The sequence below is a fragment of the Amycolatopsis bullii genome, assembly GCF_014654205.1.
In the GTDB taxonomy this organism is placed as follows: domain Bacteria; phylum Actinomycetota; class Actinomycetes; order Mycobacteriales; family Pseudonocardiaceae; genus Amycolatopsis; species Amycolatopsis plumensis.
On sequence record NZ_BNAW01000013.1, the window covers coordinates 1 to 115343 of the forward strand.

At 69.5% G+C, this 115343-nt stretch carries 104 protein-coding genes, 1 tRNA gene and 6 pseudogenes; 58 read left to right on the forward strand and 53 right to left on the reverse strand.

Going from position 1 to position 115343, the window contains the following annotated elements; translation table 11 throughout:
• Together IE317_RS17035 and IE317_RS17040 are read left to right on the forward strand one after the other, a co-directional pair.
• Positions 1–792: S1 family peptidase (locus IE317_RS17035; RefSeq protein ID WP_191311154.1), on the forward strand; the 792-nt coding region annotated here is incomplete at its 5' end.
• Positions 793–889: 97 nt separating this feature from the next.
• The gene (locus tag IE317_RS17040; RefSeq protein WP_191311157.1) at positions 890–1441 is read left to right on the forward strand and encodes a dihydrofolate reductase family protein; all 552 of its coding nucleotides are present in this window, start codon (positions 890–892) and stop codon (positions 1439–1441) included.
• Positions 1442–1469: 28 nt separating this feature from the next.
• Here the strand turns inward: IE317_RS17040 and IE317_RS17045 are convergent, their stop codons facing one another.
• The gene (locus IE317_RS17045; protein ID WP_191311159.1) at positions 1470–2102 is read right to left on the reverse strand and encodes an NAD(P)-dependent oxidoreductase; all 633 of its coding nucleotides are present in this window, start codon (positions 2100–2102) and stop codon (positions 1470–1472) included.
• Positions 2103–2356: 254 nt separating this feature from the next.
• Positions 2357–2803 (reverse strand): YybH family protein, encoded by a 447-nt coding sequence (locus IE317_RS17050; protein ID WP_191311161.1) that lies wholly within the window; start codon positions 2801–2803, stop codon positions 2357–2359.
• 50 nt (positions 2804–2853) lie between these two features.
• On the opposite strand from IE317_RS17050, the gene IE317_RS17055 reads away from it, so the two are divergent.
• Both IE317_RS17055 and IE317_RS17060 read left to right on the forward strand, forming a co-directional pair.
• Complete coding sequence (locus IE317_RS17055) at positions 2854–3489, forward strand: TetR/AcrR family transcriptional regulator (RefSeq protein WP_191311163.1); 636 nt, start codon at positions 2854–2856, stop codon at positions 3487–3489.
• A 68-nt stretch (positions 3490–3557) separates the two neighbouring features.
• Positions 3558–4076, forward strand: a complete 519-nt coding sequence (locus IE317_RS17060) for a VOC family protein (protein WP_191311165.1) — start codon at positions 3558–3560, stop codon at positions 4074–4076.
• Here the strand turns inward: IE317_RS17060 and IE317_RS17065 are convergent.
• Entirely contained in the window at positions 4073–4498 is a 426-nt protein-coding gene (locus tag IE317_RS17065; protein ID WP_191311167.1) for a DoxX family protein, read from the reverse strand. The genes IE317_RS17060 and IE317_RS17065 overlap by 4 nt on opposite strands.
• Before the next feature lie 431 nt (positions 4499–4929).
• Between IE317_RS17065 and IE317_RS17070 the strand changes: the two genes are divergently transcribed.
• From IE317_RS17070 to IE317_RS17095, 6 genes are all read left to right on the forward strand, one after another.
• On the forward strand, positions 4930–5619 hold the full coding sequence (locus tag IE317_RS17070; protein ID WP_191311169.1) for a TetR/AcrR family transcriptional regulator: 690 nt from the start codon (positions 4930–4932) through the stop codon (positions 5617–5619).
• Entirely contained in the window at positions 5616–6716 is a 1101-nt protein-coding gene (locus IE317_RS17075; protein WP_191311171.1) for an FAD-dependent oxidoreductase, read from the forward strand. Before IE317_RS17070 ends, IE317_RS17075 begins: the two co-directional genes overlap by 4 nt.
• Before the next feature lie 31 nt (positions 6717–6747).
• Positions 6748–7410, forward strand: a complete 663-nt coding sequence (locus IE317_RS17080; protein WP_191311173.1) for an alpha/beta fold hydrolase — start codon at positions 6748–6750, stop codon at positions 7408–7410.
• 29 nt (positions 7411–7439) lie between these two features.
• Positions 7440–8705: a PucR family transcriptional regulator gene (locus tag IE317_RS17085; RefSeq protein WP_191311175.1), complete on the forward strand. Its 1266-nt coding sequence runs from the start codon at positions 7440–7442 to the stop codon at positions 8703–8705.
• A gap of 103 nt (positions 8706–8808) precedes the next feature.
• Positions 8809–9039 (forward strand): hypothetical protein, encoded by a 231-nt coding sequence (locus tag IE317_RS17090; protein ID WP_191311359.1) that lies wholly within the window; start codon positions 8809–8811, stop codon positions 9037–9039.
• 49 nt (positions 9040–9088) lie between these two features.
• Positions 9089–9712 (forward strand): NAD(P)H-dependent oxidoreductase, encoded by a 624-nt coding sequence (locus tag IE317_RS17095; protein ID WP_191311177.1) that lies wholly within the window; start codon positions 9089–9091, stop codon positions 9710–9712.
• On the opposite strand, the gene bla is transcribed toward IE317_RS17095, so the two are convergent.
• The gene (gene bla, locus IE317_RS17100; RefSeq protein ID WP_191311179.1) at positions 9709–10617 is read right to left on the reverse strand and encodes a class A beta-lactamase; all 909 of its coding nucleotides are present in this window, start codon (positions 10615–10617) and stop codon (positions 9709–9711) included. The two genes, IE317_RS17095 and bla, sit on opposite strands and share 4 nt — an antisense overlap.
• 109 nt (positions 10618–10726) lie before the next feature.
• Between bla and IE317_RS17105 the strand changes: the two genes are divergently transcribed.
• From IE317_RS17105 to IE317_RS17115, 3 genes are read left to right on the forward strand one after another with little or no spacing between them, the layout of a single operon-like run.
• Positions 10727–11596, forward strand: coding sequence for a LysR family transcriptional regulator (locus IE317_RS17105; RefSeq protein WP_191311181.1), 870 nt, complete (start codon positions 10727–10729; stop codon positions 11594–11596).
• 52 nt (positions 11597–11648) lie between these two features.
• Positions 11649–12548, forward strand: a complete 900-nt coding sequence (locus IE317_RS17110; RefSeq protein ID WP_191311183.1) for a serine hydrolase — start codon at positions 11649–11651, stop codon at positions 12546–12548.
• A 44-nt stretch (positions 12549–12592) separates the two neighbouring features.
• A complete protein-coding gene (locus IE317_RS17115) occupies positions 12593–12922 on the forward strand; it encodes an antibiotic biosynthesis monooxygenase family protein (protein WP_191311185.1) in 330 nt (109 codons plus the stop codon).
• A gap of 162 nt (positions 12923–13084) precedes the next feature.
• On the opposite strand, the gene IE317_RS17120 is transcribed toward IE317_RS17115, so the two are convergent.
• Positions 13085–13651 carry a cysteine hydrolase family protein gene (locus tag IE317_RS17120; RefSeq protein WP_191311187.1) on the reverse strand — a complete coding sequence of 189 codons (567 nt, stop codon included), beginning with the start codon at positions 13649–13651 and terminating at the stop codon, positions 13085–13087.
• Between the two features lie 52 nt (positions 13652–13703).
• On the opposite strand from IE317_RS17120, the gene IE317_RS17125 reads away from it, so the two are divergent.
• Positions 13704–13994 carry a hypothetical protein gene (locus IE317_RS17125; RefSeq protein ID WP_191311189.1) on the forward strand — a complete coding sequence of 97 codons (291 nt, stop codon included), beginning with the start codon at positions 13704–13706 and terminating at the stop codon, positions 13992–13994.
• On the opposite strand, the gene IE317_RS17130 is transcribed toward IE317_RS17125, so the two are convergent.
• Both IE317_RS17130 and selD read right to left on the reverse strand, forming a co-directional pair.
• Positions 13991–14197, reverse strand: a complete 207-nt coding sequence (locus IE317_RS17130) for a DUF2795 domain-containing protein (RefSeq protein WP_191311191.1) — start codon at positions 14195–14197, stop codon at positions 13991–13993. The genes IE317_RS17125 and IE317_RS17130 overlap by 4 nt on opposite strands.
• Before the next feature lie 56 nt (positions 14198–14253).
• Entirely contained in the window at positions 14254–15246 is a 993-nt protein-coding gene (selD, locus tag IE317_RS17135; protein ID WP_191311193.1) for a selenide, water dikinase SelD, read from the reverse strand.
• A gap of 54 nt (positions 15247–15300) precedes the next feature.
• Here selD and IE317_RS17140 point away from each other — a divergent pair.
• The 3 genes from IE317_RS17140 to selB all read left to right on the forward strand — a co-directional run bounded on the left by IE317_RS17140 (position 15301) and on the right by selB (position 18393).
• Positions 15301–15395, forward strand: a tRNA-Sec gene (locus IE317_RS17140).
• Complete coding sequence (selA, locus tag IE317_RS17145; RefSeq protein WP_191311195.1) at positions 15395–16678, forward strand: L-seryl-tRNA(Sec) selenium transferase; 1284 nt, start codon at positions 15395–15397, stop codon at positions 16676–16678. Before IE317_RS17140 ends, selA begins: the two co-directional genes overlap by 1 nt.
• On the forward strand, positions 16669–18393 hold the full coding sequence (gene selB, locus IE317_RS17150) for a selenocysteine-specific translation elongation factor (protein WP_191311197.1): 1725 nt from the start codon (positions 16669–16671) through the stop codon (positions 18391–18393). The genes selA and selB overlap by 10 nt, the downstream gene beginning before the upstream one ends.
• Before the next feature lie 44 nt (positions 18394–18437).
• Here selB and IE317_RS17155 read toward each other — a convergent pair whose 3' ends face one another.
• Positions 18438–19274: a helix-turn-helix transcriptional regulator gene (locus IE317_RS17155; protein ID WP_191311199.1), complete on the reverse strand. Its 837-nt coding sequence runs from the start codon at positions 19272–19274 to the stop codon at positions 18438–18440.
• Between the two features lie 126 nt (positions 19275–19400).
• On the opposite strand from IE317_RS17155, the gene IE317_RS17160 reads away from it, so the two are divergent.
• On the forward strand, positions 19401–20174 hold the full coding sequence (locus IE317_RS17160; RefSeq protein ID WP_191311201.1) for an SDR family NAD(P)-dependent oxidoreductase: 774 nt from the start codon (positions 19401–19403) through the stop codon (positions 20172–20174).
• Here the strand turns inward: IE317_RS17160 and IE317_RS17165 are convergent.
• The 3 genes from IE317_RS17165 to IE317_RS17175 form a co-directional block, all read right to left on the reverse strand.
• Positions 20165–21043 carry an alpha/beta fold hydrolase gene (locus tag IE317_RS17165; protein WP_191311361.1) on the reverse strand — a complete coding sequence of 293 codons (879 nt, stop codon included), beginning with the start codon at positions 21041–21043 and terminating at the stop codon, positions 20165–20167. The two genes, IE317_RS17160 and IE317_RS17165, sit on opposite strands and share 10 nt — an antisense overlap.
• A 66-nt stretch (positions 21044–21109) precedes the next feature.
• Positions 21110–21292: a CsbD family protein gene (locus IE317_RS17170; protein WP_013226939.1), complete on the reverse strand. Its 183-nt coding sequence runs from the start codon at positions 21290–21292 to the stop codon at positions 21110–21112.
• An 87-nt stretch (positions 21293–21379) separates the two neighbouring features.
• Positions 21380–22645, reverse strand: coding sequence for a cation:proton antiporter domain-containing protein (locus tag IE317_RS17175; RefSeq protein ID WP_191311203.1), 1266 nt, complete (start codon positions 22643–22645; stop codon positions 21380–21382).
• A 136-nt stretch (positions 22646–22781) separates the two neighbouring features.
• Here IE317_RS17175 and IE317_RS17180 point away from each other — a divergent pair, with 136 nt between their 5' ends.
• Both IE317_RS17180 and IE317_RS17185 read left to right on the forward strand, forming a co-directional pair.
• Positions 22782–23126 (forward strand): hypothetical protein, encoded by a 345-nt coding sequence (locus tag IE317_RS17180; protein WP_191311205.1) that lies wholly within the window; start codon positions 22782–22784, stop codon positions 23124–23126.
• Positions 23127–23165: 39 nt separating this feature from the next.
• On the forward strand, positions 23166–24473 hold the full coding sequence (locus tag IE317_RS17185; protein ID WP_191311207.1) for a cytochrome P450: 1308 nt from the start codon (positions 23166–23168) through the stop codon (positions 24471–24473).
• Here IE317_RS17185 and IE317_RS17190 read toward each other — a convergent pair.
• The 4 genes from IE317_RS17190 to IE317_RS17205 all read right to left on the reverse strand — a co-directional run bounded on the left by IE317_RS17190 (position 24457) and on the right by IE317_RS17205 (position 27989).
• Positions 24457–25767 (reverse strand): DJ-1/PfpI family protein, encoded by a 1311-nt coding sequence (locus IE317_RS17190; RefSeq protein ID WP_191311209.1) that lies wholly within the window; start codon positions 25765–25767, stop codon positions 24457–24459. The genes IE317_RS17185 and IE317_RS17190 overlap by 17 nt on opposite strands.
• A gap of 2 nt (positions 25768–25769) precedes the next feature.
• Complete coding sequence (locus tag IE317_RS17195) at positions 25770–26159, reverse strand: hypothetical protein (protein WP_191311210.1); 390 nt, start codon at positions 26157–26159, stop codon at positions 25770–25772.
• Between the two features lie 85 nt (positions 26160–26244).
• Positions 26245–26898 (reverse strand): response regulator, encoded by a 654-nt coding sequence (locus IE317_RS17200; RefSeq protein WP_191311212.1) that lies wholly within the window; start codon positions 26896–26898, stop codon positions 26245–26247.
• The gene (locus IE317_RS17205) at positions 26895–27989 is read right to left on the reverse strand and encodes a sensor histidine kinase (protein WP_191311214.1); all 1095 of its coding nucleotides are present in this window, start codon (positions 27987–27989) and stop codon (positions 26895–26897) included. Before IE317_RS17205 ends, IE317_RS17200 begins: the two co-directional genes overlap by 4 nt.
• Positions 27990–28109: 120 nt before the next feature.
• Between IE317_RS17205 and IE317_RS17210 the strand changes: the two genes are divergently transcribed.
• The 6 genes from IE317_RS17210 to IE317_RS17235 all read left to right on the forward strand — a co-directional run bounded on the left by IE317_RS17210 (position 28110) and on the right by IE317_RS17235 (position 35181).
• On the forward strand, positions 28110–30677 hold the full coding sequence (locus IE317_RS17210; RefSeq protein WP_229902747.1) for a glycosyltransferase: 2568 nt from the start codon (positions 28110–28112) through the stop codon (positions 30675–30677).
• Positions 30677–32107 carry a radical SAM protein gene (locus tag IE317_RS17215; RefSeq protein WP_191311217.1) on the forward strand — a complete coding sequence of 477 codons (1431 nt, stop codon included), beginning with the start codon at positions 30677–30679 and terminating at the stop codon, positions 32105–32107. Before IE317_RS17210 ends, IE317_RS17215 begins: the two co-directional genes overlap by 1 nt.
• Positions 32108–32200: 93 nt before the next feature.
• Positions 32201–32989: a GH25 family lysozyme gene (locus IE317_RS17220; RefSeq protein ID WP_191311219.1), complete on the forward strand. Its 789-nt coding sequence runs from the start codon at positions 32201–32203 to the stop codon at positions 32987–32989.
• A gap of 165 nt (positions 32990–33154) precedes the next feature.
• A complete protein-coding gene (locus IE317_RS17225) occupies positions 33155–34372 on the forward strand; it encodes a GDSL-type esterase/lipase family protein (RefSeq protein ID WP_229902748.1) in 1218 nt (405 codons plus the stop codon).
• 56 nt (positions 34373–34428) lie between these two features.
• The gene (locus tag IE317_RS17230; RefSeq protein ID WP_191311365.1) at positions 34429–34815 is read left to right on the forward strand and encodes a hypothetical protein; all 387 of its coding nucleotides are present in this window, start codon (positions 34429–34431) and stop codon (positions 34813–34815) included.
• 30 nt (positions 34816–34845) lie between these two features.
• Positions 34846–35181, forward strand: a complete 336-nt coding sequence (locus IE317_RS17235; RefSeq protein ID WP_191311367.1) for a ClpX C4-type zinc finger protein — start codon at positions 34846–34848, stop codon at positions 35179–35181.
• On the opposite strand, the gene IE317_RS17240 is transcribed toward IE317_RS17235, so the two are convergent.
• Entirely contained in the window at positions 35178–35981 is an 804-nt protein-coding gene (locus IE317_RS17240) for an SAM-dependent methyltransferase (RefSeq protein WP_191311223.1), read from the reverse strand. The genes IE317_RS17235 and IE317_RS17240 overlap by 4 nt on opposite strands.
• Positions 35982–36246: 265 nt before the next feature.
• Between IE317_RS17240 and IE317_RS17245 the strand changes: the two genes are divergently transcribed.
• A complete protein-coding gene (locus IE317_RS17245; protein WP_191311225.1) occupies positions 36247–36549 on the forward strand; it encodes a hypothetical protein in 303 nt (100 codons plus the stop codon).
• 409 nt (positions 36550–36958) lie between these two features.
• Entirely contained in the window at positions 36959–38527 is a 1569-nt protein-coding gene (locus IE317_RS17250; RefSeq protein ID WP_191311227.1) for an alkaline phosphatase D family protein, read from the forward strand.
• 33 nt (positions 38528–38560) lie between these two features.
• On the opposite strand, the pseudogene IE317_RS17255 reads toward IE317_RS17250, so the two are convergent.
• Together IE317_RS17255 and IE317_RS17260 are read right to left on the reverse strand one after the other, a co-directional pair.
• Positions 38561–38836, reverse strand: a pseudogene (locus tag IE317_RS17255) (ricin-type beta-trefoil lectin domain protein); the annotation flags it as partial.
• Between the two features lie 291 nt (positions 38837–39127).
• Positions 39128–39862: a cellulose-binding domain-containing protein gene (locus IE317_RS17260; RefSeq protein WP_229902749.1), complete on the reverse strand. Its 735-nt coding sequence runs from the start codon at positions 39860–39862 to the stop codon at positions 39128–39130.
• Positions 39863–40379: 517 nt separating this feature from the next.
• Between IE317_RS17260 and IE317_RS17265 the strand changes: the two genes are divergently transcribed.
• Complete coding sequence (locus tag IE317_RS17265) at positions 40380–40769, forward strand: hypothetical protein (RefSeq protein ID WP_191311402.1); 390 nt, start codon at positions 40380–40382, stop codon at positions 40767–40769.
• Here the strand turns inward: IE317_RS17265 and IE317_RS17270 are convergent.
• Entirely contained in the window at positions 40744–41763 is a 1020-nt protein-coding gene (locus tag IE317_RS17270; RefSeq protein ID WP_191311228.1) for a sensor histidine kinase, read from the reverse strand. The two genes, IE317_RS17265 and IE317_RS17270, sit on opposite strands and share 26 nt — an antisense overlap.
• Positions 41760–42578: an MEDS domain-containing protein gene (locus IE317_RS17275; RefSeq protein ID WP_191311372.1), complete on the reverse strand. Its 819-nt coding sequence runs from the start codon at positions 42576–42578 to the stop codon at positions 41760–41762. Before IE317_RS17275 ends, IE317_RS17270 begins: the two co-directional genes overlap by 4 nt.
• Positions 42579–42838: 260 nt before the next feature.
• On the opposite strand from IE317_RS17275, the gene IE317_RS17280 reads away from it, so the two are divergent.
• Positions 42839–43777, forward strand: coding sequence for an LLM class flavin-dependent oxidoreductase (locus tag IE317_RS17280; protein WP_229902750.1), 939 nt, complete (start codon positions 42839–42841; stop codon positions 43775–43777).
• A 180-nt stretch (positions 43778–43957) separates the two neighbouring features.
• On the opposite strand, the gene IE317_RS17285 is transcribed toward IE317_RS17280, so the two are convergent.
• The 4 genes from IE317_RS17285 to IE317_RS17300 form a co-directional block, all read right to left on the reverse strand.
• Entirely contained in the window at positions 43958–44344 is a 387-nt protein-coding gene (locus IE317_RS17285) for a hypothetical protein (protein ID WP_191311230.1), read from the reverse strand.
• 4 nt (positions 44345–44348) lie between these two features.
• Complete coding sequence (locus IE317_RS17290) at positions 44349–44735, reverse strand: YbaB/EbfC family nucleoid-associated protein (RefSeq protein ID WP_229902751.1); 387 nt, start codon at positions 44733–44735, stop codon at positions 44349–44351.
• Positions 44736–44813: 78 nt separating this feature from the next.
• Complete coding sequence (locus tag IE317_RS17295) at positions 44814–45464, reverse strand: hypothetical protein (protein WP_191311234.1); 651 nt, start codon at positions 45462–45464, stop codon at positions 44814–44816.
• Positions 45465–45513: 49 nt separating this feature from the next.
• Positions 45514–45876 (reverse strand): hypothetical protein, encoded by a 363-nt coding sequence (locus tag IE317_RS17300; RefSeq protein WP_191311236.1) that lies wholly within the window; start codon positions 45874–45876, stop codon positions 45514–45516.
• Positions 45877–46013: 137 nt separating this feature from the next.
• On the opposite strand from IE317_RS17300, the gene IE317_RS44585 reads away from it, so the two are divergent.
• The 3 genes and pseudogenes from IE317_RS44585 (at position 46014) to IE317_RS17315 (ending at position 47385) form a co-directional block, all read left to right on the forward strand.
• On the forward strand, positions 46014–46232 hold the full coding sequence (locus IE317_RS44585; protein ID WP_229902752.1) for a hypothetical protein: 219 nt from the start codon (positions 46014–46016) through the stop codon (positions 46230–46232).
• Positions 46233–46450: 218 nt separating this feature from the next.
• Positions 46451–46636 (forward strand): annotated as a pseudogene (locus IE317_RS44590) (helix-turn-helix domain-containing protein); the annotation flags it as partial.
• Between the two features lie 338 nt (positions 46637–46974).
• Positions 46975–47385, forward strand: coding sequence for a DUF6292 family protein (locus IE317_RS17315; protein ID WP_229902753.1), 411 nt, complete (start codon positions 46975–46977; stop codon positions 47383–47385).
• A 20-nt stretch (positions 47386–47405) separates the two neighbouring features.
• Here the strand turns inward: IE317_RS17315 and IE317_RS17320 are convergent, their stop codons facing one another.
• The 8 genes from IE317_RS17320 to IE317_RS17355 form a co-directional block, all read right to left on the reverse strand.
• The gene (locus IE317_RS17320; protein ID WP_229902754.1) at positions 47406–48290 is read right to left on the reverse strand and encodes a cytochrome c biogenesis CcdA family protein; all 885 of its coding nucleotides are present in this window, start codon (positions 48288–48290) and stop codon (positions 47406–47408) included.
• Positions 48287–48697: a redoxin domain-containing protein gene (locus IE317_RS17325; protein WP_229902755.1), complete on the reverse strand. Its 411-nt coding sequence runs from the start codon at positions 48695–48697 to the stop codon at positions 48287–48289. The genes IE317_RS17320 and IE317_RS17325 overlap by 4 nt, the downstream gene beginning before the upstream one ends.
• 659 nt (positions 48698–49356) lie before the next feature.
• A complete protein-coding gene (locus tag IE317_RS17330) occupies positions 49357–49851 on the reverse strand; it encodes a MarR family winged helix-turn-helix transcriptional regulator (RefSeq protein WP_191311242.1) in 495 nt (164 codons plus the stop codon).
• 48 nt (positions 49852–49899) lie between these two features.
• Positions 49900–50580, reverse strand: a complete 681-nt coding sequence (locus IE317_RS17335) for a winged helix-turn-helix transcriptional regulator (protein ID WP_191311244.1) — start codon at positions 50578–50580, stop codon at positions 49900–49902.
• Positions 50577–50792 (reverse strand): hypothetical protein, encoded by a 216-nt coding sequence (locus IE317_RS17340; RefSeq protein WP_191311246.1) that lies wholly within the window; start codon positions 50790–50792, stop codon positions 50577–50579. The genes IE317_RS17335 and IE317_RS17340 overlap by 4 nt, the downstream gene beginning before the upstream one ends.
• Positions 50793–50796: 4 nt before the next feature.
• Complete coding sequence (locus IE317_RS17345) at positions 50797–50997, reverse strand: hypothetical protein (protein ID WP_191311248.1); 201 nt, start codon at positions 50995–50997, stop codon at positions 50797–50799.
• Positions 50994–52358 carry a sensor histidine kinase gene (locus tag IE317_RS17350; RefSeq protein WP_191311250.1) on the reverse strand — a complete coding sequence of 455 codons (1365 nt, stop codon included), beginning with the start codon at positions 52356–52358 and terminating at the stop codon, positions 50994–50996. Before IE317_RS17350 ends, IE317_RS17345 begins: the two co-directional genes overlap by 4 nt.
• Entirely contained in the window at positions 52355–53041 is a 687-nt protein-coding gene (locus tag IE317_RS17355; protein WP_308443399.1) for a response regulator transcription factor, read from the reverse strand. The genes IE317_RS17350 and IE317_RS17355 overlap by 4 nt, the downstream gene beginning before the upstream one ends.
• Positions 53042–53192: 151 nt before the next feature.
• Here IE317_RS17355 and IE317_RS17360 point away from each other — a divergent pair, with 151 nt between their 5' ends.
• On the forward strand, positions 53193–53651 hold the full coding sequence (locus IE317_RS17360; protein WP_191311254.1) for a hypothetical protein: 459 nt from the start codon (positions 53193–53195) through the stop codon (positions 53649–53651).
• 212 nt (positions 53652–53863) lie between these two features.
• Positions 53864–57754 carry a glycoside hydrolase family 2 TIM barrel-domain containing protein gene (locus IE317_RS17365; protein WP_191311256.1) on the forward strand — a complete coding sequence of 1297 codons (3891 nt, stop codon included), beginning with the start codon at positions 53864–53866 and terminating at the stop codon, positions 57752–57754.
• A gap of 35 nt (positions 57755–57789) precedes the next feature.
• On the opposite strand, the gene IE317_RS17370 is transcribed toward IE317_RS17365, so the two are convergent.
• The 3 genes from IE317_RS17370 to IE317_RS45470 form a co-directional block, all read right to left on the reverse strand.
• Positions 57790–59082 (reverse strand): SLC13 family permease, encoded by a 1293-nt coding sequence (locus IE317_RS17370; protein WP_191311258.1) that lies wholly within the window; start codon positions 59080–59082, stop codon positions 57790–57792.
• Positions 59083–59098: 16 nt separating this feature from the next.
• Positions 59099–59545: a CBS domain-containing protein gene (locus IE317_RS17375; protein ID WP_191311260.1), complete on the reverse strand. Its 447-nt coding sequence runs from the start codon at positions 59543–59545 to the stop codon at positions 59099–59101.
• 684 nt (positions 59546–60229) lie between these two features.
• Positions 60230–60646, reverse strand: coding sequence for a WhiB family transcriptional regulator (locus tag IE317_RS45470; protein ID WP_373309063.1), 417 nt, complete (start codon positions 60644–60646; stop codon positions 60230–60232).
• 697 nt (positions 60647–61343) lie between these two features.
• On the opposite strand from IE317_RS45470, the gene IE317_RS17385 reads away from it, so the two are divergent.
• Positions 61344–62039 carry a hypothetical protein gene (locus IE317_RS17385; protein ID WP_191311264.1) on the forward strand — a complete coding sequence of 232 codons (696 nt, stop codon included), beginning with the start codon at positions 61344–61346 and terminating at the stop codon, positions 62037–62039.
• 54 nt (positions 62040–62093) lie between these two features.
• Here IE317_RS17385 and IE317_RS44595 read toward each other — a convergent pair whose 3' ends face one another.
• Positions 62094–62441 (reverse strand): hypothetical protein, encoded by a 348-nt coding sequence (locus IE317_RS44595; protein ID WP_229902756.1) that lies wholly within the window; start codon positions 62439–62441, stop codon positions 62094–62096.
• A gap of 467 nt (positions 62442–62908) precedes the next feature.
• Here IE317_RS44595 and IE317_RS17395 point away from each other — a divergent pair, with 467 nt between their 5' ends.
• From IE317_RS17395 to IE317_RS17420, 6 genes and pseudogenes are all read left to right on the forward strand, one after another.
• On the forward strand, positions 62909–69238 hold the full coding sequence (locus IE317_RS17395; protein WP_229902757.1) for a PA14 domain-containing protein: 6330 nt from the start codon (positions 62909–62911) through the stop codon (positions 69236–69238).
• 73 nt (positions 69239–69311) lie between these two features.
• Positions 69312–69722, forward strand: coding sequence for a hypothetical protein (locus IE317_RS17400; protein WP_229902758.1), 411 nt, complete (start codon positions 69312–69314; stop codon positions 69720–69722).
• Positions 69723–69861: 139 nt separating this feature from the next.
• A complete protein-coding gene (locus IE317_RS45475) occupies positions 69862–70347 on the forward strand; it encodes an SDR family NAD(P)-dependent oxidoreductase (protein WP_373309066.1) in 486 nt (161 codons plus the stop codon).
• On the forward strand, positions 70328–71434 hold the full coding sequence (locus tag IE317_RS17410) for a hypothetical protein (RefSeq protein ID WP_191311270.1): 1107 nt from the start codon (positions 70328–70330) through the stop codon (positions 71432–71434). The genes IE317_RS45475 and IE317_RS17410 overlap by 20 nt, the downstream gene beginning before the upstream one ends.
• 741 nt (positions 71435–72175) lie before the next feature.
• Positions 72176–73426: pseudogene (locus IE317_RS17415) on the forward strand (IS110 family transposase).
• A 421-nt stretch (positions 73427–73847) separates the two neighbouring features.
• The gene (locus IE317_RS17420; RefSeq protein WP_229902760.1) at positions 73848–74249 is read left to right on the forward strand and encodes an IS110 family transposase; all 402 of its coding nucleotides are present in this window, start codon (positions 73848–73850) and stop codon (positions 74247–74249) included.
• A gap of 212 nt (positions 74250–74461) precedes the next feature.
• On the opposite strand, the gene IE317_RS17425 is transcribed toward IE317_RS17420, so the two are convergent.
• From IE317_RS17425 to IE317_RS17450, 6 genes are all read right to left on the reverse strand, one after another.
• Positions 74462–75229 (reverse strand): class I SAM-dependent methyltransferase, encoded by a 768-nt coding sequence (locus IE317_RS17425; protein ID WP_191311272.1) that lies wholly within the window; start codon positions 75227–75229, stop codon positions 74462–74464.
• Positions 75226–76614: an MFS transporter gene (locus tag IE317_RS17430; RefSeq protein ID WP_191311274.1), complete on the reverse strand. Its 1389-nt coding sequence runs from the start codon at positions 76612–76614 to the stop codon at positions 75226–75228. The genes IE317_RS17425 and IE317_RS17430 overlap by 4 nt, the downstream gene beginning before the upstream one ends.
• Before the next feature lie 39 nt (positions 76615–76653).
• Positions 76654–77631, reverse strand: coding sequence for a LuxR C-terminal-related transcriptional regulator (locus IE317_RS17435; protein WP_191311276.1), 978 nt, complete (start codon positions 77629–77631; stop codon positions 76654–76656).
• A 186-nt stretch (positions 77632–77817) separates the two neighbouring features.
• Positions 77818–79242, reverse strand: a complete 1425-nt coding sequence (locus IE317_RS17440) for a serine hydrolase domain-containing protein (RefSeq protein ID WP_268246877.1) — start codon at positions 79240–79242, stop codon at positions 77818–77820.
• Between the two features lie 14 nt (positions 79243–79256).
• Positions 79257–80558: a DegT/DnrJ/EryC1/StrS family aminotransferase gene (locus IE317_RS17445; RefSeq protein ID WP_191311280.1), complete on the reverse strand. Its 1302-nt coding sequence runs from the start codon at positions 80556–80558 to the stop codon at positions 79257–79259.
• Complete coding sequence (locus tag IE317_RS17450) at positions 80552–81691, reverse strand: NAD-dependent epimerase/dehydratase family protein (RefSeq protein ID WP_229902761.1); 1140 nt, start codon at positions 81689–81691, stop codon at positions 80552–80554. The genes IE317_RS17445 and IE317_RS17450 overlap by 7 nt, the downstream gene beginning before the upstream one ends.
• Before the next feature lie 29 nt (positions 81692–81720).
• Here IE317_RS17450 and IE317_RS17455 point away from each other — a divergent pair, with 29 nt between their 5' ends.
• Both IE317_RS17455 and IE317_RS17460 read left to right on the forward strand, forming a co-directional pair.
• The gene (locus IE317_RS17455; RefSeq protein WP_229902762.1) at positions 81721–81966 is read left to right on the forward strand and encodes an acyl carrier protein; all 246 of its coding nucleotides are present in this window, start codon (positions 81721–81723) and stop codon (positions 81964–81966) included.
• Positions 81967–82008: 42 nt separating this feature from the next.
• Positions 82009–82926, forward strand: a complete 918-nt coding sequence (locus tag IE317_RS17460) for a LysR family transcriptional regulator (RefSeq protein ID WP_191311282.1) — start codon at positions 82009–82011, stop codon at positions 82924–82926.
• Positions 82927–82930: 4 nt separating this feature from the next.
• Here the strand turns inward: IE317_RS17460 and IE317_RS17465 are convergent, their stop codons facing one another.
• The 4 genes from IE317_RS17465 to IE317_RS17480 form a co-directional block, all read right to left on the reverse strand.
• The gene (locus IE317_RS17465) at positions 82931–84496 is read right to left on the reverse strand and encodes an AMP-binding protein (RefSeq protein WP_229902763.1); all 1566 of its coding nucleotides are present in this window, start codon (positions 84494–84496) and stop codon (positions 82931–82933) included.
• Positions 84493–84969: a flavin reductase family protein gene (locus IE317_RS17470; RefSeq protein WP_191311283.1), complete on the reverse strand. Its 477-nt coding sequence runs from the start codon at positions 84967–84969 to the stop codon at positions 84493–84495. Before IE317_RS17470 ends, IE317_RS17465 begins: the two co-directional genes overlap by 4 nt.
• 62 nt (positions 84970–85031) lie before the next feature.
• The gene (locus IE317_RS17475; RefSeq protein WP_191311284.1) at positions 85032–86105 is read right to left on the reverse strand and encodes an acyl-CoA dehydrogenase family protein; all 1074 of its coding nucleotides are present in this window, start codon (positions 86103–86105) and stop codon (positions 85032–85034) included.
• Positions 86102–86968: a hypothetical protein gene (locus tag IE317_RS17480; RefSeq protein WP_191311285.1), complete on the reverse strand. Its 867-nt coding sequence runs from the start codon at positions 86966–86968 to the stop codon at positions 86102–86104. Before IE317_RS17480 ends, IE317_RS17475 begins: the two co-directional genes overlap by 4 nt.
• A 199-nt stretch (positions 86969–87167) precedes the next feature.
• Between IE317_RS17480 and IE317_RS17485 the strand changes: the two genes are divergently transcribed.
• The 7 genes and pseudogenes from IE317_RS17485 (at position 87168) to IE317_RS44605 (ending at position 93960) form a co-directional block, all read left to right on the forward strand.
• Entirely contained in the window at positions 87168–88508 is a 1341-nt protein-coding gene (locus tag IE317_RS17485) for a KamA family radical SAM protein (RefSeq protein ID WP_191311286.1), read from the forward strand.
• Complete coding sequence (locus IE317_RS17490; protein ID WP_191311287.1) at positions 88505–89764, forward strand: pyridoxal phosphate-dependent aminotransferase; 1260 nt, start codon at positions 88505–88507, stop codon at positions 89762–89764. The genes IE317_RS17485 and IE317_RS17490 overlap by 4 nt, the downstream gene beginning before the upstream one ends.
• A gap of 24 nt (positions 89765–89788) precedes the next feature.
• Complete coding sequence (locus IE317_RS17495) at positions 89789–90043, forward strand: acyl carrier protein (RefSeq protein WP_191311288.1); 255 nt, start codon at positions 89789–89791, stop codon at positions 90041–90043.
• An 11-nt stretch (positions 90044–90054) separates the two neighbouring features.
• Entirely contained in the window at positions 90055–91215 is a 1161-nt protein-coding gene (locus IE317_RS17500; protein ID WP_191311289.1) for an acyl-CoA dehydrogenase family protein, read from the forward strand.
• Between the two features lie 16 nt (positions 91216–91231).
• Complete coding sequence (locus tag IE317_RS17505) at positions 91232–92698, forward strand: AMP-binding protein (RefSeq protein WP_191311290.1); 1467 nt, start codon at positions 91232–91234, stop codon at positions 92696–92698.
• A 191-nt stretch (positions 92699–92889) separates the two neighbouring features.
• Positions 92890–93078, forward strand: a pseudogene (locus IE317_RS17510) (hypothetical protein); the annotation flags it as partial.
• A gap of 282 nt (positions 93079–93360) precedes the next feature.
• Positions 93361–93960, forward strand: a complete 600-nt coding sequence (locus IE317_RS44605; RefSeq protein WP_229902764.1) for a transposase — start codon at positions 93361–93363, stop codon at positions 93958–93960.
• A 29-nt stretch (positions 93961–93989) separates the two neighbouring features.
• On the opposite strand, the gene IE317_RS17520 is transcribed toward IE317_RS44605, so the two are convergent.
• Entirely contained in the window at positions 93990–94904 is a 915-nt protein-coding gene (locus tag IE317_RS17520) for an S-4TM family putative pore-forming effector (protein WP_268246879.1), read from the reverse strand.
• A 67-nt stretch (positions 94905–94971) separates the two neighbouring features.
• On the opposite strand from IE317_RS17520, the gene IE317_RS17525 reads away from it, so the two are divergent.
• On the forward strand, positions 94972–96162 hold the full coding sequence (locus tag IE317_RS17525) for a hypothetical protein (protein WP_191311292.1): 1191 nt from the start codon (positions 94972–94974) through the stop codon (positions 96160–96162).
• Positions 96163–96316: 154 nt separating this feature from the next.
• On the opposite strand, the gene IE317_RS17530 is transcribed toward IE317_RS17525, so the two are convergent.
• On the reverse strand, positions 96317–97516 hold the full coding sequence (locus IE317_RS17530; protein WP_191311293.1) for an alpha/beta hydrolase: 1200 nt from the start codon (positions 97514–97516) through the stop codon (positions 96317–96319).
• A 246-nt stretch (positions 97517–97762) separates the two neighbouring features.
• Here IE317_RS17530 and IE317_RS45315 point away from each other — a divergent pair.
• The 4 genes and pseudogenes from IE317_RS45315 to IE317_RS17545 all read left to right on the forward strand — a co-directional run.
• A pseudogene (locus IE317_RS45315) lies at positions 97763–97963 on the forward strand (HAD-IC family P-type ATPase); the annotation flags it as partial.
• Between the two features lie 50 nt (positions 97964–98013).
• The gene (locus IE317_RS45320) at positions 98014–98754 is read left to right on the forward strand and encodes a cation transporting ATPase C-terminal domain-containing protein (RefSeq protein WP_308443398.1); all 741 of its coding nucleotides are present in this window, start codon (positions 98014–98016) and stop codon (positions 98752–98754) included.
• Positions 98755–98811: 57 nt separating this feature from the next.
• Positions 98812–99711, forward strand: a pseudogene (locus IE317_RS17540) (IS5 family transposase).
• An 844-nt stretch (positions 99712–100555) separates the two neighbouring features.
• The gene (locus IE317_RS17545; RefSeq protein ID WP_191311294.1) at positions 100556–101176 is read left to right on the forward strand and encodes a response regulator transcription factor; all 621 of its coding nucleotides are present in this window, start codon (positions 100556–100558) and stop codon (positions 101174–101176) included.
• 9 nt (positions 101177–101185) lie between these two features.
• Here IE317_RS17545 and IE317_RS17550 read toward each other — a convergent pair whose 3' ends face one another.
• Complete coding sequence (locus IE317_RS17550; RefSeq protein ID WP_191311295.1) at positions 101186–104140, reverse strand: tetratricopeptide repeat protein; 2955 nt, start codon at positions 104138–104140, stop codon at positions 101186–101188.
• Positions 104141–104366: 226 nt separating this feature from the next.
• Here IE317_RS17550 and IE317_RS17555 point away from each other — a divergent pair, with 226 nt between their 5' ends.
• The gene (locus IE317_RS17555) at positions 104367–105206 is read left to right on the forward strand and encodes a macro domain-containing protein (RefSeq protein WP_229902774.1); all 840 of its coding nucleotides are present in this window, start codon (positions 104367–104369) and stop codon (positions 105204–105206) included.
• 362 nt (positions 105207–105568) lie between these two features.
• On the opposite strand, the gene IE317_RS17560 is transcribed toward IE317_RS17555, so the two are convergent.
• Together IE317_RS17560 and IE317_RS45130 are read right to left on the reverse strand one after the other, a co-directional pair.
• Positions 105569–106984 carry a recombinase family protein gene (locus tag IE317_RS17560; RefSeq protein WP_373309065.1) on the reverse strand — a complete coding sequence of 472 codons (1416 nt, stop codon included), beginning with the start codon at positions 106982–106984 and terminating at the stop codon, positions 105569–105571.
• 303 nt (positions 106985–107287) lie between these two features.
• Positions 107288–107410 carry a hypothetical protein gene (locus IE317_RS45130; protein WP_268246880.1) on the reverse strand — a complete coding sequence of 41 codons (123 nt, stop codon included), beginning with the start codon at positions 107408–107410 and terminating at the stop codon, positions 107288–107290.
• Between the two features lie 347 nt (positions 107411–107757).
• Between IE317_RS45130 and IE317_RS17565 the strand changes: the two genes are divergently transcribed.
• Positions 107758–111270, forward strand: coding sequence for a tetratricopeptide repeat protein (locus tag IE317_RS17565; protein WP_191311297.1), 3513 nt, complete (start codon positions 107758–107760; stop codon positions 111268–111270).
• Between the two features lie 1396 nt (positions 111271–112666).
• Here the strand turns inward: IE317_RS17565 and IE317_RS17570 are convergent.
• Together IE317_RS17570 and IE317_RS17575 are read right to left on the reverse strand one after the other, a co-directional pair.
• Complete coding sequence (locus IE317_RS17570) at positions 112667–114379, reverse strand: ATP-binding protein (RefSeq protein WP_191311299.1); 1713 nt, start codon at positions 114377–114379, stop codon at positions 112667–112669.
• A 209-nt stretch (positions 114380–114588) separates the two neighbouring features.
• Positions 114589–115242: a helix-turn-helix domain-containing protein gene (locus tag IE317_RS17575; protein WP_191311301.1), complete on the reverse strand. Its 654-nt coding sequence runs from the start codon at positions 115240–115242 to the stop codon at positions 114589–114591.
• Positions 115243–115343: the final 101 nt, after the last annotated feature.

Below are 115343 nucleotides of genomic sequence, written 5' to 3' on the forward strand. Positions count from 1 at the left end.
AGTGCGGCGGAACTCGACGCCGCGAAGGCGGCCCTCGACGCGTCGGCCAAGGCGGACCCCGCCCCGGCCGCGGTCAGCGGCTGGCGCGCCGATCCGCGGGCCGGCAGCGTCGTGGTCACCGTGCGGCCGGGGGCGCGCGGCGCCGACGTCGACGCCTTCCTGGCCCGGGCGGCCAAGGCGGGCCCGGTCACGGTGGCCACTGCACCGGCCGCGGAGCCGTTCTCGGCCGGGACCGTCGGCGGCGACCCGTACTACATCAACGGCAACACCCGCTGCTCGATCGGCTTCTCGGTGCAGGGCGGCTTCGTCAGCGCCGGGCACTGCGGCGGCACGGGCAGCTCGGTCGTCGGCTGGGACGGCTCGTGGATGGGCACCTTCGCCGGTTCCTCCTTCCCCGGCAACGACTACTCGTTCATCCGCATCGGCGGCGGCTGGTGGACCGCACCGGTCGTGCTCGGCTGGGGCACGGTGAGCGACGCGCTCGTCCGCGGCTCGTGGGTCGCGCCGGTCGGCACGTCGGTGTGCCGCTCGGGCTCGACCACGCACTGGCACTGCGGCACGGTGCTCGGGCAGAACGAGACCGTCAACTACGCCCAGGGCGCGGTCTACCAGATGACCCGCACCAACGTCTGCGCCGAGCCCGGCGACTCCGGCGGGTCGTTCATCACCGGCGACCAGGCCCAGGGCGTCACCTCCGGCGGCTGGGGCAACTGCGGCTCCGGCGGTGAGACCTGGTTCCAGCCGGTCAACGAGATCCTGCAGACCTACGGCCTCTCGCTCGTGACGGCGTAGGCGATCCGGCGGCGGCCGATGAATCCGGCGGCCGCCGCCGGTAGGTACCGGTGCGGCCGCGCCACCGGGGCGCGGCGAAGAGGCACCGGGAGCGATTATGAGCGTGATCGTCGTCGAGTTCACCACCCTGGACGGCGTCGTCGAGGACCCCGACGGGTCCGGCGGCACGGCCACCGGCGGCTGGGCGTTCCGCCACGGCCCGGAGGCGGTGGCCGGGGACAAGTTCCGGCTCGGGTCCCTGCTCGACACCGGCGTCCTCCTGTTCGGCCGGAAGACGTGGGAGCTGTTCGCGAAGCTCTGGCCGGGCCGCTCGGGCGAGTTCCCCGACCGCCTCAACGCCGCGGCGAAGCTGGTCGCGTCGCGAACCCTCCACGACGTGTCCGCGTGGCAGAACTCCGTGCTGCTGCAGGGAGATCTCGCCGGTGCGGTCGAGCGGGAAGAACGGGACGTCATCGTCATCGGCTCCGTCGGGGTCGCGCAGGAGCTGGCCCGCCACGGCCTCGTCGAGGAGTACCGCCTGCTCGTCTTCCCGAGTGTCGTGGGGGCGGGCAGGCGGCTGTTCGACGGCGTCGAGGCCCCCGTGGACTTCGACCTGGCCGCCACCACCCGGGTCGGGCCGGCGATCCTCAGCACCTACCGGAAGCGCTAGCTTCGCAGGAGGACCGGCAGCGGGTACCTCAGGAGGCGACGGTGAAGCGGGTCCGGTGGTGCCGCGGGTGTTCCGCCTCGTCGAGCAGGGCGATCGCGAAGTCCTCCATCGAGATCGCCGAGCGGCCGTCGGCGTCGGTGAGCAGGTCGTCGCGGCCGAGGCGGTAGTGGCCGGTGCGCTCGCCGGGCTCCAGGAGCAGGGGCGGGCTGGCGTAGGTCCAGTCGACGGCGGTGTCGGCGCGGTAGACGTCGTGCTGGGCCACGCAGGCCGCCGCGATCGGCCGCAGTTCGGCGGGGAAGCCCGGCGCGTCGAGCACCGTCGTCCCGCCGGGGGTGCGCAGGCCGGCGGCCCCGCCGACGGCGAGCAGCCGCACGCCGGTTCCGGCCAGCCCCTTCAGCAGGCTCCGGGTGGTTTCGACGAGCTCGGGTTCGCGGCCCGGGGCCGGGCGGGTCGCGGTGATCACGAGGTCCTGGCCGCGGGCGAGGGAGGCGACGTCGCCGGGGTCCGCGGCGTCGCCCGTGCGCACGGTGACCTCCGGTGGCAGGTCCGCGGCGCGGCGGGGGTCGCGCACGACGGCGGTGACCTCGTGGCCGCGGGCGAGGGCTTCGGCGACGACCCGGCGGCCGACGGCGCCGGCGGCGCCGAACACGGTGATGCGCATGGAACTCCTTCGATCGATTGCTTAGCGCTAAGAATCATAGCTTAGAACTAAGGAACTCTGGTCGAAGGGTTCGCCCGGATGACGCGGTGATGCCCCGGGACTTGGCTTCGGGGAAAGGTCGGATCCGGGGGCATCACCGCCCGCGGGACGGCTGACACGGTGTCCTGCGGTGGACCCACCCTACGAACCGGCGGTGCCCCTGACCAGGGCCTCGATGCGGTGTCGAAGGTTTGTCGCCCGGTCGGTCACCGGGTCTACCGAGAGTGGGTCACGGTGAGCGTTTCCCCGGTCCCGGGCTCGTCCGGCGGGCGGTCGGCGTGGCGGTGGACGATCTTCCACTCGCCGTTCTCCCGCCGGTACACGTGGGTGGCGCGCAGGGTGTACGTCGTGGGCCGGCCGTTGATCGACACCGTGTTGTGCTCGAAGCCGATGGTGTAGGCGAGGTCGCCGCTCGCGCCGGCCGCGACGACCTCGAAGCGGTAGTCGCTCGAGTCCGCGAACTGCGCCGCGACCCGCTTGAACGCTTCGCCGACTTCGGCCCAGCCGGTGCGGATCGGCAGCCAGGCCCCGAACAGGCTCACCGGGTCGGCCTGCGACCACAGCGCGGCGCGCGGCTCCGGGTCGCCGTCGTGGATGGCTCGTTCGGCGGCGGTCTGCCGCGGCAGCATGTCGGCCAGGAAGGCCTCGGTTTGCGTGGGCATGACAACTCCAATACAGTCGTGCTGTTTTCAATACAGTGAGGATGTATCCGATGAGCGGGCCCGTCAAGCGCCAGTACGACTCGAGTCGCCGCCGGGAGCAGGCGAGGGAGACCCGGCGGCGGATCCTCGGCGCGGCGCACGAGCTGTTCGTCACGCGCGGTTACGGCCGGACGACCATCGCGGACGTCGCCGCCGAAGCCGGTGTGGCCCCCGAGACGGTCTACGCGGCGTTCAAGAACAAGCCCGCGCTGCTGCACCGGGTCTGGGACGTCGCCGTGGGCGGCGACGACCGGGACGTCCCGCTGCTGGAGCGCCCCGAACTGCGCGCCGTGCTCGCCGAACCCGACCTGCGGGCCCGGTTCGCCGCGCTGGCCGTGTTCAACACCGCGGCCATGCGGCGGACCGCGCGGCTGCACCTGGCGGTGCGCGGAGCCGCGGCGAGTGAGCCCGCGGCGGCGGCGATGCTGGAGGAGATCGACCGCCAGCGGCTGGCGGCGATGGCCGAGCACGCCCGGGCCGCCGCGGGCACCGGGCAGCTGGCGGTGCCCGAAGACGAGTGCCGGGACGTGCTGTGGTCCACGACGGACGGCACGCTGTGGCACCAGCTCGTCGAGCGCCGCGAGTGGTCCGACGAGAGGTACGCGGCCTGGCTCGGCCGGCTGTGGGCGGCGGCCCTGCTGCCTTGACCGCCCGCAGGGGCGCGCTTACCCTTAAGTTGAAACTTCAACCGATTCGCGCGCAGCACGGAGCCCCGATGTCGATCTTCCGCCTGAACCACGCCGTGCTCTACGTCCGGGACCTGGCCGAAAGCGTGGCGTTCTACCGGGACGTGCTCGGCTTCGGGTACATCGACGGCGGTGACGCGCACCGGGGCGCGGCGTTCCTGCGGGCGCCCGGGTCGGTCAACGACCACGACCTCGGCCTCTTCGAAATCGGCGCGGACGCCGCGGATTCCGGGGCCGGGCGGACCTCGGTGGGCCTCTACCACCTCGCGTGGGAGGTCGACACCCTCGGCGACCTCGAGCGGCTCGCCGCCCGGCTCACCGAAGCGGGCGCGCTGGTCGGCTCGTCCGACCACGGAACCACGAAGTCCTTGTACGCCAAGGATCCCAGCGGGCTGGAGTTCGAGGTCGTCTGGATCATCCCCCGCGACCTGCTGACCGAAGAGGACCGGGCGAAGAGCGCGTCGACCGGTCGTCTCGACCTCGCGGCGGAACTGGCGAAGTACGGTCCCGACGCGCGCAGCGGCGTCGGGATCTCCCGTCCCTCCTAGACCGTGGCGCTCGCCCGCGTCGGCTCGGCGGCCCGCTGCCGGACCGAAAGGTTGCCCAGCGCGAAGCGGCCCGGGCCGACGAACGCGACCAGCAGCAGTGACCAGCAGAACAACGCGGCCGCTTCGCCGCCGTTCTGGATCGGGAACAGGCCGGTCGGCAGGTGGACGACGAAGTAGGCGTAGGCCATCGAGCCGGAGCCGAGGATGGCGGCCACCCGGGTGCCGAGGCCGACGCAGACGAGCACGCCGCACACGAGCTGGATGACCGCGGCCCACCAGCCGGGCCACGCGCCGACGGGGGCGGCGGACTTCGCGCCGAACAGGCCGAAGAGCGTCTTGAGGCCGTGGCAGGCGAACAGGAAGCCGATGACGATGCGGTAGAGCCCGACGACGTGTTCGCGGGCTGGGTCCAGGCGATGCATGGTGCCTCCGGGGAGCGGGAGAGGGGGCGGCATCGAACCGGCCGGCGGTGCGGCCGGCCGCGTGCGAATTGCGAGTCACCCAGATATACCGCTCGTGGAGAGTTGCCACAAGCGGCAAATGTCGTGTAAGCGGGTTTCGAAAACGTTTACTCGCTGGTCGCCCTGGCGCTACAACCTTGTGGGGCAAGGGAAAGCCGCCGTACGGGTGATCTTCGCCCAGTGGTCCAGACCGCCAGATAATCGCGGCCGATCTTTCGCGATTATTTTCGAGTCTTTCGATGTGGCTGCTTAACGGGCGACTTAACAAAATGGGTGGACCCGAATGCCGTATTCGGCGCGGCCGAATGAGGTGTTGATTTCGGGTTGGTGGCCTGGACGAACATGTTCGTGCCGAACGTGCTCGTGACGAACATGTTCGCTATAGTGGGGGCATGACTCCGGGAAGCACGTACAACCGCCGGGAGCGCCCGGCGAAGCCCGCGTTGACGCGCGAGGGGATCGTGGCGGCCGCCGTCGCGGTGATGCGCGCCGAAGGCGTCGAGCGCGTCACCATGCGCCGGCTGGCGAAGGAACTCGACACCGGGCCCGCCTCCCTCTACGTCTACGTCAAGGACACCGACGAACTGCACGCCGCGGTGCTCGACGAACTGCTCGCCGAGGTCGCCTTGGACGGCGAGGGGGACTGGCGCGACCGCCTGTGGGCGGTGCTGGACTCCTACCGGTCGGTGCTGTTCGCGCACCCCAGCCTGGCCAGGGTCGCCCTGGTCACCCGGCTGAGCGGTCCGCACTACCTGGCGCTCGTCGAGGCGGTGCTGGCCCGGCTCGACGAGGGCGGCATGGCACCGGGGCAGGCCGCGTGGGCGGTCGACGTCCTGCTGCTGACCGCCACCGCGGCGGCCGCCGAACACGGCAGCCGCCGGGAACGGCCCGGCGCCGCCCGCGAACACGAGGCGCTGACGGAGTCCTTGGCCGGCGTCTCTCCGTCGACGCACCCGCACATCGCCGCGCTGGCCACCGACCTGGTGTCCGGCCCCGGCCCCGCCCGCGCGAGGTGGGCGTTCGACGCGCTGCTGAACGGCGCGCTCGCCACCCCGCGCCCCGTACCCGAGGAGACGTCATGACCCCTTCCATCACCATCGTCGGCGGCGGACTGGGCGGCCTCACGCTGGCCCGGATCCTGCACACCCGCGGGATTTCTTCGACCGTCTGCGAACTCGAAACCTCGCCGGCCGCCCGCGACCAGGGCGGCACGCTCGACCTGCACGAGGAGTCCGGCCAGCGCGCGCTGGCCGAAGCCGGGCTGACGGCACAGTTCCGCGCCGTCGTCCGCGAGGAGGGCGAGGCACTGCGCATCATCGACCGCCACGGCACGGTCCGGTTCGAGGAAGCCGACGGCGACGGGACGCGGCCGGAGATCGACCGCGGCGAGCTCAAACGCATCCTGGCCGGGTCGCTGCCGGAGGGTGTGGTCCGCTGGGGTGCCAAGGTGGCCACGGTGGCGCCGGGGCGGCTCACCCTGGCCACCGGCGAAGTCGTCGAGTCGGATCTGGTGGTCGGTGCCGACGGCGCCTGGTCGAAGGTCCGGCCGCTGCTCTCGGACGGCGTGCCGCGCTACTCGGGACTGTCCTTCGTGGAAGCTCACCTGTCCGATGTGGACACGCGGCACCCGGCCGTGGCGGCGCTGGTGGGCCGGGGGTCGATGTTCGCGCTCGCGGAAGGGAAGGGGCTGATCGCCCAGCGCACCGGCGGCGGCCGGATCCGCGTGTACGCGGCGGTTCGGACCGCCGACGCCGGGGCGGTCACCGAGCTGGCCGACCGGGACCGGCTGCTCGAGGTCTTCGCCGGCTTCGCCGACGGCCTGCGGGCGCTCCTCGCAGACAGCGAGGGTGCCCTGATCCCGCGGCCGATCCACGCCCTGCCGGTCGGCCACCGCTGGGCCCGGGTGCCGGGCGTGACGCTCCTCGGCGACGCCGCCCACCTCATGTCGCCCTTCGCCGGCGAGGGCGCGAACCTCGCCATGCTCGACGCCGCCGAGCTGGCCCTCGCCCTGGCGGACCACGACGACGTCGAAAGCGCTCTTTCGGCCTACGAGATCGCGATGTTCCCCCGGGCGGAAGCAGCCGCCCGGGATTCGGCGGACAACCTCGAAGCCTGTTTCGCCGCCGGCGCGCCCGACGCGATGGTCGAGCAGATGACGCGCTTCGCCGCCCAGCACTGACCGGACTGATTCCCTGACGGAAGGAAAACCCGTGGACTTCGACCTCCTCGACACCGGCGGCGGCGACCGCGCCGTGCTCGTCCTGCACGGCGGCGCCGGACCGCGCAGCGTCACCCCGATCGCCGAGCACTTCGCGCCGCGCGCCCGCGTGCTGGCCCCGACGCACCCCGGCTGGTCGGGCACCCCGCGCCCGGACGCGTTCACCGGCGTCGACGACCTCGCCCTGGCCTACCTCGACCTCCTCGACGACGAAGACCTCGCGGACGTCGTCGTGGTGGGCAGTTCCTTCGGCGGCTGGGTCGCGGCCGAACTGGTGGTGCGGGACCGCGGGCGGCGCGTCGGCCGGCTCGTCCTGCTCGACGCGATCGGCCCGGAGATCCCGGGGCACCCGGTGCGGCTGCCGCAGCCACCGCCCGGCGTGCCCGGCCCGGACCCGGCCGACCTGGCCGCGCTGCGGACCTACGCCGGCCCTGACCTGGCCGACCCGAAGCTGCTGCGCCGCCTCGCGCGGGTCCGGACCCCGGCCCTGCTGATCTGGGGTGAAGACGACGTCGTCGTCCCGCCGGCGTTCGGCAAGGCCTACGCGGCCGCATTCGCCGACGCCCGGTTCGAGGTGGTGCCGGGCGCCGGGCACCAGCCGGCGCTGCAGGCGCCGGACCGGACGTTCGACTTGATCGACGAGTTCCTCGGTTAGCTTGAGGTGCCACCCCCTAAGGTGGCTCCATGGTGGACGAAGAAGTCGTCTCGGAGCGCATCCGGCAGATCGCCGCCACCCTCGAGGGCCGCGCGGGCGAACTCACCGGTGAACTGGTCCAGCTGTACGCCACCGATCTGCCGCAGCTGGTCAACGACGACGAGCGCATGGTGAGCCTGCTGTCGGCGAGCGTGTACCAGAACATCGAGACCGCGCTGCAGATCTTCCGGCACGGCATCGATCCGGCCGGTATCGAGCCGCCGGCCGCGGCGATCGAGTACGCGCGCCGGCTGGCGCAGCGCGGCACCCCGGTGTTCGACCTGATCCGTGCGTACGACCTCGGGCAGGCCGCGATGCTCGACTTCGGGTTCCAGGAGTGCACCCGGCTGGTCGACGACGCCGCGCTGCTCGGCGCCATGATGCGCCGGCTGCTGCGGGTCGCCTACGAGTTCATCACCCGGGTGGTGCGCCAGCTCGTCGGCGTCTACCAGGACGAACGCGACCGCTGGCTGCTCAACCGCAGTGCCGCGCGGGCGGCGAAGGTGGCGGACCTGCTCGACGGCAACGGCGGCCCGCCCGACGTCGACGCGGCCGAGGCGGTGATCGGCTACCGCCTGCGCGGCACGCACGTCGGCATGATCGTCTGGCACGCGTCGGAGGCCTTCGTCGACGACGCCCTGTCGTTGCTGGAGTCGGTCGCGGGCGCGGTGTTCGAGCGCGTCCGCGGGCAGGGCCGTCCGCTGTTCGTGCCGCGGGACGAGGCCAGCGCCTGGGTGTGGCTCCCGCTCGCCCCGGGCGCGACGATCGGCCGGGAACACCTCGACGCGGCGCTCGCCGAGGCCGAAGCCGGCGTGCGGGTGACCGTCGGCGACCCGGGCACCGGGGTCGCCGGCTTCCGCGACACCCACCAGCAGGCCCGCCGGGTGCACGCGCTGGCGCTCGCCGCCGGCGAGCACTGCGACCGCGCGCTGACCTTCCGGGAGGTCGGCACGGTGGCGCTGATGACGAGCGACCTGAACGCGGCCCGCCTGTGGGTGGCGAGCACGCTCGGGCCACTGGCCGCCGACGACGAGAACGGCGGCCGGCTGCGCGAGACGCTCCGGGTGTTCCTCTCCTCCGGCGGCAGCTACACCGCGGCGGCCGCCGAGCTGACCATGCACAAGAACTCCGTGCAGTACCGCGTCCGCAAGGCACAGGAACTGCTCCCGCGCGGCCTCGGCGAAGGGCGGCTGGACGTCGAGCTGGCGCTGGCCCTGTGCCGCCGGCTGGGCTCGGCGGTGCTGTCCCCGGCGTGACTTTGGTGCCCGGGACCACCGGGACCCAAGATCGTTGGGTCGTCGACACGAAGCCCGGGCCTTGATCTTCGCTTACCGTGCTCGCATGGGTGAAAACGGTGGAATGCTCGCATTGGTGCGGCTACGCCGAGGCGTCGTCGGCGAGAGCAGACGCGTGTGCCACCTGATCCCCGTGCCTGCCGGACCGGTGCCGGAGCACCTGACCGCCCTGTGCGGCGAGTCGATCTTCCCGGGGGAAGCCGAAGTGCTGGACGGGCTGCGCGGCATGCCGTGTCACGCCTGCCTGATGCGGAACGCGCCGTCGGCACCGGGCTTGCTGGCCAACGCGGGCTGAGCTCACCGCGGGACCCCGCCGCGCGCCGCCGTGGCAGGATGGCGTGATCATGGTGATCGACGACGAGCCGGTGGTGGTGCTGCTGGCCCACCCGCGGCCCGGCAGCTTCAACCACGCACTCGCCGACCGGGTCGTCGCCGCGCTGACCGCCGCCGGCCGTCCGGTGCGGTTCCACGACCTGTACGCCGAAGGCTTCGACCCGGTCCTGACCGCGGAGGAGGCCTACACCAGCGGAACGCGGGCGGAGGAGTTCCTCGCCGCCGAACCGGATCCGCTGGTGCGGCGGCACCGGGAAGAACTGGCCACCGCGGGCGGTCTCGTCGCGATCCACCCGAACTGGTGGGGCAAACCACCGGCGATCCTCAGCGGCTGGCTCGACCGGATCCTCGTGCCCGGCGTGGCCTACCGCCTCGACGACGCCGGCGGCGCTCCCGAGTCGCTGCTGTCCCTGCGGCGGCTGCTGGTGGTCAACACCTCGGACACCACCGCGGAGCGGGAGCGCACGCTGTTCGGCGATCCCCTGGACGCGATCTGGCGGCGCTGCCTCGCGCCCTACCTCGGGGAGCCGGAGGTGGGCCGGCTGGTGCTGCGGGTGGTGGCCGACGCCGACGCGGCGCAGCGGGCCGCGTGGCTCGGCGACGTCGAGGCGGAAGTGCGCCGGCTCTTCGGCTAGCTTCCCCGGAGGGCGTCGAGGACGAGCTTCGCCGCCTGCGCGATGAGCCGGTCGTCGTGGTCGGCGTTCTCGGCCTGGCGGCTGGACATCACCGCCAGCACGATCGGCGCCCGCCCCGGCGGCCAGACGACGGCGATGTCGTTGCGGGTGGCGTAACTGCCGGTGCCGGTCTTGTCGGCGACGGCCCAGCCCGCGGGCGCGCCGGCCCGGATCAGGGCCGCGCCGGTTGTGTTGGCGCGCATCATGTCGGTCAGCACGGTCTGCTTTTCGGGGGGCAGCGCGGAGCCGATGGCGAAGGCACGCAGGCTGCCGGCCATCGCGCGCGGGGTGCTCGTGTCCCGGACGTCGCCCGGGGCGAGGTCGTTGAGGCCGGGTTCGATCCGGTCGACGTGGGTGGTCGTGTCGCCGATCCCGCGCAGCGCGGCGGCCAGCCCTGCCGGGCCGCCGAGCTCCCGGAACAGCAGGTTCGCGGCCGTGTTGTCGCTGTAGCGCAGTGCCGCGTCGATCGCGTCGCGCACCGGGAGGCCGGTGGCGACGTGCTTTTCGGTGACGGGGGAGTTCGGTTGGAGGTCGGCGCGGGTGTAGGTGAGGTTCTTCGCGAGCCCGTCGAGGCTGGTGCGCTGCAGGACGGCCGCGGCGGAGAACGCTTTGTGCGTCGAGGCGTAGCCGAAGCGCTCGTCGGCGCGGTGGGCGATCTCCCGGCCGGAACCGGTGTCGAGGGCGTACACGCCGAGGCGGGCGTCGAAGCTGCGTTCGAGCGGGGCGAAGTCCGGCTGCGGGGCCGGGGTGGTCGCTGCCGCCGACGTCGTCGGCGGGGCCGGTGCCGGCGCTTGTGCGGCGCACGCGGTGAGCGGGACGGAGGCCAGCACGGCGAGCACGGCCCGGCGGGCTCGAGGGAACGGCACGGGGACTTCCTTCCGGATCTTGAGCGTCCTCCGCAGTCTCACGACGTTCGTTCATGCTGTCCAAGACGGAAGTGCACTCTTCGATGCGGATTCGGCATAAGATGAGCTCGTGGACCTGGTCGGCGGCTGCAGGGCGTTCGTGAGCGTGAGCGAAACGGGGAGCTTCACGGCGGGCGCGGCCCTCGCGCGGATCCCGCAGCCGGTCGCCAGCCGGCGCATCGCCGCGCTGGAACGGCACTTCGGGGAGCGGCTCTTCGATCGCTCCACCCGCCGGGCGCGGCTCACGCCGTTCGGCCGGGACGTGCTGCCTTCGGCGCGGCGGCTCGTGCAGCTGGCCGAGGCGATGGAACACGACGCGAAGCGCGCCCGGCTGCGGCCGGTCCGGGTGGCCGTGCCCGCGACCTGCGGGGTGCGGGAGCTCGCCGGGCTCGCCGCCGAAGCCCGGGCGCTGGAGGTCCACCTCGAGTTCCGTGCGGCGGGGCCGGGTGAGCGGGCCGAGCTCGTCCGCACGAGCGAGGTGCGGGCCGCGCTCACCGCGGTCCCGGCCGAGGAAGCCGTGTGGTCGGTGCCGCTGGGGGTGGCCGCGGTGGACCTCGGGCCGAGCCGGGTCGTGCACCTGGAGACGCTGCGGACGGGCCGGTCCGCCGGCGTGCGGCGGCGGGTCTGGATCCAGCCGGAGGACGACGTCCCGCACGTGCGCGACCGGGTGCTGCGGGTGCGGGACGCGGTGGGCCTGTCCCCGGCACAGGTGTCGGTGGCCGATTCGTTCACCGCGGCGGCCGCGGAGGTGTTCGCCTCGGCGGATCTGCTGCTGTGCTCGGTGGCGCAGGCCGAGGAGCTGGGGTTGTCGTGGCGGCCGATCGGCGAGCTCGGCCTGGCGCGCGGCTTCGGTGTCGCGGCGGCGCTGGCCGAGGACGCGGACCGGCTGCGGACGACCCTGCACGCCGCGGTCGGGCGCTGCCTCGGAGCGGGCCGGTGATGGCCGCCGACGGCGTGGCGCGCCGGCTCGCGGCCCCGGGGGCCGGCCGGTGATGGCCGAGGCGCTGGTCCGCGACTTGCGCGCGGAACTCGACGAAGGTGGCCTGCGTGGCTCGTTCCTGGTCCGCGACCTGCGATCGGGCGCCGAGCTCGGGATCGACCCGGACCGCGAATACCCGATGGCGTCCCTGGTCAAGGTCCCGCTGGCGGCGGCGACCCTCGAGCGCATCCGCCGCGGCGAACTCGACGCGGCGACCCAGCTGGAGGTGGCGCCCGGCCGGGTTACCACCCCCGGGCCGACCGGCCTGACCCGCTTCCACCACCCGGCCCGGGTGGCCCTCGGCGACCTGCTCTACCTGAGCACGTCCCTGAGCGACGGAACGGCCGCGGACGTCCTGTTCGGACTGACGCCGCCCGCGGAGGTCACGCGGATGCTGGGGGAGTGGGGACTGGGCGGGATCGCGGTGCGTCACCTCCTGCGCGACCTCGTCGAGACCCCGGCCGAGCGGTTCGACCCGGGCGAGGCGGACCTGGCCCACGCGCTCGCGATCGGCGCGTCGACGGCCGGCCGGGGCCACCGCCTCCCGCAGCTCGACGTCACGCGCGCGAACTCGGCGTCGGCGCGGGCGCTGCTCTCGCTGCTGCAGGCGCTGTGGACACCGTCGAAGATCGACCGGTCGGTGGCCGGCGGCGTGCGCGAGCTGATGGCGAACAACCTGATCCGCCACCGCTTGACGCCCGACTTCGCTTCCGACGCGGCCCGGTGGTCGTCGAAGACGGGAACGCTGCTGAACCTGCGGCACGAGATGGGCGTGGTCGAGCACGCGGACGGCGGCGTGTTCGCGGTGGTGGCGCTGACGGAGTCGAGGGTGCCGGCGGTCCTCCAGCCCGAGGCGGAGGTCCTGATGGCCCGGGTGGCCCGAGCCCTGCGCGACAAGGTGCGCGGAGGCTGAGAAAACCGCTTGGGCGGCCGGGATCGGCGACTTACGCTCCGGCGGTGTCCTTCACCAGACCCGAACCGCCGTACTACGCGGTGATCATCACGAGCACCTTGGCCGCGGACAACCTGGACGGTTACGCGGAGATGGACGCGCGGATGGGCGAGCTCGGCCGCGCCCAGCCGGGCTACCTGGGCCGCGAGTCGAAAACGGACCCGGACGGCCACGAGCTGACGGTGCTGTACTACCGCGACGCCGAGTCCATCGCGGCGTGGAAGCGGCACCCGGAGCACCGGGAGGCCCAGCGCCGGGGGCGGGAGGAGTGGTACGCGGGGTACCACATCGAGGTGGCCCGGGTGGAGCGCGCGTACGGCTTCGAGCGGGAGTAAAGGAGCCTGGCGCCCGGCCGCTCGCTCAGGTCTGGCGGCTGGAGCGGCTCGCGGCACCCACCCGCCCGGAGCAGACCGGTCCGCGGCACCCGGCCACCGCCAGGCTCGCGGCCGGACCAGCGGAGCCTCGCCACCCGCGGCCACCCGCCCCAGCGCACAGCCTCAGGCCGGTGCCTCCACCCCGAACTCCACCTCCGCCGTCTCCACCGTCCCGGCGGTCCGCCCCGGCGCGGTCTGGTACTTCCAATACAGGTTCGTGTGCGCGATGACCTGCGCGGGCGGCGGGGCCCCGTACGCCGACAGATCCTCCGTCGAGTGCGCGTCCGACACCAGCGTCACGTCATACCCGCGGGCCAGCGCTCCGTGCAGCGTCGAGCGGATGCACGCGTCCGTCTGCGCGCCGGCCACCACCAGGGAACCGATTCCGCGGCTCGCCAGGACCTCCTCCAAATCCGTGTCCTCGAACGAGTCGCCGTACAACTTGTGCACCAGCGGCTCCGCTTCGCGGCGGACCAGCTCCGGCACGTACTCCCACGTCTGGCTGCCGCGCGGCAGCTCGTCGCTGCTGTGCTGGACCCACACCACCTCGGTGCCCGCCGCCCGGGCTTTGTCGACCAGCGTGACGAGGTTGGCGAGGACGGATTCGCGGTCGTGCGCCGTCTCCATCACGCCGTTCTGCACGTCGATGACGAGCAGCGCGGTGTGCGGACGGTCGGTCAATGTCGTCATGGCGTCACCCTAGCCAGCGGCACCGACAATTTCCGGAAGTAGCATGCGCCGCATGGACTACGGGATGCTCTTGCTCGGTGTCGTCGCGCTCGTCGCGGTCGTGGGACTGGCGTCGTCGGCCACGGACCGCAGGCTCGCCCGGGTCGATCGCCGCCTCGCGCGGGTGGAGCGGAAGCTCGACGCGATCGCCGGGCACCTCGGCGTCGCCACCGACGAGCCGGAACTCGCCGAGGTGGCCGAGCTGCTGCGGCAGGGCAAGAAGATCCAGGCGATCAAGGCCTACCGCGAGCGCACCGGCGCGGACCTCAAAGAAGCCCGCGACGCCGTGGAGCGGCTGGCCTAAGGTGCCCCGCCGATGTGCTTGGCGGACACCGCTTCCCACACCGCGTCGAAGTTCTCGTAGCGGTCGGTGTCCGGCAGCCCGCCGAGCGAGCCGAGCACGGAGTCGCCGCCGCCCGCCGCGGCCGCCCGGCGCAGGAGCTCGTCGCGGCCGCACGGGTACTCGGTCTCGGCCAGGTGCTGTTCCAGGCTGGTCCGGTCGTGCATCGCCCACCTCCTGATCGTTCTCCGCCTCGCTTACCCGTGGCGGCCGGAGCGGAAACTCACCCCACGACGATCGTGTGCTCCGACCGCGGCTCGAGGGAGCCGATCACCGGGTGGCCCGGCAGCTCCCCGGCCACCAGCAGGCCACCGGATGTCTGCGCGTCCGCCAGCAGCAACGCCTCCTCTTCCGGGATCCGGGACAGGTCCGCGTGCGGGCGAACCCAGTCGAGGTTCCGCCGGGTGCCGCCGCTGACGTACCCGTCGCGCAACGCCTCCCGCGCACCCTCGAGGTACGGGACCGCCGCCGGATCCACCCGGGCCGTCACGCCGCTCGCGCGCGCCAGCTTGTGCAGGTGCCCCAGCAGGCCGAAGCCCGTCACGTCGGTCGCGCACACCGCCCCGGCGGCCAGCGCGGCCCGGGACGCCGGCGCGTTCAGCGTCGTCATCGCGTCGATCGCCTGCTCGAACCGTTCGCCGGTGGCCTTGTGCCGCGAGTTCAGCACCCCGATGCCGAGCGGCTTCGTCAACGTCAGCGGCAGGCCCGCCCGGCCCGCGTCGTTGCGCAGCAGCCGCGACGGATCCGCGACGCCGGTCACCGCGAGGCCGTACTTCGGCTCCGGGTCGTCGATGCTGTGCCCGCCGGCCAGGTGGCAGCCGGCCTCGCCGCAGACGTCGAGGCCGCCGCGCAGCACTTCGGCGGCCAGTTCGAACGGCAGCGTTTCGCGCGGCCAGCCGAGCAGGTTCACCGCGACCACCGGCGTGCCGCCCATGGCGTAGACGTCGGAGAGCGCGTTGGCCGCGGCGATCCGGCCCCAGTCGTAGGCGTCGTCGACCACCGGGGTGAAGAAGTCCGTGGTGGCGATCAGCGCGGTGTCCCCGGAGATGCGGACCGCGGCCGCGTCGTCGCCGGTGTCGAGGCCCACGAGCAGCTCGCCCGGCGGCGAAACGGGCGCGGCGCCGGTCAGGCCGGCCACGGCCGCTTCCAGTTCGCCCGGCGGGATCTTGCACGCGCAGCCACCGCCGTGCGCGTACTGCGTCAGTCGGAAACCCACCGGTTCATCCTGCCTGCCGGGCGCGGACTTGGCAGGATGGCAGCCATGGTGCAGGGAGGCGTATCCGGCCTGGTGACCGGCGCGGTCTTCAAAACCGTCGAACGGCAGGTACTGCCGCTGGCGGGTTCGATTCCCGTCCGCCTCCGCCATGCCTGACCCGCGCCGCGCGATCCCGCGGACCGACGCGGTCCTGGCCGAGCCCCGGATCGCCAAGGCCGCCGGGACGCTCGGCCGGGACCTGGTGAAAGCGGTGGTCAACGACGTCCAGCGGGCCGCGCGAGCGGGTGAGATCGCCCCGGAAGCCGTCGCCGACGCGGTGCTCGAGCGGCTCCCGGCGAGCGCGTCCTCGCTGCGGCCGGTGCTCAACGCGACCGGCGTCGTCGTGCACACCAACCTCGGCCGGGCCCCGCTTTCGGCCGCCGCGCTCGAGGCCGTCACCGCGGCCGGCGGCGCCACCGACGTCGAGTTCGACCTCGCGACCGGCGACCGGGCCCGCCGGGGCCGAGGGGCCCTCGCGGCGCTGCAGGCGGCCGTCCCGGACGCCGGCGCGGTCCACGTCGTCAACAACAACGCGGCCGCCCTGCTGCTCTGCGCCCTGGCGCTGGCCCCGGGCCGCGAGATCGTCGTCAGCCGGGGCGAGCTGGTCGAGATCGGTGACGGCTTCCGCATCCCGGACCTCCTGGAGTCGGCCGGCGCGCGATTGCGCGAGGTCGGGACCACGAACCGGACGTCGGTCCGGGACTACGCCGCGGCGATCGGCCCGGACACCGGCTTCGTGCTCAAGGTCCACCCGTCCAACTACCGCGTCATCGGGTTCACCGCGGAGGCGGAGCTCGGCGAGCTGGCCGGGCTCGGCGTGCCGCTGGTCGCCGACATCGGCTCCGGCCTGCCGGCCCCGCACCCGCTCCTGCCGGGCGAGCCGGACGCGGCGAGCGCGCTGCGGGCGGGCGCCACGGTCGTCACCGCGAGCGGGGACAAGCTGCTGGGCGGCCCGCAGGCCGGGCTGCTCTTCGGCGAGAAGGACGTCGTCGAACGGCTGCGGCGGCACCCGGCCGCGCGGGCCCTGCGCGTCGACAAGCTGACCCTCGCCGCCCTCGAAGCGACGCTGCGCGGGCCGGTTCCGCCGGTGCGCGCCGCGCTCGAAGCGTCCGTCGAGGACCTGCGGCGCCGCGCCGACACCCTGGCCGGGAGCCTGCGGGACTTCGGCGCCGAAGCCGTCGCATCGACCGCGGCGGTCGGCGGCGGGGGCGCGCCCGGCGTCGAACTGCCCAGCGCCGCGGTCAGCCTGCCCGCGCGGTTCGCGGCGGCCCTGCGCACGGGCGATCCGCCGGTCGTCGGCCGGGTCGTGCGCGACCGCTGCCTGCTGGACCTGCGGACCGTGCGGCCGGAAGAGGACGCGCAACTGCGGGAAGCCGTCCGCCGATGCGGGTGATCGTCACCGCCGGGCACGTCGACCACGGGAAGTCCACGCTCGTGCGGCGGCTGACCGGGATGGAGCCGGACCGGTGGGCGGAGGAACGCCGTCGCGGCCTCACCATCGACCTCGGCTTCGCGTGGACCCGGATCGGCGAGGAGGACGTCGCCTTCGTCGACGTGCCGGGCCACGAGCGGTTCGTGCCGAACATGCTCGCCGGCGCGGGACCGGCCCCGGCGGTGCTGTTCGTCGTCGCCGCGGACGAGGGCTGGATGCCGCAGTCGGCCGAGCACCTGGCGGCGCTGGACGCGTTCGGGGTCCGCCGCGGCCTGCTGGTCGTCACCAAGGCCGACCGCGCCGACCCGGCCGCCGCGGCCGCCCTCGCGCGGCGGGAGATCGCCGCGACCTCGCTGGGGGAGGTCCCGAGCGTCGCCGTCAGCGGGACCACGGGTGCGGGCCTCGACCGCCTGCGCGCGGCGATCGGGGACCTCACCGCCCGGCTGCCGTCACCCGATCCGGACGCCGACGTCCGGCTGTGGATCGACCGGGCCTTCACGGTCTCGGGGGCCGGCACGGTCGTCACGGGCACCTTGGCCGCCGGCACGATCGCCGCGGGCGACGAGCTCCTGCTGGGGTCGGCGCGGGTGAAGGTCCGCGCCCTGCAGGCGCTCGGCGAACCCCGCGACCGCGTCGGCGCCGTCGCCCGGGTCGCGGTGAACCTGCGCGGCACCGCACGGGGCGACGTCGGCCGCGGCGACGTCCTGCTCACCCCGGGCCGGTGGCGCACCACGGCCGAGTTCGACGTCCGGCTGCGCGGCGCCGGGGCCGCGGACCTGCACCGCGAACTGGTGCTGCACCTGGGCACGGCGGCCGTGCCGGTGCGCGTCCGTCCACTCGGGACGGACACCGCGCGGCTCACCACGGCCACCCCGCTGCCGCTGCGCACCGGGGACCGCGGCCTGGTCCGCGATCCGGGCGAGCACCGGATCGCCGCCGGGTTCGACGTCCTCGACGTCGATCCGCCCGCGTTGTCCCGCCGGGGCGCGGCGCGGGCGCGTGGCCGCGAGCTGACCGAGCCCGACCTCGCGCGGGTTTACCTGCGCCGCAAGGGTTTCGTGCCTGCTGCGGACTTCGCGGCAATGGGCCTGCGTCCGGTGGGGGAGCGGCTGGGCGAGTGGTGCGCGGACGAGGAACGGCTGACGGAGCTGCGTGCACAGGCGGCCTCGGTGGTGAGGGCGTGGGACAGCACGGCGGCGGGCGTGCCGGTGGAGGCGTTGCGTCAGCGGCTCGGACTGCCTGCGGCGGAGCTGGTCGTCCCCGTGGTGCGGGGCACCGGCTTCGAGGTGGCGGGCGGGCTGGTCCGCCGTCCCGGCGCCGGGCTCGCTCCGGCGGTGGAGAAGGCGCTGGGGGTGGTGGCGAAACGGCTCGCGGAGCACCCGTTCCGCGCGCCGGAAGCGGACGAACTACGGGCACTGGGCCTCGGCCGCCGCGAGCTGGCGGCCGCGGTCCGCCTGGGCCGGCTGACGGTGGTCGCCGACGGGGTGGTGCTGGGGGCGGACGTGGAGAAGCGAGCGGTGGAGGAGCTGTGCCGCCTGCCGCAGCCGTTCACGGTTTCGGAGGCCCGGAAGGCTCTCGACAGCACCCGCCGGGTGATGATCCCCCTGCTGGAGCGCCTCGACGCCGCTGGGCTGACCGAGCCTCTGGGCGACGGGACCCGCCGCACGACAGGCTAGGACTTCGCGGCAGCGCCGGGCATCCGCCGGTGCTGCGGCTCGGCCTAACGCGGCTGTTCCCCGACGAGCGACTGCGTCCCGATGACGCCCAGCAGGGCCAGCCGGTCGGCCGCGTCGGTGCCCGGCTCGGCCGAGTAGACCATGAGCCGCAGGTCGCTGCCCGCGACGCTGAGGACGTCGCAGTCCAGGGTCAGCGGGCCGACGTCCGGGTGGTCGATGGTCTTGCGGGCGGACTCGTGCTGTCCGACGGCCCCCGATTCCCACAGCTCGGCGAACCGCGGGCTGTGCCGCCGGAGGTCGGCGACGAGCGCTCGGAGCTCCGGGTCGTCGGGGTAATGGCCCGCGGTCCGGCGCAGGTCGGCGACCAGCGCCGCCTGCAGCGCGTCGCGGGACTCCGGGGTGTCGCGCACCCGGGTGTTCGGGCTCAGGAAAGTGCGCCGGACGCCGTTGAGGTCGTGCCCTTCCCCCATGAGGGCGGTGTAGAGCGAGTTGACCAGGAGCTGGTTCCAGGCCGCGTCGAAGACGGCGACGGGGGTGCCGTCGAGCCGGTCCAGCATGCGGTGGACGCCGGGCGGGATGTGCCGCGGGACCGTGCCGGGCCCCGGGGGCGCGAGGCCGGCCAGCCGGAACAAGTGTGTCCGTTCGTCCCGGGTGAGGCGCAGCGCGCGGGCCAGCGCCTCGACGACCTGCGCGGACGGGCTGGTGGCGCGGCCCTGCTCGAGCCGGATGACGTAGTCGGCGGAGATGCCGGCCAGCTGGGCCAGCTCCTCGCGGCGCAACCCGGCGGCGCGACGGCGGCTGCCCGCGGGCAGGCCGGCGGCCTGGGGTGAGACGCGGTCGCGCCAGTGGCGCAGCGCCGTGCCGAGTGCGGTGTTCGCCATGCCCTCGATTGTGCAAGCACGGCGGCCCGTTGTCCTGGTACTGCCGGTCCCAGGAAAACCGGACCACTTCCCGCACCCGGCGGACCGGCCGATCGTGGTGGCAGATCCCGCGAAAGGAACGAAACCGTGAACCAGCTCGCTCTCGTCACCGGCGCCACCTCCGGCATCGGCCGGGCCTTCGCCGAACGCCTCGCCGCGGACGGCTACGACCTGATCGTCACCGGCCGCCGCGAAGACCGCCTCGCCGAGTTCGCCGCCGCCCACCCGGACGTCCGGGTCCGCACGGTGGCCGCCGACCTGTCCACCGACGACGGCATCGACACCCTCGCCGCCCTCTGCGCGGCCGAGCCGTTGACCATGCTCGTCAACAACGCCGGTGTCGCCCACTACATGCCGCTGGCGCAGCTGCCCGCCGCCAAGGCCGGCGAGCTCGTCCACGTCAAGGTCGGCGCGCCCACCATGCTCACCCGCGCGGCGGTCGGGGGCATGCAGGAACGCGGCGGGGGGAGGATCGTCAACGTGGCCGGGATGATCGCGTTCAGCGGCCCTGCCGACGCTTCCGTGCTGCCCCGCCGGGCCGTCTACGCCGGCTCCCTGGCCTATCTCGTCGCCCTGTCCCAGACCCTGAACGCCGAGCTCGAGGGCACCGGTGTCCGGGTGCAGGTGCTGTGCCCGGGCGTCGTCGCCAGCGAGTTCCACGAGCGCCAGGGCCTGGACCTCAGCGCGGTGCCCCGCATGGCCGCCGCCGACGTCGTCACCGCGTCCCTGCGTGGTTTCGAGCTCGGCGAAGTGGTGACCGCGCCCGGTGTCGAGGAGGCGGGCCTGCTCGACGCCGTCTTCCGGGCCGACCTGGCCGCCTTCGGGGGCCAGAGCCCGGAACTCGCCTCCCGCTACCGCTGAATCCCGCCGAAGAACTCGCCCAGCGCGGCGGCGAGGGCCTCGGGGTTCTCCTCGGCCACGTGGTGCCCGGAGGCGATCGCGTGCCCGCGCAGGTCGGTCGTCCACGGCCGCCAGACGGCCAGGACGTCGCCGTAGAGGTCTTCCATGTCGTCGTCGCTGGACCAGAGCACCAGGGCGGGGCAGGTGATCCGCCGCCCGGCGGCGCGGTCGGCGTCGTCGTGGGCACGGTCGACACCCAGGCCCGCGCGGTAGTCCTCGAGCATCGCGGTGACCGTGGCCGGGTCGTGGATCGCGCGATGGAAGTCGGCGAAGTTCTCCGCGCCGAGCCGCTCGGGGGTGTTCCTCGTGGCGACGTCGTACCAGGCGCCGGGGTCGGCGGTGATCACCCGCTCGGGTTTTTCCGGCTGGGCGAAGAAGAACCAGTGGTACCACTCGCGCGCGAACCGCGCGTCGCAGCGGTCCAGGGCCTCGGCGATCGGGACGGCGTCGAGGATCGCCGCGCCGCGGACGACGCCGGGGTGGTCGAGCGCCAGGCGCGTGGCCACGTAGGCGCCGCGATCGTGACCGGCCACGAAGAACCGCTCGTGGCCGAGGTGGCGCATCAGCGCGACGCAGTCCGCCGCCATCGCGCGCTTGCTGTAGGGCGTGTGGTTTTCGTCGGTCGGCGGCTTGGTGGATTCGCCGTAGCCGCGGGTGTCCGGGCAGACGACGGTGAACCGCTCGGCGAGCCGCGGGGCGACGCGGTACCACGTCGTGTGCGTCCGCGGATGGCCGTGCACCAGCAGGACCGGCGGCCCCGAGCCGCCGTGGCGGACCCGCAGCGTCACGTCACCGACGTCGACGCGCTCCAGCGTGAAGCCCTCGAACACGTCCTGCCCCCAGACATGAGCCCGCTGCCGCGCCCCGGCGTCCGGGGCGCGGCAGCGGAACACGGGTCACTTCTTGTCCGTGACGCCCTTCACGGCGTCCTTGATCTTCTCGCCGGCCTGCTTGAGCGAGCCCTTGGCCTGCTCGGACTTGCCCTCGGCCTGCCACTGCTCGTTGTCGGTGGCGTCGCCGACGGCTTCCTTGGCCCGGCCCTTGAGCTCTTCGCCCTTGTTTTCCAGCTTGTCGTTCATCAGGGTGCACCTTCCGTCGCGGCGACATTTCCGGATCGGCCAGTCGCCAAAAGGGCCTCGATCCAGGGTTACCCACTGGTTCGAAAGCTACACATCGGCCGGCAGGTGCCCGCCCGTCCGCTCGATCCGCTGGATCGCCGGCTCGGCGAGGACGCCGTGCACGATCACCGACACCGCGACGGCGAGCGCGCCGACCCGCCACAGGACGTCCTGCTGCGGCACCGGAAGCCGGTTGAGCGTGTAGGCCAGGTAGTAGATCGTGCCGATGCCGCGGACGCCGAAGAACGCGATCGCCGCGGTGGCGGGGCGTCCGGGCGACGGCGCCCCGAGCAGGGACAGCCAGGCCACCAGCGGCCGGACCACCAGCACGGCGATGACGGCGAGCACGACTTCGAGGGGCTGCAGCCCGCGCAGCAGGCCGTCGCCGATGGCCAGGCCCAGCCCCAGCAGGGCGAGCGGGACGAACAGCCGTTCCAGCTGGTGGCCGAAGGCGTGCAGGACGCCGTGGTACTCGTGCTCGCGTTCCTGCGTGCGCACCGCGACCGCCGCGACGAACACGGCGACGAACCCGTTGCCGTGGACCACTTCCGACAAGGCGTAGGGCACGAACGCGAGCGCGAGCAGGACCAGCCCGTCGGCGTACTCGGCCAGCCGCAACCGGTCCGATGGCGTCCGGAAGATCGCCCAGCCGAGCAGCCGTCCGGTGACCAGGCCGGCCACGACGCCGATGACCAGCGGCAGCAGCAGGTCCACCAGTACCCACGACAGGTCCATCCGGGGCTGCCCGCTCGCCAGGGCCAGGCCGAGCACGATGAACGGCATGGCGAGGCCGTCGTTGAGCCCGGCTTCGGTCGTCAGCGTGAAGCGGATTTCGTTGTTGCGGGCCAGTTCCGGCTCGACGTCGGGGTGCGGGATGCCGATGTCGCCCGCCAGCACCGGGTCGGTCGGCGCCAGTGCCGCGGCCAGCAGCAGCGCGACGCCGGGGGCGAGCGCGAGCCACCAGTGGCCGAGCAGGGCGATCGCGAGGATCGACACCGGCATGGTGATGGCGAGCAGCCGCCAGGTCGAGCCCCACCTCTTCAGGCCGAACGAGCGGTCGACGGACAGCCCCGCCCCGGCGAGCGCCACGAGCATGCCCAGCTGGGCGAAGGATTCCACGCCGTCCAGGTGGGCGGCCGGGTCGCTCCAGCCGTTGCCGTAGGGCTCGGGCAGCGGCAGCATCCCGAGCACGATCCCGGCCACGAGCATCACCAGCGGCACCGAGAACGGCCGGTCGGCCACCAGCTTCGGCACGATGGCCGCGGCGAGCGCGAGCACGCCGGCCACTCCGAACAACACCGTCAACGACGACAACGAACTCCTCCTGCGCACTCGTTCCCGCGCCACTGCGATCGGCCGGGTACCCGGGAGCCGGGTAGCGTGGCAGGAAGAGGCGCGCCGCGGCCCGGATTCCCGGCGCGCGAGCGGCGAAACCGATGAGGAGGCCGCGGTGACGGCGACGAACGGGGCGGGTGCGCCGTGCCGGTTCTGCGGCAGGCGGCGCGACCCCCGGGTGCCCGGCCGGAACGGGCCGATCTGCGTGGACTGCGTGCGGGCCGGCCTGCGGGTGGTGCGCGACGGCGCGGACCGGGAGAGCGGCGCGGGTGACGTGCTGGCGGCGGTGACGTCGCCGCTGGCCGCGGTCTGCGACTTCTGCGGCCGCCGGGAGCGCCGGACGTTCCTCGGGCTCCGGCGCCCGCTGCTGCGGGTGGACTGTGCCGCGCGGGACGCGGTGATCTGCGTCGACTGCCTGGACCACGCCGGGGACGTGCTGAACGTCGCCCTGCGCGGCTGAAGGCGTTTCCGGGCCGGCACCCGCGGGTAACCGGGCGCCATGACGTCCACTCGGGAACACCGCACGCACCCGGAGGCCGCTTCGGTGGCCGAAACCCTGCGTGTCGCGCTCGAAGTGGCCCTGCCCACGCTGGCCGGCGGGGTGATCAAGCGCCGTCCCGCGATGATGGCGGTGGCCGGGAAGCTGCAGTTCGACCGCCGGGCCGTGCGGCTGCTGCGCCGGCTGCGCGACCGCCACCACGGGCACCCGCTGAAGCTGCGCGTGCCCGGCCGGTCCGTCGGGCTGGCTCTGTCCGGCGCGGACGTGAAGCGGCTGCTGGCCGGCGCGCCGACGCCGTTCAGTCCGTCCACAGTGGAGAAACGCGCCGCGCTGGGCCACTTCCAGCCGCACGGCGTCCTGATCTCGGACGCGGCCGAGCGGACGGCTCGCCGCCGGTTCACCGAAGCCGTGCTCCAGCCCGGCCGTCCGCTGCACGAGCTGGCGGCACCGTTCGCCCGGGCCATCGCCGAGGAAGCGGCCGTGCTGCCGCAGTCGGCGACGCTCGACTGGGACACCTTCAACGTGACGTGGTGGTGCCTGGTCCGGCGCGTGGTGCTCGGCTCGGCCGCCCGGGACGACACGACGCTCACCGACCAGCTCGAACGCCTGCGCCTCGATGCGAACTGGGCGTACGCGCACCCCAAGCGCAAGCAGCTGCGCGAGGAGTTCCGGCGCCGCCTGGCCGAGCACCTGAAGCGCGCCGAGCCGGGCAGCCTCGCCGCCGTGATCGCCGCCGAAGACGCTGCCGACGCCCCCGATCAGGTGGCCCACTGGCTGTTCGCGTTCGACGCGGCCGGCATGGCGACGTACCGGACGCTGGCGCTGCTGGCGAGCCACCCGGCGGAGCTGGAGCGCGCCCGCTCGGAGCTGGACGGCCTCGACCTCACCGAGCCCCACCAGCTGAGCTACCTGCGCGCGTGCGTGCTGGACGCGGTCCGGCTGTGGCCGACCACCCCGATGATCCTGCGGGAGACGACCGAAGAGACGTCCTGGGGCCCGGCGGGAACGACGGTGCTGATCTTCACGCCGTTCTTCCACCGGGACCCGGACCTGCCCTACGCGGACCGGTTCGAGCCGGACCTCTGGCTCGACGGCCGGGCGGCGGAGAACCCCGCCCTGGTCCCGTTCAGCGCGGGCCCGGCGATCTGCCCGGGCCGGGACCTGGTCCGGTTCTGCGCGAGCACGATGCTGGCGAACCTGCTGCGCGAGCACCGGTACGAGCAGGCGTCGGGACCGGTGCTGTCCCCGGAACGCCCGCTGCCGGCGACCCTGGACAACTTCCACCTGAAGCTCAAGCCGGTCGGCTGAGCCGGTTCCGCCGCACCCGGACCACCACGACGACGCCCGCGACGCCCAGCAGCACCAGCGCGATCGGCAGCGCCGTCGGCAGCCAGGGCCAGGCGTCACCTTCGAACACGATCCCGTCGGTGGGCAGTTCCAGCACCTTCGCCGTCCACTGCGCGGTCGCCACGTCGGTGTGGCGGGACAGCCCGCTCACCGCGGTGTCGTAGGGGAAGCCCGGCCGGTCGTGGACGTACTCGGGGGCCGGCGCGCCGGGTGGCGGCGTGATCCCGCGCGTCGCGCCGGGGACGAGCAGCCGGTCGAGCCGCGCCGAGGCGAGGGCCGCGCGGGGCAGGAACGTCAGCCCGTGCCGGGACCGGATCGGGCCGCCGTCGATGCCGACCGCGAGGGTGCGCGAGGACAGCGACTGGCCTTCGGTGTCGAACACCGACGCGAGTTCGACCTCGCCGACGCCGTTCGCGAGCAGCACGCCGATCTCGTCGGGGTGCCAGCGGAACCCGGCGTTGACGATCGCGGCCGCGTCCGGCAGCCCGGCCGGCGCGTGCACGGGCACCGCGGTGCCGTAGCGGTGCCAGCCGATGGCCGCCGCGGCGTCGGCCGCCACCGCGGGCCCGGCCAGGCGCTCGACCCAGTGGAGCGTGCCGTCGATGCCGGAGAGGATCCCGGCGGTGGTCACGACGTTCCCGTCGTCGACGAACCGCTCTCCGCGCACCCACCGCACCGCCGGGTACTCGGCGGCCCAGGCGTCGACCTTCAGCCAGTGCGCGGTGGCCGGCCGTCCGTCGAGCAACCCGGCGGAGGCGAGCACCGCGCCGCCGTTGCAGACGCTCAGCAGCTTCGAGCCGTGGGCGGCCTGCTCCCGCAGCCACCCGGTCACCGGCTGGGTGGTGGGCTCGCCGACGTCCGGGAACGCGGGCACGACGACGAGGTCCGGCGCGGCCCCGCCGAGCCGGGCGGCCAGGCCGGCGAAATCGAGGTCGGGCACCACGTCGAGGCCGCCGGTCAGCGGCTTCGGCTCGCGGTGCGACGCCACCGTGTAGACGTTGAACCGGCCGGTCGCGGCCAGGATCTCGTAGGGGGCCAGCGCGTCGGAGACGACGGCTCCGCGGTCGCCGATGACGACCACCGCGGTCGGCTTGGCCGGGTCGTGGGCGACCGGGGCCGCGGCGGGGACGGGCCGTGCCGGGCCGGGGGCGTAGAGGGCGTCGAACGCTCCGAGCGCGGAGACGGTCGCGCCCACGGCGGGGACCACCAGCACGGCGATCACCGCGGCGAGGAGGAAGGCGATGCGCTTGAGCATGATCAGTGCCAGTACTCGGCGCGGCGCCACACCATGGCGGCGAGCATCAGCGGGAACATGACGACGTGCCCGGCGACCATCAGCGCCGTCCCGGAGAGCGCGCCCAGCCAGTGGGGCACGAGCAGTGCTGCGAAGGGCAGGTACATCACGGCGGCCATCTCGGCGATCCGCGGCCACGAGTGCCGTCGCAGCGCCATCGCGAGCACCATCGCGACGGTCATGTTCGTGGCCATCACGAGTGCGTCGGCGTCCGGGCGCTCGAGCCAGGCGGCGGGCCACAGCGGGCCGAGCGCCACCATGCCGATGAGCATGGCGGCGACCATTTCGACGTAGTGGCCGGCGAAGCGGGCGAGCTTGCGGGTGGTGGTCCGCGGGGGTGTGGTGGTGGTCATGGTTCCCTCCAGGTTGTTCTGGAAGGAGAATCGCGGGTTCCGGGCGTGCGGCCAGGTGCCGGAAGTCATGACCGGGGGTCATGGTCTACAGCAGGCCGAGGTCCCTCGCCCGCAGAGCGGCCTGGGTGCGGTCGCGCGCCCCGAGCTTGCCCAGCACGTTCGTGACGTGGTTCTTGACCGTGCCTTCGGCGAGGAACAGCGCCGCGGCGATCTCGCGGTTGCTGCGGCCGTCGGCGAGCAGGCGCAGCACGTCGAGTTCACGCTCGGACAGCGGCACCACGAGCGGCTGCGGCCGGGGTTCCGGCGCGTCCGGCAGCTGCGCGAACCGGGCGAGCACCTTCGCCGCCACCGAGGGCTGCAGCACCGACTCCCCACGGGCCGCGGCCAGCACCGCCTCGACCAGCCGCGCCGAGGAGACGTCCTTCAGCAGGTAGCCGACGGCGCCCGCGCGCACGGCGGCGAAGACGTCTTCGTCGTCGTCGAAGGTGGTCAGCGCGATGACCCGGATGTCCGTGTGCTCGGCCCGCAGCCGCCGGGTGGCGGCCACGCCGTCGAGGACCGGCATGCGCAGGTCCATCAGGACGACGTCCGGAGCCAGCGCAGCGGCTTGGCGCAAGGCTTCGTCGCCGTTGCCGGCTTCGCCGACGACGTCGATGCCGTCGTGCGTGGCGAGCAGGGTGGCGAGTGCTTCGCGGAACAGGGCCTGGTCGTCGACGAGCAGGACGCGGACCGGCGTCATCCGGGGATCTCCATGGTCAGGGCGCTGCCGCGGCCGGGGGTCGAGGTGAAGGCGAGCTCGCCGCCGAGGTGTTCGGCCCGCTCGCGGAGGCCGACCAGGCCGAAGCCGGTCGGCGCCGCGCCGTCGCTGCCCCGGCCGTCGTCGCGGACCTCGACCCGGACCGCGCCGGCGGCGTAGCCGAGGACTACGTCGGCCGTCGAGGCGCCGGCGTGCTTGCGGACGTTCGTCAGGCCTTCCTGCGCGGCCCGGTAGAGCGCTTCGCGCTGCTCGTCGGCCAGCGGGCGTTCGGTGCCGGTCACGGTGAGCCGGGCCGTGACGCCGGTGGCCGACGTCTCTTCGGCGAGGGCTTTCAGCGCCTCCGGCAGCGGCGGGACGGGCCGCGGTTCCCGCAGCGTCCGCACCGAGCGGCGCACCTCGGCCAGCGCGGTTTCGGCCTGCTCCTGCGCTTTCGCCAGTACGTCGTCGGCCTTGGCGGGATCGGTCGGCAGCACCGCCCGCGCGGCCTTCACCTGCATCTGGACGACGGTGAGCGAATGCCCGAGGCCGTCGTGGATGTCGCGCGCGACGCGGTTGCGCTCCTGCGCCGTCGCCAGCCGCTCCGCCTGGGCGGCGTGGTCACGGAGTTTCGCGTAGGCCTCGGCGAGCTCGCTTCGCGAGCGTTGCTCCCGCAGCGACAGTTCGGTGATGATCGCGGCGAACAGCACCGACATGAGCGTGCCGATGCCCTCCCGCAGTCCTTCGCCCAGCGACATCCCGAGGTGCACCAGCGGGATCACGGCGATGACGAGGGCGATCGCGGGCCGCGGCAGGCGCAGCAGCACGCACTGGCTGACCAGCACGACCAGGTACAGCGTCGTCCCGACCCCGGCGTCGATGGTGAAGAGCACGAAGGCCAGGGGGAGCTGGACGGCGACGTAGGCCGCACCCCAGGCGAGCTGCTCGTGGCCGCGCACCCAGCCGAAGACCGCGGTGGCGAGCACGGCGAAGACCGCGCCGAGCGCGAGAGCGAGCCAGGGTTCCCCGGAGCCGAGGACCCCGAGCACGATCGAGAGGAAGGCGCCGCAGGTCAGCACCCCGAGGGCCCGGTTCATGCGGTCACTGTGGAGGGTGCGGGCGCTCGGGGTCAACCACGAAAGCGTTCACACGGCCGTTCGGCAGCCCCGCGCTTACGCTGGACTCGACGGCCAAGCCGATTCGGGGGTTTGACATCGATGTCAGTGCTCTGGGGCGTGTCCTTCGACGCCACTCCGCTGTCCGGGGTCGTGGTCGAGTTCCTCAAGACGGCGCGCCGCTTCGCCGCCCGCGGGCACCGCGTCCACCTGGACCTCGGGTACGACATCAAGGCCGACAAGGGCGCGTTCTTCCGGCCCTACCGCGACGAAGCCGAGCTGCTGCCGGAGTGGGTCACGCTCGACCGCGTCGAGGGGGTGGCGGAGATCCGCGGCTACGACCGCGAATTCGTCGAAGCGGTGCTCGCCCAGGTCGTCCAGGCCGGTGACGACGCGCTGCGGCCCGAACTCGACCGCATCGCGAGCGAGCTGGCGGACCGGATCGTGGCCACCTGGGAACGCCTCGGCGTGACGATGGTGATGGTGGAAAACGGGACCCTGCCGGAAAACCTCGCCTACACCGAGGCGCTGTACGCCGCGATCGAGCGCTACGGCGCCCGCCACCGGCTCGGCCGGTTCGTCTTCTGGCGCGACCACGACCTGATGTGGCAGAGCGAACCCGGGATCGCCAAGTACGGCACGTTCCCGTACCCCGGCGTCCCCGCACCGCGGAACTCCCCGTACATCCACTACTTCGCCCTGCACGAAGAGGCGCTGGCGCGGACCCTCGAGTGGGTGCCGGGCCTGGCCACCATCGACGTCCTGCCGAACTCCTTCGCCATCGCGCCCGCCCGGATCGACGAGCGGAACGCGGGTTTCCGTCGTGACCACGGCATTCCCGACGGCGTCCCGCTGCTGGCCCGGATCACGCGGGTCATCCCGCAGAAGCGGATCGACCGCGAGCTCCACCTGCTGGCCCTGCTGCCGGACGCGTGGCTGTTCGTCGCCGGTGACGTCGCCGAGACGCCCACCGAGCACGCCCGGCTCGCCGCCCTCGCGGACCGCCTCGGCGTGCGCGAGCGCGTCGTGTTCGGCGGCTGGCTGACCCCGTACGACACGAGCGTCCCCGGCCGGTACTCCGTGCGCGATCTCCTCGCCCACGCGACCGTGGTGTCGTTCCTGACCTCCTACGACTACGAGAGCTACGGCAACCCGGTCAGCGAGGCGATCGCGTCCGGGACGCCGTACATCACCAGCGGGTACGAGCTGTACGACGTCGTCTACGGCGGCTTCCGGGCCCCGGTGCTGGACATCCGGGTCCGCGACCTGCCGGACGCGGCGTTCGCCCGCGAAGTCGCCGAGCTGATCACCGACGAAGGGAAACGGGCGGAAGTGGTGCGGGTGAACTCGGAACTCGGGCAGGCGCGGTTCGGCGCGCGGGTGGTCGACGACCTGGTCGACCGGCTGTACCCGCCGCCGATGGGCGCGGCGACGCGGCTGAGCGTGGTGCTGCCGGTCTACAACGAAGCCGCGAACCTCCCGGAGGTGCTGCGGACGCTGCACGACCAGCGCGCGCTGGACAAGGACCGGTACGAAGTCGTGCTCGTCGACAACAACTCCACCGACGACACCGTGGCCATCGCGCACGCCTTCGCGGCCGAGCACCCGGACCTGGCCCTGCACGTCATCCACGAGCCGGAGCAGGGCGTTTCGTGTGCGCGGCGGGCCGGGATGGACTTCGCCGCCGCGCGGAGCCGCAACCGGCCCGACAGCGACCCGGGGGAGCGGTTCTACCTCGTTTCCGCCGACGCCGACTGCCGGGTCGACGCGCACTGGCTGAGCGAACTGTTCGCGGCCATGGAGTCGAGCAAGGCCGCCATCGGCGTCTGCGACTACTACTACAACCCCGCGCACTTCACGGGACGGCCCCGGCTGTGGGATGCGATCCAGCGGACGCTGCGCTGCCGCGCCGTCACCTTCGCGCTCTTCGGCGGCTTCCCCGACGGCAAGGGCTTCGCCGTCGAGCGCGACGCCTACGAGCGCGCCGGCGGCATCGAGATCTTCTACCAGCTGCAGGACGGCAAGTTCGTCAACCACCTCTCCGACGACTGGGACTTCGGGATCAAGGTGGCCAACGGCGGCGACCCGATCACCTACGCGCCGCGCTCGCGCGTCGAGATCAACCCGCGGCGGGTCGACCACGCCATCGACGAGGTCATCGCCGGCCGCGCGTACGGCTCGGACGGCATCATCGTGATGCGGGACATCCGGCCGTCGGCGCCTTCGGAGCCGGTGGATCTCACCGAAGCCGAGGCGAAGCAGGCGTGGGAGTTCTCGATCAAGGACTTCACGCCGAAGAACACCGTCCTGCCGGTGCTGCTGACCCCCGCGCTGCTGGAGGACGACGCCGTGATCGCGTTCTTCGGGCCCGATCTCGCCGCGCGGCTGGCCCGGCGGATCACCGAGATCCGGCACGAGATGCGCGTCGTCGACTTCACGCCGATCCACGCCTACAAGACACCGTCGTACCGGCTGTACTTCGAGTTCGCCGACGAGCTGTTCGCCTGCCTGCGGCGGCACGTCGGCGAGGACATCGGCCACCCGCCGCCACTGCCGCCGTGCCTGGCGGAGGTCCCGGCCGCGCGGTTCGCGGAGTTCGTCCGCTACTACTGCGAGGACCGCGAGTCGGGCGAGGCCCACAACTACTTCGGCAACGGAGGGGTGTTCTGATGACCTTGGGCTACGAAGAAGCGGTCGGCTCGCTGCACGCGATCGACCCCGCGTGGCCGCGGCCCGCGGTGCTCGACGTCCTCGAAGCGCCCGAGAACCGGCACCTCCTGGACTTCGTGCAGGAGGATCCGTTCGGGGCGCACGTGTTCCCGGGCAACGTCCCCGGATCGCCGTCGGAGTTCCTGCGCGATCTGGACGCGCAGCTCGCGTCGTCCGGTCCGATCCACCTGTGGTCCTACATCCCCACCTGCGCCTACCGCTGCCGGTTCTGCCAGTACCCGGTGGTGCTGGTGAAGGGAAAGATGGAGAAGGCGGCCGACTGGGTCGACCTCAACATCGCCGAGGCGAAGCTCTGGCTGGACGCCGTACCCCACCTGGCCGGCGCCGAGGTGGGGGAGTTCAACGTCTTCGGCGGCACGCCGTCGCTGCTGCCGGAACCCGAAATCCGGCGGCTGCTGGAGTTCTACCGCGCGAACTTCGGGTTCACCGCCGACACGACCATCCGGTTCGAGGGCGACCCCAGCACGTTCACCCCGGCCAAGCTCGAGCTGCTGCGGGAGCTGGGCTGCACCAAGCTGTCCAGCGGCGTCCAGTCGTTCGACGACCACGTGCTCGGGCTCTGCGGGCGCGAGCACACCGCGCAGATGTGCGTCGACTTCGTGCGCAACGCCCGTTCGGCGGGCTTCGAGTGGGTCAGCATCGACCTGATGTACGGCCTGCTCGACCAGACGCTCGACAGCGTCCGCCGCGACCTCGACGTCGTGCTGGAGAACGAGGTCACGGCGGTCGTGTGCACGAAGCTGCACCTGGCGTCCTACAGCGACACGCGCACCGGCGTCACCGGCGAGAAGCCGGCCGCGTGGCAGCTGCCGTCCTACCGCGACAAGCTCGTGCGCGACGGCCACCGCTGGCCGACGCTCGGCGAGCAGTACCAGATGCGGGAGCTGCTGACCGAGGGCCTGCGGACGGCCGGGTACACCGAGCACCCGACGATGTACTTCGCGCGCGACGGCCTCGGGCCCGAGAAGTGGAAGTCGATCATGGTCGACCAGGACAAGCAGGAAGCCGAGGTGGCGATCGGGCTGGGCGGCAGCTCGAGCTGCCGCGCGTCCGAGGCGATCACCGACGTGAACTCCCGGCGCTACACCGAAACCGTGAACGCCGGCCGGATCCCGCTGGGGTCGGCGACGCGGTTCACGCCCGAGGCACAGGAGGCCCGGGCCGTCAAGATGGCGCTGACGACGTTGCAGCCGCTGCGGGATTCCCTCCATCGCCAACGGTTTCCGGGACGTTCGCTGTTCGCGGAACCGTGGCTGGGCAAGTTCCGTTCGCTGGCTTCGCGGGGCCTGGTCCGGTTGGGGCCGGACGTCGTCGACCTGACCCCGGCCGGGGAGGTGCTCGTCGAGGCGATCATCACCACCGAACTTTGAAGATCACTGCATCGGGTGACACGAGCCTCGCGGGGAGCGAGTGCGGCAGGCAGCATGGATTCCGGACCTGTTGCCGACGTGATCGGAGCCCGGATGAACCGGACCGTGGCGGGCGCGGCCGCGCTGGCGGTGCTCGCGACCGTGGTGGTCGCGACGCCGGCCCGAGCCGACTACTCCCTGGCGGACACGAACTACGCGGGCACCCAGATCGCCCGCCACGAAGGCGTCCACGGGACTCCGCGCGCCGACGCGGCCGAGCAGACGCTCGGCCACGACGTCAGCGGGCACCAGGGCCCGGTCGACTGGGCCGCCGCGGCCGGGGCCGGCGCGAAGTTCGCCTACGTCAAGGCGACCGAGGGCACCGGGTTCGTCAACCCGCAGTACGGGCAGCAGTACGACGGCGCGCACGCGGCGGGCATCATCCGCGGCGCCTACCACTTCGCCCGCCCGGACGTCTCCGGCGGCGCCGAGCAGGCGGAGTACTTCATCGCCAACGGCGGCGGCTGGCGTCCCGACGGCACGACGCTGCCCGGGGCGCTGGACATCGAATACAACCCGTACGGCGACGTCTGCTACGGCAAGAACCCGGCCGACCTGACGGCGTGGATCGCCGACTTCACCCGCACGTACCTGGCGAAGGTCAAGCGCAGCGCGCTGATCTACACGAGCACTGCGTGGTGGAAGCGCTGCACCGGCAACACCCCCCGGTTCGGCAACACCGATCCGCTGTGGCTGGCGCGGTACGGCCCGGACGTCGGCGAACTGCCGGCGGGGTGGGACAAGCAGAGCATCTGGCAGTTCGCGCGCAGCGGCGGCCTGCCGGGGGACCAGAACTACTACAACGGCCCCCTCAGCCGGGTGCAGGCGCTGGCGAAGGGTTAGCGCCGCCGGTGGCGCAGGTCCGGCCACGGCGGTCATGTCCGCCATCGAATCGGAATCGGCCGTCGCTGACAAGAACGGACAGAATCCTGTCGCTTCCGTGACCGGCTGCTTACGATCGGCGGAGGAACCGTTCGTCGTTCGTCCTTTGTGGACTCTGGAGGCGCCGTGCGCAGGACCGTCCTTCTCGCGGTGGTTTCCGCGGCCGTCTTCTCCTTAGCGCCGGGGGCCGCCGGGGCGGGGCACGCCTGGTTCACCTCGTGGGCGCAGTCGCAGGACGGACGGGCCGACACCGCGGTCACCGGCCGGTCGCTGCGGATGATCACCCACCTCAGCCAGGGCGGCGACGCGGTGCGCGTCCGGTTCCAGAACACCTTCGGCAGCGGGCCGCTGACCATCGGGCACGCGACCGCCGGGCCGAGCGCGGGCGGCGCCGCGGTGAGCTCCCTGCGTGACCTGACCTTCGCCGGCCGTCCCGCGGTGACGATTCCCGCCGGTGGCGAGGTCTGGAGCGACGAGGCGAGGCTCGTGACGCGCCCGGACTCCGACCTGGCGGTGAGCATGTCGGTCGAGGGCACCGTCGTCCCCGGCCGCCACGGGGTGGCGTTGCGCGACAACTACCTCACCCCGCCGGACTCGGGTGACCACACCGCCGACGTCTCCGGCGATGCCTTCACGGCCACGGTCGGCTCGACGTACGTGGTCAGCGCGGTCGACGTGCACAACGTGGCGCTGCGCGGGGTCGTCGTCCCGTTCGGCAGCTCGGTCGTCGACGGCATCGGCAGCACGCCCGGCGCGAACCGGCGGTGGGCCGACGACCTGGCCCGCCGGATCGTGGCCGCGTCCGCACCGCTCGCCGTCGCCAACGCGGGCGTCTCGGGAACGACGAGCGCCCGGTCGTGCCCCGGGATGCCGCCGTCGGTCGCCGGGCTGGACGCGGCGAGCCGGCTGGACCGGGACGTCCTGGCGCTGCACGGCGTCACGGCCGTCATCTACTACTACGGGACCAACGACCTGGCGTACGGCTGCGACGCGGCGACGATCCTCGACAGCTACCGCGCGGTGTTCGCCCGGCTGCGGGCGGCGGGGGTCTCGGTGTTCGTCACGCCGAGCACGCCGCGGCCGGGTTACGGCGATCAGGCGAACCTGGCCCGGCACGAGATCGCTCTGTTCGTGAAGCGCTGGAACACCTGCGGCGGCACGTGCTCGGGCGTCGTGGACTTCGACACGGTGCTGGCGGATCCGCTGAAGCCGAACAGCATCCTCCCGGCGTACGACAACGGCGACGGCATCCACGCGAACGCGGCGGGCCAGCAGGCCCTCGCGGACTTCGTCTCGGTGCCGATGCTCACCCGATCCGGCCAGGTTGGCCACACGATGGGGTGACCCGGCGAGTCGGAGCGGCGGGACTGTGCGTGCCGGTCAGCAGAGTACGTCCGGTGATGAACGAGTCGATGGACGACGCCGGGTGCTGCCTGCTGTCGGTGGCCTGGAACGTCGCCCCGCTGGCCGAAGGACCACCCGGTTCCCGCCGCGCCGACCTGCGGCGCACGGTGGTGGCGGTGTGCCGGACGGCGGGCCACGGCGCCCGCGACTGGGCCGCGCGGCACGGGGCGGGGACGGAGGCGGAGTACCGGCCGTTCCTGCAGCTGGCGGACGTCGCGTACGAGATCGCGACGCTCTTGTTGCTGGTGGAGGACTTCCTGGTGCCGGACCTGGAGCGCGAGCACCGCCGCTGGGCGGAGATCGAGGAGCTGACCGGTCGGCTGACGGAGCTGGCCGAGTGGACGGCAGCGTTCCTCTTGTCAGGCGCACCCTTACGTCTGTAAGGTCAAACCTGACAACGGAGGTGTTCCATGGTGATCGCGCGCTGTTCGTTCTGTGCCAAGCCGAACACGGAGGTCGACACCCTGATCGGCGGCCCGGGTGTCTTCATCTGCGACGGCTGCGTCCAGCTGTGCGTGTCGGCGATCGAAGGCAAGCCGGCGGACGTGCCGATGATCGCGCCGTGGGAGCACGACCTGCCGCTCGAGCAGGTGCTGCAGAACCTCACCCCGGTGTCCGCGGCGAGCACCCAGGTCCAGGAGAACCTGGCGGCGTGGGTGGGGAAGGCCCGTTCCCTCGGTGGCACGTGGTCCCAGATCGGCGAGGCGCTGGGGATGACCAGGCAGTCGGCGTGGGAGCGGTTCGCCTAGGGTTTCCGGCCCACCCCGGCGTAGAGGCCGTCTTCCTCGGGATCGACCACGGCGGAAAGCCGGTCCGGTCGCCAGTTCGCGGAGGTCGTCAGCCCGGGTTCGACGAGCTCGAACCCCTCGAAGAGCGCGAGCACTTCGTCCTTGGTGCGCGGGTAGATGTGGTCCTGGGTCTTGCGCATGGTCTCGGCCACGCGCGGATCGCTCAGGACGGCGAAGTCGTTGGTGAGGTGGCTGAGGGCGAGGTAGCTGCCTTTGCCGAGGGCGTCGCGATAGGTGGCGAAGACCCCGCGGACCTCGGGCAGGTAGTGCCCGAGGGTGATGGCGAGCAGCCCGACGGGCTCGTCGAGATCCAGCAGTCGCTGCACCGGTTCGGACTTCAGGACGGCGTCGGCGTTCGTGGCGTCGGCTTCGAGCGCTTCGGCGTGCGGGTTGCCGTCGAGCAGCATCCGGCTGTGCGCGACGGCCACCGGTTCGTAGTCGACGTAGACGACCTTGGCCTGCGGATCCACCGCCTGGGCGACCTCGTGCACGTTGCCGACCGTGGGGATGCCGGACCCGAGGTCGAGGAACTGCCGGACGCCCTGGTCGAGCATGAACCGCACCACCCGCCGGAGGAACGCCCGGTTCCTGCGGGCGACGGCGGCCACCTGCGGCTGGATGGCCTCGAGCTTCTGGGCCACCTCCCGATCGGGAGCGAGGTTGTGCGCCCCGCCGAGCAGGTAGTCGTAGATCCGGGCGGCACTGGGCCGCGAAAGATCGGCTCCGGCCGGGATCCAGTCGGCACCTTCCTGATCGGTCATGGCGTTCCCCCTTCGAGTCGGCGCGTCCACCTTACTGCGCATGGCGCCCGGAACCAGGACGGTGGGCGGCGACAGCGCCGGCTGTCTCCAAGACGCGCGACTCGCACGAACGAGTCAACGAGGCCGCGGTCGGCGGGCCGGGGACGGACACGATGGTGTTCCGAGGTGGAGCACCGGACGGACGGCCCAGTATTTTCTGCTCGCGCGCGGCGAAACACCGTCGCAGTCCCCTCGTCAAGCAATTCCCTTTGAGGAGTTTCCCCGCATGCTGAAGAAGATCTTCGTCGTGACCACGGCCCTGGGAGCCGGCGCCTTCCTGGCCGGTGGCGTCGCCGCCGCCGACACCGCGTACGACTCCACCGGCCAGTTCAGCCTGCTGAACCTGAACAACACCGACGCGCTGCACAACGTCAGCGGAACGGTCGGGTTCTGCGACAACAACGTGAACGTCCTGGGTGTCCAGGTGCCGGTCCAAGACGTGGCGAACGGCCTCGGCGGCGAGGGACGCAACCCGGACAACTGCGCCGGCACCGGCCAAGCCGACGGCGGTAGCGGTCAGGGCCACTGAGCCGAGCGCCTCACCGCGCACCGCGAGCAGGCGCACGGGCGCCCGTTCGCGGTGCGCCTGACCTGCAGCGAGTCACTGATCGTGGCACCTTTCCGGGATTAGGCGCAGTAATTGCCCGGTGTGCCCGATCCCAGGAGAAGGACCGACGCCGCGAGCACGATGGCGACCAACGCCGAAACGATCTTTCTCATCGCAAGCCCTCCTCGTTGTGAAAAGGGAGTCTTCCCGCTGAGGGCCACCCAGTCCCGAGAACGGCAGTGCGGCAGCTCGACGGCACGCCTTGAACTTCAGAAGCCAGATCCCTACCTCATCCGGGTGTACACCGCCGGGTCATCGCGATGTCGCACCGTAGTCATCCTCCGAACTTAGCGTGTGCGGGCCATAACGGTCTTTTCGGAAGAGGTGACACATGGCTCGTCCCTTCGACCCCGCCGCGGGGTCGGCGCCGTCCCGCCGGCAGGTCCTCCTGGCCGGTACCGCCGCGCTCGGCGCCGCCGCGCTGTCGGGCATCCCGGCGGCGGCCGCCGAAGGCGCGGGGCGCGCGCCGGTCCGGGCGCCGTTCACGCTGGGGGTCGCCTCGGGCGACCCGCTGCCCGGCGGCGTGGTGCTGTGGACGCGGCTGGCGCCCGAACCCCTGGCCGCCGACGGGGGGATGCCCGCCCGGCCGGTCCCGGTGACCTGGCAGGTCGCCGAGGACGAGCGGTTCCACCGCGTGGTGGCGGCCAGCGCCGAGCTCGCCCGCCCCGAGCAGGCGCACGCGGTGCACGCCGAGGTGTCCGGACTGCGGCCGGGGGCCGAGTACTTCTACCGCTTCCGGGCCGGAGGCGAGCTGAGCCCGGTGGGCCGGACGAAGACCGCGCCGCGGCCGGGCGCGCGGACCGACCGGTTCGCGTTCGCCTTCGCCAGCTGCCAGAACTACCCCGAAGGTTTCTACACGGCCTACCGGCACCTGGCCGACGAGGATCTCGACCTCGTCGCGTTCCTCGGCGACTACATCTACGAAGGGGGCGCGCAGGGCACGATCGGCCGTGCGCACGCGCCGGCGGCCGAGATCTGGACGCTCGCCGACTACCGCACCCGGCTCGCCCAGTACAAGAGCGACCCGGACCTGCAGGCGGCCCACGCGGCCTTCCCGTGGGCGGTCGTGTTCGACGACCACGAGGTGGAGAACAACTGGGCGGGCGACATCTCCCAGCCCGACACCGAACCCGACCAGGACCCGGCGGTGTTCCGGCAGCGCCGCGCGGCCGCGTTCCAGGCGTACTACGAGCACATGCCGTTGCGGCGCGCCCAGCGCCCGTCCGGCCCGGACATCCGGATCCACCGGCGGCTGACGTTCGGCGACCTGGTGGACGTGCACCTGCTCGACACCCGCCAGTTCCGGGACGACCAGGAGGTGACGCCGGCGGAGCGGCTCGACCCGGCCCGCACGATCCTCGGTTCCGCGCAGCGGGAATGGCTGCTGCGCAACCTGGCCGGCCGCACCGCCCGCTGGAACATCCTGGCCCAGCAGGTGTTCTTCTCCGCCCGCGACTTCACCGCGGGCCCGGAGACGAGCTTCAGCGACGACGCGTGGGACAGCTATCCGGTCGAGCGCGACCTCGTCCGCGACCACTTGGCGAAGGCGAGCAACCCGGTGGTGATCACCGGTGACGTGCACGCAAGCTACGTCGCCGACATCAAGGCCGACTTCTCGAACCCGGCATCGGCGACCGTGGGCACGGAACTGGTGGGCACGTCGATCACCTCCGGCGGCGACGGCGTCGACCAGAACGCGGGCGACGCCGTGCAGCTGAAGGAGAACCCGCACATCAAGTTCGTCAACCGCAAGCGCGGTTACGTCCGCAACGTCGTGACCCGGACGGAGTGGACGGCGGACTATCGCGTGGTCGACTACGTTTCCCGGCCCGGCGCACCGGTCACGACCCGCGCGAGCTTCGTCATCACCGACGGCGAGGCCGGCGCCGTTCCGCGGTAGGCCGGTGCCGGCCCGGGGCGGGGCACCCCCGGTTCAGCGCAGCGACCAGACCTGGTTGGCCCGGGTGCCGCTGCCGTAGCAGTCCCAGATCTGGATGCGGGTGCCGTTGGCCGTGCCCTGACCACTCGCATCCAGGCACTTCCCGGACTGCGGGTTGGTGATGGTGCCGTTCCCGTTGACCTGCCAGTTCTGGGCTCCGGAGCCGTTGCAGCCCCACAGCTGATTGCCCTGGTCGGTGCAGTCCCACAGCGGGACGGGAGTGCCGTCGTTCGTTCCGTTGCCCTGGAGGTCCAGGCAGCGGCCGCTGCCCTGGCCGACCCTGGGCGTTGCTGCGCGGCGCTGACGGCCGGTGCGACGAGACCGGCGAGGGCGAGTGTCGCCACGGACAGGGCATGCCTCAGCTTCATTGCTGTCTTCACGTCGATCGGCGCCGCCGCAGGTCCCCGAGACGGCGCACGCACGCGCTCGTCTTCGGCACAGTGGCCTTCGCCGCCGTGGCTTGTCGCCCCACCCCCGGCGTTCGGCGCCGACATCGCCTGTTCGGTCACCGTCCCCGCGGGAATCCGGCGTTGTCCGATCGCGACGGAAGCCCGGTGATGATCAGTGCCTGCAGGGTGTTCCGTTCAAGGCGAACCCCGTGGGCGCGGGGTTCGTGGCGGCGTACGAGCCGTTGAAGCCGATGTTGGTCGTCGCAGACGCCGCTATGGCCGGGTTGTACGACGCCGGGTGGACCGTCACCCGGTCGCCGGACTGCGTGTATTCACCGTCCCAGCCGTGCGTGACCTGCTGGCCCGCGGTGAACGTCCAGGTGAGCGTCCACGGGGAGACCGCCGAACTGCCGGTGTTGGTGATCCCCACCGAAGCGGTGAACCCGCCGGGCCAGGAATCGGTGATCGTGAACCGGACGGTGCAGGAAGCCGCCCGCACCGGAACGGGGACGACGGAGGCGGTGGTCGGCGCCGCCGGCCGGGGCGGCTCGGGCGCCGGGGTGGAAACGGGCACGGCCGTGAAGGTCACCGGACTCGTGGCGGAAGCGGACGCCGGTGGCGCGGGCGGGGTGTCGGCGAAGGTCGGGGCCGGCGGCTGCAGGGACAGGGGCGGCGCCGCGACCGGCTCGGGCGAAGAGGGTTTCGGCGTCGCAGCGATCGCGGTGGCGCACACGGCCGCGACCACGGCGGCCGCTCCGACGCTCAGTCGCAGAACGTCCCGCGTGCTCCGCTTTTCCCGGCCTCCGGCGAGCCCGGCCCGGTTTCCGGGATGCAGCCGGTGCCGGACGGCATGGTCCGGCACGGCGTCGGCGCCCGTCATGCGCACCAACAGTTCGTCGACGGTCACCCGCCGGCGCTGTTGCCGTGGGGAGGGAGACACGCGGGTACCTCCTCGGCTCCCGATCGTTCAATCCGCCGAAGCCGCTGCTGCCGGTTGCGGATATGCCGGAAAGGGATTCACTTGCGAAGGCGCCAGCGTACCCTTTCCGCTCATCGGGCACACTCGTTCAACCCCACGCGGGTGATATCCGGCACTGAGCGAATATGTCGAAACCGCGTGAGATGGGGATGTCGAGTGTTTTCGCTTCTCGCCGGCGCCGAGAACCACACGGGAAAGGGTCCTCGCGGCGGGTCACTCCGCGGTCGGCTGTTGTCCAGTGCTGCCGGATTCCTCGCAATACGTGAAGCGGATCGTGGTTGCGAACGTGTATCGGAATTGGCGGCCTTCGGCGATTCGAAAGATTCGAACGTGCCCCGGTGATCGTGGAGCGCAGTTCGCCCGCCGCCGCGGCCGGCCCGGCACCATGGTCTCCCCTGAGGCGGGGAACCCGGAACGGGCGTGGCGGCAAAGAGGCGGTGACACGGTGTACTTCGACCTGTCGCCGTTCAGCGATCCGTCGTCCGGCCACTATGGACAATCAGTGGCGGACTTGGCCGAAACCGTGCTGTACCGGGGAGACGAGCGGATCGGCGGCCAGCCGTGGACGGGCTACCACGAGTTCGACGTGCCACCGGGGGAAAGCCGGTACCGGCTGCACAGCGAGTCGGCGCGGAGCAGCTCGGCCGGGCTGTCCACGAAGGTCACCGCGGACTGGACGTTCCGGTCGGGCACCGTGCCGCGAGCGCAGGTGCGGCCGATCCCCATGATGGCGGTGCCGCCAGGGCCCGCCTTCGTGTCGCTGCGGGCCACCGCGACCGACGGTGCGGGCAACACCGTCGACCAGACGATCATCCGCGGGTATCGGCTGAGGTAGCGCGGCAGCTGTGCGGTGCCCGGGTCGTCGTCGAGGTTGTCGTGGGGGCCGGGTGTCCGGCGGTGAGGCGGACGGTGAAGCCGGTGTCGTCCCGGTGGAGGGTGACTTGGCTGCAGATCTGGTGGGTGATCCAGAGTCCGCGGCCGCCGATGTGGCGGTTGGCCGGCAGCAGCCCGGCGAACGGGTCGCTGAGGCCGGTGCCGGTGTCGTGGACGGTGACGACCATGTGGTCGGCGTCGGCCCAGATCCGGAACCGGACCGGTGGGCGGCCGTGGCGCAGGGCGTTGTCGACGATTTCGCTCACCGCCAGGACGAGGTCGTCGATGTCGGCGGCGGGCAGGTCGGTCTTGTTGAAGTCGGTGACCGCGCGGCGGGCGGCCGGCGGCTGGGGGTTGGTGAGGTCGACCAGCGGGGCGGTGCGCTCGATCGGAAAGGGCGTCATCGGCCGGGGAGCGGCGAGGAAGGCCGGTGGGTCGACGTAGCCGGGGTTGGTGTGGTGGCCGCCGGGGGTGGCGAGGTAGGGGTGGGTGCGGGCGACGTCGTCGAGCACCTGCCGCGGCGTGGTGCGGGTGTCGTAGGCGCACATGCTGCGCAAGGGGAATTCGTCGTAGGCGTGGTTGACGGCGGCTTCGTAGCGGGCCCACCAGTCCCAGGAGGTGTCGATCGCAGCCGGCGGGATTTCGCCGAAGATGCGGATCCCGGTGGCGCCGTCGGCGACGAGCCCGGCCATCAGGTCGCGGTAGGACTTGATGGCGGACGCGGGCCGGACGTACACGTCGTCGATGGTCAGGAACTGCGTGTCCGCGGACGAGGGGAGCGCGTCGCGGACCAGCTCGGCTCGCTCCGGTTCCAGGGACACGACGGTCGGCTCACCCGCGGCGATGCCGGCGGTGAGGAACGGCACGGCGACGGCGAGCAGTTCTTCATCGCTGGTGTAGTGGACAGCGGCGTGGTCGTAGCCGCGCTCGGCGGTCTCCGGGTCTCTGCTGTTCACACGCGCTCCACGCGGACGTTGGTCAGGCCGAACAGCTCGAGCAGCCGGGCCGGTGTGCTCAGCCGGGTGCGCAGGACCACCGTGGTGTCGTTGTCCTCGGCGTAGCCGGCGATGTCGAACAGGCTGCGGTGGTCGATGAAGGTCAGGTCGGTGGCGTCGATCGCGATCGAACCTCCGGCCGGCCGAAGCCGGGCGCGCTGCAGCGCCAGTGGCCACAGCGGGCGGGCCTGCATGTCCAGCTCCCCGGCCAGCGCGGCGGTGCTTCCGTCGCGGGTGTGGCCGTGCAGGTGGAACGGTGCCGGCACCTGCCGGGCTTCGGGATGCATGCAGGCCAGCTGCGCGACGGTTTCGTCGCCGAGTTCGGCGGTGTCGTAGCCGCAGATCGCCGACATCGGGTGGGCGGCCATGAAGTGGTCCACGAGGTGTTCGTAGCGGGCGAAGGCGTCCAGCTGGGCAGGGGTGCGCACGAGTGGGGTGACGTCGGCCGCGACCCGCAGCCCGGTGTACCCCTCGGCCAGCGCCTGCGCCGTCGCGGCGGCGTAGAGCTCCACCTGGCCGGCGGGGTCGACCACGGCACCGGTGGCGTAGGTCGAGTCGGCCGAGGAGATCCGGACCGCGCCCGTGCGCAGGCCTTCGTCGAACGGGCCGGCCGCGCGCATCTGCGCCGCGATGAGCTCGGGGTCGCCGGGAGCGACGTAGAGCACCCGTTCATGTGCGGCGAGGCCGTCGGCCAGGAATTCCCACGCCGGTACCGTGAACTCGTCCCGTCGCTGGTAACCCCAGCAAACGTGGTCGTGAACCGGTGCGGTCTGCATGTGCACGCGGCCGAGAGTACGCCGTTGACCTTCATGACGTGCCGGGCAGTGGACGACCGCGGATGCCGGGCGTTGTCCTGACGCGTTACTGCCGTTCACCGGCGCTGGTGCCGGTGCTGGTGGTGCACACGAGACGACCCCGCCGGCCCTGGCTTTAGAGCCGGCGGGGTCTAGGTCCGCGCGGAACTCGTACGAGTCAACCAGACCTAGCACCCCCGTTACCCAGCTCGCGCCCGTCGAAACCTGCCACTCGTCGACCGGTGCTGCCGTCGCGCCGGATTGTTTGGCGGGTTGTGTCGGATGCGCGGTCGCTCGTTCGTGGCAGTGATGAGCTCGGCGCCAGGCCGGGCAGTGGGGAAAGGGGCTTCACCATGGCGGGTACTTCTGCACGCGAGATCAAGCCGTTGCGGTTCGGGGTCGTGGCGCCGGTCACCGTCGGCCTGCCGGCGTGGCGTGACCAGCTGCGTGTTCTGGCCGACACCGGTTATTCGACGATCTTGATGCCCGATGTGCCGCAGTGGCAGCCGGCACCGGGTCCGGCGCTCGCGATGGCGGCGACGATCACCGGCTTGCGGGTGGGCACCTGGGTGTACGCGTCTCCGGTCCGGCCCGCGTGGATCACCGCGTGGGAGGCCCACTCGCTGTCCGTCCTCACCGAGGGTCGTTTCGAGATGGGCATCGGCACCGGCCGGCCCGGGATCGCCGGCCAGCTCCGTGAGCTGGGCCTGCCGGCCACTCCGGCGGGCCGGCGGTTGAGCCAGGTGCGTGAGGTGGTCGCGGCTCTGCGCGACCTCGACGGCCCGGACCGCCACACGCCGGTGGTCATGGCCGTGGGCGGCCCGAAGGCACAAGCGCTCGCCGCGGAAGTCGCCGACTCGGTCACCTTCGTGATGCCCCAGGTGGAGACACGGGCCGAGACGATGCAACGGGTGGAACAATTCGAGAACCGCCGCGGCGTGGAACTGGCGTTGCATGTGCCGGTGGTCGGCGATTCGGTCGCTGCGTTCATGGCGGGACCTGACACCGACGCCGCCGCCGTCCGAGCCGCGGACTCGCTGGCGTTCCTGCCCAGTGATCCTTCTGCCGCTGCTGAGGAGATCCAACGGCGACGGGAGGAGATCGGGTTCTCCTACTTCGTGGTCGGCGCCGAGGCCGCCGGTGCTCTGGCGCCGGTCGTTGCCGAGCTGGCTGGACGGTGACCGCGAAGGCATGCGCCCTGAGTGCGGCACACTTGATGATCTGATTGTGCTGGTCGCCACCGCGGTGTTCCTGGTGTGCTGGGTGTTCGCCCCACGGCACGGCATCCTCGCGGTTCCGCCCCGGAGGTGCCCGGGGCGGAACCGGCGAAGGGACGTCAGCTGCCGTCCTGCACTCCAGCTTCAGTTCCGGTGGCCGGCCATCCCGTGGGCGATCGTGAGCCCGATGAGTCCGAGGAGGCCGAGGCTTCCGAAGAGAACGACGGCGGCGGCGCCGTTCATCGGGATGTCGTAGGTTCCGCTGCGTGCGTGGCAGGTCACGGAGATGGCCGAGCGGAAGGTGACTTCGGCCCAGCCGGCACCGGCTGAGCCGAGACCGCGGGTGCAGGCGCGGGCGGCTTCGACGAAGTTGAGGACCGCGCCGGTGACGACCGCGACGAGCATGGCGGCCGTCCACACCACTCCGGCCACCCGGAGCGCCCGGCTCCGATCCACCCGCGGCCGGCGCGGGCGCGAGCCGGGTGCGGCGCTGTCGGAGTCGACGGTGTACTCGCGGGGTTCGTCGTTCATCGGCTCATCCCAGGGGATTGAAGCCGCCGAAGAACTCGTCGTCGTCCTCCGGCCCGCGGCGTCGGCGGTCCCGCTCGGTTTGCTGTTCGGTGGCGGTGCGTTCGACGCGTGCCTTCAACGCGGGTGCGTTTTCCAGTTCTGTGGCGAGCTCGGCGACGTCGAAGTCGAGCAGGGTGGCGGCTTTCCGTGCTGCTGTGGCCGCGGTGGCGATCTCCTCGGTCAGCCATTGTTCGCCGCCTTCGTGGAGCACGCCCGGCGCGAGGTGCACGCGTTTGAACCGGCCGAGCATGTCGACCGAGACGGTGACGCCGCCACCGCGGGACGTTCCCTTGAATTCGCTAAACAACGCCAGTTCCGGGTTTTCTTTGATCTTGCCCAGCCGGCTCTTCATCTGCTCGGCGGTCTGCGCCGGGTCGACTCCGGGTTCAGGCACGGCCATCCTCCTCGATGTCGCGTCCGCGTGCGGTGATCACGGCTTGCCGGCGTTGGCCGAGTTCATCGTCTGGTCCGCCTGCGCGGAGGCGGTCTCGAGCGCTTCGATCTTGGCTTGTTCGTTGCTGTGGATGGTCCACCAGATCGAGACCGCGCCGACGATGATGCTGATGATCCCGATGATCAGCCCGACGATCGCGCCGACGCCGGTGACGCCGACGATGATGGCGGCGATCACGCCGATGATCGACAGGATGAGGCCGATGATCGCGAGGATGTCGGCGAAGCTGCTGCCGAAGATCTGGTCCCACGCGTCGGCGATCTTGACCAGGGCCTGGCCGACGTCCTGCGCGGGACGTTCCATGTCCAGGAGCGCTTTCTTCGTCTGGTTCACCCGGTGCACGTAGGCGTTGTTGGCGTCACCGGTCCACGCCGCGGTCTGTTCGGCGGCCTTGGACAAGCCGCCGATACCGGCGTTGATCGAGGTGCCGACCAGGTCGGCGCCGTCCTCACCGCCCACGCCCCAGACATCCTTGCCGACCGAGCGCAGCCGGTCGGTGTCGATGTCGCGGACCAGCCGCAAGGTGTGTTCGAGTGAGGGCAGCGACTGCCCGTGGTCCCGGGCGAACGCGTCGATCTTGCGTGCGTCCGCGAGGACGGAGTCGTCGATCAGCTCTTTCAAGGCCATTTCGAGCTCCCCTCTCGTTCCGAAGCGGCGGAAAACGTGGCGGACCGGCCTACTTCGGTTCGTGCTCCTTCATCCACTTCTCGACCTCGTCCTCGGTGGCCTGGTACTTCTCACCTGCCTTGGCGACGCCTTCGGCCGTGCCGATGATGGTGACGTGCGCGCGCGCGAGGAACCGGTCCATCGCGTTCACGACGCCGGGGTACTTCGTGTTGCAGAATTCGGTGAGCTTGAGGACCTTTTCTTCGACGGTGTCCTCGACGTTGCCGTACGAGGCGACTTCTTCCACCGTCAGGAACCCTTCCAGGGTCGCCTTCTGCCGGAAGTCGGTCATGTCCAGGCTGTCGCTGGCGGCTTCGAGAAGTTTCTTCAGCCGGGGAATTTCGTCCGGATCGAGCCCATAACCGCCGCCCATTGCCGTCCCCTCCCGCGTGCCGGTCGCCACTACGACGCGATGCCGTGCGGCACGGTTCCCTCGATCGCACCATGCCACAATCCAGCCCGATGCGAAAGTCGACGTTGTTCGCCATTCGCTGCGGTAAATGCGCGTGGATGTTTTACCTCGCAGCGCTGCGCCGGGCGACGGCGCCGGTGGCCGAAGTCGACGTGACGTGGGCCCTGTTCACGGTGTTGTTCACTGACGGGCAGCGGGCGAGCCTGCCGGCGTTGCGGGAGGGCCGGCGGCTGTCGGGGCGGGCGCTGGGGCTGGTGCTCGGCATCGCCGTTCCGGCGCTCGTCACCGTGGCCTGGCCTGGCCTGGCCTGGCCGTAGCGGCCCCGCTTCAGCTCCGGTGCGCGGAACGCGAACAAGGCGTTGAGGCCGAAGACCACCAGCCCGGCACCGTCACCTGCCCGTTCGCGTTGACGGCCTTCGTGTCCGCGTGCACCTGGGAGTACGCAATGATCTGCGCCGCCACCATCGCGAACCGGACCGGGTACGCGCACAGCACGGCCAGCAGCAGGGACGCCGACGTCCGGCGACTGCAGTACATGCAGCGGCTGATCGACCGCGGGGATGCGGGCCAGCTGAGCCCGCTGCCGACCTCCCGCGGCGGCGCCCAACCCGTCCTCGACACCCTCGCCGCGTACTTCGCCGCGGGGGAGAACACGACCGAGACCGCCCGGAAGCTGTTCCTGAGCGTCCGGGCGGTCACCTACCGGCTCGACCGCGCCAAGCGTCTGACCGGCTACGACCCGCGGGATCCGGCGCACCGGTTCACCCTGGAAGCCGCGGTCCTCGGCGCGCGCCTCCTCGGCTGGCCGGCGCGCCCCTTGCAGTCGGCCGGCGCGCGCCGAATCGCAAGGTATTCGTCAGGTTCGGCGCCCCGGATCTCCGGCATGCTGTGGACGGCCCGCCGGCATGAACGGCGGGCGACGCTCCGCGACGACCGGGTGCGAGCGGGGAAGCAACGGCCCGCACGCGGTCGCCGGCGCATGGGCTCGTACGACGGCGGCGCACAGTGCCGTGCACGTCGTCGTACGGCACAGCTTTCGCAGCAGAAGAGAGGAAGCAGGTGCTGCAGCGCGGACCTCGGTCCTGGGAGGTCGGCTTGGCCGGTTACCTGCGTGCGGTCTCCGCGGCCGTCGGCGTGCTCCCGGGTGGTGTCGGCCGGGACTTCGACCCGCCCGCCGCCTACTTGGCGCTGGACCGTCGCTGTGCTCTGGCCCCGGAACGTGACCTCGTGCTCGTCTGGTCGGCGGAGTCCGGCTGGGAACTGGTGCTCGAACACGCCGAGCTGGGACCGGGAGAGGTGCTGGGCCGGTTCGGGGACCCACTCGTCCCCGAACCCGCTGAGGTGGCGCGCTTCGTCGACGAGGTCGCGGCGGGGCGGCGGCAAGGTGGGCGACCGGCATGTGGTGCCGTATCCGACCTCGCCGACCTGCTGCAGCGTTACACGGTCCTGGCCTTGCCGCCGCGACCGTGACGATGATCAAGCAGCGTGTGCTACGCCGAAACGTCATCCGACGCGGCTCGGGAGCGCCGCCGCGCGCGTCGCCGGGCCAGCAAGCTGCCGGCGACGACGAGGACGACCAAACCGGCCACCAGTGGCGCCGGTCCGATGTGGTCGATCCCTTCGGCGAGCCACCCTTGCAGCTTGCCCGCGCCGTCCGTGATCGGATCCTCCGCCGAGCCGGTGCCGTGGAACAGGCGCAACTCGTAGATCCCGTAGTAGCCGATGTAGAGCCCGGCCAGTACGAGAATCGCTCCACCGATGCGGTGGACGTACGGCAGTACCCGCCGGACTCCGGTCATCACCGCGCTGCTCGCCAGGGCGACCGACACCGCCAGCACGCCGACCACGAGCGTCATTCCCAGCCCGTACACCAAGTACGCGGCGACGCCGGTCAGTACCGAGCCGCTGCGGAACGTCGCGCTCGTCACGGCCAGGAACGGCCCGATCGTGCAGGACAGCGACACGACCGCGTACGCGGTGCCGTAGCCGAACATCGAACTCAGCCGCGCGGTCGGCGCGCCCGTGCGGGGTTGCGGGATCAGCAGCGTGATCTCCTTGCCCGCCACCATCCACGCGCCGAGCCCCGCCATGACGGCACCGACCACGACCGTCACGGCCGGCAGGTACTCCTGCACCGACGAGCCGAGCGGCGCCACGACCAGCCCGAAAGCGCCGAACACCACGAGGAAGCCCAGCGCCATCAGACCGGTGACGGCCAGCGCCCGCCACACCGCGGCCATCGTGGCCCGTTGCTCGCCCGCGACCACCAACGTCAGGTACGCGGGCAGCATCGCGAAGCCGCACGGGTTGACCGCGGCGACCATTCCGGCCGCCAGCGCGAAGCCGAGCGCGTCCAGGTCCAGCACGCCCGTCACGCCTTGCTCAGCGTGCCGACCCGCTCGGCCAGCGCCGGCTCCGACAACTGCTCCTTGACCACGTCGACGGTCCCGTCCGGCTTGATGAACGCGTAGGCCGGCTGGTACGTCACGCCGAACCGGGTCCAGATCGAGGCGTCGACGTCGGCCAGGTGGACGAACCCGCCCAGTGCGTGGTCGGCGACGAACTCCTTCATCGCGGGCAGTTCGTCCTGAGCCGCGACACCCACGAACGTGACCCGGCCCGCGGCGGCGCGCGCCGAGGCCGCGACCCGTGGCGCCTCCGCACGGCACTTCGGGCACCACGGCGCCCAGAACCACAGCACGGCAGCCTTTCCGGCCAGGCTTTCGCCCGCGAAGCGCCCGCCGTCCACCGTCTGGGCGGTGAACTTCAGCTGTTCCGGCACCGCAGCGGCCGTCGGCGGGGTAGTAGCGGCCACAGACGTCGACGTGCTGGTGGCCGTGGGTGAGGCGCCCGCTCCCGCGGGCGAATCCGTCGCTGCGCCGCACGCTGCGAGCGGAGCTGCCAGGACCAGGGCGAGAAGGCCGGCTGCGGTCCGACAACGGTACATCGGTTGCTTCCTTTCCACGGTGGACGCCGATCGTGGCACACGTCCCCTGCGGAAGAGGATGTTTCGGACATTACGGAGTTGTGACGGGCTGCGTCGCCGCCTTCGGTCACGCCGCGGTGGGCTCGTCGACGGGATCGATGTCCTTGTGGCCGTGGTGAGGGATCACCCGCTAAGCGTTGCAAAACGCAATAGTGTCCTCAGCTGACAGTGTGACTGTCAGGCGTGTCCCGCTTCCGGTCAGGCAGCCGATCGGCAGGTGGCTGCGGGAGAGCCGCTCCGGTGCGTGCGGGGTGCTGTTCACCCGGGTGGGCTGCCTTCGATGACCGCCTCGTCGATGCGGCCACCGAACCGCTACCGGAACTTCTTGCCGCGGAGACGGCACTGGACCGCGCCGCGTACGCGCCGGCGGTATCCGGGCACGGGGTTCTGCCGGTCGACGCGCGGCCTGGACGCCCGGCTCGTCGCCGTCGGCCGGCTGTGGTGATCTCCCGGTGTCAGGTCCACACGGCCTCGGGAGCGACGGCGGATGCGGGTGGCTCGCCGCCGGCTTCGGCGAAGGCGGTGAGGACGTCGACCAGGCCGCTGCGGGCGTCGTCGGGCATCCGGGCGACGATCTTCGCGATCTCCTTGCGCCGCCGGGCGGTGACCTGGCGGACCACCTTCGCGCCTTCGCGGGTCAAGGCGAGCACGATCTCGCGGCGGGAGACCGGGCTGTGCTGCCGGTCGACCATGCCGACGGTGACGAGCCGGTCGACCATCCGGCTCGCGGTCGACGGCGTGACCTGCAGGTGCTCGGCCAGGTCGGCGTGCTTGAGCGGGCCCCGGGTGTGCAGCACCACCAGCAGCCGGAACTGCGGCAGCGTGATCAGGTCGCCGGCCGCGGCGATCGACCGGGCCGAGACGGCCACCAGCAACCGGGACGCGGTCAGCACGGCGTCGGTCACGGCGTCGACGTCCGTCGTGTCGAGGGCGGGAGTGCTCCGAGGCATGTCTCCCAGTGTGCCGCACCGCCAGCAAGGGACGGTGTGCGGAATCATTCAATTGGTGGGGAAAGACTTCGGCGGATCGGTGAACCGGTTGCGGCCGAGCCAGCCGATCGTCTTCCGGACGGCCTCGCGAGTGCCGTCGAACCTGATGGCCCGATCGGCGAGTGCTTCTTGCCACGTCCGGTGCCCCAGCCACACGCCCGCGAGAGCGGAGACCGTGCAGTCGATGCGGGCCACGGTCGGCAGCCGGGGGTCGTTCTCGGTCGAAGAAGCTCCTGCGGGCGAGAGGACCAGCCACCACCAGCGCGGCGGGGGCACCTCGCTGAACCGCAGGTGCAGCGCGATGCGTTCGCGGGGGAGCCGGGCCGCGTCGATGCCCCGGCAGATGTCCAGGAGGAGCAGGCGCGGTTCCAGGTTCCCGCTGCGCGGTGGTGGCATCCAGCGGCGGCCCCAGTACCCGAGGTGCTCGACCACCGGGGCGAGGTCGCGGCCGGCGGGGGTCAGTGCGTAGCGGACTTCGCCGGTGGCCGGCAGCCGGGTCACCACCCCGGCGTCGGCGAGCTGCTTGAGACGCCGCGCCAGCAACGCGGTGGACATGCCGGGCACGCCTTCGGCGATCTCGCCGGTGCGGCTGCTGCCGTGCAGGAGTTCACGGACGATGAGGAGTGTCCACGATGGATCGAGCACCTCGGCTGCGGTGGCCACCGGGCAGTGCTGTCGATAGGCGGTCACGAACGCTCGAGGGTGCGCAGGACGCGGAACCGGGCCAGCCGGTGCAGCATCTCGCCCATGGCTTCGGGCACGATCTGGCCTTCGAGATCACTGCGGGCCGACCGGACGATCGCGGTGATGTCGGCCGCCGGCAGCAAGGAAGCGAACTCGCCGGTGAGCCAGCTGTCGACCTCGGCGGTGATGTCGTCGGCCTGGGAGGTTTCGACGGTCATGTCCTCATTGTGCGGGCGCCGGCGTGGGCTGCACCTGACGACTGGCTGACGATTCGGGCGGGCACGGCGACGGCGGGGCGGGCCTGCTCGTCACCGTCGGGGTCGCCGTGAGCACCGGGGTGGTGATCGGCTCCGGCTCGTCTTCCGTGGTGACACCACAGCTCGTGACGCACAGCAGGGTCAGCAGCGCGAGGGCGGGTTTCACGTCGTGGCCTCCGGGAGTTCGACGACGAAGCGGGCGCCGCCGCCGGGCCGGTCCTCGACCCAGACGTGGCCGTCGTGGCGGTGGACGTGGTCGGCGACGATGGCCAGGCCGAGACCGCTGCCGGTGTCCTGGTCGCGGCGGGCGGCGTGCAGGCCGCGGGCGAAGCGTTCGAAGATGCGTTCGCGCAGTGCGGGCGGGACGCCGCTGCCGGCGTCGTCGACTTCGATGCGGGCGCGGTCGCCGCGTCGGCGGACGGTGACCGCGACCGCGCCGCCGCCGTAGTGGTCGGCGTTGTCGAGCAGGTTGGCCACCACGCGATCGATCCGGCGGCGATCCGCCGAGACGAGAGGCGGGTCGGCGTCGATCTCGAGCCGGACGTCGGACGGCGGGCGGCTGTCGACGACGTTGCGGACGAGCTCGCCGAGGTCGACCAGTTCGACGGCGCCGCCGGCCTCGTCCTGGTCGGCGCGCGAGATCTCCAGCAGGTCGACCACCATCCGCTGGAACCGCCGCAGTTCCGAGCGCAGCAGCCGCAGTGCTCGCTGCGCCGGTTCCGGCATGGCGTCCTGCCGACGTCCGAGCACTTCGCTGACGTTCACCATCGTCGTCAACGGTGAGCGCAGTTCGTGGCTGACGTCGGAGGCGAACCGCGCGTCCCGGCGGACGCGTTGCTCGAGCTGCCCGGCGGTCGTGTTGAAGCTCGCGGCCAGCGGGGCCAGGTCGGGGTCGGCCTGATCGGGGAGGCGGGCCGAGAGGTCGCCCCGCGCGACGCGTGACGCCGCTGCGTTGAGCGCGGTGAGCGGGCGGAGCGCCCGGCGGGCGGCCCAAGCGCCGAGGCCGACGCCGAAGAGCGCGGCGACGACGGTACCGGTGATGAGCAGCGTGCTGAGGTAGCGGAACGCGCGGTCCAGTTCCACGAGCGGATAGAGTTCCACGTAGATGCTGCCGTCGCGGCCGACCGGCGTCGCGACGCCGAGCACGGGGATCCCGTCGGCGTTGAACCGCTGTCGCGCCGCCACGCCGTGGTGGGCCCGGTCGACCAGGGCGTCGGGCACGGCCGCGGGATCGATCGCGCGGCCGCTCGTGAGCCATCCGGACGGCCGGGACAGCAGGACCGACGAATCCGGGCCGGTGGCCAGTCCGGTGAGCAGCTCTTCGAGGCCCTCCGAGTCATCGGCCAGTGCGGCGTCGACGAGGCGGACGTTGACCTCGGACTGGCGGGTGACGCTCTGCTCGCGCTGGTCGAGCATGTAGCCGGTGGTGAGGTTCCAGGTGGCCACCGCGAGCACGGTCATCACCAGTGCCAGGCCGATTCCGAACGCGGCGGCGACGCGCCAGCGCAGGGACAGCCGGCGGATCACGGCTCGGGGGCGATGCGGTAGCCGCTGCCGCGGACGGTGAGCACCAGGCTGGGGGAGTCGGGGTCGGGTTCGACCTTGCGGCGCAGCCGTCTGATGTGGACGTCGAGCAACCGGGTGTCGCCGAAGTAGTCGTGGCCCCACACGCGCTGCAGCAGCTGCTCGCGGGTGACGACCTTGCCTTCGGCCGCGGCGAGTTCGGTCAGCAGGCGGAACTCGGTGCGCGTGAGGTGCACGGGGACGCCGTCGCGGTGGACGGCTTCCTCGTCGGGCCGGATCTCGAGCCCGCCGAGGCTGAAGCCGGCCGGACGTGCCGGCGCGGCCCGGCGCAGGAGGGCACGAATCCGGGCCGCGAGCTCGCCCGCCACCAGTGGTTTGGTGACGTAGTCGTCGGCGCCGGCCTCGAGCCCCGCGATCACGTCCTGGGTGTCGGTGCGGGCGGTGATCACGATGATCGGCAGGTCGCCGCGCTCGCGCACGGACCGGCAGACGGTGAGCCCGTCGATGCCCGGCAGCATCAGGTCGAGCAGCACCACGTCGACAGCGGTGGAGTCCAGCAGATCAAGGCCGTCCTCGCCGGTGGCGGCCGCGAGGACGTCGAAGTCCTCGTCGGCCAGCGCGAGGCTCAGCGCTTCGCTGATCATGGCGTCGTCCTCGACGAGCAGAACACGCGTGGGCACCTGCAGAACTCTAGCAGTAACAAACTGTTGCGCTGACGAACTGTTGTGCCGGCGTGAGGTCACTGGACAGGGCGATCGTAAGGCAGTCGTCAGTTGAAACCTCCGCTTCCCGTGTCAGGGTGGAACCCCAACGAGGAAGAAGGACGGTGAGCACGACATGAGAACCGACTTCGCGGTGAAGGAGACCTCCGGAACCTGGGTGCTCCCGGAAGTCAGGCGGTTGCGCCTGGACGCGGAACGGGTCCGGGAAGTCGCGGGGGCGCACCGCAACCTGGCGGCCGAGCTGGAGACCGGCACCGAACCCGACGGCCGGAACCGGGGCAAGGCGCAACGCGTGCTCGCGGAAGTCGCCTCGTGCCACGCGATGGCGTATCAGGAACTCGCCGCGGCCGCCGAAGCCCGTGGCGAAGCACGGCGACACCCGCGTCACACTCCACAGTGGACACGGTTGGTGGAGGAGTCGTTCGCGGCGATCCGCCGAGCGGAAGCCCACCACGAACGCGCTGCGGCCCAGTCGGCGAGCGCGGCCGGCGACGAGGCGGCAGCCCGCCGGCACTCGGCAGCCGCGGAACACGCGGACCGGCGTGCCTCGGCACCGATGCAGCCGCGCGCCTGACCGCAGGATGCGGCGTTCCCCGAGTCCGTGCAGTCCTGGGGGACAGCTGTGCCCGGATACCGGTGTGGCGACTGGTCGTCACTCCGCCATCCAGGTGATCAACCACCGATCAACAGAACTCAACATTCTGTCCGTTGAACTATGCGTAAGACTGTTGACTTCGCTTGGTGGATAGGTAACGTTCTGCGCGTCGAAGAACGGGGTGGTTCACGATGTCGCAGCAGCCGTCCGAGTACCGGCGCGCCCTCAGCCGCCGCACCTTCCTGGGTGGCGGAGCCGCCTTGCTGAGCACGCTCGCCCTGCCGGCGACGCTCTCGTCGCTGGCCTGCCCGGCCGCGGCCGCCACCCGCGACTGGACCGCGCCGCCCAACGGGTTTCCCGAGTGGAACAACAACATCGGCATCTTCGACATCGGCAGCGAGCCACCGCACGCCACGCTCATGCCGTACGCCGACCTCGGGCAGGCGCTGGCCGGCGACCGGACCCGCTCGCCCTACCGGCAGAGCCTCGACGGCGATTGGAAGTTCCGGCACGCCGAGCGGCCCGACGCGCGGGACCCGGAGTTCTACCGCGAAAACGTCGACGACAGCTCCTGGGCCACCATCCCGGTTCCGTCGAACTGGCAGCTGCACGGCTACGACTTCCCGATCTACGTCAACATCACCTACCCCTGGTGGGGTGCCAACGGGCAGAACGAAAACGCGCAACCGCCGTTCGCGCCGACGAAGTTCAACCCCGTCGGCCAGTACCGGCGGACCTTCCAGGTCCCCGCCGGGTGGTCCGGCCGACGGACGTTCCTGCACTTCGAGGGCGTGAAGTCGGCGTTCTACGTGTGGGTCAACGGCACGCTGCTGGGCTACCGGGAGGACTCGCGGACGCCGGGGGAGTTCGACATCACCGACCACCTGCGGCCGGGGACCAACCAGCTCGCCGTGGAGGTCTACCGGTTCCCGGACGGCGACTGGCTGGAAGACCAGGACATGATCCGGCTGTCCGGCATCTTCCGGTCCGTTTACCTGTTCTCCACGCCGGCGGTGCACCTGCGCGACTTCCGGCTCGACCCGAAACTCCGCGACGGCTACACGAACGCCGACCTCGCCGTCACCGCGAGCGTCCGCACCTACGGGATCGCGGACAACCGCACCTACACCGTCGAAACCCAGCTGTACGACGCCGACCGCCGGCCCGTGTGGCCACAGCCGCTGCGGCAGCAGGTCGGGCTGGGCTCGGTACCGGCCGGGCAGGACGTCACCGTCCAGGCCGCGCAAAGCGTTCGCGCGCCGAAGCTCTGGTCGGCGGAACAGCCGAACCTCTACACCGCGGTGCTCGTCCTGCGCGATCCCGCCGGAAGGGCCATCGAGACGCTGTCCGCCCGGGTCGGGTTCCGGGAGTTCGCGCTCACCGGCGGGCTGATGCGGATCAACGGGCAGCCGGTCAGCCTGCGCGGCACGAACCGGCACGAGGCCCACCCGGCCCGCGGCGGCGCGCTCACCCGCGCCGACCTCGTCGAGGACATCCGGCTGATCAAGCGGCTCAACATCAACGCCGTCCGCACGTCCCACTACCCCAACGATCCCGTCTGGTACGACCTGGCCGACGAGTACGGGCTCTACCTCGTCGACGAGGCCAACCTGGAGACCCACGGCGTCCGGGATCGCTTCCCCGGCTCGAACCCGGACTGGACCGATGCCGTCCTCGCCCGGGCCAAGGCGATGGTGCACCGCGACAAGAACCACCCGAGCGTCGTCATCTGGTCGCTCGGCAACGAGGCGGGCTCGGGCGGCAACTTCACCGCGATGTACGACTGGATCCGGTCCTGCGACACGACCCGCGTGATCCAGTACGAGGGCGACGACCGGCCGGGCATCAGCGACATCCGTTCGCAGATGTACCCGACCCCGGCCGCGCTCGAGAAGCGGGCACTCGACACGGCCGACACCCGGCCCTACGTCATGATCGAGTACGCCCACTCGATGGGGAACTCCACCGGGAACTTCAAGGAGTTCTGGGACGTCATCCGCGCGCACCCGGTGCTGCAGGGCGGGTTCATCTGGGACTTCGTCGACCAGGGGCTGTACTGGCCCACACCGAAGCGCAAGCTGCTCACCGAGTCCGGTCCCGCCGCCCTCACCGCGGAACTCGCGCCGGCCGCGACGTTCGACGCCGGGCACGGCCTGGCCGGCGCCGCGGTCTTCCCGCCCGCGCGCAGCGTCGACCTGACCGGGTCGCTGACGCTCGAAGCGTGGGTCACCGCGGGCGCCGTCGGCGGCCACCAGCCGATCATCGCCAAGGGCGACCACCAGTACTCGCTCAAGCAGAGCGAAGGCAACCTCGAGTTCTTCGTGTACTCCGGCGGCTGGATTTCGGCCACCGCACCGCTGCCCGCGGACTGGGTGGGCCGGGAACACCACGTCGCCGGCGTCCTCGACCACGACGCGAAGACGCTGACGCTCCACATCGACGGCACAGCCGTGGCCCGGACGACCACCGACCGCGTCCCGGACAGCACCACCGCCCAGCTCGCGCTCGGCACCGACTACGAGAACCCCGAGCGGGTGTTCGGCGGCCACATCCGGGCCGCCCGGGTCTACGCGCGGGCACTCACCACGGACGAACTCGCCGCCGACCGGGCCCCGCAGGACCCGGCCGTCCGGTTCTGGTTCGACGCCGCCACCGCGGCTTACGCCGAAAAGCAGCCCGCCGAGCGGACCTACCTCTCCTACGGCGGCGACTGGGGCGACAACCCCAACGACGGCAACTTCTGCGCCAACGGCATCGTCACCGCCGACCGCCGGATCAGCGGGAAGGCCGTCGAGGTCAAGCACGTCTACCAGGCGATCAACGTCTCCGCCGGCGCCGGCCTGCCGACCGGGCAGGTGACGATCACCAACGAAAACCTCTTCACCAACGTCAATGCCCACGACGGCACCTGGGCGCTGGTGAACGACGGCAAGGTCGTCCAGCGCGGCCGGCTCACCGGCGCCCAGCTCGACGTCCCGCCGCGCTCGAGCCGGACGATCACCGTGCCGCTGCGCCGTCCGGTCCGGCCGGCGGGCGAGTACTTCCTCCAGTTCTCCTTCACCACCAGGAAACCCACGATCTGGGCCGAACCCGGGTTCGAGGTGGCGAAGCAGCAGTTGCCGGTGGACTTCGGCAGCCCCGCCGTGCCGCAGGTGCCGCTCGCCCGGGTACCGGCCGCCACCGTGCGCCAGACCGACCCGAGCGTCGAGATCACCGGCGCCGGGTTCAGCGTCTCGATCGCCAAGGACACCGGGCTCATCACGGCCTACGAAGCCCACGGCGTCCGGCTCGTCACCGCCGGGCCGATCCCGAACTTCTGGCGGGCGCCGACCGACAACGACATCGGCAACGGCCACCCGAACCGCGTCGCCACCTGGCGCTACGCCGGCGCCGACCGGCAGGTCACGGACGTCACCGTGACGCCCGGCCGGGCGGTGGTCGTGACGGTCCGCGGCACCCTGCCGACTTCGGTGCCCTCGGCGTACACCACCACGTACACGGTGTTCGGCCACGGCGAGATCAAGGTGGACCAGTCGGTGCACCCCGGCGCGTCCGGCCTGCCGTACCTGCCCGAAGTCGGCACGATCCTGTTCGTGCCGGGGGAATTCGACACGCTGGACTACTACGGCCGCGGGCCGGAGGAGAACCACTGGGACCGCAACACCGGGTCCGACGTGGGCGTGTACTCCTCGACGGTGGCGCGGCAGTGGACGGGCTACATCCGGCCGCAGGAGAACGGCAACAAGACCGACGTGCGGTGGATCGCGCTGACCAACAAGCGCGGGGTGGGGCTGCTCGCGAGCGGGGAGCCACTGCTGGAGGTCAACGCGTCGCACTTCACCCCGGAGGACCTCTCGAGCGGCGCACTGCACGACTACCAGCTGACGCCGCGCCCGGACGTCGTGCTCAGGCTGAACCACCGCCAGATGGGCGTCGGCGGCGACGACAGCTGGGGCGCGCAGACGCACGACGAGTACAAGCTGTTCGCGAACCGGGACTACCACTACACCTACCGGCTGCGCCCGCTCCTGCGGCGCGACCAGGCCATGGAGCTGTCCCGGATGCCGACCGCGTCATCGTGAGAAGCCCGGGTGCAGGGAGCTTTCGCTCCACCGCCTCAGCCTAAGACGAAGTAGCGCAGCCACAGGTACGGCGCGGCGATCAGCACCGTCAGCAGCGTGACCTGCGCGCCCTTGCGGGTGAACTCCCAGAACGAGATCGGGCTGCCCGCCCGGGCCGCCATGCCCAGCATCACCACGTTGGCGCTGGCGCCGATCGCGGTCATGTTGCCGCCGAAGTCCGCGCCCAGGGCCAGCGACCACCACAGGGCCTCCGAGTGCGCCGGATCCGGGATGTCCTGGGTCAGCGCCAGCACCAGCGGGCTCATCGTGGCCACGTACGGGATGTTGTCGATCACCCCGGACAGCAGCGCCGACACCCCGAGGATGAGCATCACCGCGACCAGCGCGTTCCCGCCCGTCGCCTGCGCGGCCAGCTCGGCCAGTCTGCCGATGACGCCGGTCTTGACCAGTGCGCCGATCATGACGAACAGCCCGGCGAAGAACAGCAGCGTCTCCCATTCGACGCCGGCCAGGTAGTCCCGCGGTTCCACCCGGGAGAGCAGCACCAGCACCCCGGCACCCAGCAGCGCGACGACCGACGGCTCGACGTGGATCAGCGAGTGGCCGACGAAGGCGGCGAACACCGCGAGCAGCACGACACCGCACTTGAGCAGCAGGCGGGGGTCGCGGATCGCTTCGCGTTCGTTGAGCCGCATGACCGACGCGGCGCGTGCCGGGTCGACGGCGAACGAGCCGCGGAACACCCAGCGCAGCGCGAGGGTGAACGCGACCAGCTCGATCGCGACGATCGGGGTCATGTTGAGCAGGAAGTCGTTGAACGACAGGCCCGCGCGGCTGCCGATGATGATGTTCGGCGGGTCACCGATCAGGGTGGCGGCGCCGCCGATGTTCGAGGCCAGCACTTCGGCGATGAGGAACGGCGTGGGCCAGATGTCGAGCCGGTCGCAGACCAGGAGGGTGACCGGCGCGATCAGCAGCACGGTCGTGACGTTGTCCAGGAACGCCGACGCGACCGCCGTGATGACGACCAGCAGGACCATGATCCGCAGCGGCGAGCCCTTGGCGCGCTTGGCCGCCCAGATGGCGACGTACTCGAACACGCCGGTGCGGCGCAGCACGCTGACGATGACCATCATCCCGAACAGCAGGAAGATGACGTCCCAGTCGATGCCGGTGTCGTGGGAGTAGAACGCGTCCGCCGAGTCGGTCACCCCGAACGCCAGCACGATCCCGGCGCCGGCGAGGGCGACGGCGGTCTTCGGCAGCTTCTCGGTGGCGATGAAGACGTAGGCGATGACGAACACCGCGATGGCGAGGACGGTGCTCATCGCACCGCCGTCGCGGTCAGCGGGGGGTGAGGGCCAGTTCCAGCAGCCGGGACGCGGAGATCACGCCGAGCAGCCGCTTGTCCTCCATGACGGCGACCAGCGGGCAGCGCAGGCGCGCCATGATGGCCGCGACCTCCACGATCGTGTCGTCGGCCTGCACCCGCGGCAGCTCCGAGGGCTTCTCGGGCAGCAGCGTGCGGACGGTCTTGCCGCTCAGCTTGTCCGCGACGCGGTCGGCCATGGACTCGTCCAGCACCCCGGCCAGGGACGGGTCGTCGCGTACGTAGCTGGGCACCAGGAACTGCACAACCTGCGACGCGGGCAGGATCGACTGCGGGCACCCCGCGGCGTCGGTCACGACGATGCCCGGCAGCCGGCGCTCGGCCAGCATCCGCGCCGCGTCCAGGGCATCGGAGTCCAGGTCGACGACCGGGTACTCCTCGGCCATCTCCACAGCATGCATCCGCCCAGCGTACGACCCTGCGGCGTGGTTCGTGGCGCACCAGCCGGTCCTCCTGTCGGTTTCTTGACGCCCGGTGGACAGGGTGTCCGGCGGTTCGAACCACTCCACGCGCCAAGATGCCGCAAAGATCCACGCGAAGCAAACCGCCGACCGCGTCATCGCACGAGCGAGCTCGACGACGTGCGGCACGGATCGCCGGACGGCCGGCGAGGTTGCCCGTTGATGGCCGTGCAGCGAGACCTCGGGCGAGACGCTGGAGAGCTCTGCCCAGAGCGTGCCGGCCGCACGTCTCGCGGCGGCCCCGGACGGCTCGGTTCCGCCCGGCCGGGCTGAAATGCCGGGCAATGCATCTGGGGCCACTACGTCGAGCAGCTGGGCGCGAATGCGGGTTTCGCGCTTGCGCGGTGTCACCGAGCGCTGTGCTGGACCGGAACGACACCCACGACCACAGCAAAAAGCGGGCCCCCCGCAGCTGTGAGCTGCGGAAACCCGCTGTCCGGTCGGGCTGACTGGATTTGAACCTGCGACCCCTTGACCCCCAGTATCTGGGGCCCGAACGCTGTGCTCACCGGTGTTTTTCCAGTTCAAGTAGGAGCATAGCATATCAGGTTTTGAAGTCTAGTTGAATGGCTGTTCTGACACCGCTCGACTCCGTTTAGTAAAGTGACTTTCGGCCGGTGGACGCTACTTCTGCTGCCGGAGCCGTGACTGGTGTCGACGGTTACGTTCATAAGCTGAGTGGGCGATGCGGCACAAGGTGCATCTACAGCGGTGCTTGCTGTACCGGGGATTGGTTCCGTGAGACGGCAGGATACGGACAGCATCAGTTCCCGCTATCTGCTCACGTTCGTCCGGGGATAGCCCTCCCCATAGTCCCCATGGATCGTGATGGGTCAGGGCTGACGCCAGGCGAGGTTCTCGGACTTCGCAGCCGGCGCAGACGGCGCGACAGCATGCAAGTTGCTCTGGATCGGGTGGAGTGCCAGTCGATGCCACTGGGCCTCGTTGTCGTCCATAGGGCGTGTCAGTTGTTGGTTCCCCTGCGGCGTGCACGGGAGCTGAGCAGCGCCAAGCGTTGAAAGTGCGCTCTCTTCGCGGCATCTGCGCGCTGCCTCCGGGTCACTTCATCTAGGACGCCGTCGGGGTCAACCAAGCGCTCGAATTTCGCCAGCGCGGCTCGGCGTGCTGGTGCCGTTCGCTCTGTCCGGTCTTCGGTGCGGGACCAGGATGTGTGTGCGGCGATACGTGCTCGAATGGATCGCTGGGCCGGGGTCAGCCCTTCGTCCTTAGACGACTGGTTTCCATTATTCGCTCCCGCTGATGTCGATCAACCCGGGGGGAGGACGCTCGTCGGCCCCTGAACGGAGTTTACGTTGCTTATCTACCGCCGCGAGGTCGGCGCGGTTACAAGGGACTCCCAAGTTCGGTAAATATTCGACTTCTATGCGCCTGGCAGCTTTCGGTGCCAATGCGGCATGGAATCGGTTGAATCTTTCATATTTGGTAGGGGCATGGAGACGGAGGGTCATGCTGGCGAGCTTGTCACTTTGTGGATCGCTCTTCGGCCGACGCTACCCGACCCCGGAGATGCCGCGGGTGCGTACCGGGACTTGCGCGACCTCGGGGCATGAGCGGGTAAGCCGGCGCTTCTCGCAGCAGCCACACCGGCCGCCTACCTGCTTGGGATTATGTCGCTGGGGGTCACGCGCTCGACACCACCCTAACGCCGATTCTTCGCCGCTCGGATCGATCGCTCGTTTCGCGGCTGGAACCTAGCTTCCGCGGTCGGCGTCGGGTGATGGACGCGCTCCGCGACGCAGCGGTGAACAAACTCTGCGCCCGATTCCTCGAAGACGAGGATTTCCGGGAAGCGGTGGTCCACCATGTCAGCGTTCTGAAGGGCGAGACGCAGCGCTACGGGGGCCGGCTGCCCCGGGTCCTGGGCAACGCGCGAGTAGACGAACTTCGGCGCGGCGCTACGGACGACTATCTGTCGCGATGGAATTTGCTGAGCACAATCGCGCGACTCGACGGCTACGTGGATTCAGTCAAGGAGGATTTGGACTACCTCGGGCCCCGTCTTCTCGGCAAGGAGGAGCAACTCTACGGCGAGTATGACCGGCTGAACGCCGAAGGCTCCTTCCGTGTAGGCATGTTCCTGCCGCTGGCCGCACTCGCGGTCGTTTTTAGCCTAAGATTGAGTCCTTGGTGGCTGGCCGGACTGGCCTTGCCGGTCACTCTGCTCTATCTCGGCTCGGGTTCATGGGCTGAGGCCGAAAAGAACCTGGCGGTCGCGCTGGCAGCGGAACGGGTCGACAGTCCAACGCTGGAACGGCTCCGGACGGCTCGCATCGAGTTCCTTCCGTACCACGAAGTGGTGCTAAACGTGCCTTGGTCGTACCACGTGTGGACTCGAGGGGCCGAGTACCTGACGGTGAAGCCAGAACGAATCGCCAAGGTTGCCCCGAGGTCGACCAGTTCAAAGTCAAGGTAAGTCAAGCGCCATGCTGCCTGTATGTCCAAGCGGTGACGGCAAATATGCTGATTGTCAAGGGAAGTCAGCCGTCACCTGGGAGAAGACCATGGCGCTGTTCGGCAGGAATCGATCCGACACTGAGAAAGATGCCGTTGCCCCCCCGCTGATCCCGCATAAGGAGCTGCCGCGGCCGGACGAGCCAGTCCCGTTCTTGAGGCCGGTGGCCGTCGAGGCATCCCCGGCTTTGTCTTCTTGTGTCGGAACACCGACGCCGGCGCCGAACCATGTGGCGTCGGCGTAGAAGAGTAGTGACGGCACGGCGAACGGCTGGTCGAGGTGGTAGGTGAAGACCTGGCCGAGCAGGAGATTGTTGTTGTCGTCGGTGATCTTGGCGAAGATGTGCCAGTAGTCGAGCAGCACGTGCATCTTCGGCGCACGCAACGCGGCCACAAGCGCCAGCGCGCCGGAACGGCGGCGAAGACCCACAGCGCGCGACGCCGAGCCGAGGCGCGGAAGGGCGCGGGCCTTCGTGGTCGTGCCCGGGATCGGGTGCGGTGACGTCCGGGGCGTCGAGCGCGATTTGAGGCATGGGTCTCGTGCCGAAAGGCTGCATGAGGTCCGGCGACGGCGGACCGGCAGTGATCGTAGCCGGTGAGCCCTCGTCGGCAGAGGGCGGTGACCAGGGCTAATACCGGATCAGTCACCGGCCGGCAACTGTGTGCTTCATCTCACTCGGCGGTGTAACGACGGTGTGAGGTTCCGCCGATGCAGGGTGCGGGCGAGGGACGAGAATTCCCGAACCTGGGGCGACCCGGGCACGACGTGCGCGGAGTGCCCGGCAGTATCCCGCGGCGGCAGTCGTGCTCCGCGGGCCATTGGGGGTGGCCGTGGCGGATGCCGGGTCGCCGGGGGAGGAACTGGCCGTGCTGCGGTTGTCGCGTCCTGTCCATCTGGTCCGCTGGGTCAGAGCGATCGTGCTCGCCCTGACGATGACGCTGCTCGTCGGCAGTGCCGAAGCCGTCGCGACTCCGCCGGCCGGGCCGAAGCCGATCGATCCGCGCGACGTCGGGCTGCTGTCGTCGGCCGCGCCGGCTCCCGTCGTGCCGCAGGCGCCGTCGAAGGCGGATTTCGCCGCGTCGAGCCGGTTGGACGGCGGCGCGGGAACGCACTTCGATCCACAACGGTCGACGCCGGTGTCGCGGTCGATGTTCGTCACCGAATACGCCAACCCCGACGGCACGCATTCGGTGCGGCAGTCGAACCAGCCGCTGAACGTCCAGGACGAGAAGGGCCAGTGGCAGCCGGTCCAGACCACCCTGGCCACCGACCCGGCGACCAAGCGCGCCGACGCCGACAACCACCCGCTGAGCCCGTCGCTGGCCACCAAGGCCGACGACGGCGCGGTGCTGCAGGTCGAATCCGGCGGCCACACCGCCGGCCTGGCCCTCGACCAGGCCGCTCCGGCGACCGCCGCGGTGAAGGGTGATTCGGTCACCTACCCGGAGGTCGCGGCCGGGACGGACCTGGACTACGAGGTCACGCCGGGCGCGGTGAAGGAGACGATCAAGCTCAAGCGCCCGCCGGCCGACGGCCGCTCGTCGTGGAAGTTCAAGCTCACCACCGGTGACCTGACGCCGAAGCTGGAGAAGAACGGCTCCGTCACCCTGGCCGACAAAGCGGGCGCGGCGAAGATCGTGCTGCCGCCGATCGAGACCTGGGACTCCGCGGGCCACGGCGACACCGCCCCGGCGATGACCGGCGGTGTCTACACCCTCGACAAGGCCGGCGCGGACTGGTGGCTGACCGTCGCGGTCGACCCGAACTGGTTGCGCGACCCCAAGCGCGTGTACCCGGTGTTCGTCGATCCGACCTTCACCTACGGCGTCACCGAGTCGCACTCCTACCGTTCCGACGGCACCGTCTGCGACGCCTGCGGTCTGCGGATCGGCAACAGCCAGGCCAACGGCGACACCTACAACCGCAGCGTCTTCCACATGGACTACTCGCCCCTGTTCGGCAAGACCGTGGTCGGCGCGCGGATGGACCTGACCCGCAACACCAGCGTGGTCGGCTCGCTCAAGACGTGGAACGCGAACCTGTACCACGCGTCGGCGTTCAACTTCAACGGCGTCGGCGGCTACATGACCAGCGCGCTGGTCGGCGACGTCGGCAGCTTCGTCGGCGAAGGCCTGACCGGGTTCATCCGCGACCGCGTCAACGCCCGCGACGGCTCGGTCTTCTTCATGATGATCGGCGCCGAGAACCCCGGCACCTGGACATACAAGAACCTCAACGCCACGCTGACGGTCGACACCGGTTCCCCGGCTCCGGCGACCACGCTGGTGGCCCCGGCCGACGGCACGGTGTCGACGTCGCTGACCCCGACGCTGTCGGTCAACCCGGTCACCGACCCGGACGGTGAGCAGGTCAAGTACTGCTTCCGCATCGCCACCGGCGCGGACGCGAAGTCCGGTGTCGTGGTCGAATCGGGCTGCCTGACGACGCCGACGTGGACGGTCCCGGCCGGGATCCTGCAGGACGGCGTCGCCTACACGTGGCAGGCGATGACCTACAGCGGCGCCACGACGATCACCCCGACGTGGATCGGGCACCTCAAGATCGACCAACGGATCGGCGACCACGGTCCGGCGCCGACCGACGAGGCCGGTCCGGTGACGGTGAACCTGGCCAACGGCAACGTCTCCACGAGTGAGCAGGCCCCGTCGTCCCTGACCGTCGGCGGCAGCGCCGGCGTGAGCTTCACCTACAACTCTCAGCAGGTGGAGAACAAGGGCCTCAAGGCGTCCTACTTCGCCGACCTCTCGCACAACGGCATCATCAACGACGCGCAGCAGCCGGTGCTGGTGCGGACCGAGCCGCAGGTCAACGTCGACTGGGGCACCGACTCGCCGTTCGCGCCGGCGTTGCCCGCGGACTGGTTCGTCGCCCGCTGGGAAGGGTTCTTCCAGGCCCCGGTGACCGGGACGTACCAGTTCGCCGGGGTGCACGACGACGGCGGCACCGTGTGGATCAACGGCGCCAAGGTCTACGAGGTCAACAACGCCAGTGACCTGAACTGGACCCAGGCCACCGGCGTCTCCCTGACCGCCGGGCAGCGGATTCCGATCAAGGTCGAGAACGCGGAGGCGACGGGCGCGGCGAAAATGCGGCTGTTCGTCCGCACCACCGACAACACCACCGTCGCCCCGCAGATCGTCCCCGCCGACTGGCTCTACACCTCCGACTTGCCGGTGCTGCCGCAGGGCTGGACGCTGTCGGCCGACCTGGACGGCGACGGGTCGAGCTACACCGAAGCCAAGGTTACCGATCAGAACATCGTGCTCACCGACGCCTCCGGCGCCAAGCACACCTGGACCAAGAAGAGCACCGGTGGCTACACGCCGCCGCAGGACGAGGACGGCGTTCTGGCGCTCGATGTGGCCGGCAAGGTCACGTTGACCGACGGCGGTGAGGTGTTCGTCTTCCGCGCCGACGGAAGGCTCGAAAGCCAGTCCGCGAGCACCGATGCCCGGAAACCCGCGGCACTGCAGTACGTCTACGACGGTGCGCCGTCGAGGCTGCGCGAGATCAAGGACCCGGTCTCCGGGCGGTCTCACGTCCTGCACTACAACCGCGCCGGAGACGACTGCTACGGCGGCGTCACCCCGCCGCCCGGCGCCCAGGCGCTGGCGCCGTCGCAGATGCTGTGCCGGATCAGCTACTGGGACGGCACCGAGACCCGGCTCTGGTACGTCGGCAGCCGGCTGGGCCGGATCGAGGACCCGGGTTCGGAGATCACCGACTACGGCTACAACTCCGCCGGACTGCTCACCGGCGCCCGGTCGAGCCTCGCGAACGACTGGATCGCCGCCGACCCGGCCAACCGGAAGGCCAACGAAGGCGATCTCACCACCGTCGTGACCTACGACACCGGTGCCAAGCCCAAGGCGACCAACGTCAGCTTGGCGGTCGCCGCGGTCGGCAAGCCCCGTGAAGGCACCGGCTACCGCTACGACCCGGTCAACCGCACGACCTATGTGGACACCGCGGGGCTCTCGCCCGCGGTCGGGTTCTCCGGCAAGGTCACTTACGACGACGCCGACCGCACACTGTCCACAACGGACAGCGCGGGCCGCGTGTCGACACAGGAGTGGGGGCCCAAGGACCTCTCGCTGTCCACGACCGACCCGGCGGGCCGCAAATCCACGACGGTGTACGACTACGCCGACCGCCCGGTCGACTCCTACGGACCGGCACCCGCATCCTGTTTCACCGGTCAGCTGCCGAACGGGACGTGTTCCGGGGGCATGGCGCACGGCCACAACGGCTACGACGAGGGCGTCAACGGCCTGGCCGTCTCGTGGTATGACAACGACAAGCTGTCGGGCGCGCCGAAGACCTACACCACCGGCCTCGGCACCGCCGACGGCTCGTTCGTGAAGAACTGGAACAGCGACGCACCGGGCACCGGCCTCCCCGCGGATCACTTCTCGCTCCGCGCCGCCGGTGACATCGTCTTCCCTGCGGCTGGGGACTACACCCTGAGGCTGCTCGCCGACGACGGCGTGCGGGTCTGGATCGACGACCAGCTGGTCATCGACGACTGGATCAACACCACGCCGAAGTGGCGCCAGGCCGTCGTGCACGCCGACAGTGCCGGCCAGGCCAAGCGGATCCGCATCGACTACTACGAATTCGATCTCACCGCGCAGCTGGAGTTGCACTGGACGACCCCGTCCGGCACCCAGCAGCCGGTGCCCGGCACGCAGCTGCGGCCGCGCTACGGGCTGAAGACGTCGACGACGGCCTCGGAGTCCGACGGGGTCGCAGACAAGACGGCCACCACCAAGTTCGGCGAGAACGGCCTCGACCCGGTCTACGGGCTGGCGACGTCCGGACTGGCCAGCCCCAACGGGCTGAAGGTCGCGGGTTCGGTGTCGTACGAGCCGCCGGGCGCGGGTTACCTGCGCAAGACCGCCAAGACGATGCCGTCCGGCGCGAAGACAACTTATGCCTACTACGGCGACACCGAAAGCCGCGTCAACCCGTGCGCGCCCGGCAGTGCCGCGGTCAACCAGGGCGGCTTGCCGAAGCTGATCACGTCTCCCGCGCCCGCCGCGGGCCCGGCCCGGGTCGACGAGCAGGTTTACGACGCCTCCGGGCGGGGCGTCGCCGAGTCCTCCGGTGGCGACTGGACGTGCACCACCTACGACAGCCGTGACCGGCCGCTGCAGGAGAAGGTGCCCGCGACCAAGGACGCTCCGGCCCGGACTGTGACGCACGACTACGCGGTCGGCGGCGACCCGCTCACGACGTCGCTCAGCGACGACAAGGGCACCGTGACCACGGTCGTCGACCTGCTCGGCCGGGTGGTCGGCTACACCGACGTCAACGGCGTGCGCACCGGCACGAGCTACGACCAGGTCGGCCGGGTGACGTCGTCGACGGTGACGCCACCGGACCCGGCGGACCCGCCGCGCACGGTGTCGTTCACCTACGACGACGCCGGCCGGGTCCTCACCCAGAAGCTGGACGGTCAGGTTCTCGCGACGGTCGGCTACGACAACGGCGGCGAGCTCGGCTCGGTCACCTACGGCAACGGCACGTCGCTGGCGTCGGTCACCAAGGACAACGGCGCCCGGCTGCTGTCCTTGGGGTGGAAGACCAGTGACGGCAAGGACATCGTCTCGAAGGTCGGGCGCACGTCGGCGGGGACGATCGTCGACGAGTCCCTCGCCGGTACCGACGCCCGTCCGAACGCGCCGAACTACGTCTACGACGGCGTCGGCCGGCTGACCGAGGCCTACGTGGCCGGGCACCACTACACCTACGACTTCACCTCGAGCGCTTCGGCGACGTGCCCGGCGGGCACCCAGGCGAACGCCGGGCTGAACACCAACCGGATGCGGCTGCTGGACGAAACCGCGGCCGGCACCGCCGAAACCCGGTACTGCTACGACGCGGCCGACCGGCTGCTGGCCACCGAAGGCGCCACCGCGCTCTCCGGGTTCGGCTACGACACCGACGGCAACACCACGGGGTGGACCGCGGCCGACGGCAGCGCGACGACGCTGGCGTGGGACGGGTCCGGCCGCAACATCGGCGCGAAGACCACCGGGGCGGGAGCAGCGGACATCGCCTACACGCGTGACGCGACCAACCGCATCGTCCGGCGCGACCCGCGCGACTGCGACAACAACACCGTCGTGCGCTACGGCTACACCGGTGACGGGGACAGCGCGGACCTCACGCTGAGCACGGGCGGCCGGCTGACCACGCTCTCGCTGACGCTGCCGGGCGGGGTGCTCTACACGTCGAAGGTCGGTTCCGACGGGGCGTTCACCCCGGCGTTCGACCACCCGTCGATCCGCGGCGACCTGGTGCTGTCCACCGATGCGGCCGGGCACCAGGCCGGTGAGCTGCGCACGTTCGACCCGTACGGCCAGCCGCTGACCACCGCGGGCGCGGTCGACACCCAGAACGTGCCGGACAACTCGCCCGGCTCGATGGACTACGGGTGGCTCGGCCAGTACCAGCGGCCCTACGAGCACACCGGGGCGTTGTCGCTGGTCCAGATGGGCGCCCGGCCCTACAGCCCGCTGCTGGGCCGGTTCCTCTCGGTCGACCCGGTCGAGGGCGGCTCCGCCAACGACTACGACTACGTCGCGGGCGACCCGATCAACGCGATGGACCTCGACGGCAACTCGTGGTTCAGCTCGATCGTCTCAGCGGTCACGAAGGTCGCCGAGGTGGTCTCCTGGATCCCGGGCCCGATCGGCGCGGTGGCCAGCGGGGTCGCCGCGGTCGGCAACGCCATCCAGGGCAACTGGGGCGCGGCCGCGATGTACGCGTTCGGCGCGGTCACCGGCGGGCTGGGCGGTGCCGTCGTCAAGGCGGCGAAGTTCGTCGGCAAGGCGGCGAAGTTCGTGGGCCCGGCGGTGAAGTCCGCCGGCAAGGTCGCCTCGGCCGCCAAGAGGTCCGCGTCGATCGCCACTAAGGCCACGGCCAAGTTCTTCCGCAACGGAAACAACTACGTGCGGATCGGCAAGCCGAACAACCTGTCGAGGTGGCGCGTGTCACTCGGCCCGGCGCCCAAGCACTACAAGAAGCTTGGCCGGCTCGGAAAGGCCCTGAACCCCGTCCACGTCCACCTGGAATGGCGCAAGGTCGGCATAGACTTCAACTGGTTCCACAAGTCGCATTACAAGAAGTGGTGAGCACATGACATCCGGAGCGGGGCACCGGCTCCTCGCGTTCCTCGGCGAACTGCGGGCGACCGCCGGGTGGACGGTGGTCGTCACCGACGAGGTCGGCGCCTTATCGAGGTGGCGGCTGAGCGGGTCGACGTGGCAGGCCACCGTGACGGTGGAGCCGCAGCGCTGGCTCGGCCTGGAGTTCGAGGCGCGTGACCCGGTGACCGGCAAGCGCACCACCTACGACCTCGACACCGACCTGTACGACATATCGAAGGATGAGCAGCGTGAATTCGCGGAGGAAATCGAGCGTGACATCATCGAATTCCTTGACAACCTGAGAAAGGGAGTCATGCTGCGCGGAAACGACGGGTCGAAGTTCATACTCGTTTTTCCCTTGAACGGCTCCTATGTTCGCGTCGTCCAGGGTCGCTTGACGACCAGTGCCTCCACGCACGCCGATCTCGTCGGGGCCAGGACCGGCGGTGACTATGTCCCGGTGGAATGAGGAGCAAGGCGACCGGCCTCACTGTCGATGGTGATCATGACCGGCGGCGGGCCAGCATCAGCCCGGCAGCGGCGCTGCAGTTCGCCGCGGAAGCGCCCGCGTCGTGGTCGCCGACGTCAACGCCGCCGGCGCGCAAGCGGTGGCCGAGGAGATCACCGCCGCGGGTGGCACCGCTGCCGCGGCGGTCGGCGACCTGAGTGAGCAGCAGGTCGTCGACCGGCTCGTGGCCGTCGCCGTCGAGCAGCACGGCGGGATTGACGTGCTGGTCAACAACGCCGGGGTCATCGACGCCATGACCGCCGCGGCCGGTCTTGGGCTGGACGGGGATGTCGCGCCACCGGATGTAGGCGGCGATCGCGGCGGTGACCGTATTCAGCCAGGATCCGCAGGTCGGCTGGAACAGCAGTTCGACCTGGTTGCCGGGGGCCCACTTGCGGACGTCCGGGAAGCGGTGCGGCGGGAAATTGCCGATGACCAGGTACAACTTCTCGCCGGCCGGGCATCTGAACACCTGGTGGTGGCCCGTCGGGGCAGCCGAGCGGCCGTGCTCCCCTGCCCCTTCGGCTATGGTGACTGGGTGTCCATCCTCTGTAACGTGGAGTTGCATGCGGACCCAAAGGAGTAGCTCCCCGGAGGTCGCTGCCAGCCAGGGAAGCGCACCGGTACGGCAGCTGCCAGGGCTCATCGGACTGCAGCAGGCGGCGGGCAACCGCGCCGTGTCGGGACTCCTGGTACGCACCCGACAGGCTGACGCGGGTCGGCCTGGCGACGTCCCGGTCCAGCGCGTACTGTCCTGGTGCGGCAAGCCGGTGGCGGCCTACGAGGACGTCCCGGAAGAAGACCGGAACCAGATCACGACTGCGCTCGAACGCGATTGCGGCAAGGCTTTTGGCGAGTTTGCGCGGATGGTCATCGGGGCGATGATCGACGACCCTGGGCGCTACAATGTGCCCGACAAAGGGGCCGCGGGAATTATCGTCAAAAATATCAAGGAGATGCTCCATGCCTATTCCATGCAAGATCTGTCCAAGATCTCGTCGAATAACAACCTGCTCAGAATCGTCGAGCGACTGCTGGAAAACGAGAAGCACAGGGGCGACCTGGAATCGAAAAATTTGAAGACATCACGTGCTGGGCTTGTCTCCGCTCGCAATATTCGTAAATTCAACGAGCTCCTGAACAAGAATCCCAAATTCGTCGACTATCTGAAAAAAGCCGGAATCAAAATCAGTTTCAGCTCCTCAGATGCTCGTAATCTCGGCAGCCTTTACGTGCACGACAGCAAGACGGTGCATCTCTCACCTGAGGCAGATGAGGCGAGTCCGGGCGTCTTCCTCCGTTTGTTGCTACACGAAATGGGGCATGCCTCATTCGAGCGGATGCTGATGAACACCGACCTTCGCATCCTGAACGAGGACGGTCGGGTGTTTCATGACGCCTGGACCGTGCTGCGCCGGAATGACGGGCGGTATATGTTCGGACTCGACCTGGGCTACGTCGGAACGCCTGATGCGCGGAAGGTGTATCAGGCGCAAAGATTCGAGGAGTTCTGCGCCGAAAGCTTCATGTATAGAGTGACCGAGTCGGACCTGCTGAAACGGCACGTGAACGAGCTCAACGAGCCGAGCAAGGACGTCCCTCAGGACATCAGGGACGCCTGGAGCAAGGCCATCGTGATCCTGGACAAGTACGCGCCTCTGATCCTGGGCTGACGGATAGGTCTCGCCCGATGGTGGACACCGTGTCGCATGCCTCGGCTACCTGATCTGCTTCAGGATTCCGCTCGGCGCCATCGCTGTTTCGAGATACCGTCGACTGCTCGCGTTTCTGTAGTCATGGATAGATATTTGTGGTGGCGACACTCTCCTTGAGTTCGAGGGCTGATGACCGCTGAAAGAAAAGGAGAAAGAGGGCAGCGAAGACGGGCCTGGAGTACCTCGATGACATTCCGGCCGCGATCCGCTGCGGTCCGCGCGACCGTGCCGGAGCCGCCGGCAGATCCGAACGCGCTGCTGACCGCGGAGGAGGTGGGTGGGGGGTGTCCCTAATGACTACCGAACGAGTTGATGGGGCGCCTTTGACCGGCCGTCTGATTCGGCGGCGGGGGTGCCTGTCGCTCGTTCGGGCGGGTGGGGCCGGAGCTGTTCGGGTGGACGTCTCGGGTGTCCTGGGCTTGGAGCCCTCCTGATAGAGCGGCGCGATCGACGTGTCCGCGTCCCACTCGTTCGCCTGATCGGGCAGCTTGTTCGTTGTTCGAGCCCGTTCGCGCGGAGGACACCTCAGTGACCGGGAACCGCCCGAGTTCTCTGTTGAGACCGGTGCCCGCGCGGATCGCTGGGATCGCGAACGGCTCAATCGGAGGTCAGGCCGCAGAGCCTCGTCATTAGGGCGCCGCGCGTTCTCGTCAGGGTCTCTGACCAGCGCAAACAGCTAGCCGAGGGGAAAGTACGGGAGTGAAGGTGTTCTGCGGGATCGACTGGGCCGAGGACCATCACGACGTCGCCCTGGTCGACGCCGATGGTGCTCTGGTGGCTAAGCGCCGCATCGACGACTCGGCCGAGGGCTTCGCCGAGTTGCTGGCCATGCTCGCCGAGGCCGGTGACACCGCGACCGACCCGATCCCGGTGGCGATCGAGACCCCACGCGGTCTGCTGGTCGCCGGCCTGCGCCAGACCGGGAGGCGGGTCTACTCGATCAACCCGATGGCGGTGGCCCGTTATCGCGAACGACACTGCCTGTAGCGGAAGAAGTCCGACCACGTCGATGCGATGACCTTGGCGAACATCCTGCGCACCGACGCCCACGCGCATCGGCCACTGCCCGCTGACAGTGAACTGGTCCAGGCCGTCGCGGTGCTGTCCCGCGCCACCCAGGACGCCATCTGGCGGCGATCCCGCGCCACGCAGGAACTGCGCGCCGTGCTGCGCGAGTACTACCCCGGGTTCCTCGCCGCGTTCGCCAAAGGCGGTGCCACCAACCTCGCGAGTGCCGAAGCGCGCGCGATCCTGGCGCTAGCGCCGACACCCGCCGCCGCCGCGAAGATCACCAAGGTGCGTATCGCCGCGGCGCTGCGCCACGCGGGTCGCCAGCGCGGCATCGACGCCCTGGCCAGGCAGGTCCTCGACGATCTGCGCCAGCCGCAGCTGCGGCAACCGCAGCTGGTCGAGGACGCGTTCGGCCACCAAGCCCTCGCGCCGCTGGCCACCCTCAACGCGGAGTGCGCCAGCGCCGACCAGCTCACTGAATCCACCACCACAGCGTTCCCTGCAGCACCCGGACTACGCGATCATCACCAGCTTCCCGGGCCTGGCCGACCTGTCGGGCGCACGCGTCCTGGGCGAGATCGGCGACGATCGTGCACGCTTCACCGACGCCGCTCCCTCAAGGCCTATGCCGGATCGGCACCTGTCACCGGGGCTTCGGGCCGCAGCATCTCCATCACCCGCCGGACCGTGAAGAACGACCGCCTCAACGCCACCGGCTTCGTCTGGGCCTTCGCCAGCATCGGCCGAGCCGGCGCACCACGCGACCACTACCACCGCCGCCGAGCACACGGTGACCGGCACGCCGCCGCCCTGCGGCACCTGATCAACCGCTTCCTCGGACAGCTCCACCACTGCCTCCAGACCGGCCACGCCTTTGACCCCGCTAAGGCTTTCGACCCGCTCCCGGCACGCCAACGGAGGCCGCTGCTTGACAGTTAGCAAGATCGGAGGTCTATCAGCGGTCGATCGATGCCACCAGGCCCGGTGACACCCCCCCGGATCATGGGCTCGACTGAGGGCGCAAGTCATGCCGGGCCTGGCGACCACAGCTCCCTAATCAGGATCCACTAAAGGTAACTGTGATTCTGGGGCAGCGGCCGGCGTGGTCTGGTTGCTGTCAGGCTCGGCGCCGGCTGCTCCGGCATGACTCGAAAGGTAACTGGCGACCGTGCTGATCTGCCGTGCCCCCGAGATGTCTGCCGGAGCGTCGGCGTCGGCCTGGCCCACCTGATTGGCTTGATAGCAGCTCGTCCGCCGCACGCGGCGTGACTCGTCACAGTTCTGCCACACGGGTGACCTCTACCCATGCCGACGCCGAGCACACGGCTTGTCCCGCTTGGAGAAGAGGAACCACAACCGCATGACCATGTTCGCAGAACAGGTCGACGGAGTCATCGGGGTGGACACCCACCGCGACACCCTGACCGCGGCCGTCGTCACCCCGATCGGCGCCGTCCTCGCCCACGCCGACGTCACTGCCGATGCCCGCGGCTACCGGGAACTACTCGAGTTCACCCGCCGACACGTACCTGGCGCCCGGTGCTGGGCGTTGGAAGGCGCCAGCAGCTACGGCGCCGGCCTGGCCGCGTTCCTGGACACCGAAGGCGAACGCGTCGTCGAGGTCTGCCGCCCGAAACGCCCGGTCCAGCGCGGCGGCCGCAAGACCGACAGCCTCGATGCGGTGCGCGCTGCCCGCGAAGCACTGGCCAGCGAACAGCTGATCCATCCGCGCCGCCGCGGACAGCTACACCTCCGACGATAGCGTCGGCCTGCTCAACCTGGGCGGCACCGAGGCATTGCACAACGTCGACGGCGCGGTCGGGTTCTGCGACAACATCTTCAACATCCTTATCGTCCAGGTCCCCCTGCACGGCGTCGCCAACACGGGCGAGTCCCCCGCGACTGCGCAGCCGACACCCACGCCGACGGCGGCCTGGGTCGCTGACGAAAAGGAGTAGCTGAGGGGGTGCCGTGCTACGGCACCTCCTCAGCCTTGCACGTTAGCTCGCGGGCACGAGCGTGAGCTAATGGGCGTCTGCCGGACGTAGGGGTGAAGATCGCGTGGAAGCGGTACGGGTAATAGCCGCTACCTCGGAAGCTGACGGAAAAGTCGTTGGCCGCCGCAATTCGCCGGAGTTCGGGGAAGTCGTACCAATGACCGATCCGGGGGGCGATCAGTTCGTGGGCGTAGTTCAGCATCGTCGCCGGGAGACGTCGTCGGTGGAGGCCGTTCTCCACTCCGCCGCTCAGGTCGCCCCTGGCCTGGGCCCAGCGCATGCGGGCCCACGGAAAGCCGCTGACGACGACCAAGCCGTCGTCAGCGATCATCGAGCGCGCGGCCGCGAGGTGGTCGGTGAGCTGGCGTCGATCCCAGTACTGGACGACGTGGCTCGAGAAGACGAGGTCGAACGTCTCGGCCGCGCGGAAGGTGGATCCGTCCGCCGCGAGGAGCTCTGCTTGGGGAAAGCGTGCGTGGAACTCGGCCACCATGGCGGATGAGAAGTCTATGCCGAGGTACCGGCGTACCTGGTGGAAACCGAGGTGCCGGAACATCGCGCCGTTGCCGCAGCCGATGTCGAGCACCCTGCCGACCGGTGGCTCCGGGAACAGGAGCCGGAGTTCGGCGGCGAGCAACCGGTAGCCGGTCTCGCTTTCGTCGGTGTGCAGCGGGATCGTTTTCGTGGCCCAGAACTCCTGCCAGCGCAGGCGCCGGCGGCGCAGGGGGTACGCGGTGGTCGTCATCGAAGCTTCCCTCTCGGTGTCGACTGGGACACGGCAGCCACGCCCAGCACGACGACCATGGCCGTCGCCACGAGGAAGGCGGCGCGGTAACCGGCCGGGTCGTGTGCGTCGGAGGCGACCGCCGATACGACGGCCGCGTAGACGGCGACGCCGATCGCACCGCCGGAAAGGTGGTTGGCCGTTTCGTAGATCCCCGAGGCCAGGCCCTTGTCTTCGGGCTCGACGTCGGCGACGGCCTGCTGGGTGGTGACGACGAAAACGATGGTCAGGGCCACCCCGAGCACCACCATTGGTGGCAGCAGGTCAACGAAGTAGTTGGCGGGGACGGGGCAGCGGGCCAGCCAGAGCAGGGATACCGCGGTGAGTGCGAAGCACACCGCCAACATCGCACGGGGGGAGTACCTGGCGACTGGCCTCGCCACGAGCGCGATCGTGAACGCGACGGCGTCGATGGGGAGGATGGCGAAGGCCGCGTGCAGCGCGCTGTACCCCAGTCCGTTCTGCAGGTACAGGGTGCCGGCGAAGACGATCGAGGTGAAGGCGACGCCATTGGCGCCGATGCCCAGGGAGCCGGCCCGCAAGCTGCGCACGCGGAGGATATCGAACCGGAGCAGCGGGGCCGGCGCCCGGCGCTCCCGGAGGACGAACCCGCCGAGCAGCAGCACGCCCGCGAGCAGTGACAGCAGCGGGCGTGACGCGCCGATGCCGTCCTGTTCGACGCCGACCAGGCCGTACAGGACCGCGCCGAGCCCGGTGCTCGCGAGCACGGCTCCGCCGAGGTCGAGCCGGATGCGCTGCCGGCCGGTCTCGGGCAACACCAACGGGACGGTGGCTCCGGCGATGATCGACGGTACCGTCATCCCCAGGAAGAGCCAGCGCCAGCCGAATCCGTCGATGACCGCGCCGCCGATGACGAGCCCGCTCATGACGCCGATCGTGGTCATGGCCGCCAGCAGCGACAACGCGCGGGCCCGCGCGGGGCCGGGCGGATACATGCTCCCGATCAGCGCGAGTGCCGCCGGCACCGCGGCTGCGGCACCCAGCCCCTGCAGGAGGCGGCCCGCGACCAGCCAGCCCAGTGCAGGAGCCAAGCCGGCTACCGACGAGCCGATGGCGAAGACCAGCATTCCGCCGGTGAGCAGCAACCGGCGTCCGTACAGGTCACCGAGCCGGCCGCCGACCAAGATCAAACCCCCGAAGACCACGCCGTAACCGGTCAGCACCCACTGCGTGTCGATCGCCTCGGCCGCGAACGTCTGCTGCACGTGCGGCATCGTGATGGCCACGGCCAGACCGTCCGCACCGATGAGGAAGTGCGCGGCACACACCACGAGCAGGCCGGCTTTGGCGCGGTTTCCGTCCCGTTGCGTCGAAGTCGTCGTCATCGCTTCCCGATACCCCGATGGTCGGTCGCCGGCGGAGCGTCAGACCCACTGGCGGTGGGCCGCGTGGACACCGGCCTGGAACCGGCTGACGGAATCCAGTTTGTCGAGCAGTTCGGAGACCTTGCGCCGCACGGTACGCACCGAACAACCCAGCTGCCGAGCGGCATTCTCGTCTTTCACCCCTTTGGCGAGCAACTGCAACAGCGCCTGATCCTCGCCGGTGAGATCGGTCTGCTGCTCGTCGGTGACGGCGCAGGTTTCCTGCCCGTGGATCCACCAGGTTTCGAAAACGCTGTGCAAAACCCGGGTCAACGGCTGTCCGCGCACGAGGAACGAAGTGGTGACGGTCTCGCGTGGCGTGGTCGCGACGATCACGGCGACCCGCCGATCGAACACGTGCAGTTCGATCGGGGGGTCCACCACGGTACGCACGGTCGCGCCGTTCACGGTGGCGAGGCGCTGCGTCACCTCGCGTCCGGCGAACGCCGTCGGGCAAATGATGCGGACACCGATTCCGCGGCGGACGGCACGACCGATCACCATCTCGTCGTCGGCCACGCGGGACATGGACTCCGGCACGTGCGTCCACATCCTGAGCACCTCTTCACGGGCGTGGCTGGCCAGCTCCAGCAGCTTGACCTGGGCGGCCTTCCTCGTGGAGAACTCCTCGATGGGCGGACCGCTGGCAGGGGAGTCGGAGAGAAGGCACTCCCCGAGGATGCGGGTCAAGTCCTGGCGAAGATCTGCGGCTGCCCGGCGGCGGTTCAGGTACTCGTGCTCTATCTGCTCCTGGAGTATCTCGAAGACGAGTTCGGGGCCGCCCGGAGATATTTGAATCTCGGACTCCTCTTCGCCTACCACGAGACCCATTTCCGATAGCCTGCGCAAGCTTCGCCGCACGATTTCGCCCGGTTCGTCGATGGCATCCGCCGCGTCGTTCATGGTGCATCTCAAATGGCTGGCCACGAAGCGGTAGACGTCGAAATCAACTCTGGAGAGTCCGATATCCTTGCGCAAGAGAGTCGCCCCCACCCCGGATCTTGCTACCCTACTGCACTCCATTGATCAGGATTAAAGTGATCATGATGGTCGCCTTTGTCCACGGTAGCAAGATCCGCATCGACCTGCAACGAATAGCGGCGATGTTTAGTTCGAGGGCAATTGGGTAAGGGTGACGCTCCGGTGAATCCGCTGCGCGTCATTTCACACGATACGGCGGTACGGCTGGCCGTTGACGGTGATCAGGTCGGGCGTACCGTCTGCCGACGCTACGCCGACCGACACGTGGTCGTCGATGACGTAGGGCGTTCTCGGCCACGGCAGCGCTCCGAGGTCCTCGTCGGTCGGCGGGCCGGCGAACAGCCCTGGTCCGGCGGCGCGCAACGGCACCGTCCGGCCGTCGTACCGCAGGAGCAGGTCCGTGCCATTCGCGACGAGTTCGGCCACCACCGGACCGAGAACCTTGGCGTATCGCCCGGCGACGCGCGCGGCCTCTGCTGAGGTCACCGGCGTCGTGGGCGGGTGCACCGGCCCAGGCGGCAGGCCGAGCAGCTCGTCGAAAACCCGGTCAACGATGCGATCGCGGGTGGTGAAGAACCGCGGCTGCTCGTTGTACTCGTGGTTGTAGAGAACGACAACGCCGACGCCCTGGTCGGGAGCGAAGGTCAGCTTCGCGCAGTACCCGCGCAGCACACCCTCGTGCCCGATCCGTCGAACGCCCTTGTAATCAGGCTCGATCAGGGAGGCCAGCCCGTAGTGCAGGCCCCGGCTGAGCCGCACGTCCGCCTGCGGCGACCACATGGCTTCGACCGTCCCGGGCTGCAGCACCCGTCGGCCGTCGAGCCGGCCGCGCCCCAGCAGCATGCGCATCACCCGGCTCATGTCGGAGGCGGTCGAAAACACGTACCCAGCGGGGTGAAAGCCGGTGTCGTCGCCACCGTCGTGCCGGACGACGACCCGGCCGTCGGGACCGGTCCGATGCCGTTGCGCCAGCGGATAGGTCATCGCCACCGTCGGATCGAGCACCGTGCGTGCCAGGCCGAGCGGTTCGAGCGCTTGCTCGGTCAACAGGCGCGCGAACGGCACGCCCGTGACCACTTCGGCAGCTCTGCCGGCCAGGTTGAACGCGAGGTTGCTGTAGAAGTACATCTCGCCGGGTCCACCCACCAGCGGACAGCGGGGTAGATCCTCCTCGACGAAGGCGGCCAGGCCTTCCGGCGCCCGGCGCTCGGTCCGCCACGGGCGCTCGATGGCGCCCTCGGACAGCCCGGAGGTGTGGCTGAGCAACATCCGGAGCGTCACGCGTTCGGTGTTCGCCTGCCGACGCAGCCGCAACTCCGGCAGGTAGTGGCGGATCGGCCGATCCAGCTCCAGGTGGCCCTGCTCGACCAGCCGCAGCAGCGCGATCGTGGTGACGACCTTGCTGACCGAGGCCAGCCGGAACAGGGTGTCACCGGTGACCAGCTGCCCCTCGTCGACGGCTGTCACCCCGAACCCCACGGACACCGTGGGCGCATCGCCGGCCACCACCGCGACCGCCAGGCCCGGCACGCCCCGCTGCGCCATCTCCGCCTCGATCCACGGTGCCCAGCGGGTGAGGTCGAACGAGCGCGTCTTCGTCGATGTCATCGTGGCCTCCTTCGTCAGTGCGCCGTGGCGAACCGCGTGGTCAGCTCGGCCAGCTCGGCGCGGTGCTCGACGAGAACCTTGTGGAAGGCCTCCGCGTAGCCGTTCATCAAGTCGACCCCGTTGGGTGGCCCAAACGAGCTCGTGCTGGATCCCAGCACGAGTCTGCGCCGGCAGATGTCCCTCGTCACCGGGTACGCGTCGGGGTCGTACCGGGTGCCCTGAGCGGCGTGACCGCAGGTCCACGGACATCCCCGTCCGTAGCCCCGCATCTCCTGGAACAGGGTCTGCCCCGGCACCGGCATCCGCTGCCACTCGTCGAGCGGCACGCCTTCGGCCCGCATCGCAGCCTTCACCGCGCACCGGAAGGCATCGACCGGCACGTCGAGACCGAGGGCTTCGGGCTCGACCATCAGCGGGAAGAAGAAGTACACGTGGGTGCTTCCCTCCGGCACGGTCGGCGGGCGCACCCCTGGTACGTCCGTGAGCGACTTGGCGAGGTAGTTCCCGTTCTCGGAGCGCACCTCCGACATGGCGGGGAGGCGTTCCAGCTGAGACCGCGCGAAGGCTGCTGCGAGCGAGTGCAACCGGTAGTTCCAGCCCATGATCCTGGCGTTGTAGGCCCTCGTCTTGCCGCGGATTTCGTCGCCGAACATGAGCACGCGGAGCGCGTTCTGGTGCCACTCCTCGTTGTTCGTGGTGAACAGCCCGCCTTCGGAGAGCGCCGAGAGGCACTTGGACCCGTTGAGGCTGCAGCCGGCGAGGTCACCGAGCGAACCCACCGCCCGGCCTCGGTAGGTGGCACCGTGCGCTTGTGCGCCGTCCTCGACGATGATCAGGTTGTGCTTGCGGGCGATCGCGTGCAGTGCGTCGTAGTCGGCGGGCAGGCCGTTGAGGTCGACCGCGATGATGGCGCGCGTGCGCGGGGTGATGTGGCGCTCGATCTCGGAGGGGTCGATGGTGTAGGTCACCGGGTCCACGTCGACGAAGACCGGTACCGCGTTGGCCTGCAGCACGCAGGTCGCCGACGCGAGGAAGGTGTCGGCGGGCACCAGCACCTCGTCGCCGGGGCCGATCGTCGTCGCGGCAACGGCCATGTGCAGTGCGGCGGTGCCGGAGTTCGCCGCCACGGCGAATCGCGAACCGGTGTGTTCGGCCCAAGCCGCCTCGAGCTCCTGAACGTCGGTCATGGGCCAACGCCACGGCGTCGAGCGGTCAAGGGCGCGTAGCACCGCTTCGCGGTCGGCGTCGGTCACCTCAGGCCAGGGTGCGATGGCGTTCTCGTCGAGGACCGGAGTGCCGCCGTTGATCGCTAGCATGCGACCTCCTCTTCCTGCCGCGACCGCTGCTCGGGCCGGAAGATGGTGTCGACGGTCGGGAGGACCGGGTCCGGGCCGAGTTCGGCCGCCAGAGCGCGAATGCCGTCCACCAGCTCCACCTGGGGCTGGTACCCCAGCGCGCGCAGCTCCGCGGTGTCGGCCACCATGCGGTAGCTGTCGTCGCTGATGCTTGCGACCACTTCGATCTCGGGGCGGCGGCCGGTCGCCTCGCCGATGGCGTCGATCAGCCGGCGCAGCGAAAACTCCCGACCGGAGCCGATGTTGACCACCCGACCGGCCTCGCTCCGGTCTGCGGCCACGATCAGACCACGGACCAGGTCGGCGACGTGCACGAAATCGCGGGTCTTGTGGTCGAGATCGCCGACCACCCGGATCGGCAGCGCGTTGAGGTGCCAACGCAGGTACTGGGAAACTTCGCCGCCTGCGCGGTGCGGGTTCTCGCCCGGCCCGTAGATGGTGAAGGCCCTGGCGATCACCGCCGACAGGCCGTGGGTGCGCACGAACGCCCGAACGGCCGCCTCGCCCGCCAGCTTGGACGCTCCGTACGGCAGGAACGGCGACAGCTGGTGGTCCTCCCGGACGGGAACCGTCTGCGGCTCTCCGTAGACCATCGCCGTGGACAGGTAGACCAGCCGGGCTTTGGTGTTCAGCAGGGCCTCGGCCACGTTGAACGTGGTGACGGCGTTGGACTCGAAGTCGAACCTCGGCCGGTCCACCGATGTCGTCCCACTGGCGTTGCCGGCGAGGTGGAAGACAAGGTCCACGTCCGAGAGCGCGCGCAGGGTCTGTCGCGCGTCCCGCAGGTCGACTGTTCTGATCGGGCAGGGGAGTGTGGTGTCGTCCGGTGCCGCGGCGTCCACAATCGACACCCGGTTGCCCAGTGCGGCCAGCGTCCGGACGAGGTGCCGGCCGACGAACCCGAGACCACCCGTGACCGCGATGTGTTGGTAGCTCGACAGTTCACTTATCCGTGTTGGCATGGAACAACCGTGCCCGCTCCCGGCGCCGGCGAACAATGCGCTGCCCACTTCGTGCCAATGCCCGGGCAGGCACGTTGTGGACACCGGATTGAACGGGCGGTGGGGGCGTACTTGGCTGGAAACCGCAACCACTTCACTCGCCAACCCGTTGGAGGACCGCCGTGTCGTACGACGCCAAGTTCGAATCGATCCTGCGCCGGCATCTCCGGTACCTGCCTTCGGAAGGGATGCTCGAGCCGGACTCCTCGTTGCACGGCCTGGGACTGGATTCCATGCGGTCGGTCGAGCTGTTGTTCGATCTGGAGGACAGCTATGAGGTCACCCTCCCCGACGAAGCGCTCACGGCCGAAACCTTCGCAACACCGCGATCGCTTTACGCGGTCGTCGCGATCGCGGTCGGTGCCTAGCGCGCCGGCCGCGACGGCAACGGAAGAGGGGACGGGCAATCCATGGAATCACCTCAGCTCGAAGCATTCGTCACCGTCGTCGACGTGGGAAGCTTCACGCGGGCCGCGGCGAGGTTGCAGCTTTCCCAGCCCAGCGTCACGGGCCGCATCAAGGCACTCGAACACGACGTGGGCGTCCGGCTTCTCGAACGCCGGCACAGCGGGATCAGACCGACGCCCGCCGGCGCGGAACTCCTCCCTTACGCGAGGGAGATCGTCGCCCTGACCGCCCGGGCGCGAACCGCGATCGACTCGGAGGGGCGCCCGCACGGCCGGGTGCGCATCGGGACGATCGACTTCCTGACGACACACCGGTTGCTGCCGCTGATCGAGTACTTGTACCTGCGGTACCCGGAAGTGCAGATCTCGATGAGCAATCCCGCAGACGGCGACGCGGCCGGCGCCGTGCGGGACGGCAAGCTCGACTGCGCCTTCGTCGTGGACGTCATCCACGACCGGGAGGATCTCGACAGCCGGGTGCTGTGCCCGGAGTCGCTGGTGCTCGTCGGCGGGGCCGACCACGCGCTCGCTCGGCGGACACCGGTGACCGACGAGGACCTCCGGGCGGCGACCCTCGTCCGCGCCGACAACGCCGCCCAATACCACGAGCGGTTCGAACGCACGATCGGCCTCGAAGAGACGGCGAACCGTCCCCGGCTGTTCGAGCTCGACTCGATCGAGGCCACGAAACGCAGTGTCGCCAACGGTGTCGGTATCGCGCTGCTGCCGGCTGCGGCTGTCCGGCGGGAGCTGGCGGACGGGAGGCTCCACGAGATCGACTGGACACCGTCGTTCAAGTCGTTCACCCAAGTGGTGTGGCGGCGCGACCGCGGTCCCAACACCGCACTCGACGCGCTGGTGTCGGCCGCGGTGCAGGTCGTGCGGGAGCAGGTCGCCGAAAGGATCCCCGTGCCGAGGTAGTACGTCAGCCGGTCCGCTCCATCAGAGCCTCCCGGCTCACCTTGCCGTTCGTGGTGACCGGCAGGTCGCTCACCACCTGAACCCGTTCCGGCACCATGTAGCCGGGCAGCGTCCTCGTGCAGAAGGACCGCAGTCCACGCTCGTCCAGCTCCACGCCCGTAGCCGGCACCACGAATGCGACGAGTCCGGTTTCGCCGTCGAGCTGCTGCCCGATCACGGCCGCGGTTTCGACTCCGCCGAAGTCCATCAGCTTGCGCTCCACCTCTCCGAGTTCGACACGGTTGCCGCGGATCTGGACCTGTGCGTCGGTCCGCCCGCAGAAGTGCAGGTCGCCCGTCGCGTCCCGATAGGCGAGATCGCCGGTGCGGAGCACTTTCTGGCCCGCCCTGCGGTCGTGCGGGTCCGGCACGAGCGCGGCGTCGGTAGCTGCCTCGTCGGCCCAGTACCCGGTGAACAACGCAGGGCTGCGCAGGTGCAGCGCACCCACGACGCCGGTTTCGCCGATCGGCTGTCCCGACTCGTCCACGATCAGCAGTTCCGCGCCCTTGTGGCCCCGGCCGATGGACAGGGGCCCCGGGTCGGTCGGCAGCGGCTTCGGCACGTCAGCGAATGAACACGCCATCGACTCGGTGCTCCCGTAGCAGTTGACGAACCGCGCGCCGGGTAGCAGTTCGGTGAGCCTGCGCAGTTCCTGGTGGGGGAACTCTTCACCGCAGAAGAGGATGCCGCGAAGGTGATCGAGCGCGCGCAGTGCCTCGGGTGTGTGCCGCAACGCCTGGCGCCAGATCGACGGCACGCCGTTCACCTGGGTGGCACCGGTGTCGCCGAGCACGCGGACGAAGCGCCTCGGCCAGCGCAGCAAGGCACGCGGCACCGGTACGACGGCCGCGCCGCTGCCGAGCGCCAGGCCGATGTCCAGCAGCGAGAAGTCGAACTGCAGAGGCGATGTGCTCGCCACCCGGTCGGTGGGGCCGACGATGCCTTCCGCCGCCATGGCGAGGTAGAAAGCGACCACCGCGCGATGGCTCATGACCACGCCTTTGGGGCGTCCGGTGGTGCCGGACGTGAAGATGATGTACGCCGTGTCGCAGGTGGTGAGTTGCTGCCGCTGCCGGGTTCGCGGCGCAGGACGGCGCTCGACGTCCAGGCCTTCCGGGCCGAACCGCCCGACGCCGATCCGCGACGGGACCGCCACCCGCTCCTGCTCCGACGCCCGCAGGCACAGCGCCGGCGCGCATTCGGCGACGATGGCCAGCACGCGCGTTGCCGGTGTTTCGGGACTGATCGGGACGAACGGCAAGCCACGTCGCCCGCAGGCGATCAGCATCGCGATGGCGGACGCCGAGGTGTCCGACTCCACCACGACCCGGTCACCGATGTCGAGCCCCAGCTCGGCGAGGTCGGCCGCGTAGCGCTCGGCCAAGGCTGCGAGCTCGCGGTAGGAGACGGCTCGCGGGCTCCGATCGCCCGTGTATTCGATGACAGCGGGCCGGTCCGGTGTGGTGCCGGCGGCGGCCAGCAGGAACTCGTCCATGCGTTCGGCCGGCCGGTGCTGGATGGCGGTGGTCATGGGTTTCGTCCTTCGGTGGTCGTGGTCGGCGGGGCTGCGGCGGCGGTGTGGGGCCGTCCGTCCAGCAGCACCAGGGGTGGTGCCGGGCAAATCCGGGTACTCAACGCGGTGCCGACGAGCAGCGTGTGGTCGAGGACCGTCATCGCCTCCCGCACCCGGCACACGACGGTGGCGGCCGCGCCGGGCAGAACGGGTGCCCCGTCGCACAGTGCGGACGGCACCCCGTCGAACCTGTGCCGGGGATCGCCGGTGGCGAACCGGTCGACGAGGTCCGCCTGCCGGCGCGACAGCACGTTCACCGCGAAGACGCCGGCCGAAAGGAGTTCGTCGAGCGTGTGCCCCGTGCTGCGCAGCGACACGAGCAGGGTCGGGGGCCGCAGCGACAGCGACAGCACCGCGGTCGTGGTGCAGCCCACCGGTCCCTCGCCGCCCAGCGCGGTGGTGACCGATACACAGGTCGCGAACCGGGACATGGTTCGGCGAAAAGTGCGCTCGTCCGCGTGGCGGAGCACAGGAGGCGTCGTCGGAACGACCATCACGTCATCAGCTCCTCGATCACCGCGTCCGCGGCGTCGCTCACTATGGACAGGACCACCTCGGTCGTCCCGCCGCCGATCCCGAACAGCGCGGCCTGTGCGCTGAGCGCCTGAGCGCCGCTGCGGGCGAACCCGTCGGCGCCTTGGAGATGCGCACATTCGCGAGTCACCGTTTCGACGGTCATCGCGGCGGTGGCCTTGAGCATCGCGGCCGATGTGGTGTCGTACTGGTCGGTCACCCGGCTGGCCAGTTCGTCGGTCAGCGCACGCAGTTGCCGGGTGAGGACCAGGCAGGTGGCGAACCGCTGGCGGACGGTGTCGTGCCGCCACGGTGATTCCCGGCCGGCACTGGTGAGCGCCCGCCGGGTCCCGGCGAGGACCCTGGTGCACAACGCGACCCCCCACAGCGCTCCGGCCAGCCGCTCGACCGCGATGTGCGCGGCGAAGTTCAGCAGTCCCCGGCCCGGACCGCCCACCAGGTTCTCCCTTCCGAGCTGCACGTGGTCGAGCCGGACGTGCCCGGTGCCGGAGCCGGCGAACAGGTCGGTGTCCGCCGGCTCGACGTGCACCCCCGGGGCGTCGGCCGGCACGAGCACCCAGGTGAAGTTCGTGAAGTGGGACCCCGGCCGGTGCCTGGCGAGCACCAGGATGTGGTCGCAGTGGGTGGCGTTGGTGATCCACCGCTTGGTGCCGTGGACCACCACGGCGTCGTCGCCGAGGTGCAGTTCCGTACCCATCGCGGTGAGGTTCGAGCCACCGCGCTCGTCCGTCGCGCCCAGCGCCACGACCGTGTCGCCGGCGAGGGCGTCGGCGAGCACGCTCCGTGCTTCACGCCCCCCGGTCGTCAGCAGGGGTAGCGCGGTCGCGAGCTGGACGCAGACCGCGAGCGTCGTGCCGACCGGAGCTGCCGAGTCCACCGCGGTGAGCAGTTCGCGCAGGCCTATCGCGTCGACGCCGCAGGAGGGGTCGCCATCGTGGTAGGCGGTGCGGAGCAGGTCGGCCAAGCCGAGCCGGGCCCACAGCAGCCGGCCGTCCACGGCGGCGGGCAGGATGCCGGCGGGGAGCGCGGTCATCGCGGGCTCACCGGTTCGCGGGTGCCTCCGAACACTTCGGGATCGGCGTTCAGGGCCGTCTCGACGTCCGTCAGCAGCTGCTCCGGCGCCGGTCGTCCGGAGCCCGTCCGCCGCATGGCGAGGAAGGCCCGGCCCGCCAGTTCGTCCCAGTGGCCGAGGTGCGCCGCGACCTCGTCGGTCACCCGCTCGCCACGGTGGGCCCGGTAGGCGACGTGAAGCTTCCGCGCGCGGGTCAGCAGCCAGGTCTCCACCGCCAGCCGCTCGAAGGCGGTCCGCCGGTCGGGATGCCGGCGGTAGGCGTCGACGTAGTCGGTGGCGGCCATCGTCCCGACGTGTGGGAGCGGCATCGGAACGTCGGCGGCAGGGGCGGTGAGCAGCACGAACGACGCTGCGGGCAGCGTGGACCAGTCGGTTGTCCAGCGGCCCGGCTCGGCCTTGCCCCACTGGGTGTGGTTGGAGTAGGCGTCGACAACCGTGGCGCGGTCGCCGTCCGCTTCGACGAGGAAACTGTGGTCCATGTGCCGGCGGCCGGAGTACGGGAGCCAGGGCATGTCGAAGGAGTCGGCCACGACGTAGAGCACGCCGTGCCGGCCGGACAGCTCGCGGAGCGGCTCGCGCGTGCCGCCGTGCCACGTAGTGGTCCGTACCAACCCGAGCTGCCTGGTGGCCTCGAGGACCTGGTCCAGGAGCGGGGGCTCCACCGTGGGGAGGCCAGCGGCGCCGGGGTGAGGCCGGAAGCGGAGTGTCGCGCCGAGCGCGAGGTGGCTGTCCGGTCCGTGGAAACGGTCGGCGAGGACGGCGAGGTTCGACTGGACGCAGTCGAGCAACTCGGCTCGCACTGTCTGCTCGGTGGTCAGCATCACGAATCGAGTCTATGAGCGCGGCCGTGGGACGGTGTCGTTCTTCCGATAGCAGCAACCTATTGCTCGATAACAGGATCTGAACCGCCGCCGATTTTCCCGCCAGAATCCACCGTACGGTGGAGGACGAGACAATTCGCCGCTTCGAACCGTTCGGTCGGCACGACGTTGTTCTCGTTCAACGGCTCTGGAGGAAACTCGTATGACCTTGACGATGGCCCACTCGGCTGAGGCTTCCCGGTTCCGCGCACAGGGCCCGCGCCAGCTCGACGAGATCGCGAAGCGTTACGGTCTGCCGGCGCACCTGCGTGAGGACGTGCGGCTGCTATCGCACGTCCTTCCGTTCCGGGTGAACGACTACGTACTCGACGAGCTGGTCGACTGGCGCCGGGTGCCGGACGATCCGATGTTCCGGCTCGTCTTCCCGCAGCGCGGAATGCTGCCGGAAGTCGACGAGCGGCGTCTGGCCGCACTCGCGGGCGATGGCGGTGCCAAATTGGCGATGAAGGCCGAGGTGCGCAGAATCCGCGCCAACCTCAACCCGCACCCGTCCGGGCAGAAGGAACTCAACGTGCCGAGCCTGGACGGTGAGCAGGTTCCCGGAATGCAGCACAAATATCGCGAGACGGTGCTGTACTTCCCCGGCCAGGGCCAGAGCTGCCACGCGTACTGCACGTATTGCTTCCGCTGGGCCCAGTTCGTCGGTGACGCCGATCTCCGCTTTGCCGCCCCGGGACCGCTGCGGCTCGTCAGCTACCTGCGCCGTCACCCGGAGGTGACCGACGTCCTGGTCACCGGCGGAGATCCGATGGTGATGTCCACGGATCGGCTGCGCGACCACCTCAATCCCGTGCTGGGCGTCGACAGCGTGCGCACCATCCGGATCGGCACGAAGTCCCTCGCCTACTGGCCGCACCGATACGTGCACGATGCCGATGCGGACGACGTCCTGCGGCTGTTCGAGCGGGTGGTCGCCACCGGTCGGCAATTGGCCGTGATGGCGCACTTCAGCCACCCGCGGGAGCTCGAAACCCCGGTCGTGCGCGAGGCCATGAGGCGCATCCGGGCGACGGGGGCGTCGATCTACTGCCAGGCACCGCTGGTCGCCCACGTCAACGACGACGCCGAGACGTGGCGCCGCCTGTGGTCGGTCCAACACGCGGCGGGCGCGGTGCCCTACTACCTGTTCGTGGAACGCGACACCGGGCCGTACGACTACTTCAAAGTCCCGCTGGGCGCTGCGGTGGACATCTTCCAAGACGCCTGGCGCCGGCTGCCCGGACTCGCCCGCACGGTCCGCGGCCCGGTCATGTCGACCACGCCGGGGAAGGTCATCGTCGACGGCGTCACGGCGACGCCGGAGGGACGGTTCTTCCAGCTGCGCATGCTGCAGGCCCGCGACCCGTCCCTCGTCGCCCGGCCCTTCCGCGCCTCCTACCGCAGCGACGCGGCGTGGCTGTCCGACCTCGAGCTCACCGCCGACACGCCGGACGACATCCGGGCGGCCATCGGCGGCTACACCCGGGGGAGGGGCATCGCATGAGCAGCGGCGTGATGTCACCCAACCTGGCTTTGAACGAAGAGGTGGAGACGCGCCGCGCCGCCGGCGAGTCGATCGTGCACCTCGGCTTCGGCGAGTCCCGGCTGCCGCCCGCCCCGGAACTGGTCGCCAGCCTGAAGTCGAGTGCGGCCCGCAACGCGTACGGGCCGGTCGCGGGACGCGCCGGGCCCAGGTCCGCTGTGGCGGGCTACTTCACCCGCAGGCGACTGCCGACCGGCGCAGAGCAGGTTGCGGTTGCGCCGGGGAGCAAAGCCGTCCTGATGGCGCTCCAACTGGTCGTGCCGGGGGACCTGATCATCCCGATCCCCAGCTGGAACACCTACGCCCCGCAAGCGAAGCTGGCCGGCAAACAGGTCATCGGGGTGCCGATCCCGGCGGAGTGCGGCGGTGTCCCGGACCCCGCACTGCTGCGGGACGCGTTGCGCACGGCCCGCTCGGCCGGTCACGACCCGAAGATCCTCGTGCTGACCCTGCCCGACAACCCGACGGGGACCTGCGCCTCCCCGGACGTCGTCCGCAGTCTGTGCGCCATCGCGGAAGACGAGGATCTCCTCGTCGTCTCCGACGAGATCTACCGCGACCTCGTGCACGATCCGGCCACCACGCCGTGGTGCGGACCTGCCGAGCTGCTGCCCGAGCGCACCGTGGTCACGACCGGGCTGTCCAAGAGCCTCGCACTCGGAGGGTGGCGGATCGGCGCCGTGCGATTCCCCGTCGGCGAGTTCGACTCCCGGCTCCGTGCGCGGTTCCTCGCTGCGGCGAGTGAGATGTGGTCGACCCTGGCGGCGCCGATGCAACAGGTCGCCGAGTACGCCTTCGCCGAGCCCGCGGAGCTGCGCTGTCACCTCGCGTCCAGCGCGCGGCTGCACGGCGCGGTGGCGCGCGCGGTGCACGGCCTGCTTGTCGAGGCCGGCGCGACCTGCCGGCCGCCGACCGCCGGCTTCTACGTCTACCCGGACTTCGAGCCGTTGCGCGAACGCCTCTTCTCACGCGGCGTCACTGACTCCGCCTCGCTCCAGCGGTACCTGCTCGACGAGTACGGCATCGCGGTGCTCGCCGGTCACCTGCTCGGTGACGCCCCCGGAGCACTCCGGTTCAAGGCCGCCACCGCGATGCTCTACGGCGACACACCCGACCAGCAGTGGGAGGCCTTGTCGTCGGCGGAACCGCTCCGGTTGCCGCACATCAGCGATCTGCTCGACCGGATCGGCTACAGCTTCCGCAAGTTGGCGTCCTGAGGGGCCGGACAGCAAGGAGACACCGTGGCACCACACGAGCTGCACGCGATAGTCGTCGACACCGTCGCCGCGGTCCTCGCGATCGACTCCGAGTCCGTCGGCGACTCGCTGGCCGCGCTGCCGACGTTCGACTCCTTCAGCATGATCGAGATCGCCGAACGGCTGGAACAGCGGCTGGGTGTCGAGCTCGATGCGCACGATCTGACGCCGGCCAATCTCGGCCACGTCACCCGGTTGTGCCGTCTGTTCGAGCGAACAGCGGCTGCGGCGAATACGTGAAAGGAGCAGGCGTGCTCACGAGAACTGAAGAAGTGACGGATCTGGTCGCGGAGGTCGCCGCGACGGCCCGGGAACACGCGGAGGCCACCGACCGGGACGCGGCCTTCCCGGTGGCGGCACTCGACGCGTTGCGCCGCACCCGGCTCCTCGGCCTCACGGTGCCGCGCGAGTACGGCGGCATGGGCAAATCGGTGCCGGACCTGCTCGCGGTTGCTGGTGCGCTGTCGAGGGAATGCATGTCGGTCGGCATGATCTTCGCGATGCACTGCCAGCAGGTCGCCGCCGTCGTCGATCACGGGAGCGAGCAACTGCGGGCCGACGTGCTGCCCCGGGTGTCGAGTGGGGCGGTCTACCTCGCCTCGGTGACCACCGAGGCCGGCAGCGGCGGGCACCTCCTGTCCTCGGACTCGGAACTCGTGCGCGATCGGTCGGTGCTGCGCGTGGAGCGCTTCGCGCCGGTGGTGACCGGTGGCGCGTACGCGGACGGGTTCCTCATCACCATGCGCGCACCGGATTCCGCTTCCCCCGCGGCGGTGTCCCTCGTTTACGCGGACCGGTCCCAGGTCGAGGCCGTGGTGACCGGGCCGTGGCAGCCGATGGGGATGCGGGCGACGCACAGCGTTCCGATGAAGATCGTCGGCGAGCTCCCGGACCGCCAGGTGGTCGGAGCGCACGGGCAGTTCCGCGAGATCGCGTTGCGCACCTTCGGACCACTGGCGCACCTGGGCTGGGCGTCGTGCTGGCTGGGGACGGCCGACGGCGCGCTGGCCCGCACTGTCCGGCTCCTGCGCGCCGAGCGGGGCCGCCGGAACCTTAGTTCGGACCTGCTGCTGCGCAGGCTGTCCCGCGTGCGGCAGCGGCTGGACACCGTGCACGCCCTGATCCAGCACGCGAGCCAGGTCTGGCTCGCTCGCCCGGACGACGTCGTCGAGTCGCCATCGCAGTTGCTGCTCAACGCGGTGAAGATCACGAGCTCGGAGCAGTGCTTGGCCGCGGTGGACGAGCTGGTGGAGCTGGTGGGGTTGCGGCACGGCTACCTGCGGGACTCCGCGCTGCGGCTCGAGCGAGCGCTGCGTGACCTGAGGTCCGCTACGCTGAACTACAGCAACGACCGGCTGCACGCGGCCGGTGGTGCCCTCGTCTTGATGGACCGGGACGTCCAGCATGTCTAGCGGCCGGGGGACAGGCATGGCGGTGACGCCGCTCCACGAATGGTTCACCCGCTCCGCCGAGGCGCACCCCGACCGCGTCGCCCTGGAAGCGGCCGATGCGGTGCTGACGTACCGGGAACTGCGCTCGGCCGCAGACGGCCTCGCCAAGGCGCTCGCCCGAGCGGGCCTCAAGCCGGGCGATCGGGTCGCCCTCCTCGCCCGACGCAGTCCCATGACCTACGCCGGTTACCTCGCCACGCTCCTGGCCGGCGCGGTCGTCGTTCCGCTCAACCCCGCGTTCCCCGAGGCGCGCAACGCCGCCGTCACCGCGCGTGCCGGCGCTCGGACCGTGCTCGACGACGGCGCGCTGTCGCCTGTCCTGCCTCCGAGCCCCGGCACGGTCGAGGCGGACACGGCCTACATCCTCTTCACTTCGGGATCGACCGGCACCCCGAAGGGTGTGCCGATCACGCACGGCAACGTCGCGTCCTACCTGGAGTGCAACATCCGCCGGTACCGCGCGGGTCCCGGCGACCGCCTCACCCAGACCTTCGACCTGACGTTCGACCCGTCGGTGTTCGACATGTTCGTGTCCTGGGGCTCCGGTGCCACCCTCGTGGTGCCGACACCCGAGGACGTCCGCGACCCGGTCGGGTTCGTCACCAGGCGGGGCATCACGCACTGGTTCTCCGTGCCGTCGGTCGTCTCGCTGGCGCGCCGGATGCGGCGCTTGACGCCCGGTGGCATGCCGGGACTGCGCTGCAGCCTGTTCGCGGGCGAACAGCTCACCACCGATCAGGCGTCCGCCTGGTCGGTCGCCGCGCCGGCGAGCCGGATCGAGAACCTCTACGGTCCGACCGAGCTGACCGTCACCTGCACCGGCTACCAGCTGCCCCCCAACCGTGCGAGGTGGCCGGGAACCGCCAACGGCACCGTGCCGATCGGCGTCTGCTACCCCCACCTGGAGCACGTCGTGCTCGGCGGCGACGGCTCGCGGGCGGCCGAAGGCGAGTTGTGCGTCCGAGGTGGACAACGCTTCGGCGGCTACCTCGACCCCACGGACAACATCGGCCGCTTCGTCCGGTTCGACCCCCTCGACGACCGCCCGGCCGACGTGGTGGACGACGTGTCGGTGACCCCCGATTTCTGGTATCGCACCGGTGACCGGGTCCGCCTCACCGACGACGGGGGCCTCGTGCACCTCGGCAGGCTGGACGCACAGGTACAGGTGCACGGTTACCGCGTCGAGCTCGGCGAGGTGGAAGCGACGTTGCGCGGACATCCCAAGATCAGCGACGCCGTCGTCCTGCCGAACGACACCGAGCTACGCGCGGTCTACACGGGCGCTCCGTCGACCACCGGCGAACTGTCGGAGTGGCTGCACCGGCGATTGCCCGCGTACATGATCCCCCGCCGCTACCACCACGTCGAAGTTCTGCCGCTCAACCCCAATGGGAAAATCGACCGCCGTGGACTGGCCGCGATGACCCTGCCGCCGACCTGAGGAGCGAACGACGGGGCAGCGTCCGGAACCGTCCACGGTGGAATTCCGGCCCGGAACCGCAGAGGGGTGCCGCGCGGCCCCGATCGGGCTCCGCGGCACCCTTCTGACACCTTTCGAACGGTGGCGCGTCAGCGGGGCTGGTGACACGTGACCGGAGGACCTTCGTGTGGGGGAGGGCCTCCGGATTCGATGTGGATTGCGACGTCTACACCGACCAACGGAGGCTCTCGTGCCACGCTAACGCACCCCTGATCCCTACTGCCAGACTGCGCCTGGCCCGCTGTGTCGTCGAGGACGGCTGGCCGCTACGACGGGCCGGGGAGCGGTTCCAAGTGTCGGTCTCTACCGCCGCCCGCCGGGCCAGCCGCTACCGCACTCTCGTTGGAGCGGTACAACCCCGGGGAGCCGTCTCGCGATCTCTTGTCACAAAAGGGGAACTGGCGCCGCCGAGGCGGGCATGATCGGATTCACGCTACCGGAGATCCGACGTCTGCTCGCCAAGCTGGTGTTGCGTGTCGCCGGCGCCGCCGACCACATCTGGGTCTGGTCCCGCTGGCGCCGTCGACGAAACACCAAGCATGGCTCAGCCACTACAAACGACGCGGCTACCCACTCACCTAACTGCCGGTGCAGTACTAGCCCGCGGCTCCACGCTGCTGGACTTGCACGGCATCGGCGCGGCCGGCGCCGCTCGGCTACTAGCCGACGTCGGTGATACTTACCGGTTCGGCAACCGTGACCGGTTCGCTCTCAGGAACGGCACCGCGCCGTTGGACGCGTCATCCGGGGAACAGCAACGGCATCGCCTGTCCCGGGCCGGCAATCGCAGAATCAACCGGACACTGCACATCATGGGCGTTGTCCAACTTCGCAATCCGGCCGCCGGGCGGGCCTATTTCGACGGCAGGAAGGCTGCGGGCAAGACGTCGATGGAGGCGATGCGTTCGCTCAAGCGGCGCTTATCGAACGTTGTCTATGCCCGCATGCTCGCCGATCAGAAACGGCGCGAGGTGGCAGGTCCGGGAGGGCAGTCGGGGACGACTCTGCAATCCGGCGTGACCGGCCTGACCCTGGACACCGGCCCTTCGGACAAGTCACAACCCGAACCTGCCAACCGCCAGCCTGCCCTCGCCAAGGCTCCCCTTGACATAAAGGGGAGCCATGAGCGGACATTGCGCATCTGCCTGCCTGTCGTGCTAGTAGATAAGGGCTGCCGGGTATTTGCGTGCGTACAGTTAGCGTATCGCTCCGTGCAAAATTAAGGCGCGGCGGCAGATCTCGCAGGTGTGAATCAATCAGTTGGCGCCGATGGAAGGGCCTCCGCAATCCGTTGGACTGGCGCTTTGAAGTCGATTGAATCACTGGAATAGTACGGAAGATAGAATATCCGACTCGGAGCTCTCGGTGCTCGACATCGAGTGCTGAACAGCGTATCTTGCACTTGGCGAGCCAGTATGAGTAGTCTATCGTGATCTGCTACTTTGTCGGGCTTGGCTGCTGCGTTTATAACCTCGTCTTCGGTGTGAACACATACACGCTCGCGTTCGCTGGCTACTGCTCGCTGTTGCCGAAAGGTATCGAGTCCGAGCAGCAAGCCGCCCAAGGAAGGGATGAACCAGCGTACGACAATTTCCGTAACGGTCAAGCTTAGGCTCGCACCGATCACGACGCCCAAAGCTGTCCATGCCGAGACAAGGAAAAGCACAACATTGGCATATCTTCGGCGAATCCTGGATCCCCATCCCAGATTCTGTATTTGGCGAGCGAGGACGTCGAACGGTCTGGGCAGTTTTGGCATCTCGTCCCAGTCTTCGGCGATTCGTCGGCCCTTGAATCCATTGCTCAACCGACTGGCGTCCTCCATGCGCACTGGACGGCCAGCGACCACGGTGTTCCACGGGAGCTGGAACAGTTCTACTTCGAACTTCTCCTGAAGCTTGGCAGCACGAAGTAGTTCACCGTCCACCCATGAAGCCAGTCCGATCGAGTAAATGGCGGCCCATAGTGCTCCTACAATGGTCACCCAGGTCACCTGGAGGGCGGTCACTGTCACCACTGCGCCGCTTACGGCAATAATCGAAGACACGGCAAGTCGGAGTCCGGAAAGTATCCTGACCCGCTGATGTGAGATGGACATCGCCTTTAGTGCAGTCAGCTGCGCAGGCGTGATGTCAGCCTTCGTGAACAAGGGTGGGGGCTCCGACACCCGGACATCCTAGCTGTTCGTCTCGTCGGCAGCCATACTGCCGATGAGCCGGGTAGTATTCGAGCTGATGAGCAACGGCGACGAACAAGGCGTCTCTGACGTCGGTCGGTATCTGGGCGACCCAGTGGTCGTCCGAGCGCTTGAGGCATGGGCGCACGATCACGCGCATAGTCTCGAGGTTCCCGACGAACCCTGGCGACGTCGAGGTGGAAGTGGTGCCCTTCTTGCGCGACTTAGAATCACGCCTACTGTTGAATTCGGCGGTTCGGTGGAAGTGATATTGAAGGTGTGTTCCAAGGGGAGCCCGGCGGGCGAAGCGCGTAATTACGAGCGGGCCTGGCTGTCGTCCCCAACGTTTGCTAGTCGGCATCTAATTCGGCAGCTATTTCAGTCTCAAACGCTCGAGGATGGTCGAGTGTTGATGTTCCTTGACTCGTCTGAAATGGTCTCGAATAGTCAAACGATTGGAGAAATGACGCCCGCGTATCAGCAACTGGGTGCCGCTGAGGCGATACGCTCGATCCTATACAGCTGGAATGAACCTACAGGATGGAAGCACGGGAGAACATCTGCAAGCGAATTTCTCCGTCTCGAGCTGCGAGGGGCTTTGAATCGAGGGCGCTCGGCATATCGTTGGGCTGATCGGGCAGGGCTTATGGCGGATGACGTGGACTGGTTTGGAGTGCGAATCGGAAAGTCTGGCGGGTTGCCAAATCCGATCCATTTGCTCAACGATGGTTCTGCTCTTAGCGAGATCGATGTCGAATATGTCCTCGGATACTCTCACGGGGACTTGCACGTCGACAATATAGTTGTTCCTCTGATTGACGGCCGTCCAGATTTCAGTCAAATCCGACTAATTGATCTTTCAGGGTACAGTTCCTCTGCGCCGTTGTCGCGCGACGTGGCAACACTGCTCCTCTCTTTGATCCTTCCAACGGTCCGCGCGAAGGCGAGCTCGAGCGGCGATATGCCTGCCCTGGTCAGGGTGTTGATTGACAGCGATTTGTCTCATGCTGACCTCGATGGATCAGCTATCGCTCAATCGGTGCATAGAGTTCGTGCCGCGGTAACGAGAGAGCTAGATAATGAACTCAAGCGTATATTTCAGCTCCAGTACTTGTTATCTTTGTTGGCGCAGGCTATCATCTACACTTCGTATAGTAATGTTGGAGAAGTTGGTCGACGATGGTACTTCGGTCTCAGCTTGGAGGTTGTTAGAAAAGTTAATGAAATGGTCGATTTTGATTCGGAGTGAGTGGCATTCAGAGCGATTAGATACTTACTTTGGGTATCGGCCGATGTGTCCAATGCTTCGTGTCTGCATCAGCCATGGCCTGGCCATAGCGGAAGGCGTCCGATCTTCGGCATGAGCGTGCGTCCCGCGGCGTCGCTGCTGCAAGCAGAGAGGTTCAGTGTACGAAGGTGATTGGGTAGCCCGGCGCGCCGCCGTCGAGCAGGTGGTCGTCGTGGCCTTTCAGGAACCAGGTGAAGAACGACGTCACCAGTGCTCGTGTCGCTGCCACGGCGCGGTGTCCGTCGACCGTTCCGACTGCCGCTGCCAGTAGCTCGGCCGGTACCCGGCCCGCCAGCTGGGGGAGCAAGGCCTCGGCGTCGGTGAAGGACGCGTGCCCGGAGTCGTCCAGGGTGACGTCTGCCTTCCAGCCGTGCTGGTGCTGCCAGAACGCCGCCCACGACGGCTCTCGGTGGATATCGCTTCCGCTTGCTGCCGAACTGCTGCCCAGCAGCAGGAACGGGCGGTGCAGGCCGTGTTGGGCGACCTCGCTCAGGTTCGTGCCGTCCGGCTCCACCGAGTACTCCAGCGTGCCGTCCATGTCGACGGCGGCCTTGATCCGGGGATCGGTGTACATCATGTTCGCGGCCGTGAAGCCGCCTGCGGACTGCCCGAACATTCCGATCCGGTGTAGGTCCATGCCCTCGCTCAGCCTGCCGGGCAGGCTCGGCAACCGGTCGAGCACCAGGCCGGTGTCGGCCGTGCGCGCGTTCATCAGCTTCCTGAAGAACGCCGGTGTGGTGCCGGTGCGGTACGCCTGGTCCCAAGCGGCCAGCAGCGGGCCGTTGCCGGTCACATGACCGTCCGGGAACTGGACCGCCGGCCCGTCGCCGGTGTGGTCGACGGTGACCACCACGAATCCGTGCGATGCGAGATCCTCGACCAGCGAAATGTTCCAGTCTCGCGGGTCTCCCGCTCCGGGGGAGTACAGCACGACCGGGAACCGCCCGGGCGCCATCGCGGCGTCGCGCACGGAGTAGGTCTTGGTCGAGGCCCAGTCGACAAGGCCGGCCGGCAAGCCGAGGTTGCCCCCGGCCACCGCGGCCACCGGTGCCGGGAACTGGTGGGTGACCGGGGAAGCTGGGCCGTGGACCGCCGGGTGGAAGACGCTGATCATCAGCTCGCGGTAGGGCTGTGCTGGTACCCATGGATCGGGCCGAGTGGCGTCGACGAGGCGGAAGCTCGATTCGCCGACGGAGTAACGGCCAGTCGGCGCGGGAAGTGTGAGCGTTAGGCCCTCGGCCGCGGACGCCGCGGGAGCTGAGACGGCGAGCACGATCCCGGCCAGGGAAGCGGCGACGAAACGAGAGCTGCGCATCCGGGGTTCCTTCGGCGGTGGTGACGGGGACAGGACCCGAGCTTTCCGTCTCGCCGCCTCGTCGACCACCAGGCCGGCACGCGTTTCCCACCCCGGAAAACCGGAATCCTCAAGGGTGGACAGCCTCGTTGACAACCGGCGGTGTCCGCGGAGGGTTCCGTCCGCTCGTCGGCATGAGTGACTTCCGGCCGGGTCCTGACCGGCGCCGAGTTGGCCGCGTTGCCGGGCGCGGAGTTCGAGGAGACGGTGGCGGGCACGCAGGTGTTCGCGCGGGTGTCGCCGGGGCAGAAGCTCGACCTGGTCCGGGCGTTGCAGCGGCGGGGGCACGTGGTCGCGATGACCGGCGACGGGGTGAACGACGCCCCGGCGTTGCGCCGCGCGGACATCGGCGTCGCGATGGGCAAAGGCGGCACGGACGCGGCCCGTCAGGCCGCGGACATGGTGCTGACCGACGACGACTTCGCCTCGATCGAGGCGGCCGTGCGGTGGGCCGCGGCGTGTTCGACAACCTGCGGAAGTTCATCGCGTGGACGCTGCCGGCCAACATCGGCGAGGGCATGGTGGTCCTGGTGGCGATCCTGCTCGGTGCGACGCTGCCGATCGTCCCGGTGCAGATCCTGTGGATCAACATGACGACGGCGGTGTTCCTGGGCTTGACGATGGCGTTCGAGCCGACCGAGCACGGGATCATGGGACGCCCGCCGCGGCCGCCCGAGCGGCCGTTGTTCACCGCGTCCCTGCTGCGGCGGGTGGTGCTCGTGTCACTTCTGCTGGTGGTGGCGGCTTTCGGTGCGTATCGCCTGCAACTGGGGTTCGGGGCTTCGCTCGCGGAGGGGCGGACGACGGCGATCAACGTGTTCGTCGGCGTCCAAGCGGCTTACCTGCTCAGCTGCCGGTCGCTCGATCGGCCGGTGCTGCGCGCGACCCTGAGACCGGCTCAGCTCACTGCCGCAGTGGGGGGACTTGCCTCGGCTCGCTGTGGACACGGCGCATCCAGGGGAGGTGTTCCTCGGCTGTCTCGGTCAGGGTGTCCAGCGTGCAGAAGATCCAGCCCCTGTGCACGGTATGCAGCCAGCTGGTCATCGTCTCCCGGCCGCGATCCTCGTCAGGTCGAGTACCCCGTCCGTCCGGTTGCGAGGTCCGCACCGATGAGCGCTTCGCCTAGAGCCTGTTTTGATGTGCTGACCTGCGGAGGTTCTGGCCGGCGTTGTCAGTGCGGCGTGTCCTGGATCAAATAGACGAGGTCTCCGGTAGACCGATCAACGACCAAGCTGATCAAGAACACCGGAGACCTCGTGCCCAGCCTAGCGGCGACGGGGCGAGCCGACCTGACCGACGCGCAGTGGGCATGCTGGAACCGCTGCTGCCTGTCGGCAAGAAACCCGGCCGCCCACCGACATGGACAAAGCGCCAGCTTCTGGACGGTATCCGCTGGCGGGTCCGCGTGGGCTCGCCGTGGCGTGATGTCCCGCCCGCCTACGGCTGCTGGCAAACCGTCTATGGGTTATCCGGCGCTGGCAGCGTGCCGGGGTGTGGGCGCTGATCCTGGCCGGGTTGCAGACCCGGGCGGATGCTGCCGGGCTGATCACCTGGGAGGTGAGCGTGGATTCCACGATCAACCGGGCGCACCAGCACGCCGCAGGCGCCCGCCTCGAGGGCGACTTGCAGAAAGAACCACCCGGTGGTGTCGGTGAGCCCGAACCGGCCGACCACGCGCTGGGCCGGTCGCGGGGCGGCTTCACGACCAAACTGCATCTGGCCACCGAGCAAGGCCAGAAACCATTGTCGTTGCTGGTGACCGCCGGGCAGCGGGGTGATTCGCCGCAGTTTGAGGCGGTGCTGGCCAGGGTCCGGTCGCCCGGATGGGTGGTGGGCGAGCCCGGAGCAGGCCGGATCGTGTCTTGGCGGACAAGGCTTACAGTTCCCGCGCCAACCGGGCCTATCTGCGGCGGCGTGGGATTGCGTGCACGACTCCTCAGCCCGCTGATCAGGCCCGGCATCGCCGCAACCGCGGCCGGGCGGGTGGTCGGCCACCGGCGTTCGACCCGGAAATCTACAAGCAACGGCACGCGGTCGAGTGCGGCATCAACCGGCTCAAACGCAACCGCGGCGTCGCCACACGGTTCGACAAACTCGCGGTCCGCTACGAGGCAACCGTGCACATCGCAGCGATCAACGAGTGGCTACGACATTGAAACATGCTCTAGCGCTGACTTCGGCGCGTTAGGCGGAAGAAGTCGCTCAGGGGCAGCTGGTCGGGGCCCGTTCCATGGCCCGCTGGTCAGCGTGACCAAGATCCGGTGATGGCGCGAGGTGTTCGGGCGAGACCTACAGCCGTTCAGATCACTCACTGACGATCCTGCATCACCGGCAGCTAAACATGCTGGAACGCCTTCGCCTCGGAGGTCTACCCATCGTCCGCGTGGCAGCGTCCACGACCTGTTGACAAGTGACGACCTTATGCGGGACGCCCTGCGGTACACGGATGCACGGTTCCGGACGCGGCGAGCATTGTAGGCTGAGCGGGAGCGCCGACGCTCGATTGTGCCTTACCGGCGTGCTCGGTGCCGCCTTTTTCCCGTCTGTTTCAGGTGATCGTGGCACACGAAGCCTGGCTCGCCGCGTTTCGTGCGTTTGCACCGCGTTCCGTCCTCGGTCACACCAGTGCACCGGTAGACCCGGTTCGAAGAGGCCTGTGGTGTTCCGCTGGCTTGAGCCGTCTCCTTCGACCATGGCCAGCGACGATCACTGGCGCGCACGCGTTCGGTCAAAGGGTTGTCGCGGTCGTCGTCGTAGACCACCAGTCCTCCCTCCACCTCACGGAACGGTGAGAATGCCCTTCTTGACGGTAGGAGACCTGCCCCTGGCAGGTCCATGACAGGTTGCCGACCCTCGTGTCAGACGGGCTTCCGCTGACGGAGTGGCTACGCATCGCCGTCGGGACGATGTGATAACTGTCAGGGGTGGGCACATCGCCGCCGCGTCGCCCGACCACCACGACGCGAGAACCATTGGTGGGAGTGCTCCGGAGGTGGGCCGTTGGAGGGCAGGGCCCATGTCGCCGTCCTCGACCCGTTGCCCCTCTTCCAGCGTGGCGTGGTCGAAGCGCTAACGTCGGATGAGATCGTTGTCGAAGTGCCGGCCGACATCCGGGCGTGGGCAGTCGAAGGTGGTCAGCGGGTCGTCATCCTGACGCTCGCGGTACCGACGGACTGGGAGCTGCTCGAGCAATTGGGCCGGGGAACCCTGGTGATAGCGGTGCTGGAAGAGCGCACCGGACCGTCGTCGATCAGGGCACTCCGGCTGGGTGCCGGATCGGTCGTCGCGCGAAACGCGACGGCGGACGTGCTGCGGCGGGCGCTCGACGCGATGCTGGCCGGGGACGTGGTCCTGCCGAGACCGGTCGTCCAAGCCCTGATCTCTTCGTCGCGGACCGCGGAGAGCCCTGCGCCGCTGCGGATTCTCGAGGACGCGGAGGTGCTCTGGCTGCGCCAGCTCGCGTCGGGGGCGACCGTCGCGCGGTTGGCGGCGGCGGCTGGATATTCCGAGCGGGCGATGTATCGGCTGCTGAACCGGATTTACGACCGGCTGGGCGTCACGAACCGCACCGAGGCGCTCATCAAGGCCAACGCCTACGGCTGGCTGGACGACGGCTCGTAGCGCCCGGGGTCAGCGGCCGCTGGCCGCCATGATCGCGGGCTGCAGCCTTGCGTCGTTGAACAGCGTCAGCAGTTGGACGATCAGTTGCGTGATGCCCGGGGCACATGTCACCTGCCGGGCCTGGCGGAAGAGTGTGATGGCCGCATCCAACGGCGGCTCGTCGCGCAGGAGGTGCTCACCACACCGGGCCAGGCCCTCCATGTCGAAAGCGCCGAAATCGCGGTTGTCCTTCCGGCTGCGCACCGCAGCCTCGAGCCGCAACTGCCGGAAGCGGCGCTGAGCCGTCCACGGGGAGCCCCGGCGGTACTCCAGCACACCGTCGAGGGCGAGCGTGATCAGTGCACGTCCCGGCAGCCTGTCCCTGGTCGCCTGGTAAACGTGATCCACCGCATCCGGCATTTCGTCGTCCGCCAGGGAGCAGATGGCCAGGATGGTGTACATCTCCCGCTGCAAGGGAAGCTGTCCCAGCAGCAAGGCCTGCTCGAGCCCGTTTTGCGCGTGTGTTCTCGCTTGCCGGAGCCGGCCTTGCCAGAGTTCGAGGTTGGCCAGTGCAACCTGGTGCCAGCACCGCGTCGCCCAGCTGTCGATGTCCCTCGCATGTGCGCCGGCTTCGTCCAGCGCCGTCTTCGCCCGGTCGAAGTCACCGAGTTCCGCGTACCGGGTCCCCAATTTCAGGACGACGTCGGCAAGCTGGCGGCGGGCGTCTCGCGTCGATCCCTGCTCCAGCCGGGCGCGAGCCCGGTCGGCTGCTTGCTCGAGGCAGTCGACTGCCTCGTTCAGCCGGCCCCGGTGACGGTGGCATTCGGCGAGACCGGCCAGCGGGACCGCCTCGGCTTCCCATTGGCGGTATTTGCGAGCGAGTCCCAGGGCCTTCCGGTAAAAGAATTCGGCTTTGGCCATCTCGTCCCGGCGCTGCAGCACCGCGCCGAGAGACACGTACAGCTTCGCCCGGACGGCGGGCTCGCCGTCCACGTCCAGGTAGGAGATGGCCTGGCGGCAGAACGCTTCGGCCGCGGGGAGATCGTCGCCCCGGAGGGCGATTTCACTGAGGGCCTGCAGATTGACGATCTCGGACAGGTCATCGTGCAACACCCCGCTGAGCTGCTCGCGCTGGCGGCGAAGGACCCAGCGGCAGCCCCAGTTGTCGAGGTGATCGTCCACGTTCTCGACCGCGCGGAACGCAGCGTCGAACTCTCCGGCTTGGATGAGGAGATCGATCTCGTTGAACTCGGCCGTGAGATCGCCGAGCTCCCGCACCTCGTCCTCGTGCCGCCGCTGCAGCGCGAAGTAGGACGCCGCCCGCAGGACGATGCTGCGGCGGTCCCACTCGTCGTCGGCGACCGGCTGCACCGACTCCAGCGCTCTGTCGTCGTCCGGCGGTTGCACGTAGTACAGGTTGTTCGCAGTTCGCCGCACCAGGTGGCGGGCCTGGAGGCGTTTGAGGCTCTGTTCGACCTGCTTCGCTTTCTCGCTCGGCAACATGAACGCCACGGCTTCGGCGTCGACCGGGGTGCCGAACGCCGACACCGCCTGAAGGACCCGCCGCGCCTCGGGGGTGAGGCCGCCGATCAGGTGCCCGGTGAGAAAGTCGAGCGCATCATCGGGGGCGACGTTGGCCAACGCGGCCACGATGTCCGTGAGAGTGGTCAAGGAGCTGTGTTCGCTCTCAGGTGAGCCCTCCAGGATTCCGTGGACCACCTCCGCGGCTCGCGGTCGCCCGCCTGTTCGCTCATAGAGTGCATCGACCTCGTCATCGGGCGGGTCCAGCAGCCCGAACGCGTCGTGGGGGTCGAAACTGGCCAGGAGTTTCTTGAATTCCTCCGGAGGCAGCCCTTTGTCGAACCTCCGCACGAACGTCCGGGTCAGCCACCGCCGGGGGCGCGCGAACGGTTGCTCCCGCGTCGCGATCAGGATCTTCACCGCCATGCGGCGTTGCCGGGAGATGGCCTCCAAAGCTTCGTCGAGTTCCGCGTCCATCAGTTTTCCGGTGGTGGCGTCGAGAAGGACTTCGTACGAGTCCAGGACGACGATCAGCTGCTTGTCCTGGATCAGCTCGAGAAGGAGTTCCAGCTTGCGGGAAGTGGAGATGTCGGTCCGCTCCAGCTGGACCTTCGCGGGTGCCCGGGGAGGTTCGATCGCCTTTTCGAGCAGCTTGGCCAGGTCATGCGCGGTGAAGGAATGCGGGCCGTAGGCCTGGCGGTACTCGAGGCGTACCCGGTGCGCATGCGACACCTGCTCGAGGACACCCTTCACCAAGCGTGTCTTCCCGATGCCTTCCGGTCCGACGACGAGGACGATCGGGACCCGGTCAGCGCGCACCTCCTCGAGGACGGCCGCGGCTCCTTCCTGGTCGGCGATGGCGGCTCCGCCTCGTGGAAGAACGAGGGCCGTGGGTGCCGGGACCGGTGCTTCCGCGGCCACCTGGGCTTCGGCGTACAACTCCCTCAGCCGGGCCTCCAATGCCGCCGCCTCTTCTTTGGCAATGGCCAGTTCGGAAGGGGGCAGCCTGCGAAAACTGTCGCGCTTCACGCGCAAGTGCTCTTGGAGCTGTGCTATCTGACCCTCGGGTCGGCGCAGGCTTTCGATGCGCCGAAAAAGATCTCGAAGGCCCTGCTCGCGGTTTCCCGTGAAGTCGACCGAGGGGAGGCGATCGACCAGTGGGTGATACTTGAAACCATTGCCGAGGCGCAGCGTGATGATCGGCTTCCCGTATTCACGAGCGTAGTGCAGCTCATCCATGCAGGCATTGCTTTCCGGCGTGTGCTCCGCACGCACGAAAAGCAGGAGATGGCAGATGCTGACGGCTCGGGGCAGACGTTTCTCGAAGGTGTTGACCGGCACCAGGTCATGGGGGGCGAACCACGAGGTCACCGGCGATCCGGGCTTGGCGAGCGCATCGACCAGCCAGCGGGCGAATTCCGTGCTCTCTTTGTTGTCGTCGACGTACGAGATGAACGCTCGCATGATCGCCTCCCCTCTCCCGGCGAGCGCGCTCGGCGGCCTGCTCTGTCATGGTTACGCCCGCGCTGGCAGGATTCTGACAGATGGTCGGCGCGGAAACCATGGTGCGCACTGCTGGCCGGTGAGGCTGCCGGGCAACGGAGTACGTCCGCTGCGCCGAGTGGAGTACGCCCGGCTTGACCTCCGACCATGAGAAGATCGGTCCGTGATACTCAGAGGGCTTGCCTTGATGCTGTCGACCCGGCGAGGCTTGGGGTTGTTCGCCGGAACAGCGTTGGTCACCTTCGGTCTGCTGGGCGGCTTGGTCCAGCTTTATGCAGCTCTCTGGCCGAAGAATGACATCAACCAAGCAGTCGTCATCGTGGTGATCGCCGCCCTGATCGTGACAGCTGCGACCTGCCGGGCGTGGCCGCGCCGCTACCTGCGTCGGGACTTCGACCGTCCGGAAATCAGCGTTGTGGTGAAGGTCGGTGACCTCTTCGAGCAACCCGGGCATCTGGTCATCGGCTTCAGCGACACCTTCGACACCGACACGACGGACGGCAAGATCATCAGTCCCGACAGTGTTCAGGGGCAGTTCCTGCACCGAGTGTACGACGGGGACCAGGGCCGTCTCGACCGCGAAATAGTGAGTGCGCTGGTCAATACGAAGAAGATCGGTGAGGAGCGGCTCTCGGACAAAGAGGGGAAACTCAGCCGTTATCCGATCGGGACCGTGGCGACGCTCGGGCGGCCTGCTCGGCGGTATTTCTGCGTCGCTTACACGTACATGCAGAACAACCTGATCGCCAAGGCCGGCGTCGATGACCTGTGGGAGGCCCTGAGCCGGGTCTGGGACGCCGCGCGGCAGTTCGGCCAGCGGAAGACGCTGGTAGTCCCGGTCATCGGATCGGAGCTCGCACGGATCAGCAGCCTGGATCGGGACAGCTTGCTCAAGATGACGATCCTGTCGTTCGTCGCCAGTTCGAGGCAGCAGGACGTGTGCAAAGAACTCGTCGTCGTGGTGCACCCTAAGGACTACGATAAGACTGACATGCTCGAACTGCGAGCGTTCCTCCGGACGCTGTAGCGCCGATCCGTGGCCACTGCTCTCCGCGGCGATGGCCGAGGCCGGCGCGTGTAGGTTCGGAAGCATCCGATTCGGGATAACGCGTCAAATTTCGTGAGAGCGCGAAACGTTTCGGCCCGGGCGCCGGTCGTCGCGCGCGCTGGTCATCGATCGAGTGGCGGACGTCTGGACGTTGGTGTCGATCGCTTCGCCAAGCATCCAGCGAGATTGTCCGCGGTCCTTCGTTCTGCGCCCGATAACGGCCCTAGCGGCTCAGGTTGGGTATCAGCTGTGAAGACTCTCAGAGGTTGAGGCGTGTGGTTAGCGTGCAAGATCGTCTTCGGACACTCAATTACCCCATAGAGTCGCGAGTCGCGGCGAGGTCAGAGTAACAGCAGCTGGTCGCCGACGGTCTTGTCTGTCGTGGCAAGTGTGCAGCGTGGACCGCATGCCTTGACTACTTGTGTCGGGCCGCCACACATGATCGTTAGGTCGTTCGTTCTCAGGTAGTCGGCGATCGCGGATCCGTCGTCGCCTACGGTCTCGGCGAATCGGGCGCGGAGATCGTTGAGTAGGTGGTCTTCGCGGGCGTAGACGTTCTTGGCGAGTTCTGGTGGGCGGTTGCGGGCGCTGGTGTGGCCGTGTCGGCAGCGGTAGCCAGGGCGGCCGTTAACCCAATGCGAGTCCAGCCGGCGTCCGCACAGCTGACATTGTACGAGTCCTGCCAGCACGTACGTCCTGGTATGGCCGTGTTGGGTGGGTCGGGCTGCGCGCATGCCCTGGACCTCCAGGAACGTCGCCTCGTCCACGAGCGCCGGATGCGCCACCTTCTCGGACTGTGACCAACCTCGTGTCGCCGACGGTCGGGCTGGAGAACCGTGGTGGGCCGGGCAGGTTGTTCTGGCGCCGTGCTGGTTCCACACCTGCCGCCCCGTGTACCGCGGGTTTTCGAGGATCCCGACGACGGTCCGGACGATCCACTCGTGCCTCGTCCGGTGTCGGTTACGGTCCCGGTTGGCGATCGAGGGGCACGGGACGCCGCGGTCGTTCAACTCCCGCGCGATCCCGGCCACGCTGCGTCCGGTGGCTCGTTGCTGGAAGATCCACCGCACCCACGGTGCGGTGGCCAGATCGGGTTCCAGGCGGTGCAGGCGGCGGCCCCACCTCGCATGGGCCCGGTTCGGGTGCGGACCGGCATCGGCCAGGCGGTAGCCGTAGGGTGGCCGGCCGCCGAGGAACCTGCCTTGAACACGGGCCTGGATGTGCATCGCAGCCAGCACGCGGTGCCGAGCGCGCAGCACCTCGCGACGCGACTGGGACCCGAGCAGCAGTATCAGTGCCTGGTGCACCGGGTCGTGGAGGTTCACTGGACCATCCGCTTCGGGGAGCCACAGTTGGATGCCTTGCTCCCGGAGCGTGGTCAGTACGGCGTTGAACTGCTCTCCGTAGAACGCTCGCTCGTACTCTCCGATGACGACGGCATCGAAGGAGCGGTTCGGGTGCTCGGCGTCCGCTATCAGGTGGGCCGCGGCCGGCCGTTGACGCCAGGGAAGCCGACGTGAGCATCCTTCGTCGAAGTACTCCGCCACGATCACGCCGCGGCCGCGGATTGTCTCCTCGGCGACCTCGCGCTGCCACCCCAACGACGTCGCCCGGTCCTGGAACTCCACCGTGGACATCCGCCCGTAGAACGCGAACCTCAGCCCATGGCTTCTGACAGGCTGCCGGCGGCGCCGGACGCCGGCTCGACGCGGGGAAACCGCAGATGTCAAGGCGGCCGCGTCCACAGTTTTGGTCATCGTGCACCTCGGTGCTTGAGGCGGGTTCGGGTCGAGGGCGGAACGCGGTTGCCCGGTTCTGATGACGAGCCGGGAGCTGATCGGCACCCGAATGGCCGCATTGCCGGTCGTTTATCCGTGTTGCACGGCAAGCGGTCGACCTTCGCCCTGCTACGAATCGCCCCGATGGGTAGCGGCGTTGACGAGCACCACCGCGCCGTGGTCGGCCGCCGGTCGCAGCTCCGGCCAGGGCGGTGGCAGCAGGAACCGTTCGAACGCCGGTTTTTCGCGGATCCGGCCCAGCAGGGCGTCGTGCTCGGCCCATCACCGCCGCCGGTCCTCAACCCGGACGTCGAGCTGCCGGTCGTCGGTTCCCATGGTCGGGGGCAAGGTCAAGGCGATGAGCAGGGCGCTCCACCGGTAACCGCTGGGGCTGTCGACCAGCAACAGCGCAGGGTCGCTATCGTTCACATCGCCGATCAACACGGGGCGGTGGTGGCGTTGACGAGTACGGCGGCTCAGCCTGGTGTGTCCGGAGCGTGCCCGGTGGCGATGGCGGCGAGCTGCCAATGGTCGGCGCGGCTGCCGACGAGTTCGGCATCGAGCCCGGCGAGCGGGTCCAGTTCGGTCACTGGCAGCGGGGTGCGGGCGAGGATGAGCGATTCGCTACGACGGAGCGGAACTTCAGGTGATCGCGGACTACCTCGACCGAATGGTCGATATTCTCCGTAAGTAGGCCGGGAGGCTGACCAATCGCTGAATGACCGGCTGAATGGCGTGGGGAGCGGGAAGAGATGGAGAATCCCTATTCGACAGGTGGGGGAGGCGTCGTTCTGGAGCACCAGTATGGCGCGGTCCTGCTCGGACATCTTCTGCTCGGCGACCCCCTACCGGAGTTGGGCGATGATGTGGTTCCGACAATGGTGCGATTTCAGGGTTCCGCGTTCAGTGCCGTTGACGACCTGATCGTGACCGGCGAAACGCCGGATGGTCGAAGCCGGCAGGTATCGATAGGCGTGCGACGCGCGCCGTTATTCCGGCCAAGCCACAAGGCCACGAGCGCATTGCTCGTACCGTATCTCCAGGTGGTGACCGACCACTGGGACGAGGTCCGTACCGGCCGCTGGCGCCTCGCGCTGGCGGTGGCCAGCCCGAACAAGCATGTGCAGGAGATACGCGAACTGGCGACCGTCGCGCACGGTCAGCCGGACCAGGCCGCGTTCCGTGCGGCTGCCTCGGAGCCGAGACGGGTGGCTAAGCAAGTCCGCGACAGGCTGCGTCTTCTCGCCAAGCTAGTCGCGAATGCTGCCGCCAGCGCGAAGGTGGACCTTGAGAAATGTTCCGAGCAGGAGCTGACGTGGCGTGTTCTCCACAATCTCTGGTTACGAGAGCTACGGCTGGAAGGAGTCGACCAGACCGACCGGACCGGCATGGTCGCCCGCCTTCGGACCATCGTCTCCGCGGTGCCAGCCGCAGACCGTCTCTTCACTAAATTGGAGACGTTGTCCCGCGAATACGCTCCCGCGGGAGCGACGGTTACCCGGCTCATGGTGCAACAACGTCTGGCCGGCACCGCGATTGACATCGGCTGGTCGGACGGGACACCGGTCGGACACGGGTCCGGTTCGCCTCTGCGCACTCGGTACCGCAAGCAGGTCGAACGCATCGCTCCAGTTGAGCTGCTCGACCGCGAAGCTGAACTGGCCGAACTGGCGAGTTTCTGCACGGAGGGCCACGAAGGACGGTACATCTGGTGGCGGGCGGACGCATGGGCGGGCAAGTCGGCACTGATGTCGTGGTTCGTCCTGCACCCGCCGCCAGGGGTGCGGCTCGTGTCGTTCTTCGTCACCGCGCGGCTGGCGGGACAGAACCATCGCATCGCGTTCATCGACGCGGTGCTGGAGCAGTTGGCCGCCATTCTGGGGCGGTCCCTCCCGCATACCGATTCCACCCGTGAATACCACTTGCTCAGTATGCTGGACGAGGCGGCGGAAACGTGCCTCCGGCACAACGAGCGCCTGGTGTTGCTGGTGGACGGTGTGGATGAGGATCGAGGTGTCTCGACCGACCCTGACGACTACAGCATCGCTGGGCTGCTCCCGGTCGTGCCGAACCACGGCCTGCGGGTGGTGGTGGCGGGACGGTACAACCCGCCGATACCCGACGACGTGCCGGACAACCACCCGCTGCGGGATCCGTCGATCGTCCGGCCGTTGGCGACGTCGCCGGCCGCGACGGTGATCAGAGGGGAGGCGGAACGGGAGCTGCGTCGCCTGCTCGCCGGATGTGGGCAGGACCTCGTCGGCTTGCTCGTTGCCGCGCGGGGTGGGCTGACCGCCGGTGACCTCGCCGAACTGACCGGGCGGCACGTCCGCGAGATCCAGGACGAACTCGACACCGTTGTCGGCCGAAGTTTCTCCTGGCGGCCCGGAAGATGGCGCGACACACCCAGCTACCTGCTCGCGCATGAAGAGCTGTACGAGATCGCCCTGGACTTCCTCGCCCCGTCGATCGCCGGGTTCCGGGCGAGGCTGCACACGTGGTTCGACGGCTACCAGGCAAGGCGCTGGCCAGCGGACACGCCGGAATACCTGCTACGGAGCTACTTCGACATGCTGGCCGACAGCGACGACATGGCCAGGGTTATCGCCTGCGCGACGGACCACGTCCGCACGGACCGCATGCGTGGCCTGTCCGGCGGAGACCAGGCGGCCCTGGCTGAGATCGACCGTGCGCAGGACCTCGTCCTTCGCCGCCAACCTTCCGATGTCGGGATGCTGGCACGACTAGCGGTACACCGCGATCGGCTCACCACACGCAACTCGAAGGTTCCGGTCATGCTGCCGGCAGCCTGGGCACTGCTGGGCCAGCCGGCGCAAGCTGAAGAGCTAGCCGGCTCGATTCCCGTATCGTGGGCGAGTTCCGCGGCCATCGCGTTCCTCGCAGAGGCGATGGCTGACGTCGGCGCTCTTGATCGCGCTCGTGAACTGGCAGAACACGTGGCTAAGCTGGCGGTGGACGCACCGCCGCCATGGCCAGTCGAGGGAGAGGTGCTCGCAGCTGTGGTCCGTTCGATGGTGGCTGTCGGCGACCTCAGTCGCGCCATCAGTCTCTTCGAGTCGCTCAGAGACAGCAGCGTTGCCAACAGCTCGCGGATAGAAATGATGCCGGCACTGATCTCGACAATGTTCGATCAACTGGACATCACCCATGTTGACCGGTTTGTGACATCAATTCCAGACGCTGTCGTAAGAGCCCGAGCATTGCTGCACCTCGCCGACATTTCCTCTTCCGCTGACTATCTCGCACAAGCCGTCGATCTCGCACAAGCCGTGGCGCTCGCGCCACGCGGCCACCGCTCTTCATTCCTGGTGATGCTTGCCGTCACCGCCGCGAAGCTGCTCGGACGCGAACGGGCCGAGGAACTCGTGCGTTCGCTGGTAGGCGACCCGTCCACACCAGACGCCACCACGATCCCGGTCGCGGCGATCGCCGCTCGGACAGGCCACCTCGACGAGGTCATCACCACGATCGTCAACCTGAGCGACGGCGACTTCGATCGCGCGATGTTTTCCCTTGTGCCGTTTCTGCCATGGAGCGATCCACGCACGAGCCAACTCCTCGAACGGGCGCGTCAAAGCGGAGCCCAGAGATACCTGGCTAAAATGCTGACCGCAGTCGGCGCTTTGGATCAGGCACTGGAGTTGGCGTCTGAGCCGGAGGACCCGGATTTGCTTGCTTCGCTCGCGCATTGTGCGGCCTGGCAGGGACGAATCGACCAGGCGAGACAGTTGATCGCTGACCTTTGGGCGAGAATTGGGGGCGATCAGGACTCGTCCTGGTGCACGAGCGGCTGGAGCAAGCTCAGCGAAGCGGCCGCGAACGCGGGAGACCTGCTTCTGGCCGAGCACTTCGTCGGACTAGCGCGACAACTCGTGAAATACAAACCCGAAGCAATCCGGCCGGATGCCATAGAGGACTTCGTCTACGCGCTCGACCGACTCGAACACATCGACGAGGCCACCGAACTGGCCGAGATGATCACGGACGACAACTCGGACCTCCACAGGGCACTCACCGTCGAAGTGGAAATCACCGGCTGGGAGTCGGACGAAGAAGTCGAGGAGTTACTGAACCAGGGGCCAAGTCGACTGCCGCACCCGACCCGGATCCCGGAAGGATCCGCCGTGGACCTGCTGACGACCAATTCCTGGACAGAAGCCCTGCCAGTCCTGGCCCGAGACCACCCCGATCTACTACGGGTCATAGCCGCCGAACTGGACCCGGTATCGATACCGACGACCTGAGACTTGTCGCATCCGGGCCAAACACTACGCCCGGCCGTCCGGGTCTCGGGCGGCCAGGCGAGCCGTTCGCTTGAGACTCGCAGCACACTCAGCGGCATGGACGCCGGCCGGGCCGCGCCTGCACGGCCTCCAAGGCCATCGTCGTTCGTCTGGTCCTTAGGCAATCCTTGCGGATGGATGCTGACCAACCGCGTCGCCACCTCATGGTGTTGAGCCAGCCGCTTCCCCCGGATAGGGCAGACGTGATCGAGTCGACCGATGTCAACATCGGAGCTACCGCGACAGTGGCGCGTAACCTGGCGAGCGCACCTTAGAGAGCTCGAGGGCCTCTCGGGGCAGCCGTAGGGCCATGATGACGCTGCCGGTAACCAGAACCCAAATCCTTGGTTGGTTCGTCCACGACACGCCGACCCTGGCTGCGCTGCTGCCGGAGAAGCGCAGGCGCCCTCGGCCCTCCGGTGTCCGGCCAGCAGGACTGCCTACGTCCCCGCGGTAGGTAAGGCATCGCAGGTCAGCCGCTGTTGCGCGTCTATAGGCTCGGGCGGTGAAGCCTACGGTCCGGGAGGGGGTTGCAAGGCGATGAATCCGGTACTTCAACAGGTCTTGACCGTGGTCGGCGTTCTGCTTGGTGCAGCTGCTTCCTTCACGGTGACGGCGACGAACGCTGACCATCCGAACACCTCGCTCTACTGACCGTGATCACGGCCTAGCAGGCATATTGCCAGGTAGATCGGATGATTGCCACATCTCCGCCACGAAACTCCGACGTTTGCGCTCTGGGCTCAGCCGAGCACTCGGGCTTGGATGATTTCAACACATCCGGCAATCAGGGGAGAGACGTGACCAGGGGCGAACGCGTCTCGCGGCCTTCGCGCTTGTACGTGACCTGGCACCGCAGCGTGGCCGACAACCTGGACCACGCTGTCATCGACGAAAATCTTGCCGACAGCATCGCGCTCCAGACGGGCCGCTACGACTCGCTGTGCGGCCGCGAAGTGCTATTCGCCTCCTGCCTGGTGCCTCCGGGCCGTCGGTGCGGCGCGTGCAACGCGCTGGTCCGGCTTCGCTCGACCCCCGCCGACGACCGAACGCATGTGCCACGGGAAGCCGTCGCCTGTTCGGCCGCCTTCAGACTCCGGCTGTCCCGCCGCCGCGCCCGCCTCAACGCGTGCGGGATACGGTGGCCCGGCACGCCTAGCAAGCGCAGGAAACCGTCCAGCACGGCCGCCGGGCCGGCGGGTGGGTTGGGCGGGGTCGGGGTGGAAAGCCGCGCAGGTTCACGAACAGGACCCCGTCGAACGAGGTCTGCGGGCGAGCACGTGCACGGCGTGGACGGCGAGTCATGTAGAGACCTGAGCACTTGTCGCGCATTTGGTTCCGGAAACCGCGTGGCGCGTCAAAGAATATTCTTGATCTTGCCCATCAGAGATCGCAGGAACTTTCCCCAGTCGTCGCGCAGATCCAGGAACCGGGTGGGGTCTGTGTCCATTGACTCTGCCTTCGCATAGGCGATAATTAGGAGAGTTAGGGCCTCCATGGTTCGACGCGCCGTGCGGGTTGCCTCGTCTCCGCTGACACTGCCAGGTGGGGCTTCGGCAATGACCCTGATTGGCTGCCATAGTTCCTGATAGAAGGGGTGGCGAAGATTGAGTCGAACGATGATTTGGCGGCTCAGGTGTTGGATGTCAATGAAGCTCGCTCCAGGGAAATCCACTGTCTCTACCACAAATGGAAGATCTTCGATCTTCTCAAGGTACTCCTCTTTATCATCTGGTTTCTCGCGGCCTGTGTCCTTGGCGAGCTGGTCAAGAACTTCTTTCTCCTTGTCTGGCCCGGGTCCCGCAGCTTTGCTCTTGGGCAGCGTGCGGTCTGCCTTTCTCACCGCATCCAGAATTTCGGAGTGCTCGCCTGCGCGCTCCTTGGTCTTTCGCGACGCCTCGCCCCAGAGGGTCTGGATTTCTTCCCGGGCTTGGGGGATCCATTTGGCAAGGTGGCCGCGGATGAGTGCGCGCAGGTCACCGTGAGGCTCAACTCCGCGTTTGACGTTGCGAACACCCATATATTCGTCTAGTTCCGGGTTGAAACTCACTTCAATGCCAATAAATCGATCCGGATCCTCAACGCCGCCTGGCAAGATTTTTGGAACCGTGGTGTAGTTAATTTCACGGTCAAGTCGCACGAACGACAGTGAGCCCAAGTTGTCTGGCACCCGCAACTGGTCGGCAAGCTGATCACCGCCCATACCGCGGCGGCGTACAACCTCGGGCGGGTAAACCGACACACGGAGTCGGACCTTGCTGCCGGCAAAGACAAACACCTCGTCGGCAAAAATCTTTGACTCATAGTGAGGCTTCGAGTCGAAGCTAGGGTCGACGTCCTTCCTTCGGTAGTGCTTGCTGAGGACCTGATCGGCCCATGTTCCATCCATGAGAAACAGTGGGTCATGTGGCAAGAGCTTGGTATTGTTTACCGAAATCACGATGCCCCCGTGCAAGAAATGCCGGAACATTCGCGATAGCTCTTTCTCAATGTCGACGCGAAGCTTGTTCGCGTCTTCCGCATAGCGGCCTTCCTCTAGCCGGTCAACCTTAGACCAAACTACGAGCGTGCCTGTACCAGCTGGAAGCAGGTCATGAAGTTCATCGGGAACGGGCCGTTCTGCTGGTGCTTCGATGTCAGCTGATTTACCGTCTGCGGCCATCTTCTCGGCCTCTTGTAGGTCGAAGTAAACGTGCATCCAAGGTGCTTCTGTGGCGGTGCGGCTCCACACATCGAGCCGCTCACTGAAGTTCAGTGCGGCCAGTTTGGCGCCGACGCCATACTTGCCGATAGTGGTGGTGGACATGTACCTCGTCGAGTAGCCAACCTGCGGGTAGTGATGGAGAATGTCCAGGTCCATGCCGATGCCGTCATCGGCGATGGCGATGCGGTGGATGTGCCTTCTTCCTCGCCTGTTCTGACCTTCATCAAGGCGAACTTGAATCGTGTTCGCCTTCGCCTCCAAGGCGTTGTCGACGACCTCGCCTATGGCGCCGGCGAGGCTGTAGCCGGAGTCGCGCAATGAACGGAGTGCCTGCCCAGTCAGGATGACTGGGATACGGTCAGCCATTGCAGTTCCTTTCGTGCTTTATCGCGAGCACCCAAGCTGGGTGCTGCATTTCTTGTTTGATCGCATCGCTTGCGGGCGAGTGGTTAGAGTTGCCTGCGCTCGGATTATTTCCGAGAGTCTTGCGTGCCGGTGCTGCAGCAGGAAATCGCAGTGCGCAGTACCTGCGAGCTTGGCGCGTTGAAGCGTGTTCAAGGACACGGTACGTACGTTCATGTCGCCAGCCCGCTCGTGTCGAACAGTGCCGAGGCGATGGTCCGGATCTTGCTCCGGGTACGGTCGACTGTACGAGTTGACACGCCTAAGTGGCGCGCGGTCTCCGGCACGTTCTTGCCGTCGACCATGCTGTTCAAGACAGACAAGGCGACTTGGCCCAGGTCGGCCTGAACCTTGGCCCGCAGTCGCCGCTCAAGATCGCGGGCGACTGCCACATCCTCTGGCGTGATGGACAACACGATGGCGGTGCCCGCTACTTTGCCTGCAGGACCAGAAGTGTGAGCCGACTGCGGACGTGTCGCACGGTTCTCGGTCGCACGCGAGTATGTAGTGGCGTCTACGCGGCCGCCAAATGCAAGGTGATCAGGAGCGATCAACGCGGCGATCGCGGCGAGCCCGCGGGCCTCCACGTCAGCCGTACGGCAAACCGCCACGCGGGCATCATGAAGGACTTCGTGTTCAAGGAAGGCAGACACGCTCTGCTTCCGGCGCGGTGACAAAGAGTAGTCAATAGCGCGCTCAATGACGGCTGAAGCCCTGCTTCCAGGGTTGGCCTCAGAAGCCATCCCAGTGCCGGCGGCTCGCACCAAGCGTGTCTGGAGAGACTGAATTACAGCTATTTTGGCGTCATCAAGGCGCAACTGATCCACTTTTGACTCCTTTAGCCCGTTCGCCCCGTCCGGTGGCAAACCAGCGATGTCGATGTCAACCATAGTACGTGGAGGAGGTGAAAGCGCTGCTCCTCCACAGA

Excerpts from the sequence above, each read along its gene's own strand:
- IE317_RS17050 (WP_191311161.1), bottom strand. The coding sequence starts at position 2,803 with ATGCCCACGCAAACCGAGGCCTTCCTGGCCGACATGCTGCCGCGGCAG.
- IE317_RS17470 (WP_191311283.1), bottom strand. The coding sequence starts at position 84,969 with ATGTCCCGGTTCGCGACCTGTGTATCGGTCACCACCGCGCTGGGCGGC.
- IE317_RS17565 (WP_191311297.1), top strand. The coding sequence starts at position 107,758 with ATGGAGAATCCCTATTCGACAGGTGGGGGAGGCGTCGTTCTGGAGCAC.
- IE317_RS17210 (WP_229902747.1), top strand. The coding sequence starts at position 28,110 with ATGTCAGTGCTCTGGGGCGTGTCCTTCGACGCCACTCCGCTGTCCGGG.
- IE317_RS17130 (WP_191311191.1), bottom strand. The coding sequence starts at position 14,197 with ATGCACGACCGGACCAGCCTGGAACAGCACCTGGCCGAGACCGAGTAC.
- IE317_RS17300 (WP_191311236.1), bottom strand. The coding sequence starts at position 45,876 with ATGGGCGGCGGTTATGGGCTCGATCCGGACGAAATTCCCCGGCTGAAG.
- IE317_RS17490 (WP_191311287.1), top strand. The coding sequence starts at position 88,505 with ATGAGCAGCGGCGTGATGTCACCCAACCTGGCTTTGAACGAAGAGGTG.
- IE317_RS17250 (WP_191311227.1), top strand. The coding sequence starts at position 36,959 with ATGGCTCGTCCCTTCGACCCCGCCGCGGGGTCGGCGCCGTCCCGCCGG.
- IE317_RS17410 (WP_191311270.1), top strand. The coding sequence starts at position 70,328 with ATGCGGACCCAAAGGAGTAGCTCCCCGGAGGTCGCTGCCAGCCAGGGA.
- IE317_RS17070 (WP_191311169.1), top strand. The coding sequence starts at position 4,930 with ATGACTCCGGGAAGCACGTACAACCGCCGGGAGCGCCCGGCGAAGCCC.
- IE317_RS17230 (WP_191311365.1), top strand. The coding sequence starts at position 34,429 with ATGAACGAGTCGATGGACGACGCCGGGTGCTGCCTGCTGTCGGTGGCC.
- IE317_RS17085 (WP_191311175.1), top strand. The coding sequence starts at position 7,440 with ATGGTGGACGAAGAAGTCGTCTCGGAGCGCATCCGGCAGATCGCCGCC.
- IE317_RS17205 (WP_191311214.1), bottom strand. The coding sequence starts at position 27,989 with ATGAACCGGGCCCTCGGGGTGCTGACCTGCGGCGCCTTCCTCTCGATC.
- IE317_RS17245 (WP_191311225.1), top strand. The coding sequence starts at position 36,247 with ATGCTGAAGAAGATCTTCGTCGTGACCACGGCCCTGGGAGCCGGCGCC.
- IE317_RS17090 (WP_191311359.1), top strand. The coding sequence starts at position 8,809 with ATGCTCGCATTGGTGCGGCTACGCCGAGGCGTCGTCGGCGAGAGCAGA.
- IE317_RS17095 (WP_191311177.1), top strand. The coding sequence starts at position 9,089 with ATGGTGATCGACGACGAGCCGGTGGTGGTGCTGCTGGCCCACCCGCGG.
- IE317_RS17560 (WP_373309065.1), bottom strand. The coding sequence starts at position 106,984 with ATGACCAAAACTGTGGACGCGGCCGCCTTGACATCTGCGGTTTCCCCG.
- IE317_RS17485 (WP_191311286.1), top strand. The coding sequence starts at position 87,168 with ATGACCTTGACGATGGCCCACTCGGCTGAGGCTTCCCGGTTCCGCGCA.
- IE317_RS17370 (WP_191311258.1), bottom strand. The coding sequence starts at position 59,082 with ATGAGCACCGTCCTCGCCATCGCGGTGTTCGTCATCGCCTACGTCTTC.
- IE317_RS45470 (WP_373309063.1), bottom strand. The coding sequence starts at position 60,646 with ATGCCGCGAAGAGAGCGCACTTTCAACGCTTGGCGCTGCTCAGCTCCC.
- IE317_RS17060 (WP_191311165.1), top strand. The coding sequence starts at position 3,558 with ATGTCGATCTTCCGCCTGAACCACGCCGTGCTCTACGTCCGGGACCTG.
- IE317_RS17155 (WP_191311199.1), bottom strand. The coding sequence starts at position 19,274 with ATGGCGAACACCGCACTCGGCACGGCGCTGCGCCACTGGCGCGACCGC.
- IE317_RS17195 (WP_191311210.1), bottom strand. The coding sequence starts at position 26,159 with ATGACCACCACCACACCCCCGCGGACCACCACCCGCAAGCTCGCCCGC.
- IE317_RS17525 (WP_191311292.1), top strand. The coding sequence starts at position 94,972 with ATGAGCAACGGCGACGAACAAGGCGTCTCTGACGTCGGTCGGTATCTG.
- IE317_RS17375 (WP_191311260.1), bottom strand. The coding sequence starts at position 59,545 with ATGCATGCTGTGGAGATGGCCGAGGAGTACCCGGTCGTCGACCTGGAC.
- IE317_RS17240 (WP_191311223.1), bottom strand. The coding sequence starts at position 35,981 with ATGACCGATCAGGAAGGTGCCGACTGGATCCCGGCCGGAGCCGATCTT.
- IE317_RS17445 (WP_191311280.1), bottom strand. The coding sequence starts at position 80,558 with ATGCTAGCGATCAACGGCGGCACTCCGGTCCTCGACGAGAACGCCATC.
- IE317_RS44585 (WP_229902752.1), top strand. The coding sequence starts at position 46,014 with ATGTTTTACCTCGCAGCGCTGCGCCGGGCGACGGCGCCGGTGGCCGAA.
- IE317_RS17040 (WP_191311157.1), top strand. The coding sequence starts at position 890 with ATGAGCGTGATCGTCGTCGAGTTCACCACCCTGGACGGCGTCGTCGAG.
- IE317_RS17275 (WP_191311372.1), bottom strand. The coding sequence starts at position 42,578 with ATGCAGACCGCACCGGTTCACGACCACGTTTGCTGGGGTTACCAGCGA.
- selB (WP_191311197.1), top strand. The coding sequence starts at position 16,669 with ATGCGGGTGATCGTCACCGCCGGGCACGTCGACCACGGGAAGTCCACG.
- IE317_RS17430 (WP_191311274.1), bottom strand. The coding sequence starts at position 76,614 with ATGACGACGACTTCGACGCAACGGGACGGAAACCGCGCCAAAGCCGGC.
- IE317_RS17045 (WP_191311159.1), bottom strand. The coding sequence starts at position 2,102 with ATGCGCATCACCGTGTTCGGCGCCGCCGGCGCCGTCGGCCGCCGGGTC.
- IE317_RS17340 (WP_191311246.1), bottom strand. The coding sequence starts at position 50,792 with ATGACCGTCGAAACCTCCCAGGCCGACGACATCACCGCCGAGGTCGAC.
- IE317_RS17460 (WP_191311282.1), top strand. The coding sequence starts at position 82,009 with ATGGAATCACCTCAGCTCGAAGCATTCGTCACCGTCGTCGACGTGGGA.
- IE317_RS17295 (WP_191311234.1), bottom strand. The coding sequence starts at position 45,464 with ATGGCCTTGAAAGAGCTGATCGACGACTCCGTCCTCGCGGACGCACGC.
- IE317_RS17465 (WP_229902763.1), bottom strand. The coding sequence starts at position 84,496 with ATGACCACCGCCATCCAGCACCGGCCGGCCGAACGCATGGACGAGTTC.
- IE317_RS17075 (WP_191311171.1), top strand. The coding sequence starts at position 5,616 with ATGACCCCTTCCATCACCATCGTCGGCGGCGGACTGGGCGGCCTCACG.
- IE317_RS17570 (WP_191311299.1), bottom strand. The coding sequence starts at position 114,379 with ATGGCTGACCGTATCCCAGTCATCCTGACTGGGCAGGCACTCCGTTCA.
- IE317_RS17555 (WP_229902774.1), top strand. The coding sequence starts at position 104,367 with ATGCTGTCGACCCGGCGAGGCTTGGGGTTGTTCGCCGGAACAGCGTTG.
- IE317_RS17110 (WP_191311183.1), top strand. The coding sequence starts at position 11,649 with ATGGCCGAGGCGCTGGTCCGCGACTTGCGCGCGGAACTCGACGAAGGT.
- IE317_RS17420 (WP_229902760.1), top strand. The coding sequence starts at position 73,848 with ATGACCATGTTCGCAGAACAGGTCGACGGAGTCATCGGGGTGGACACC.
- IE317_RS17065 (WP_191311167.1), bottom strand. The coding sequence starts at position 4,498 with ATGCATCGCCTGGACCCAGCCCGCGAACACGTCGTCGGGCTCTACCGC.
- IE317_RS17120 (WP_191311187.1), bottom strand. The coding sequence starts at position 13,651 with ATGACGACATTGACCGACCGTCCGCACACCGCGCTGCTCGTCATCGAC.
- IE317_RS17425 (WP_191311272.1), bottom strand. The coding sequence starts at position 75,229 with ATGACGACCACCGCGTACCCCCTGCGCCGCCGGCGCCTGCGCTGGCAG.
- IE317_RS17530 (WP_191311293.1), bottom strand. The coding sequence starts at position 97,516 with ATGCGCAGCTCTCGTTTCGTCGCCGCTTCCCTGGCCGGGATCGTGCTC.
- IE317_RS17440 (WP_268246877.1), bottom strand. The coding sequence starts at position 79,242 with ATGACATCGACGAAGACGCGCTCGTTCGACCTCACCCGCTGGGCACCG.
- IE317_RS17385 (WP_191311264.1), top strand. The coding sequence starts at position 61,344 with ATGGACGCGCTCCGCGACGCAGCGGTGAACAAACTCTGCGCCCGATTC.
- IE317_RS17330 (WP_191311242.1), bottom strand. The coding sequence starts at position 49,851 with ATGCCTCGGAGCACTCCCGCCCTCGACACGACGGACGTCGACGCCGTG.
- IE317_RS17055 (WP_191311163.1), top strand. The coding sequence starts at position 2,854 with ATGAGCGGGCCCGTCAAGCGCCAGTACGACTCGAGTCGCCGCCGGGAG.
- IE317_RS17200 (WP_191311212.1), bottom strand. The coding sequence starts at position 26,898 with ATGACGCCGGTCCGCGTCCTGCTCGTCGACGACCAGGCCCTGTTCCGC.
- IE317_RS17220 (WP_191311219.1), top strand. The coding sequence starts at position 32,201 with ATGAACCGGACCGTGGCGGGCGCGGCCGCGCTGGCGGTGCTCGCGACC.
- IE317_RS17475 (WP_191311284.1), bottom strand. The coding sequence starts at position 86,105 with ATGACCGCGCTCCCCGCCGGCATCCTGCCCGCCGCCGTGGACGGCCGG.
- IE317_RS17505 (WP_191311290.1), top strand. The coding sequence starts at position 91,232 with ATGGCGGTGACGCCGCTCCACGAATGGTTCACCCGCTCCGCCGAGGCG.
- IE317_RS17550 (WP_191311295.1), bottom strand. The coding sequence starts at position 104,140 with ATGCGAGCGTTCATCTCGTACGTCGACGACAACAAAGAGAGCACGGAA.
- IE317_RS17285 (WP_191311230.1), bottom strand. The coding sequence starts at position 44,344 with ATGAACGACGAACCCCGCGAGTACACCGTCGACTCCGACAGCGCCGCA.
- IE317_RS17360 (WP_191311254.1), top strand. The coding sequence starts at position 53,193 with ATGAGAACCGACTTCGCGGTGAAGGAGACCTCCGGAACCTGGGTGCTC.
- IE317_RS17170 (WP_013226939.1), bottom strand. The coding sequence starts at position 21,292 with ATGAACGACAAGCTGGAAAACAAGGGCGAAGAGCTCAAGGGCCGGGCC.
- IE317_RS17190 (WP_191311209.1), bottom strand. The coding sequence starts at position 25,767 with ATGCTCAAGCGCATCGCCTTCCTCCTCGCCGCGGTGATCGCCGTGCTG.
- IE317_RS17215 (WP_191311217.1), top strand. The coding sequence starts at position 30,677 with ATGACCTTGGGCTACGAAGAAGCGGTCGGCTCGCTGCACGCGATCGAC.
- IE317_RS17125 (WP_191311189.1), top strand. The coding sequence starts at position 13,704 with ATGGACTACGGGATGCTCTTGCTCGGTGTCGTCGCGCTCGTCGCGGTC.
- IE317_RS17365 (WP_191311256.1), top strand. The coding sequence starts at position 53,864 with ATGTCGCAGCAGCCGTCCGAGTACCGGCGCGCCCTCAGCCGCCGCACC.
- selA (WP_191311195.1), top strand. The coding sequence starts at position 15,395 with ATGCCTGACCCGCGCCGCGCGATCCCGCGGACCGACGCGGTCCTGGCC.
- IE317_RS17290 (WP_229902751.1), bottom strand. The coding sequence starts at position 44,735 with ATGAAGAGCCGGCTGGGCAAGATCAAAGAAAACCCGGAACTGGCGTTG.
- IE317_RS17185 (WP_191311207.1), top strand. The coding sequence starts at position 23,166 with ATGACGTCCACTCGGGAACACCGCACGCACCCGGAGGCCGCTTCGGTG.